Origin of the sequence: Citrobacter sp. ABFQG (genome assembly GCF_004322975.1) — a bacterium.
In the GTDB taxonomy this organism is placed as follows: domain Bacteria; phylum Pseudomonadota; class Gammaproteobacteria; order Enterobacterales; family Enterobacteriaceae; genus Citrobacter; species Citrobacter freundii.
In genome coordinates this window covers 3,854,553-3,969,895 of record NZ_CP036435.1, presented here as the reverse complement: position 1 = coordinate 3,969,895, position 115,343 = coordinate 3,854,553, and the positions used below count along the sequence as shown (strand labels likewise).

At 50.1% G+C, this 115,343-nt stretch carries 103 protein-coding genes, 1 tRNA gene and 4 pseudogenes (2 of these 108 cut by a window edge); 56 read left to right on the top strand and 52 right to left on the bottom strand.

What is annotated here, in order from left to right; genetic code table 11:
• The 3 genes in view from WN16_RS19605 to WN16_RS19595 are tightly spaced (each overlapping or abutting the next) and all read left to right on the top strand, a layout consistent with a single transcriptional unit that may run on beyond the window.
• Positions 1–1,146 carry the 3' portion of a heme lyase CcmF/NrfE family subunit gene (locus WN16_RS19605; protein ID WP_003839444.1) on the top strand. It extends 810 nt beyond the left edge of the window, so the window shows 1,146 of its 1,956 coding nt (coding positions 811–1,956); its start codon lies beyond the left edge, outside the window; the stop codon is at positions 1,144–1,146.
• Positions 1,143–1,700, top strand: coding sequence for a thiol:disulfide interchange protein DsbE (gene dsbE / locus WN16_RS19600; RefSeq protein ID WP_003834613.1), 558 nt, complete (start codon positions 1,143–1,145; stop codon positions 1,698–1,700). Before WN16_RS19605 ends, dsbE begins: the two co-directional genes overlap by 4 nt.
• Positions 1,697–2,746 (top strand): cytochrome c-type biogenesis protein CcmH, encoded by a 1,050-nt coding sequence (locus WN16_RS19595; protein WP_032936615.1) that lies wholly within the window; start codon positions 1,697–1,699, stop codon positions 2,744–2,746. Before dsbE ends, WN16_RS19595 begins: the two co-directional genes overlap by 4 nt.
• Before the next feature lie 101 nt (positions 2,747–2,847).
• Here WN16_RS19595 and narP read toward each other — a convergent pair whose 3' ends face one another.
• From narP to WN16_RS19565, 4 genes are all read right to left on the bottom strand, one after another.
• Entirely contained in the window at positions 2,848–3,495 is a 648-nt protein-coding gene (narP, locus tag WN16_RS19590) for a nitrate/nitrite response regulator protein NarP (RefSeq protein ID WP_003027518.1), read from the bottom strand.
• A 462-nt stretch (positions 3,496–3,957) separates the two neighbouring features.
• Positions 3,958–4,584 (bottom strand): hypothetical protein, encoded by a 627-nt coding sequence (locus tag WN16_RS19580; RefSeq protein ID WP_044701155.1) that lies wholly within the window; start codon positions 4,582–4,584, stop codon positions 3,958–3,960.
• A gap of 447 nt (positions 4,585–5,031) precedes the next feature.
• Complete coding sequence (gene yibB / locus WN16_RS19570) at positions 5,032–5,889, bottom strand: protein YibB (RefSeq protein WP_032936618.1); 858 nt, start codon at positions 5,887–5,889, stop codon at positions 5,032–5,034.
• A 484-nt stretch (positions 5,890–6,373) separates the two neighbouring features.
• Positions 6,374–6,616, bottom strand: coding sequence for a DinI family protein (locus WN16_RS19565; protein WP_003845150.1), 243 nt, complete (start codon positions 6,614–6,616; stop codon positions 6,374–6,376).
• A 132-nt stretch (positions 6,617–6,748) separates the two neighbouring features.
• Between WN16_RS19565 and WN16_RS24625 the strand changes: the two are divergent.
• Positions 6,749–7,230, top strand: a pseudogene (locus WN16_RS24625) (LexA family transcriptional regulator); the annotation flags it as partial.
• Positions 7,231–7,287: 57 nt separating this feature from the next.
• On the opposite strand, the gene WN16_RS19550 reads toward WN16_RS24625, so the two are convergent.
• From WN16_RS19550 to WN16_RS19540, 3 genes are all read right to left on the bottom strand, one after another.
• Positions 7,288–7,364 (bottom strand) — tRNA-Pro (locus WN16_RS19550).
• 74 nt (positions 7,365–7,438) lie between these two features.
• The gene (gene yejM, locus WN16_RS19545) at positions 7,439–9,199 is read right to left on the bottom strand and encodes an LPS biosynthesis-modulating metalloenzyme YejM (RefSeq protein WP_016150675.1); all 1,761 of its coding nucleotides are present in this window, start codon (positions 9,197–9,199) and stop codon (positions 7,439–7,441) included.
• 31 nt (positions 9,200–9,230) lie between these two features.
• The gene (locus tag WN16_RS19540) at positions 9,231–9,458 is read right to left on the bottom strand and encodes a YejL family protein (RefSeq protein WP_003027506.1); all 228 of its coding nucleotides are present in this window, start codon (positions 9,456–9,458) and stop codon (positions 9,231–9,233) included.
• A 134-nt stretch (positions 9,459–9,592) separates the two neighbouring features.
• Here WN16_RS19540 and yejK point away from each other — a divergent pair, with 134 nt between their 5' ends.
• Positions 9,593–10,600 (top strand): nucleoid-associated protein YejK, encoded by a 1,008-nt coding sequence (gene yejK / locus WN16_RS19535; RefSeq protein ID WP_003027504.1) that lies wholly within the window; start codon positions 9,593–9,595, stop codon positions 10,598–10,600.
• A 120-nt stretch (positions 10,601–10,720) separates the two neighbouring features.
• Here the strand turns inward: yejK and rplY are convergent, their stop codons facing one another.
• Both rplY and WN16_RS19525 read right to left on the bottom strand, forming a co-directional pair.
• Positions 10,721–11,005: a 50S ribosomal protein L25 gene (gene rplY / locus WN16_RS19530; protein WP_003027502.1), complete on the bottom strand. Its 285-nt coding sequence runs from the start codon at positions 11,003–11,005 to the stop codon at positions 10,721–10,723.
• Positions 11,006–11,129: 124 nt separating this feature from the next.
• The gene (locus WN16_RS19525; protein WP_044701147.1) at positions 11,130–12,890 is read right to left on the bottom strand and encodes a DEAD/DEAH box helicase; all 1,761 of its coding nucleotides are present in this window, start codon (positions 12,888–12,890) and stop codon (positions 11,130–11,132) included.
• 150 nt (positions 12,891–13,040) lie between these two features.
• Here WN16_RS19525 and rsuA point away from each other — a divergent pair, with 150 nt between their 5' ends.
• From rsuA to WN16_RS19505, 3 genes are all read left to right on the top strand, one after another.
• Entirely contained in the window at positions 13,041–13,748 is a 708-nt protein-coding gene (rsuA, locus tag WN16_RS19520; protein WP_003027496.1) for a 16S rRNA pseudouridine(516) synthase RsuA, read from the top strand.
• A gap of 15 nt (positions 13,749–13,763) precedes the next feature.
• Complete coding sequence (locus WN16_RS19515) at positions 13,764–14,954, top strand: Bcr/CflA family multidrug efflux MFS transporter (RefSeq protein WP_003027494.1); 1,191 nt, start codon at positions 13,764–13,766, stop codon at positions 14,952–14,954.
• Positions 14,955–15,287: 333 nt separating this feature from the next.
• On the top strand, positions 15,288–15,632 hold the full coding sequence (locus WN16_RS19505) for a YejG family protein (protein ID WP_085951589.1): 345 nt from the start codon (positions 15,288–15,290) through the stop codon (positions 15,630–15,632).
• 4 nt (positions 15,633–15,636) lie between these two features.
• Here the strand turns inward: WN16_RS19505 and yejF are convergent, their stop codons facing one another.
• From yejF to WN16_RS19460, 9 genes and pseudogenes are all read right to left on the bottom strand, one after another.
• The gene (gene yejF, locus WN16_RS19500; protein ID WP_044701144.1) at positions 15,637–17,226 is read right to left on the bottom strand and encodes a microcin C ABC transporter ATP-binding protein YejF; all 1,590 of its coding nucleotides are present in this window, start codon (positions 17,224–17,226) and stop codon (positions 15,637–15,639) included.
• A 1-nt stretch (position 17,227) separates the two neighbouring features.
• Entirely contained in the window at positions 17,228–18,253 is a 1,026-nt protein-coding gene (locus WN16_RS19495) for an ABC transporter permease (protein ID WP_032936628.1), read from the bottom strand.
• Complete coding sequence (locus WN16_RS19490) at positions 18,253–19,347, bottom strand: microcin C ABC transporter permease YejB (RefSeq protein ID WP_044701142.1); 1,095 nt, start codon at positions 19,345–19,347, stop codon at positions 18,253–18,255. Before WN16_RS19490 ends, WN16_RS19495 begins: the two co-directional genes overlap by 1 nt.
• A complete protein-coding gene (locus tag WN16_RS19485) occupies positions 19,348–21,162 on the bottom strand; it encodes an extracellular solute-binding protein (protein ID WP_044701141.1) in 1,815 nt (604 codons plus the stop codon). It abuts the gene before it with no gap.
• 90 nt (positions 21,163–21,252) lie between these two features.
• Positions 21,253–21,381: pseudogene (locus WN16_RS24620) on the bottom strand (hypothetical protein); the annotation flags it as partial.
• A gap of 171 nt (positions 21,382–21,552) precedes the next feature.
• Positions 21,553–22,122, bottom strand: a complete 570-nt coding sequence (gene mepS, locus WN16_RS19475) for a bifunctional murein DD-endopeptidase/murein LD-carboxypeptidase (protein ID WP_003027474.1) — start codon at positions 22,120–22,122, stop codon at positions 21,553–21,555.
• Positions 22,123–22,535: 413 nt separating this feature from the next.
• Positions 22,536–23,249, bottom strand: coding sequence for a phosphatase PAP2 family protein (locus WN16_RS19470; protein WP_003840063.1), 714 nt, complete (start codon positions 23,247–23,249; stop codon positions 22,536–22,538).
• A gap of 34 nt (positions 23,250–23,283) precedes the next feature.
• Positions 23,284–24,270, bottom strand: a complete 987-nt coding sequence (locus WN16_RS19465; protein ID WP_044701137.1) for a GTP-binding protein — start codon at positions 24,268–24,270, stop codon at positions 23,284–23,286.
• Between the two features lie 119 nt (positions 24,271–24,389).
• Entirely contained in the window at positions 24,390–25,856 is a 1,467-nt protein-coding gene (locus tag WN16_RS19460) for a fructuronate reductase (protein WP_044701134.1), read from the bottom strand.
• 202 nt (positions 25,857–26,058) lie between these two features.
• Here WN16_RS19460 and uxuA point away from each other — a divergent pair, with 202 nt between their 5' ends.
• Entirely contained in the window at positions 26,059–27,249 is a 1,191-nt protein-coding gene (gene uxuA / locus WN16_RS19455; protein ID WP_003845159.1) for a mannonate dehydratase, read from the top strand.
• Positions 27,250–27,294: 45 nt separating this feature from the next.
• Here the strand turns inward: uxuA and WN16_RS19450 are convergent, their stop codons facing one another.
• A complete protein-coding gene (locus WN16_RS19450) occupies positions 27,295–28,767 on the bottom strand; it encodes a PLP-dependent aminotransferase family protein (protein ID WP_003845160.1) in 1,473 nt (490 codons plus the stop codon).
• Between the two features lie 164 nt (positions 28,768–28,931).
• Here WN16_RS19450 and torC point away from each other — a divergent pair, with 164 nt between their 5' ends.
• Genes torC through torD form a run of 3 tightly spaced genes read left to right on the top strand, consistent with a single transcriptional unit; the run spans position 28,932 to position 33,195 of the window.
• Positions 28,932–30,065, top strand: a complete 1,134-nt coding sequence (gene torC / locus WN16_RS19445; protein WP_044701130.1) for a pentaheme c-type cytochrome TorC — start codon at positions 28,932–28,934, stop codon at positions 30,063–30,065.
• A 9-nt stretch (positions 30,066–30,074) separates the two neighbouring features.
• Positions 30,075–32,573: a trimethylamine-N-oxide reductase TorA gene (gene torA / locus WN16_RS19440; RefSeq protein WP_044701127.1), complete on the top strand. Its 2,499-nt coding sequence runs from the start codon at positions 30,075–30,077 to the stop codon at positions 32,571–32,573.
• Entirely contained in the window at positions 32,563–33,195 is a 633-nt protein-coding gene (torD, locus tag WN16_RS19435; RefSeq protein WP_044701126.1) for a molecular chaperone TorD, read from the top strand. The genes torA and torD overlap by 11 nt, the downstream gene beginning before the upstream one ends.
• Before the next feature lie 715 nt (positions 33,196–33,910).
• On the opposite strand, the gene yeiP is transcribed toward torD, so the two are convergent.
• Positions 33,911–34,483, bottom strand: coding sequence for an elongation factor P-like protein YeiP (gene yeiP / locus WN16_RS19425; RefSeq protein ID WP_003027452.1), 573 nt, complete (start codon positions 34,481–34,483; stop codon positions 33,911–33,913).
• A 157-nt stretch (positions 34,484–34,640) separates the two neighbouring features.
• On the opposite strand from yeiP, the pseudogene WN16_RS19420 reads away from it, so the two are divergent.
• Positions 34,641–34,724, top strand: a pseudogene (locus WN16_RS19420) (YkgJ family cysteine cluster protein); the annotation flags it as partial.
• 35 nt (positions 34,725–34,759) lie between these two features.
• Here WN16_RS19420 and WN16_RS19415 read toward each other — a convergent pair.
• Entirely contained in the window at positions 34,760–35,851 is a 1,092-nt protein-coding gene (locus WN16_RS19415; protein ID WP_044701122.1) for a DUF4236 domain-containing protein, read from the bottom strand.
• Between the two features lie 235 nt (positions 35,852–36,086).
• Between WN16_RS19415 and WN16_RS19410 the strand changes: the two genes are divergently transcribed.
• Entirely contained in the window at positions 36,087–36,365 is a 279-nt protein-coding gene (locus WN16_RS19410) for a YkgJ family cysteine cluster protein (protein ID WP_071681929.1), read from the top strand.
• A 2-nt stretch (positions 36,366–36,367) separates the two neighbouring features.
• Here WN16_RS19410 and WN16_RS19405 read toward each other — a convergent pair whose 3' ends face one another.
• Positions 36,368–36,961, bottom strand: a complete 594-nt coding sequence (locus WN16_RS19405; protein WP_032936639.1) for a hypothetical protein — start codon at positions 36,959–36,961, stop codon at positions 36,368–36,370.
• A 2,118-nt stretch (positions 36,962–39,079) separates the two neighbouring features.
• Here WN16_RS19405 and WN16_RS19395 point away from each other — a divergent pair.
• Positions 39,080–39,328, top strand: coding sequence for a hypothetical protein (locus tag WN16_RS19395; RefSeq protein WP_032936641.1), 249 nt, complete (start codon positions 39,080–39,082; stop codon positions 39,326–39,328).
• Positions 39,329–39,874: 546 nt separating this feature from the next.
• Here WN16_RS19395 and WN16_RS19385 read toward each other — a convergent pair.
• Positions 39,875–40,489 carry a recombinase family protein gene (locus WN16_RS19385; protein WP_032936643.1) on the bottom strand — a complete coding sequence of 205 codons (615 nt, stop codon included), beginning with the start codon at positions 40,487–40,489 and terminating at the stop codon, positions 39,875–39,877.
• Positions 40,490–41,045: 556 nt separating this feature from the next.
• Between WN16_RS19385 and WN16_RS19380 the strand changes: the two genes are divergently transcribed.
• The 6 genes from WN16_RS19380 (at position 41,046) to WN16_RS19345 (ending at position 47,053) form a co-directional block, all read left to right on the top strand.
• Positions 41,046–41,999 carry a cation diffusion facilitator family transporter gene (locus tag WN16_RS19380; protein ID WP_032936644.1) on the top strand — a complete coding sequence of 318 codons (954 nt, stop codon included), beginning with the start codon at positions 41,046–41,048 and terminating at the stop codon, positions 41,997–41,999.
• A gap of 112 nt (positions 42,000–42,111) precedes the next feature.
• Entirely contained in the window at positions 42,112–42,486 is a 375-nt protein-coding gene (locus tag WN16_RS19375) for a cytochrome b562 (RefSeq protein ID WP_032936646.1), read from the top strand.
• A 438-nt stretch (positions 42,487–42,924) separates the two neighbouring features.
• Positions 42,925–43,506: a cytochrome b/b6 domain-containing protein gene (locus WN16_RS19370; RefSeq protein WP_032936647.1), complete on the top strand. Its 582-nt coding sequence runs from the start codon at positions 42,925–42,927 to the stop codon at positions 43,504–43,506.
• Positions 43,507–43,641: 135 nt separating this feature from the next.
• The gene (locus tag WN16_RS19365; protein ID WP_032936649.1) at positions 43,642–44,331 is read left to right on the top strand and encodes a VIT family protein; all 690 of its coding nucleotides are present in this window, start codon (positions 43,642–43,644) and stop codon (positions 44,329–44,331) included.
• Between the two features lie 786 nt (positions 44,332–45,117).
• The gene (gene tnpB, locus WN16_RS19350) at positions 45,118–45,465 is read left to right on the top strand and encodes an IS66 family insertion sequence element accessory protein TnpB (RefSeq protein ID WP_042922210.1); all 348 of its coding nucleotides are present in this window, start codon (positions 45,118–45,120) and stop codon (positions 45,463–45,465) included.
• A 49-nt stretch (positions 45,466–45,514) separates the two neighbouring features.
• Complete coding sequence (locus WN16_RS19345) at positions 45,515–47,053, top strand: IS66 family transposase (protein WP_042922208.1); 1,539 nt, start codon at positions 45,515–45,517, stop codon at positions 47,051–47,053.
• Positions 47,054–47,063: 10 nt separating this feature from the next.
• On the opposite strand, the gene WN16_RS24450 is transcribed toward WN16_RS19345, so the two are convergent.
• From WN16_RS24450 to WN16_RS19320, 4 genes are all read right to left on the bottom strand, one after another.
• Positions 47,064–47,522: a hypothetical protein gene (locus WN16_RS24450; protein ID WP_181013187.1), complete on the bottom strand. Its 459-nt coding sequence runs from the start codon at positions 47,520–47,522 to the stop codon at positions 47,064–47,066.
• The gene (locus WN16_RS19335) at positions 47,506–47,874 is read right to left on the bottom strand and encodes a hypothetical protein (protein ID WP_032936652.1); all 369 of its coding nucleotides are present in this window, start codon (positions 47,872–47,874) and stop codon (positions 47,506–47,508) included. The genes WN16_RS24450 and WN16_RS19335 overlap by 17 nt, the downstream gene beginning before the upstream one ends.
• On the bottom strand, positions 47,864–48,628 hold the full coding sequence (locus WN16_RS19330) for a lysozyme inhibitor LprI family protein (protein WP_170864037.1): 765 nt from the start codon (positions 48,626–48,628) through the stop codon (positions 47,864–47,866). The genes WN16_RS19335 and WN16_RS19330 overlap by 11 nt, the downstream gene beginning before the upstream one ends.
• 258 nt (positions 48,629–48,886) lie before the next feature.
• Positions 48,887–50,803 (bottom strand): recombinase family protein, encoded by a 1,917-nt coding sequence (locus WN16_RS19320; RefSeq protein ID WP_032936654.1) that lies wholly within the window; start codon positions 50,801–50,803, stop codon positions 48,887–48,889.
• Positions 50,804–50,898: 95 nt separating this feature from the next.
• On the opposite strand from WN16_RS19320, the pseudogene WN16_RS19315 reads away from it, so the two are divergent.
• Positions 50,899–51,078 (top strand): annotated as a pseudogene (locus WN16_RS19315) (YkgJ family cysteine cluster protein); the annotation flags it as partial.
• On the opposite strand, the gene setB reads toward WN16_RS19315, so the two are convergent.
• The gene (gene setB, locus WN16_RS19310; protein WP_003027450.1) at positions 51,075–52,256 is read right to left on the bottom strand and encodes a sugar efflux transporter SetB; all 1,182 of its coding nucleotides are present in this window, start codon (positions 52,254–52,256) and stop codon (positions 51,075–51,077) included. The pseudogene WN16_RS19315 and the gene setB sit on opposite strands and share 4 nt — an antisense overlap.
• A 368-nt stretch (positions 52,257–52,624) precedes the next feature.
• Between setB and fruB the strand changes: the two genes are divergently transcribed.
• From fruB to fruA, 3 genes are read left to right on the top strand one after another with little or no spacing between them, the layout of a single operon-like run.
• Positions 52,625–53,755 carry a fused PTS fructose transporter subunit IIA/HPr protein gene (fruB, locus tag WN16_RS19305; protein ID WP_003845166.1) on the top strand — a complete coding sequence of 377 codons (1,131 nt, stop codon included), beginning with the start codon at positions 52,625–52,627 and terminating at the stop codon, positions 53,753–53,755.
• A complete protein-coding gene (gene fruK, locus WN16_RS19300; RefSeq protein ID WP_003027446.1) occupies positions 53,755–54,693 on the top strand; it encodes a 1-phosphofructokinase in 939 nt (312 codons plus the stop codon). The genes fruB and fruK overlap by 1 nt, the downstream gene beginning before the upstream one ends.
• A 16-nt stretch (positions 54,694–54,709) precedes the next feature.
• Positions 54,710–56,398, top strand: a complete 1,689-nt coding sequence (gene fruA / locus WN16_RS19295; protein ID WP_003840084.1) for a PTS fructose transporter subunit IIBC — start codon at positions 54,710–54,712, stop codon at positions 56,396–56,398.
• Between the two features lie 85 nt (positions 56,399–56,483).
• On the opposite strand, the gene WN16_RS19290 is transcribed toward fruA, so the two are convergent.
• A complete protein-coding gene (locus WN16_RS19290) occupies positions 56,484–57,782 on the bottom strand; it encodes an anaerobic C4-dicarboxylate transporter (protein ID WP_003845167.1) in 1,299 nt (432 codons plus the stop codon).
• A 75-nt stretch (positions 57,783–57,857) separates the two neighbouring features.
• A complete protein-coding gene (locus tag WN16_RS19285) occupies positions 57,858–58,577 on the bottom strand; it encodes an amino acid racemase (RefSeq protein WP_003840089.1) in 720 nt (239 codons plus the stop codon).
• A 349-nt stretch (positions 58,578–58,926) separates the two neighbouring features.
• Here WN16_RS19285 and hypT point away from each other — a divergent pair, with 349 nt between their 5' ends.
• The 4 genes from hypT to WN16_RS19265 all read left to right on the top strand — a co-directional run bounded on the left by hypT (position 58,927) and on the right by WN16_RS19265 (position 63,352).
• Positions 58,927–59,838: a hypochlorite stress DNA-binding transcriptional regulator HypT gene (gene hypT, locus WN16_RS19280; RefSeq protein WP_003840090.1), complete on the top strand. Its 912-nt coding sequence runs from the start codon at positions 58,927–58,929 to the stop codon at positions 59,836–59,838.
• Positions 59,839–60,140: 302 nt separating this feature from the next.
• The gene (locus WN16_RS19275) at positions 60,141–61,082 is read left to right on the top strand and encodes a pseudouridine kinase (protein ID WP_044702064.1); all 942 of its coding nucleotides are present in this window, start codon (positions 60,141–60,143) and stop codon (positions 61,080–61,082) included.
• Positions 61,070–62,005, top strand: a complete 936-nt coding sequence (locus tag WN16_RS19270) for a pseudouridine-5'-phosphate glycosidase (protein WP_016150661.1) — start codon at positions 61,070–61,072, stop codon at positions 62,003–62,005. The genes WN16_RS19275 and WN16_RS19270 overlap by 13 nt, the downstream gene beginning before the upstream one ends.
• Positions 62,006–62,101: 96 nt before the next feature.
• Positions 62,102–63,352, top strand: coding sequence for a NupC/NupG family nucleoside CNT transporter (locus tag WN16_RS19265; protein WP_044702065.1), 1,251 nt, complete (start codon positions 62,102–62,104; stop codon positions 63,350–63,352).
• Positions 63,353–63,398: 46 nt separating this feature from the next.
• Here the strand turns inward: WN16_RS19265 and WN16_RS19260 are convergent, their stop codons facing one another.
• The 3 genes from WN16_RS19260 to WN16_RS19250 form a co-directional block, all read right to left on the bottom strand.
• Positions 63,399–64,487, bottom strand: a complete 1,089-nt coding sequence (locus WN16_RS19260) for a sugar kinase (RefSeq protein ID WP_003027430.1) — start codon at positions 64,485–64,487, stop codon at positions 63,399–63,401.
• A 2-nt stretch (positions 64,488–64,489) separates the two neighbouring features.
• Positions 64,490–65,347: a deoxyribonuclease IV gene (nfo, locus tag WN16_RS19255; protein ID WP_003027428.1), complete on the bottom strand. Its 858-nt coding sequence runs from the start codon at positions 65,345–65,347 to the stop codon at positions 64,490–64,492.
• Positions 65,348–65,418: 71 nt separating this feature from the next.
• A complete protein-coding gene (locus WN16_RS19250; protein ID WP_088169144.1) occupies positions 65,419–66,468 on the bottom strand; it encodes a YeiH family protein in 1,050 nt (349 codons plus the stop codon).
• 178 nt (positions 66,469–66,646) lie between these two features.
• Between WN16_RS19250 and yieE the strand changes: the two genes are divergently transcribed.
• Together yieE and lysP are read left to right on the top strand one after the other, a co-directional pair.
• Positions 66,647–67,528, top strand: a complete 882-nt coding sequence (gene yieE, locus WN16_RS19245) for a DNA-binding transcriptional regulator YeiE (protein WP_044702068.1) — start codon at positions 66,647–66,649, stop codon at positions 67,526–67,528.
• A gap of 195 nt (positions 67,529–67,723) precedes the next feature.
• The gene (gene lysP, locus WN16_RS19240) at positions 67,724–69,193 is read left to right on the top strand and encodes a lysine-specific permease (protein ID WP_003027419.1); all 1,470 of its coding nucleotides are present in this window, start codon (positions 67,724–67,726) and stop codon (positions 69,191–69,193) included.
• A gap of 64 nt (positions 69,194–69,257) precedes the next feature.
• Here the strand turns inward: lysP and WN16_RS19235 are convergent, their stop codons facing one another.
• The 3 genes from WN16_RS19235 to serB form a co-directional block, all read right to left on the bottom strand.
• The gene (locus tag WN16_RS19235; protein WP_044702069.1) at positions 69,258–71,243 is read right to left on the bottom strand and encodes a ligand-gated channel protein; all 1,986 of its coding nucleotides are present in this window, start codon (positions 71,241–71,243) and stop codon (positions 69,258–69,260) included.
• Positions 71,244–71,576: 333 nt separating this feature from the next.
• Positions 71,577–72,899 (bottom strand): MFS transporter, encoded by a 1,323-nt coding sequence (locus WN16_RS19230; protein ID WP_003840104.1) that lies wholly within the window; start codon positions 72,897–72,899, stop codon positions 71,577–71,579.
• 31 nt (positions 72,900–72,930) lie between these two features.
• Positions 72,931–73,818 carry a phosphoserine phosphatase SerB gene (serB, locus tag WN16_RS19225; RefSeq protein WP_044702071.1) on the bottom strand — a complete coding sequence of 296 codons (888 nt, stop codon included), beginning with the start codon at positions 73,816–73,818 and terminating at the stop codon, positions 72,931–72,933.
• Positions 73,819–74,034: 216 nt separating this feature from the next.
• Between serB and WN16_RS19220 the strand changes: the two genes are divergently transcribed.
• Together WN16_RS19220 and WN16_RS19215 are read left to right on the top strand one after the other, a co-directional pair.
• On the top strand, positions 74,035–75,405 hold the full coding sequence (locus WN16_RS19220; protein WP_071681415.1) for an L-serine ammonia-lyase: 1,371 nt from the start codon (positions 74,035–74,037) through the stop codon (positions 75,403–75,405).
• Positions 75,395–75,784 carry a helix-turn-helix domain-containing protein gene (locus WN16_RS19215; RefSeq protein WP_003840109.1) on the top strand — a complete coding sequence of 130 codons (390 nt, stop codon included), beginning with the start codon at positions 75,395–75,397 and terminating at the stop codon, positions 75,782–75,784. Before WN16_RS19220 ends, WN16_RS19215 begins: the two co-directional genes overlap by 11 nt.
• On the opposite strand, the gene fghA is transcribed toward WN16_RS19215, so the two are convergent.
• The gene (fghA, locus tag WN16_RS19210) at positions 75,785–76,621 is read right to left on the bottom strand and encodes an S-formylglutathione hydrolase (protein ID WP_044702073.1); all 837 of its coding nucleotides are present in this window, start codon (positions 76,619–76,621) and stop codon (positions 75,785–75,787) included.
• 322 nt (positions 76,622–76,943) lie between these two features.
• On the opposite strand from fghA, the gene folE reads away from it, so the two are divergent.
• From folE to mglC, 6 genes are all read left to right on the top strand, one after another.
• The gene (gene folE / locus WN16_RS19205; protein ID WP_003027410.1) at positions 76,944–77,612 is read left to right on the top strand and encodes a GTP cyclohydrolase I FolE; all 669 of its coding nucleotides are present in this window, start codon (positions 76,944–76,946) and stop codon (positions 77,610–77,612) included.
• Between the two features lie 14 nt (positions 77,613–77,626).
• On the top strand, positions 77,627–78,784 hold the full coding sequence (gene yeiB / locus WN16_RS19200) for a DUF418 domain-containing protein YeiB (RefSeq protein WP_044702075.1): 1,158 nt from the start codon (positions 77,627–77,629) through the stop codon (positions 78,782–78,784).
• A gap of 144 nt (positions 78,785–78,928) precedes the next feature.
• A complete protein-coding gene (gene galS / locus WN16_RS19195) occupies positions 78,929–79,954 on the top strand; it encodes an HTH-type transcriptional regulator GalS (RefSeq protein WP_003027402.1) in 1,026 nt (341 codons plus the stop codon).
• Positions 79,955–80,246: 292 nt separating this feature from the next.
• Positions 80,247–81,245: a galactose/glucose ABC transporter substrate-binding protein MglB gene (gene mglB, locus WN16_RS19190; protein WP_003027399.1), complete on the top strand. Its 999-nt coding sequence runs from the start codon at positions 80,247–80,249 to the stop codon at positions 81,243–81,245.
• Positions 81,246–81,316: 71 nt separating this feature from the next.
• Positions 81,317–82,837, top strand: a complete 1,521-nt coding sequence (mglA, locus tag WN16_RS19185; protein WP_003027396.1) for a galactose/methyl galactoside ABC transporter ATP-binding protein MglA — start codon at positions 81,317–81,319, stop codon at positions 82,835–82,837.
• Between the two features lie 15 nt (positions 82,838–82,852).
• Complete coding sequence (gene mglC / locus WN16_RS19180; RefSeq protein ID WP_003027393.1) at positions 82,853–83,863, top strand: galactose/methyl galactoside ABC transporter permease MglC; 1,011 nt, start codon at positions 82,853–82,855, stop codon at positions 83,861–83,863.
• A gap of 57 nt (positions 83,864–83,920) precedes the next feature.
• Here the strand turns inward: mglC and preA are convergent, their stop codons facing one another.
• The 8 genes from preA to WN16_RS19140 all read right to left on the bottom strand — a co-directional run bounded on the left by preA (position 83,921) and on the right by WN16_RS19140 (position 90,884).
• Positions 83,921–85,156 carry an NAD-dependent dihydropyrimidine dehydrogenase subunit PreA gene (preA, locus tag WN16_RS19175; RefSeq protein ID WP_003845190.1) on the bottom strand — a complete coding sequence of 412 codons (1,236 nt, stop codon included), beginning with the start codon at positions 85,154–85,156 and terminating at the stop codon, positions 83,921–83,923.
• The gene (locus WN16_RS19170; protein ID WP_044702078.1) at positions 85,150–86,391 is read right to left on the bottom strand and encodes an NAD(P)-dependent oxidoreductase; all 1,242 of its coding nucleotides are present in this window, start codon (positions 86,389–86,391) and stop codon (positions 85,150–85,152) included. Before WN16_RS19170 ends, preA begins: the two co-directional genes overlap by 7 nt.
• 233 nt (positions 86,392–86,624) lie before the next feature.
• Positions 86,625–86,864, bottom strand: a complete 240-nt coding sequence (locus tag WN16_RS19165; protein ID WP_003027385.1) for a DUF2542 family protein — start codon at positions 86,862–86,864, stop codon at positions 86,625–86,627.
• A gap of 2 nt (positions 86,865–86,866) precedes the next feature.
• Positions 86,867–87,586, bottom strand: coding sequence for an outer membrane permeability protein SanA (gene sanA / locus WN16_RS19160; RefSeq protein WP_003027383.1), 720 nt, complete (start codon positions 87,584–87,586; stop codon positions 86,867–86,869).
• Between the two features lie 134 nt (positions 87,587–87,720).
• Positions 87,721–88,605: a cytidine deaminase gene (gene cdd / locus WN16_RS19155; protein ID WP_044702082.1), complete on the bottom strand. Its 885-nt coding sequence runs from the start codon at positions 88,603–88,605 to the stop codon at positions 87,721–87,723.
• Between the two features lie 148 nt (positions 88,606–88,753).
• On the bottom strand, positions 88,754–89,449 hold the full coding sequence (locus WN16_RS19150) for a CidB/LrgB family autolysis modulator (protein ID WP_003027380.1): 696 nt from the start codon (positions 89,447–89,449) through the stop codon (positions 88,754–88,756).
• Positions 89,446–89,844: a CidA/LrgA family protein gene (locus tag WN16_RS19145; protein WP_003027379.1), complete on the bottom strand. Its 399-nt coding sequence runs from the start codon at positions 89,842–89,844 to the stop codon at positions 89,446–89,448. Before WN16_RS19145 ends, WN16_RS19150 begins: the two co-directional genes overlap by 4 nt.
• A 131-nt stretch (positions 89,845–89,975) precedes the next feature.
• Positions 89,976–90,884: a LysR substrate-binding domain-containing protein gene (locus WN16_RS19140; protein WP_044702084.1), complete on the bottom strand. Its 909-nt coding sequence runs from the start codon at positions 90,882–90,884 to the stop codon at positions 89,976–89,978.
• 126 nt (positions 90,885–91,010) lie between these two features.
• On the opposite strand from WN16_RS19140, the gene WN16_RS19135 reads away from it, so the two are divergent.
• The 6 genes from WN16_RS19135 (at position 91,011) to dusC (ending at position 96,996) form a co-directional block, all read left to right on the top strand.
• A complete protein-coding gene (locus tag WN16_RS19135) occupies positions 91,011–92,369 on the top strand; it encodes an aromatic acid/H+ symport family MFS transporter (RefSeq protein ID WP_044702085.1) in 1,359 nt (452 codons plus the stop codon).
• An 11-nt stretch (positions 92,370–92,380) separates the two neighbouring features.
• Entirely contained in the window at positions 92,381–93,418 is a 1,038-nt protein-coding gene (gene gtdA, locus WN16_RS19130) for a gentisate 1,2-dioxygenase (protein WP_044702088.1), read from the top strand.
• A 15-nt stretch (positions 93,419–93,433) separates the two neighbouring features.
• A complete protein-coding gene (locus WN16_RS19125; RefSeq protein ID WP_003840128.1) occupies positions 93,434–94,135 on the top strand; it encodes a fumarylacetoacetate hydrolase family protein in 702 nt (233 codons plus the stop codon).
• A gap of 8 nt (positions 94,136–94,143) precedes the next feature.
• A complete protein-coding gene (gene maiA / locus WN16_RS19120) occupies positions 94,144–94,788 on the top strand; it encodes a maleylacetoacetate isomerase (RefSeq protein ID WP_044702090.1) in 645 nt (214 codons plus the stop codon).
• 14 nt (positions 94,789–94,802) lie between these two features.
• The gene (locus WN16_RS19115) at positions 94,803–95,996 is read left to right on the top strand and encodes a 3-hydroxybenzoate 6-monooxygenase (protein ID WP_103790825.1); all 1,194 of its coding nucleotides are present in this window, start codon (positions 94,803–94,805) and stop codon (positions 95,994–95,996) included.
• Between the two features lie 61 nt (positions 95,997–96,057).
• Positions 96,058–96,996, top strand: coding sequence for a tRNA dihydrouridine(16) synthase DusC (gene dusC / locus WN16_RS19110; RefSeq protein WP_016150649.1), 939 nt, complete (start codon positions 96,058–96,060; stop codon positions 96,994–96,996).
• A 222-nt stretch (positions 96,997–97,218) separates the two neighbouring features.
• Here dusC and WN16_RS19100 read toward each other — a convergent pair whose 3' ends face one another.
• The gene (locus WN16_RS19100; protein WP_016150648.1) at positions 97,219–97,953 is read right to left on the bottom strand and encodes a class I SAM-dependent methyltransferase; all 735 of its coding nucleotides are present in this window, start codon (positions 97,951–97,953) and stop codon (positions 97,219–97,221) included.
• Between the two features lie 169 nt (positions 97,954–98,122).
• Here WN16_RS19100 and mdtQ point away from each other — a divergent pair, with 169 nt between their 5' ends.
• Positions 98,123–99,562: a multidrug resistance outer membrane protein MdtQ gene (mdtQ, locus tag WN16_RS19095; RefSeq protein ID WP_044702094.1), complete on the top strand. Its 1,440-nt coding sequence runs from the start codon at positions 98,123–98,125 to the stop codon at positions 99,560–99,562.
• 37 nt (positions 99,563–99,599) lie between these two features.
• On the opposite strand, the gene WN16_RS19090 is transcribed toward mdtQ, so the two are convergent.
• Positions 99,600–100,169: a DedA family protein gene (locus tag WN16_RS19090; protein ID WP_003844394.1), complete on the bottom strand. Its 570-nt coding sequence runs from the start codon at positions 100,167–100,169 to the stop codon at positions 99,600–99,602.
• A 242-nt stretch (positions 100,170–100,411) separates the two neighbouring features.
• On the opposite strand from WN16_RS19090, the gene WN16_RS19085 reads away from it, so the two are divergent.
• Both WN16_RS19085 and pbpG read left to right on the top strand, forming a co-directional pair.
• Positions 100,412–100,999, top strand: a complete 588-nt coding sequence (locus WN16_RS19085; protein ID WP_003840142.1) for a Yip1 family protein — start codon at positions 100,412–100,414, stop codon at positions 100,997–100,999.
• A 180-nt stretch (positions 101,000–101,179) separates the two neighbouring features.
• Complete coding sequence (pbpG, locus tag WN16_RS19080) at positions 101,180–102,127, top strand: D-alanyl-D-alanine endopeptidase (protein WP_003027363.1); 948 nt, start codon at positions 101,180–101,182, stop codon at positions 102,125–102,127.
• Between the two features lie 64 nt (positions 102,128–102,191).
• Here pbpG and dld read toward each other — a convergent pair whose 3' ends face one another.
• On the bottom strand, positions 102,192–103,901 hold the full coding sequence (gene dld / locus WN16_RS19075; RefSeq protein ID WP_044702096.1) for a D-lactate dehydrogenase: 1,710 nt from the start codon (positions 103,899–103,901) through the stop codon (positions 102,192–102,194).
• 232 nt (positions 103,902–104,133) lie between these two features.
• On the opposite strand from dld, the gene bglX reads away from it, so the two are divergent.
• From bglX to WN16_RS19050, 5 genes are all read left to right on the top strand, one after another.
• On the top strand, positions 104,134–106,431 hold the full coding sequence (gene bglX, locus WN16_RS19070) for a beta-glucosidase BglX (protein WP_049015356.1): 2,298 nt from the start codon (positions 104,134–104,136) through the stop codon (positions 106,429–106,431).
• Positions 106,432–106,626: 195 nt separating this feature from the next.
• Positions 106,627–107,544: an ABC transporter substrate-binding protein gene (locus WN16_RS19065; RefSeq protein WP_044702098.1), complete on the top strand. Its 918-nt coding sequence runs from the start codon at positions 106,627–106,629 to the stop codon at positions 107,542–107,544.
• Positions 107,545–107,559: 15 nt separating this feature from the next.
• On the top strand, positions 107,560–108,726 hold the full coding sequence (locus WN16_RS19060) for an ABC transporter permease (protein WP_044702102.1): 1,167 nt from the start codon (positions 107,560–107,562) through the stop codon (positions 108,724–108,726).
• The gene (locus tag WN16_RS19055) at positions 108,719–109,666 is read left to right on the top strand and encodes an ABC transporter ATP-binding protein (RefSeq protein ID WP_044702103.1); all 948 of its coding nucleotides are present in this window, start codon (positions 108,719–108,721) and stop codon (positions 109,664–109,666) included. The genes WN16_RS19060 and WN16_RS19055 overlap by 8 nt, the downstream gene beginning before the upstream one ends.
• Positions 109,650–110,381 carry an ABC transporter permease gene (locus WN16_RS19050; protein ID WP_032936682.1) on the top strand — a complete coding sequence of 244 codons (732 nt, stop codon included), beginning with the start codon at positions 109,650–109,652 and terminating at the stop codon, positions 110,379–110,381. The genes WN16_RS19055 and WN16_RS19050 overlap by 17 nt, the downstream gene beginning before the upstream one ends.
• On the opposite strand, the gene WN16_RS19045 is transcribed toward WN16_RS19050, so the two are convergent.
• A complete protein-coding gene (locus WN16_RS19045) occupies positions 110,362–110,469 on the bottom strand; it encodes a protein YohO (protein WP_003027354.1) in 108 nt (35 codons plus the stop codon). The two genes, WN16_RS19050 and WN16_RS19045, sit on opposite strands and share 20 nt — an antisense overlap.
• A gap of 51 nt (positions 110,470–110,520) precedes the next feature.
• Positions 110,521–111,252 (bottom strand): HTH-type transcriptional regulator MlrA, encoded by a 732-nt coding sequence (gene mlrA / locus WN16_RS19040; RefSeq protein ID WP_003844381.1) that lies wholly within the window; start codon positions 111,250–111,252, stop codon positions 110,521–110,523.
• Positions 111,253–111,477: 225 nt separating this feature from the next.
• Here mlrA and WN16_RS19035 point away from each other — a divergent pair, with 225 nt between their 5' ends.
• Genes WN16_RS19035 through WN16_RS19025 form a run of 3 tightly spaced genes read left to right on the top strand, consistent with a single transcriptional unit; the run spans position 111,478 to position 114,396 of the window.
• Entirely contained in the window at positions 111,478–113,163 is a 1,686-nt protein-coding gene (locus WN16_RS19035; RefSeq protein ID WP_003027348.1) for a sensor histidine kinase, read from the top strand.
• A complete protein-coding gene (btsR, locus tag WN16_RS19030; protein ID WP_003840155.1) occupies positions 113,160–113,879 on the top strand; it encodes a two-component system response regulator BtsR in 720 nt (239 codons plus the stop codon). Before WN16_RS19035 ends, btsR begins: the two co-directional genes overlap by 4 nt.
• Before the next feature lie 46 nt (positions 113,880–113,925).
• Complete coding sequence (locus tag WN16_RS19025; RefSeq protein ID WP_003027346.1) at positions 113,926–114,396, top strand: DUF1456 family protein; 471 nt, start codon at positions 113,926–113,928, stop codon at positions 114,394–114,396.
• A gap of 42 nt (positions 114,397–114,438) precedes the next feature.
• Here the strand turns inward: WN16_RS19025 and WN16_RS19020 are convergent, their stop codons facing one another.
• Both WN16_RS19020 and metG read right to left on the bottom strand, forming a co-directional pair.
• Positions 114,439–114,897, bottom strand: a complete 459-nt coding sequence (locus WN16_RS19020; RefSeq protein ID WP_003840158.1) for a YehR family lipoprotein — start codon at positions 114,895–114,897, stop codon at positions 114,439–114,441.
• A gap of 206 nt (positions 114,898–115,103) precedes the next feature.
• Positions 115,104–115,343 carry the final stretch of a methionine--tRNA ligase gene (metG, locus tag WN16_RS19015; RefSeq protein WP_003844377.1) on the bottom strand. It continues 1,794 nt past the right edge of the window, so 240 of the gene's 2,034 nt are visible here — the last part of the coding sequence; its start codon lies off the right edge, out of view; its stop codon occupies positions 115,104–115,106.

The window sequence follows — 115,343 nt, the reverse complement described above, 5'->3', positions numbered from 1 at the left end:
AGCTTTAAAGCCTGGACGCTGCTGCTGTCAATCTGCGCATTCTCGCTTTGCCTGTTGGGGACTTTCCTGGTGCGCTCCGGCGTGCTGGTGTCGGTGCATGCTTTTGCCTCCGATCCGTCGCGCGGGATGTTTATTCTCGCCTTTATGGTATTAGTGATTGGCGGCTCCCTGCTGCTGTTTGCGGTTCGCGGTCACAAGGTCCGCTCGCGGGTAAATAACGCGCTGTGGTCGCGTGAATCTCTGCTGTTGGGCAACAACGTTCTGCTTATTGCCGCCATGCTGGTGGTGCTATTGGGTACGCTGCTGCCGTTGGTGCACAAACAGCTGGGGCTGGGCAGCATTTCGATTGGCGAGCCGTTCTTCAACACCATGTTTACCTGGCTGATGGCACCGTTCGCGCTGTTGCTGGGAATAGGGCCATTAGTGCGCTGGGGCCGTGACCGACCGCGTAAACTGAAAACGTTACTGATTATCGCGTTTGTCACCACGCTTGTTATGTCGCTGCTGCTGCCGTGGCTGTTTGAGGATCGCATTGCCGCTATGACGGTGGTGGGTCTGGCGATGGCATGCTGGATATTCGTGCTGGCGGTGTCCGAAGCGTTCCTGCGTGTTTCCCGCGGAACGAAGTTAACACCAAGCTATTGGGGCATGGTGTCGGGCCACGTTGGGCTGGCGATTACTATTGTCGGTATTGCCTTTAGCCAGAACTACAGTGTTGAACGCGATGTGCGCATGAAGGCAGGTGATAGCGTCAGTATCCATAACTATCAGTTCACGTTCCGCGAAGTGAAAGATATTACCGGACCTAACTACCGGGGCGGTGTCGCCATTATTGGCGTTACCCGAGATGGTAAACCAGAAGCCACGCTGCATGCGGAAAAACGCTTCTATAACAGCACCAGTTCGATGATGACTGAAGCGGCAATTGACGGCGGATTCACACGCGATCTGTACGCTGCGCTGGGTGAAGAACTGGATAACGGCGCATGGGCTGTGCGTCTGTACTACAAACCGTTTATTCGCTGGATTTGGGCCGGAGGATTGCTGATGGCGCTGGGCGGATTGTTCTGCCTGTTTGATCCACGCTATCGTCAGCGCACGCGTCCTCGCGCCGCGGTGCAAAAAAATGCGTCGGAGGCTGTATGAAGCGCAACGCACTGTTAATTCCGTTTATTATTTTTCTGATCATTGCGGCGGCGCTGCTGTGGCAACTGGCGCGTAACGCTCAGGGGGACGATCCCACTAATCTGGAGTCGGCGCTGATCGGCAAACCCGTTCCGACATTCCGCCTGGAGTCGCTGGAAAATCCGGGGCAGCATTATCAGGCCGATGTGCTGACCCAGGGCAAACCGGTACTGCTGAACGTCTGGGCGACCTGGTGTCCGACCTGTCGCGCCGAACATCAGTACCTGAATCAGCTGTCTGCGCAGGGCGTGCGGGTGGTGGGGCTGAACTATAAAGACGATCGTCAGAAAGCCATTGTCTGGCTGAAAGAGCTGGGCAATCCTTACTCATTAAGCCTGTTTGACGGCGACGGTATGCTTGGTCTGGATCTTGGCGTGTACGGTGCGCCGGAGACGTTCCTGATCGACGGGAAAGGTATTATTCGCTATCGCCATGCCGGCGATTTGAATGCCAGGGTGTGGGAGAGCGAGATCAAACCGTTGTGGGATAAGTACAGTAAGGAGGCTGCGCAATGAGATTTTTACTGGGCCTGCTGATGCTGGTTATCTCTGGATCCGCGCTTGCGACCATCGATGTGATGCAGTTTAAGGATGAAGCGCAGGAGCAGCAGTTCCGTCAGCTTACCGAACAGTTGCGCTGTCCTAAATGTCAGAACAACAGTATTGCCGATTCTAACTCGATGATTGCCACCGACCTGCGTCAGAAAGTGTACGAACTGATGCAGGAAGGAAAAAGTCAGAAAGAGATTGTCGACTACATGGTGGCCCGCTACGGCAACTTCGTCACTTACGATCCGCCGTTGACGCCGCTTACTATACTTTTGTGGGTGATGCCGGTGGTTGCGATTGGTCTGGGTGGCTGGATTATTTTCGCCCGTACTCGCCGACGTGTCCGGGTAAAACAGGAAGAGTTTCCTGATGACGTTATCCCGGATGGCAAACGCGGTGGGTTCGGGTTGTTTGTGCCCGGCATCGTGGTGGCGCTGGGGGTTGGCGCAGTGAGCTATTATGAAACCGGCAACTATAAGCAGGTTCAGGTCTGGCAACAGGCCACCGCTCAGGCGCCTATGCTGCTGGAGCGGGCGTTGGATCCAAAAGCTGATCCGCTCAATGAAGAAGATATGACGCGTCTGGCGTTGGGTCTGCGCACTCGCTTACAAGCCGATCCTACCAACGTTGAAGGTTGGATCATGCTTGGGCGAATTGGCATGGTACTTGGTAACGCCAGTACGGCCACTGAAGCCTATGCCAATGCTTATCGACTGGATCCGAAAAACAGTGATGCTGCGCTGGGCTATGCGGAAGCGCTGACCCGTTCTTCCGATCCTGATGATAACCGTCGGGGAGGGGAGCTGCTACGCCAGTTGGTACGCGGCGAACATGCCAACGTGCGGGTTCTCAGCATGTATGCGTTTAACGCTTTTGAACAGCAGCGCTTTGGCGAGGCGGTTGCGGCGTGGGAGATGATGCTGAAATTATTACCGGCCAATGATACCCGTCGGGCGGTGATAGAACGCAGCATTAAGCAGGCGATGGAGCAGCTAACGCCGCAGGAGAAGTAAGAGTGAAAGATGCCGGATGGCGACGCAAAGCGTCTTATCCGGCCTACTGATGCACGTGACTTGTTGGCCCGATAAGCGTAGCGCCATCGGGCAATATCTGATTACTGCATGCCGCGTGTTTGTAAAAATAGAATGGTGGCAGCTACACGAGAACGCACGTTGAGTTTGCGCAGCAGATTGCGAATATGCACCTTCACCGTCTGTTCAGAAATATTCAGCACTGATGCAATCTGTTTGTTCGATAGCCCCTGAGCAAGTTCATGTAACACATCCAGTTCGCGTTCGGTGAGAACGCTGAATGGGTCTTCCTGGGCGCCAAACAGGTCGCGCTCGCGCAAATATTCGCTGACGCGGGTACTAAAGGCTTTACCACCTTTGGCACCACTGCGAATAGCCTCCAGCAGGACTTCAGGATCGCTGTCTTTAAGTAAATAACCATCCGCGCCGGCATCAATTAGAGCGTACACATCGTTGGCGGCATCCGATACGGTAAGAATAATAATTTGCGCGGTGACGCCGTCCCGACGCAGCGCATTCAGTGTATCCAGTCCGCTCATCCCTTTCATATTGAGATCCAGTAGGATCACATCAAGGTCCAGGCGGTTTGCCAGGTCGATAGCGCTGGCACCATCACCCGCTTCCGCGACTACGTTAAAGGCGGGATCAAGTTGCAATAATTGACTAATTCCTCGCCGCATCAGTGGGTGGTCGTCAACAATCAGCACCCGAAAAGGCGTTGCTTCAGGCATACTATTCTCCTGAGTTTTTATTAGTATCATTATTGTTTTCAGCGCATCAATCGTCCAGATTCATCACGCTGATGAGAGGATAAATTTTACCCCAATTTGTGCATGGGTAAGTAGTAAAACCTGTACTGAAAGCCGTAGTAATACTCAGGAATGATGAATCTCAGACATAAAAAAACCAACCCTAAGGTTGGTTTTTTTGGGATTTTTGGTCGGCACGAGAGGATTTGAACCTCCGACCCCCGACACCCCATGACACCGCTTATGAAACACTGAGAGCCGCGCCATTGCTGGTTCTAATTGCTATTTGCATGTGTAAACAAACAGTGCTTTTATGACAAAATCTGCTCTATATACATCAATAGGTTAGGGGACGTTTCTCCCATGTTGTTTAGATGCTTTAGATCAGATTAGACCTTTATGTTTCTAAAAAGGAGCTTAATAACATTGAAACTATAACCTTCCTTATAACAAAGTCATGTCTGGAAATGGTGCATTTGGTGGGTTAGCAAGCACTTTACCAATGGCATTTAAGACGGGAATCAAGGTATAGATCATATTTGAGTCTTTTGGAACACCATAGATGAATTCTTGGAATTCATAACGCTTATCAACAAAGTAGTTCCTAATAGTGTCAAGGAATTGCAATAGATCCGTAGCGGTCTGGATCGTGTTACATGTTTGCAAAATCTCTTGTGTGACACATTTTTTTTGTGTGTCGCTAAGTGCATTGAAAAGCTTTTTTAAGTTGTGCGTTTTATGTTCTTCAAGAAGATCTAGGCGTGAATGCCAATTAGTCGCGCGGTTTTCATCATCGAATTCAGCTTTTGTAGCCTGGCCATTTTCGATGGTGAAATCGTAAGGTGCAGGAATTCTTTTGACCAAGAATGCTTTAAAATAAAGCTCAATTGCTAAAGTTGCGTTGGTATAAAGGACATTCCGTCTAACATCGTGTACGTCTAGATAGCCGTTATTAAGGCTATTTACCACTTCACGAAATGCATTGGCTGTATTGGCAATTTGCTGCGGTTCAACAAAGATTGTTGAGTCAAGACCGGGATTTTCGTAAATTTTAGACTTACGTTTAGACATTTAACTTTAGCTCCGTGTGAAAAAAATGAAAAAAAGTCAATATCATCATATATATGCACTTCCCTTAATATAGTGATGTCGGTCTTAAACGACGCAGATCATCGTTGAGAAGTAAATATTGATATGTACACTGTCTACTCCCTGCACCATAAATTAAATTTAGTTATGTGTGATAGCCTTACTCAGACTTGGTCTGAGTAACATAAATGAGTGGCTCACAACTTTTAACCGGCTCTAATTTCCCCATGTGGGTTGAGACGCTGGGGTCCCTGCCTGATAATGTTGTATCAGTGGCTCCCGAAGGGGGATACGTTAAATGGGACGGCACACAATAGGTTCATGATGCAGAGGCGGAAAAAGCATTTTTTCAGGGACAGGCTGCGCAGGAAAAAGCAAAACAATGCCGGGGCTGGTTAGAATCGGCATTGTTCATACCTCAATTAAAAATTATTTACCTATAAGAGAGACCTTTAATCTTCTTAATAAAGTAATTAAATCTTTTCTTCCGAATAGTTTAAATAGATTAAACCAGCGGTTCTTACCCAGGTAATTTAGTTTTATTAATTTAGGGTTGTAATAATAGCACATTATAAAAACACCCTGATCGTCATCAACTATATTATTTCTGAGTGTTTTTATTTGGCACTGACAAACCAGTTTGTAAAACTCTTTCCATTTCTTTTGTGTTGCTACAATTGCCCCACCAATAATATAGGAACGATTGTTAATCATGTGGTCAAAAACCTGATGGATAGTTTTGACGGTCAAACCTTTTTTAACTGTAAAGAAATTTACTTTGTTGCGGTCAAAAGGATAGTCCCATCGAGATAACCCTCTGGTTACGTCTGCACTACGACAGTAACCAAAGTCAACCCATGCAACCATATCATCATTCACAAGATTTAACTCTATAGCTCTGTTTACAAAATATGTTTTTAGATTGCAAACCAGTGCATAGTCTGGGGACCAGTATTCGGGATTTATCAACTGGCGAGTTTCAAGTTTGCTTATGAACTCATTATCTTTTTGAATTCGTGCAATTCTTTTTTTTATGCTTTGAAATTTCTTATTAATATCTAAAGCCACTACAACAGTGTTTTTCCCATTTCTAATTGCTTCAATTTTGGGTTTAAGTTCACTGGATGTAAAAATGACCATGTCATTATCCAATTTAGACAGATTTTCAAAGTACTGAATATAGGTATCAGCTGTTCTCTCTAAGTGAGGAGAGAAACCTTTATTACTCGTCCAGTCTCCTCGTCCTATATCGAAAAATGCTGTAACAATGGTAATAGAAGAGTTCATTTTTAAGCAATCCGTGTTTTATACCTATCCAATAACTACAAGAATGTTGAATACATATTTTTTGATATCAGTCACATGGAAACATTCTATCAGTATCAACATGAGGCGGGAAGGATCATGTGATATTAAAACTGATAAGCAACGGATATACAAAATAACTGGTTGTTGCAAAGGATTGTTCAATGGTGAATAATTTTCATTGATATTATTTTTTTTGAAATTGTCGTTTTGTTCCAATATATGATAACCATAGGTTACTGAATCATATCAAGCAGTGTTCCTTTGCCGATATTTGGCGTAATAACGGAAATCATTAAAGATGACCTGGCTGGCCAATTGATGGTGAACTGTAACAAGAGTTGCCGCAACCACACCGTATGCAAGAGCATTATTGCGGCCGACTGGCGAACGTTCGATAGTGCGAGTATTGAATGATTGCCAGTCACGGCGGATTGTACTTAAGCAATATGACGGTTCAAGGCGTTTAATCTGAAACTAGCCACATATCAGCCTCTTCAAACATTTCCTGAACAGTACGGCTTATCTGCTCCTTCTCATGTTTGCTGGCGTCAGTGTTGATCGCCGGTAGTGTCATCATCGGTTTAACCCGAACATCAGCATCGGGGAAGATCCGCTGAACCCTCTTCGTCAATTCTCCCAGAATGATATCTTTTGCTCCGGGCAAACCATCAAAATTCCTTTTGTCATAAACGAGTTCCACGAACATTGCTTGTAGCCTTTTGCTGGGTGTATATACAGTATTTATACTGTGTTTTTATCCGGTATTCATGAGGAGTTAATTGATGCCACCACACAGCGGTTTGTCCAGGAACTGAGCAAGGTTAACTGGAACTGGACGATGAAGCAGCCTAACGAATGGATCGAGTGGTATGTGACAACATTCCGCGATGTATCAACGCAGGAAGGGGAGAACCGTACCTTTCAGCTGTTCAATCCAAACGGAGGACTATAGCCATGGGCTTCCCTTCACCTGTCAATGATTACGTTGAAACAAGGATCTCCCTCGATCAGCAGCTAATCAGCCAGCCCGCAGCGACTTATTTCATACGGGCATCGCGTTCACATTTCAGGGAAGGGATAATCCAGGGGGCGCTACTTGTTGTGGATGCGTCGCTTTCAGCCTGTGATGGTTCGCTGCTGATATGCGCGATAGATGGGGAATTCAGGATCAAGTGATACCGAACTCACCCTCAGCCCCACCTGGTTAATCTGGAGAACGGGAGAAGGGAAGCGCTGTCAGAAGATGGTGATGGCTACAATTCCTCACACGCAATATTTGGAGTTATCACGTACATCATTAATGATGCCAGGAACGCGGAGCGCTCAGAAAACAGGCATAAAAAAACAGCCGTAACAGGCTGTTTTTTTGGGGATTTTTGGTCGGCACGAGAGGATTTGAACCTCCGACCCCCGACACCCCATGACGGTGCGCTACCAGGCTGCGCTACGTGCCGACGCTATGGCTGCTAATACTACTGCTTTCCGCTACGAATGCAAGAGCATGTCTCGCTAACTGATTTATAATTAATCAGTTAGCAATAAATCGCTTCTCATCCGTCAGAACCTGTAACAGCAGACTTAGCTGCGGTTTCTGATCTTTTATTTTCTCGCCGCGCAAATTATAGGTCTGATAATTACCGTTGTTGTTCAGCACCAGCGTCATCTCGGGTGTGGTAACGGCCATCGTGCTGCCGTCAGCGGCAGTAACCCAGTAATGGCGGCGGGTTGCATTGAACAGATCCTGCCCCTGTGAGTATTCGTTAGCAGGTGTACTGACGTGCAGTAGGCGCTGCATCAGCGTTGTCATCAGGTCCGTATGATCGGTCAGACTATTGATGCGCTGTGCTGGCGTTCCCGGCCAGTGAATAACCAGAGGAACCTGCAGATGGCCTCGCGACCAGGCAAAGCTGTTCTCTTCCTGCGTCAGCGGCACGCCCCGACCAGCGGTAATAATCACCACCGTATTGTTCAGTTTGCCGGAGTCGCGCAGGGCGCTCAGAATGCGGTTAATGTTGGCATCCACATCCTGAGCGGCGCTGGCATAGCGTTTGGCAAAATTCTTCTGGTTACTCTCATCAAGGTTGGTCCCGTTAAAGGAGACCCACGAGAACCAGCGGTTATCTTCCTGCGCGTAGCGTCCCAGCCAGTTAATCCACTGGCTTGCGGTTTGGTCGTCAGATTGCGTCTGCACGCTTGGCATGGAGAAATCTGACAGCAGCGCCTGGCGATAAAGCGGGCTGGTAAAGCCATCCGAGGAGAATAGCCCTAACTGATAGCCCTGCTGGTTCAGCGCGGAAATCAACGCCGCAGGCGTTCGGGTCGATAAAATCCCATCCATGTAGCTTGGTGAGACGCCGTAAAACAGGCCAAAAATCCCGTTATCCGTGGTGTTGCCAGTGCTCATGTGACGCGTAAAGGAGATATTCTGCCCGGCGAATTCAGCCAGCGCAGGCATCTGCTTTTCAAAGCGTGAATAGTTCAGGCCGTCGACTGTGATCAGCAGGACGTTCTGGCCGGTGCCCATATCGCGATAGCGCAGTTCGCTCAGCGGGTACTGCACGGAAACTGCTTCCGGATTCCCCTGCTCGATCAGGCGACGCTGATACTCTTGCGCATCCAGCAGACCATGTTTTTCCAGGAACTTACGCGCCGTCATCGGGTAGGAGAGCGGCAGATTCGCGCGCTGCATGGTAATCGGGCGATAGAAATTGGCATCCGCCCAGATATACACCACGTGCGAGGCGATAAAGCAAATGAAGAAGAATGCGGCTAACGGTTTGGCGAAGTGGCGACGACGCGTCAGGCTACGCAGCTTTTGCCAACTCCAGGTCGCAAACAGCATTTCAATTAACAGAATCACTGGCACGCTGATAAACATCAGTTGCCAGTCACGCGCCGCTTCATTCTGGTCAGGGTTGATGACCAGTTCCCAGACGATCGGGTTGAGGTGCAAATGAAAGCGGGTGAAAACTTCGCTGTCGATTAGCAACAGCGTCATGCCCACCGTCGCCAGAATAGCTGATAAGAATCGCATCAGCCTCTGGGACATGACGATAAACGTCAGGGGAAACAGGATTAGCAGATAGGTGGCAAACACCAGAAAACTAAAATGTCCGACCAGGCTTACATAGGAATAAATACGACCTGCAAGCGTTGTCGGCCAGTCGGCGACAAACAGGTAACGGCTACCGAGTACCACGGCCAACAGAATGTTGAACAAGGCAAACCAGTGCCCCCAGCTAACCATCTGGGAGACTTTCTCACGGTAGCGCTGACGATGAGTTACCATAAACTGTTGTTCGTTTCCCCGGAGCAGGCTCTTAATGCGCTTGGTCGTCGTTTACCGAAGACTGTAATGCGCGGGCAAAAGAGTTGGCAATCGCCTGGCGCTGGGCCGGTGCGATGCTTGTATTGATAAGGTTAGTCACCATATTTCCCAGTACCATCAGGGAAAGGTCGGTCGGCGCCTTATGTTTTTCCAGTACGTTGAGCATCTCATTCAGCAGTTGTTCAACGTGTTCGTCACTATAGCGGGAAATTTGTGGCATAAATCGAAATCAGTCTGTTCATGAAAGGGCAACATATTACCGTACAGACAGTTTTTTTTCTGCTTTTTTATCTTCTATTGCGTCACTGCCCGGCAGGTGGTTGAATACCGCCCGGTCTAAAAGGAGAGTTTATCATGAGTCTGGATATCAACCAGATTGCCCTGCACCAGCTTATCAAACGTGACGAGCAGAACCTTGAGCTGGTCTTGCGCGATTCATTACTGGAACCGACAGCGACGGTTGTCGATATGATGGCTGAGCTGCATCGGGTATATAGCGCCAAGAATAAAGCTTATGGCCTGTTTAGCGAAGAGAGTGAACTGGCACAAACGCTGCGTTTACAGCGTCAGGGCGAAGAGGATTTTCTGGCATTTAGTCGTGCCGCGACCGGACGCTTGCGGGACGAGCTGGCGAAATATCCTTTTGCCGACGGCGGCATTGTCCTGTTCTGCCATTACCGCTATCTGGCGGTAGAGTATCTGTTGGTCGCCGTGCTGAACAATTTAAGCAGCATGCGCGTCAATGAAAATCTGGATATCAATCCGACGCACTATCTGGACATCAATCATGCGGATATCGTGGCGCGTATTGATTTAACCGAGTGGGAAACCAATCCGGAGTCCACGCGCTATCTGACGTTCCTGAAAGGGCGGGTAGGGCGCAAAGTCGCCGATTTCTTTATGGATTTCCTCGGTGCCAGCGAAGGTCTGAACGCCAAAGCGCAAAACCGTGGCCTACTGCAGGCGGTCGATGACTTTACTGCTGAGGCGCAGCTCGATAAAGCTGAACGCCAGAACGTGCGTCAGCAGGTGTACAGCTACTGCAACGAACAGCTACAAGCCGGTGAAGAGATCGAGCTGGAGTCGCTGTCCAAAGAGCTTTCCGGCGTCAGTGAAGTTAGCTTCAGCGAATTTACCGCTGATAAAGGCTACGAGCTGGAAGAGAGCTTCCCGGCAGATCGCAGTACGCTGCGTCAGTTAACCAAATTTGCCGGAAGCGGCGGTGGGTTAACCATCAACTTCGACGCCATGCTACTGGGTGAACGTATTTTCTGGGATCCGGCTACAGATACTTTGACCATCAAAGGTACGCCGCCGAACCTGCGCGACCAGCTGCAGCGTCGCACGTCGGGCGGGAAATAAAACCGTTTGCCGGGTGAGAGCGTAAACGCCTTATCCGGTCGACGAGAACCATCAGTATCGATTACAAAATCCCATAAAAAAACCCCGCCTTGGCGGGGTTTTTCTTCAACTTGTTTGCGATTACGCGCGAACGAAGTCGATGTGAGACAGCTTCGGCTTGAACGGGTGACGCTGTACAGCCTGAGCTTTAACTTTAACTTCTTTACCGTCAACAACGATGGTCAGAACTTCGCTGTAGAATTCAGCTTTAGCTTGCATGTTCATAACTGCATCGTGATCCAGTTCGATAGCAATCGGGGCTTCTGCGCCACCGTAGATGATTGCCGGGAACTTGTTAGCGGCACGCAGGCGGCGGCTCGCACCCTTACCCTGCTCTTTACGTACTTCAGCGTTGATAGTAAACATTTAAATCTCTCTTTAATAATTCCTGCTACAGGCGACCCAGCAACAGGTAAGTGATCTGCTTTGCGTATGCAAAAGCGGGCGAGATTCTATACTCAAACGGCTGGTACATCAATCAAAAGTACGATTAACCGCGTAATTCATGTGCCCGACGAAAGCGTCCTTCATAATCGAAGACCTTTTCACGGACCTGCCAGTACTGACCTTTCATGCGCGCGACCACGAAATCAGGATGACGTAACAGCGCCTGCTGGGCGAGGATATCGGCGGCGGTTATCCAGCGTAAGGGAATGCCGGGCGTTCGGGTGTGCGGGCGAATAAACAGTTGCTCGAAGGCCGTTCGCTGCGCGGGAGTATGCAGGCGAAAGCGTTCGCTGACGTCGGCGCCATCTTCATCGTAATAGGTAATTTTCAGCCATTCGCCTTTTTCATCCTGCCCATTTTGTAGCGCCATCCCGCTGCAGCGCAGAACCAGCGCATCTTTAAGCCTGAGCGCGGCTTTCAGCATGTCATCCGGGTCAACCAGTACTGCGTCGCACTCCCGACAACGGCGGGCGGCGATGTCATTTTCCGCGTTGCACTGCGGGCAGTTTTTAAAACGGAAACGAAAATCGCACTGTTCGCGATGGCCGTCATCATCTTCAAACCATCCCTGACAGCGGCGGCCAAAGTGCTCAATCAGCGTGCCGTCGGCCGTTGTTTTTCCCCAGAAGGTGTTGGCAAAGCCGCAGGCAGGACAGAACACCTGTACCGGAACGTTGTCGCTTTTCCCTTTCGGCGCACCAACTTCCGGCGCGTACAGGTCGTGCGGGTTACCAGCGTAATCGAGGATCAGACAGTCGGTTTTACCCGGCGCCAGGCGCAGCCCACGACCGACAATTTGTTGGTAAAGGCTAACTGACTCGGTCGGGCGAAGAATGGCGATAAGGTCGACGTGCGGGGCATCGAAGCCAGTGGTCAGGACCGACACATTCACCAGATAGCGAAAACGTTGGGCTTTGAACTCTTCAATCAGCACGTCGCGTTCGGCGCCAGGCGTGTCTCCGGTGATAAGTGCGGCGTCGTCAGCAGGCAGCAGACCCAGAATTTCTTTGGCGTGTTCAACTGTGGCGGCGAAAATCATCACTCCTTTACGCGTCTGGGCAAACTCGACAATCTGGCTGATGATATGCGGCGTTATTCGCTGCTGCTTTTTCAGCTCCTGATTCAGGTCCGCTTCGCTAAACAGGCCGTTACTTTGCGCCTGCAGGCGGCTGAAGTCATATTGCACTACCGGCATGTCGAGGCGTTCTGGCGGCGTCAGGTAGCCGTGTTTAATCATGTAGCGCAGCGGTAATTCATAAATGCAGTCGCGAAACAGTGCTTTTTCATCGCCGCGCACCATTCCGTGATAATGAAAATGATAAATCCAGCCTTTGCCCAAACGAAAAGGTGTGGCGGTAAGTCCGAGCAGGCGTAAGTGAGGATTTACTTTGGTCAGGTGAGTGAGGATTTGCTGATACTGACTCTCTTCATCATCGCCAATGCGATGGCATTCATCGACGATAAGCAGGGAGAATTCTCCCTGAAAGGCGTCCAGATTACGCGCTACCGACTGTACGCTGCCAAATACTACTTTTCCGTGGCTCTCTTTACGCTTCAGGCCTGCGGCAAAAATATCGGCTTCCAGCCCCAGCGCACAATATTTCGCATGGTTTTGTGCGACCAGTTCTTTGACGTGCGCCAGTACCAGTACGCGACCACGCGCTACGCGGGCCAGCTCGGCAATCACCAGACTTTTGCCCGCGCCGGTTGGCAGGACGATAACCGCCGGGGTGCGGTGGTGGCGAAAATGGTTGAGCGTGGCGTCCACGGCTTCTTTTTGGTACGGGCGAAGAGTAAAAATCATGGGCTCACTATAATAAACAATAACAAGGAGTAGTATGCCATGAATCATTTCTCTTGAGGGATGGTGTAACGCCGCTATACTGGGCGGATAACAGTCCCACTTTTCGGGCGTAAACCCGATTCTCGTATTTTTACAGGCAAAATCACACACATGCGACTTGATAAATTTATCGCTCAGCAACTCGGCGTCAGCCGCGCTATTGCCGGGCGTGAGATCCGTGCTAACCGCGTTACCGTCGACGGTGAAATCGTCAGAAATAGCGCTTTTAAGCTGCTGCCAGAACACGACGTAGAATATGACGGTAATTCCCTGGTTCAACAAAATGGCCCGCGCTATTTTATGCTGAATAAGCCTCAAGGTTATGTTTGCTCAACGGATGATCCCGATCACCCGACGGTGCTCTATTTCCTTGATGAACCGGTTGCCTACAAACTGCATGCGGCAGGGCGTCTGGATATCGACACCACTGGACTGGTGCTGATGACCGATGACGGACAGTGGTCGCATCGCATCACCTCTCCTCGTCACCATTGTGAGAAAACCTATCTGGTGACGCTGGAGTCGCCAGTGGCAGATGATACCGCCGAACAGTTTGCCCATGGTGTACAGTTGCACAATGAGAAAGATCTGACCAAACCGGCCGTGCTGGAAGTGATTACGCCAACTCAGGTGCGCTTGACCATCAGCGAAGGGCGCTATCATCAGGTTAAACGTATGTTTGCCGCGGTGGGTAACCACGTTGTGGAACTGCACCGTGAACGGATTGGTGACATCAGGCTTGATGAGGATCTGGCGCCAGGTGAATACCGTCCTTTGACTGAAGAAGAAATCGCCAGCGTTAACTTAACCCCGCGTTAATTTCAGGAGCTAAATGTGACCACCCGGCAGAACTCGTCAATTGCCATTGTCTTTATCCTTGGCTTGTTAGCCATGTTGATGCCGTTGTCGATTGATATGTATCTTCCGGCGCTGCCTGTTATCTCTGAACAGTTTGGTGTGCCAGCAGGTAGCGCGCAGATGACCCTCAGTACCTATATTCTGGGGTTCGCAGTGGGGCAACTGTTCTATGGTCCAATGGCAGACAGCCTTGGACGCAAGCCAGTGATCCTGGGCGGGACGCTGGTGTTTGCGGCGGCGGCAGTGGCCTGCGCACTGGCGCAAACCATCGATCAACTGATCGTGATGCGTTTCTTCCACGGCCTGGCTGCGGCGGCGGCGAGCGTGGTTATCAACGCCCTGATGCGTGATATCTATCCGAAAGAAGAGTTTTCGCGCATGATGTCATTCGTTATGCTGGTCACGACAATTGCGCCATTAATGGCACCGATTATCGGTGGCTGGGTGCTGGTATGGCTGAGCTGGCACTATATCTTTTGGATCCTCGCCATGGCAGCTATTCTGGCGTCGGTGATGATCCTTACACTGATCAAAGAGACTCTGCCGGTAGAGCGTCGCCAGCCGTTTCGCCTGCGTACTACTATTGGCAACTTTGCCTCGCTGTTTCGTCATAAACGTGTGCTGAGCTATATGCTGGCCAGCGGATTCAGTTTTGCCGGGATGTTCTCGTTTCTGAGCGCCGGACCCTTTGTCTACATTGAGATCAACCACGTTTCACCGCAGCATTTCGGTTATTACTTCGCACTGAACATCGTATTCCTGTTCGTGATGACTATCATCAACAGCCGCTTTGTGCGTCGGGTTGGGGCATTGAATATGTTCCGTACCGGTCTGTGGATCCAGTTCGTGATGGCTGGCTGGATGGTCTTTAGCACACTGTTTGGGTTGGGGTTCTGGGCCCTGGTTGTGGGCGTTGCGGCGTTTGTTGGCTGTGTGTCGATGGTGTCATCTAACGCCATGGCGGTTATTCTGGATGAATTTCCACATATGGCAGGAACGGCGTCATCGCTGGCAGGGACATTCCGCTTCGGCATTGGCGCCATCGTTGGGGCGCTGTTGTCTCTGGCGACCTTTAACTCGGCCTGGCCAATGATATGGTCGATTGCATTTTGCGCTACCTGTTCAATTCTCTTCTGTCTTTACGCCAGTCGCGCCCAAAAACGGTGATCTATTACACATCCTGGGGGCCTTAAGGCCTCCAGAGTTGATATACATCAACCGCAAATCTATCATTTCCCCTGGTTATGTTTATTTTATGTAAAATCAATTTATGTAAAAAGTCACATCATTGTAGTTAAAAAGGTTGAGTTAGATCGCAGAAACGAGTACATATAGCCCGGAAATATGCCAGAACCATTGAATAATTTTAATTACCTGGTTCGGAAAGCGGCATAAAGACAGGGTGTAAACGTTTACCAACTGTCTGAAGACGTATTGTCAATGATGTGTTAATATTGATGTAAAATAATTGTGAAGTGATTGTGCTTCCAGGGAAAGAAAGTGATGACATTACAACTCTCAATCGTTCATCGTCTGCCGCAGAGCTATCGTTGGTCGGTGGGTTTCGCAGGTTCAAAGGTTGAACCGATTCCGCAAAACGGTCAGAGCAATGAGAACAGCCTGGTGGCGCTCAAATTGCTCAGCCCTGATGGTGACAGCGCATGGTCAGTCATGCATAAGCTCAGCCAGGCCCTCAGCGACATTGAGGTTCCTTGTTCCGTACTGGAATGCGAAGGGGAGCCGTGCCTGTTTGTGAATCGCCAGGATGAATTTGCCGCGACCTGCAGACTGAAAAACTTCGGCGTGGCCATCGCAGAGCCGTTTTCAAATAACAATCCGTTTTGAAGCGTCAGCTTAGCGCAAGCAGTTGACGCGTATAGGCTTGCTGTGGCGCGTTAAATACGTGCTCGCATTGCCCTTGCTCCACGACCTCTCCCTGACGTAGCACAATAACCTGATGGCATAACGCGCGTACTACGTGCAAATCATGGCTGATAAAAATATAAGCCAGCCGATGCTTTTCCTGTAAGGACTTTAACAACGTCAGGATTTGCGCCTGTACGGTTCTGTCAAGCGATGATGTTGGCTCATCCAGGATAATCAAGGAAGGTTTGAGAATCAATGCTCTGGCGATGGCAATACGTTGGCGCTGACCGCCGGAAAACTCAGCCGGGTAACGATGCCGCGTTTCGCTATCCAGTCCCACTTCCGTCATCACCGCTTTCACCTGCGCCTCGCGTTGTTCGGCTGACAGGGTTGGCTGATGAACGCGTAACCCCTCCTCGATAATCTGTAGCACGCTCAGGCGTGGGTTAAGCGAGGAGTTGGGATCCTGAAATACCACCTGAATACGGTGACGGACCGGCAACAGCTGGCGACGATTTAAGGTATGCAGCGCCTGACCATCGAACACAATACTTCCCTGTGAGGAGATTAACCTCAGGAGCGCCAGTCCGGTAGTGCTTTTCCCCGACCCAGACTCACCTACCAACCCCAGCGTTTCACCGGGCCGCAGAGAGAAACTGATATTGTTAACCACGACGTTGTGGTCCACCACACGCTTCAGGATACCTTTGCGGATGGGGAAGGCGACGTGCAGTTTTTCCACTTCCAGCAGCGGGGCTTGTCCGGCCGGTAAAGGTACCGGGTCGCCGGAAGGTTCACTGTTTAGCAATTTCTGCGTGTAGGGATGCGTGGGCGCAGTGAGCAACTGTGCTGCTTTATTTTGCTCAACGCACTGACCGTTTTGCATGACCGCCACGGTATCGGCCAGCTTTTTCACAATACTGAGGTTGTGGGTGATGAACAGTAATCCCATGTTCAGCTCGCGCTGTAATTCCCTCAGCAGTTGCAGGATCTGTGCCTGAACGGAAACGTCCAGCGCGGTAGTCGGTTCATCGGCAATCAGCAGCTCCGGTCGTGTTAGCAATGCCATGGCAATCATCACGCGTTGGCGTTCCCCGCCGGACAGTTGGTGCGGGTAGTCTGCGAGACGTTTGGCCGCCTGACGAATGCCGACGCGATCCAGACAGGTCAGGATTTCTGCTCGCGCGGCCTCCCGACGCATTCCCCTATGCAGCGACAGCACCTCATAAAGCTGTTTTTCCAGATTGTGGAGCGGGTTCAGTGACACCATTGGTTCCTGGAAAATCATGGCGATTTTATTCCCCCGCACGCCGCGAAGCGTTTGCTCATCGGCGTGAAGTAATGATTCACCATGAAAACGGATGTCGCCGGAAAGGTAGACGACCGGAGGGGAGGGCAATAACCGTAAAATAGATAGCGCGGTCACGCTTTTACCTGAGCCGGACTCACCCACCAGCGCCAGCGTTTGTCCGGCATCAACGCGCAGTGACAGACTGTTGACCACGGTGCGCACGGTCTCTTGTTGACGAAAACCTACCGATAAATTGTCAATAGCTAACAGAGGTTGTGTCATCTTAAATCGCCTTGTTGGGATCGAACGCGTCGCGTACCGCTTCACCAATAAAGATCAGAAGCGATAAGAGCAGGGCAACGGAGATGAACGCGGTAATGCCAAGCCACGGCGCCTGCAGGTTGTTTTTACCCTGTAACAGAAGTTCTCCGAGCGATGGCGAGCCAAGCGGTAAGCCAAACCCAAGAAAATCCAGCGAGGTTAGAGTGGTTATCGAGGCGCACAAAATAAACGGTAAAAAGGTCAGAGCGGCAACCATCGCATTGGGTAGCATATGGCGCAGAATAATACTGCTATCGCCCACGCCGAGCGCCTGAGCGGCACGAATATAATCAAAGTTTCGGGTACGTAAAAACTCCGCGCGCACCACGCCAACCAGGCTCATCCAGCCAAACAGCACGGTAATACCCAGCAGCCACCAGAAGTTAGGCTGGACAACGCTCGACAGTAGAATGATGAGAAACAGCGTTGGCATACCGGACCAAACTTCAATGAATCGTTGCCCCCACAGGTCCACCTTGCCGCCATAATAGCCCTGTATTGCGCCAGCCATAATGCCCATCACGCTCGAACATAGGGTGAGCATTAAGCCAAATAAGACAGAAATACGTGTGCCGTAGAGGATCCGTGCCAGTACATCACCGCCGTTGGCGTCTGTTCCCAGCCAGTTTTGTGCAGAAGGCGGGGAAGGGAAGGGCTTATCGGTGGCAAAGTTAATGCTGGTCGCCCCGAAGCGTATTGGTGCCCACAGGATCCAGCCCTGGTTTTCCAGGCGCTGCTGTAGCCACGGATCCTGATAATCAGCCCGGGTCGCCAGCGGTCCGCCGAAGTCGCTTTCACTGTAGTTTTTGAACAGGGGGAAATACCAGCTATTGTCGTAGCGCACCAGTAACGGCTTATCATTGGCAATCAGTTCTGAACACAGACTAAGACCGAACAGCACCAGAAAAATCCACAGCGACCAGTAGCCGCGACGGTTGTGGCGAAAGCGCGCCCAGCGGGCCTGATTGACGGGGCTTAATCGCGACATTAGCGTCCCTCAAAATCAATACGGGGATCGACCAGCGTATAGCTGATGTCGCTGAGGATATTCAGCAGCAGACCGATCAGGGTGAAGATATAGAGTGTGCCAAACATTACCGGATAGTCGCGCGATACGGTGGATTCATACCCCAGTAGTCCCAGACCGTTAAGCGAGAACATCACCTCAATCAGCAGCGAACCGGTAAAAAACATGCTGATAAACGTCGCCGGGAAGCTGGCGATCACCAGCAACATGGCATTGCGAAACACATGTTTCCACAGAATATTTTTCTCGCTGACCCCTTTAGCGCGTGCGGTGACGACATACTGTTTGCGCACCTCATCCAGAAATGAGTTCTTGGTCAGCATAGTCAGCGCGGCAAACCCACCAACTACCGTCGCCAGCACCGGCAGGGTAATATGCCAAAGGTAGTCGGTCACTTTCTGATACCAGGGCAGGGAGTCAAAATTGGCGGAAACCAGCCCGCGCAGCGGGAACAGGTCGTAGTAGCTGCCCCCGGCAAAAAAGACGATCAGCAAAATGGCAAACAGAAAGGCCGGAATGGCATAGCCAATAATAATAAATGCGCTACTCCAGACATCAAACCGGCTACCGTTGTGAACCGCTTTGCGGATCCCAAGGGGTATCGACACCAGATAGATGATGAGCGTACTCCATAGGCCCAGCGTAACGGAAACCGGCAGGCTGTCTTTGATAAGCGTCAGCACAGAGGCGCTACGAAACAGGCTGTCGCCGAAATCGAAACGAATATAGTCCCAAAGCATTTTGAAATAACGCTCATGAATGGGCTTATCGAACCCGTAGCGCCGAGTGATTTCCGCGATGACTTCCGGGTCCAGACCCCGGCCGCCGCGATAATTACTGTCGCTGATGTTACCAACGCCGGTTTGCGCATGGCTGGCGCGAACGCCTTCGCTACCCGCGCCAGGTAATGCCCCGCTTTGCCCGAACTCAATGGCGGCGACGGCCTGTTCAACCGGACCGCCGGGGGCAATTTGCACGATAAAAAAGTTGATGGTGATGATGGCCCAAAGTGTTGGGATCACCAGCAGCAGACGTCGAATCAGATAAGCGCCCATCTATTCTCCCTGCCGTCTGGCTGCGGGCAGTTTCGCCGCTTTGTTGACGTTATACCACCAGTTGTCGAGGCCAATGGTATAAATTGGGCGAATAGCCGGATGCGAAAATTTGTCCCACCAGGCGATACGATCCTCGGCCATAAACCACATCGGCAACATGTAGTAATTCCAGGTTAAAACTCTGTCCAGTGCCCGGCCGAGTGGGATCAGTTTGGCTTTATCACCTTGCGCGGCAATGATTTGACCGATCAGCTTATCGATAACCGGGCTTTGCACACCGGGGGCGTTATAGCTGGAGTCAATATATTGAGAAGCCCACAGAATTTGCAGGTCTGAACTCGGCCACGGCATTGCGCGATACAACCTTGGCATCATGTCATAGTCGCGACTGCGTAAGCGGTTGGTGATTTGTGAGTTATCAACCTGGCGGATGTTCATGGTAATGCCTAAGCGTTGCAGGTTGTGCTGGAACGGCAACACCCACTGACTGTTGCTGCCCGCCGGGAGCAATAGTTCAAAGCTCAGAGGTTTACCGCTGACGCTGTTTACGCGCTGCTGCCCCTTGAGTACCCATCCGGCTTGTTCCAGTAAGGTATCGGCTTTCAGCAAGTTCTCACGATCGTAGCCATCGCCTTTTGATTTTGGCGGCTGATAGATTTGGCTGAAGACCTCAGGAGGGAGATCTTTTTTCAAGGGCGCGAGTATCACCAGCTCATCTGCATCGGGGTAATTTGTCGCAGCATATTCGGTATTCTGAAAATAGCTGTTGGTCCGGCTCCAGGCGTTATAGAACAGGGCTTTATTCATCCATTCAAAATCAAAGGCCAGCGTGATGGCTTCCCGCACCCGTCGGTCACTGAACACCGGACGCTGAATATTAAAGGCCAGCCAGCGCGTATCCTGGGCGGATTCATTTTTTTGTTCATCTTTGATGATGTAATGATTCGCAAAATTTTTCCCGGTATAACGCGTCGCCCAGTTTTTGGCATCATTTTCAAGACGCAGATCAAACGCACCGGCCTTAAACGCTTCAAAGGCGACGTTATCATCCAGATAATAGTCGTAGCGGATGGTATCGAAGTTCCAGCGTCCACGATTGACGGGCAGATTAGCAGCCCAATAATCTTTGACGCGCGAATAGACAATATACTGGCCCATCTTCCATTTGGTAATGCGATAAGGGCCGCTGGCGAGCGGTGGCGATGATAAGGGATCGCTGAGCTTATGATCTTTCCAGTACTTCTCTGGCATCACGGGTAATGAAAACAGGCTGAGCATGTCCTCTTTACCCGGTTTGGCTAATTCAATGCGTACGGTTAATGGCGCGATGGCTTTTACCGTTGTTCCCTTGTAGACCAGACGAAACTGCGGCACGCCTTCAGTCATAAATTTGTGGAAGGTGAATGCGACGTCGCGGGCGGTAATGGGTGATCCATCGTGAAAACGCGCTCGTGGATTAATGGCAATTTCTACCCAGGAATAGTCGTCAGCATAGCGTGCGCTGTCGGCAATTAGCGGGTAATAGCTACCAGGCTCATCGTCAGAGGTTGTAAACAGCGTATCGTAAAGCGTTTCGGTACGTGCGCCGGGATTACCTCGCATTGCATAGCGGTTAAAGTTGTCAAATGTGCCAATGGCGGAGAGGGTGATTTGACCACCTTTAGGGGCTGCGGGATTAACATAATCGAAGTGATTAAAGTTAAATGCGTACTTCGGTTCACCCAGCACGGCAAAAGCATAGCTTTCTTTGATGGACTGCGCCTCGGCGCTAAACCCGATGAGGGTGATAAACAGAAGCAATACGCGAGGGATCATTAAAAGCGATTTCCTTTTCCTGCCACAACCCGACGGGCATCATGCCTGAAAGATAAGAGATGTAGCGGCGAGTGAGAATATATGAATCGCATACTTTGCGTTTCGTTGATGCCATGACATAAAAAACTGCAGTGAGCTGACGAGTAACGCGACGACTATCCCCGTTATAGCGCAGGTGAGCAGGAGTTTCCGATCGGAAGAAGAGGAGCGCCTTAACATAGTTCCTTATGTTTACCTGAAGTAACCACTTATCCTGTATGAATATAACCTGAAATGACTCATGTTGTGAGATTTTTCTTAGTCACAAGGGCAAAGCAAAAAAAACACCGCCGTAGCAGTGCTTTTTTATATGTCTCATCAGGATAGCCAAGGGATAGCTGCCAAACGAAATTAACTGCGGCTTAGAACCCGGCGAGCTTCGTTGTAACGTTTTTTCCAGTAAGGCTCGTTCATGCTGGAAATGATAACGCCACTGCTGGTCGAGGCATGTACGAACTGGTTGTTGCCGATATAAATACCGACGTGTCGGCCAGTAGAGCCAGCACGGAACAGAACCAGATCGCCTGTACGCAGATTAGTGCGCGAAACGGATTTACCCGTTTCCTGTTGTTCATAGGTTGAGCGAGGAAGCTCTAAACCAAATTGCTCACGAAACGTACGCTGTACGAAGCTTGAACAATCAATGCCTTTTTTGGTGCTGCCGCCAAGGCGGTAACGCACGCCTTTCCAGTCAGCATATTGGTCCATAATACGTGATTTAACATCGATATTACGTACCATATTTTCAAATTCATCCTGAGAGGCTTGCAGTGAAGAGTTATCTCCATTGCCCACAGCATGCGTCTCAGAATGCATATTCCTGGCGGTGTTCGTTGTGCTACATGCAGAAAGCAGAACCGCAACTGCTATCGCGGGTATGCCCCGCAAGATATATCTCAAAATCGGTTGAGATTTGACCATTTTGTTTGTTTTCCCTTGAAGTCCTTAACGATAAATATCGTTATAAAAAATGCCAAACGTGACGAGACTAATTACCATCGCACGATGAGACAATTCCTTAAGGTCAAATCTGTGGCAGAACGCACAAATTTATTCTGAAAGGGAATAATTATCCCGCGAGGCAAAACGTGTTCGAGATTACCCGATCGTTCCGGTCAATGCGAGTGATTTTACGTGATTTCTTATAAGAAAAATTGATACAGAAAGTGAATAAACGGCATTGTCTAAATTAAGAACAATCAGGGTAAAAAATACGCAACTTACTCATTTTAAACATGAATAAGATGACAGGAGAATGACAATCAGAATGATGAAATATTGCCAGGCATCATCAGGGAATCAGAAGTATCCCTGATGATGTTAATTACTCTGCGTTATTTGTTTAAAAATTGTTTGTTTTTGCCGGGTAGATAATTCACGAACAGAGTGACTAAGCGGTCGCTTAATGGCGTCATTAGCCACCAGGGAAGGCCAATCAGGACCACCGTCATGGAACCAACCACGATATCGGTGAGCCAGTGGGCGCCAATCATTACGCGTGGGAAGGCAAAAACCACAGCGATAATAAGGCCGATTATTCCTGCGACTTTTCCGAAATAACGCAGCATGAATGCGGAAAAAATAAGCAACATCATGCCGTGATCGCCAGGAAAACTGTCTTTCGACGCATCTTTTGTCGGAATATGCAGCAGTTCACTGACGCGATAAATATTATCCAGCATCAGAGTTGGGCTGGCACGTTTAACGGGAATAAGCGCCTGGCCCAGCTGATTTAATATCACTGCGGTAAGCAGCATAACCAAACCGATAGCCACAATGCGTCGGCGACCTTCCGATGTCTCTTTGAGCCAAAAGTGCAGCATCAATGCGCCCATTGCCAGCAATGAGCAGCCATCAAATGCCCGGTTATTGGTTATAGCAACAACCCATAAGAACAGCGGGCTTTCCACCAGTTTATGGTTAAAGAAGCGGAAAACGCCCGTATCCAGTGAAGACCAGAATCCATGCCCGGCTGGAATATACCAGGACAGAAACAGTGCCAGGCCCACAATATTAAGCAGGAGGATTAGAGGGTATCGGGTTTTCATCGTCGTTTACCATTGCTAAAAAACGAAGGCAACCTTACGCGCTAGCGCCTAAACGAAGTCTCAACAATGCGCTCTGCAGCGCATTCCAGTCGGTCTCGGTATCGGCGATGAGTTCAATACGACTATCTGGTGGCGCGACGTTTTGCGTCTCTATATGCCAGTCGTCTCCCTGGCGGTTAATGCGTACCAGTCCTTCTTTAATACGCATTACCCCCTTCACACGTCCAACAGGAGCAAGACGAGACCATTCCAGCAGACCGATAGTATCGAACACCGTATCGGCGTCAAAAATCCAACCGCAGGCCTGATGGCCCTGTCCGCTGTTCAGGCTACGACGCCAGCGCTGCTGTGCGGGTAGGCTCAACGCTGCCAGCCCCTTTTTGTCGGCATGACTATGGGTGTGCTCCGCGCTTACAGGAAGCTCTGCCAGGTTTAGCCGGGGCAAATCCAGTAGCTGTCCGTCAATTTGTCCATGGTCGGCATGAACTAACTGGCGATTACCTCCATAGTGTTGCCACCAGCTTTGCAGGGCGTTTTCGCTTTCCGTCGTGGCACGGTCGGTTTTGTTGGCAACAATGATATCTGCGGCGGCCAGCTGGTCGCGGAAATTGTCATTGGCGACGCTTTTTTCATCCAGTAACAGCCGCGGGTCAAGAATACAGAGGGTCGCACGCAGATCGATCCACGGTTCGTAAACCGGTGCGGTGAGTAAATCCAGAATCTGTTTAGGGTGGCCGAGGCCGGTGGGTTCAATGAGCAGACGGTCAGGTTTTCCCTGACGTAGCAGCGTATTGAGACCAACCTGCATCGGCAGACCGTTAACGCAGCACATACAGCCGCCGGGGATCTCTTTTAACAGCGCACCGCTGTTAGCCAGTAGCGCGCCATCAATGCCAACTTCGCCAAACTCATTAACCAGCACGGCCCACTTCTCAGCAGGATCTTTGTTTGCCAATAAATGAAGAATAGAGGTGGTTTTGCCACTGCCGAGAAAACCGGTGATGAGATTGGTTTTAGTCACATTTACTCCAGAATCATAAATTACCGTAATGGCATTTAACAATCCTGGCGAAAAACGGTGAAAAAGAGAAGGGGTGAGAGGACGAAGACGCGCTTCGTCCTGTTTAATGGCAGAAATCGTTAACTTTTTAACGTATCAATGACAGCCTGATGCGCACCGTATTGGGCAATGCGTTGCCAGGCCTGCTGAATGGCCGCGACAAACTGCGGATTCTGGACGAGATCGGTAGCGAAAATTTCGCGCAGCGAAAGCAGGGCGCTGACACGTTCTGATTCAGTACTCTGTTTAACCAGAGCGGCAATTTTCTCACTTAGTGGGTCACGAATATCAATTGCTGCGCCTGAGTCATCCACGCCGCTCACATAACGCATCCAGCCTGCGACACCGAGCGCCAGCAGCGGCCATTCGCTTTGGCGGGCTAAATGTACGCGGATCCCTTCCAACATGCGCTGGGGTAATTTCTGGCTACCGTCCATCGCAATTTGCCAGGTTTTATGTTTCAACGCTGGGTTGGCAAAACGCTCCAACAGGCTAAGGGCATACTGGTCTAAATCAACGTCGATAATTTGCAGCGTAGGCGCCTGTTCGTTGAGCATCAGACGGTAGGCGGCTTCACGAAATGCGCTGTCCTGCATGCAGTCGCTGATGTGCTGGAACCCGGCCAGATAACCGAGATAAGCCAGAAACGAATGACTGCCGTTCAGCATCCGCAGTTTCATTTGTTCCCACGGCAAGACGTTTTCGACCATCTGGACGCCCGCCGTTTCCCATTCTGGGCGGCCACACACAAAATTATCTTCAATCACCCACTGGATAAACGGTTCGCAGCTGATTGCGCAAGGATCGGCAACGCCCAGCTCGCGTGCGATTTCAGCCAGTGACTCTTCGGTAGCGGCAGGAACAATGCGATCCACCATGGTACCCGGAAAGCTGACATGCTCCTGAATCCAGGTTGCCAGTTCTGGTGAACGTTTTTCCGCCATTCCCAGTACGGCGTTTTTTACCACATGACCATTGTCCGGGATATTATCGCAAGAGAGGACGGTAAACGGCTGTAGCCCGCGTTCACGTCGGCGGTGTAGCGCTTCAACAATAATTCCTGGGACAGAGTGCGGTTCAGTCGGTGTTTGCAGATCGTGAGCAATACGTGGATTACTGAGGTCTAACGAGCCTGTAGCCGGATCGATGCAGTAGCCTTTTTCCGTAATGGTTAACGAGACAATAGCCACCTGAGGCTCGCAGAATTTTTCAATAATAGCCGCCAGTGAATCCAGCCTGGCGTTGAGACATTCGTTGACGGAGCCGATAACAATCGGTTGGTTGCCGTTGGCCCCTTTCTCCAGCACGGTAAATAAATGATCCTGTTCACGCAGTTGGCTCATCAGTCGATCGCCGCTGAACAGACTGATCTCACAAATACCCCAGTCTCCACCCTGCGCATTCAGCACCCTGTCGGTGAGTAACGCCTGATGGGCGCGGTGAAAAGCACCGAAACCAAAATGTACAATCCGCGTTTTTAATTGCTGGCGGTCGTACTGCGGCATCATGACATTTTCCGCCAGTGGCGCTGAGGCAATAGTTTTCATTAAATACACCTGATTAACCATTAATTAACAATGGCAGTATAAAGTTATATGACAGCAAATTGAATTGGTGTGCCTCATTTATCCGGGGAATGTGAGCTTGATCAACCAATCACCGGCAATGTATTGATCATCTAACGGATGCCTGTATGGTAGTCGTCATTAAGGTGATTTAATTTGGTATAACAACTTTTGGGGTAAAACAATGGAACAAACCTGGCGTTGGTACGGACCTAACGATCCGGTATCGCTTGATGATGTGCGTCAGGCTGGCGCAACGGGTGTTGTAACCGCCTTGCACCATATTCCTAACGGTGAAGTGTGGCCGGTAGAAGAAATTCAACAGCGTCAGGCCATTCTGGCTGAAAAAGGGCTGACCTGGTCGGTGGTGGAAAGTATCCCTGTCCACGAAGATATCAAAACGCGTTCAGGTCAATATCAAACGTGGATTGCCAACTATCAGCAGAGTATCCGTAATCTTGCGACCTGCGGCATCGATACCGTGTGCTATAACTTCATGCCGATCCTCGACTGGACGCGTACCGACCTCGAATATCAGCTGCCGGATGGTTCCAAAGCGCTGCGTTTTGACCAGATTGCCTTTGCGGCTTTCGAGCTGCACATTCTGCAACGCCCGGGAGCTGAAGCGGATTATACCGACGAAGAACAACGCCAGGCGCTGGACTACTTCAATGCTATGAGCGATGCAGAAATTGAAAAGCTGACACGCAATATCATTGCTGGCCTGCCTGGTGCAGAAGAGGGCTATACGCTGGATCAGTTTCGTGCGCGCCTTGCTGAATATGACGGCATCAGTAAAGACGATCTGCGCGAAAATATGGCGGTATTCCTGCGGGCGATTGTGCCAGTGGCAGAAGAAGTCGGCGTGCGTCTGGCCGTGCATCCTGACGATCCGCCGCGCCCGATCCTCGGTCTGCCGCGTATCGTTTCGACTATCGAAGATATGCAGTGGCTGAAAGAAACCGTCGACAGTATTAATAATGGTTTCACCATGTGTACCGGTTCTTACGGCGTGCGCGCTGATAACGATCTGGTGAAAATGATCGAAACCTTTGGCGATCGTATCCACTTCACGCACCTGCGCTCGACCTGTCGTGAAGATAACCCGAAAACGTTCCATGAAGGTGCGCACCTGCAGGGTGATGTGGATATGGTATCGGTGGTGGCTGCCATTTTGAGCGAAGAGCAGCGGCGTAAAAAGGCGGGCGACCTGCGTCCTATCCCGATGCGTCCGGATCATGGACACCAGATGCTTGACGATCTGCACAAGAAAACCAATCCGGGCTACTCGGCGATTGGTCGCCTGAAAGGACTGGCAGAAGTCCGCGGCGTTGAACTGGCGCTGAAACAAACGCAGTTCCGCGACCTGCTGTAAGTCTAACAACAGGGATTGCGCTACAGGTGCAATCCCTGTTGTTCATCAAGGCTGCGCGAGCGCCTGCTCCAGCACTGTCAGCACTTTATTGATCTGCTGTATCTGCAATCCACCAAATCCAAAAAACATAACAGCATCGCTGTTTTCTTTGCGCCATGCGGCTTCTGATCCATTTTCTATATCCGACAGAGTGTCGAAACGGATCCCAGCCAACAGGCAGCTTTGTTGCAACCTGGCGATGAATTCGGTATGTCTGGCAATGCGTAACGAGAGGTGCAGACCTGCCGTTGCGCCAGCGATTTTCCCTTCGGGAAACAGAGTGGACAGGCCATCGCGTAACAGAGTGAGGCGCGTCGCATAGCTGCAGGCCAGCTTGCTGATATGCGTATAAAAAACCTGATTTTGCATCAGTTCGGCTAAAAATTGCTGCAACAACCACTGACTGCCGTTGTTATTGAGCGCTTTCATATTCTGTACCGCCGGAAGCAGTTCATCAGGGCAAATAAGATAGCCAAGCCGTGCGCCTGGCCCCAGCGTTTTAGAAAATGTCCCCATATAGATAACCCGGTTGTGATAATCCATGGCTTTCAGCGCGGGAAGGGGATTGTCCCCATAGGTAAAAACGGCATCGTAATCGTCTTCTATGATGTAAGCGCCGACGCGTTGCGCCCACGTTAATAATGACTGACGGCGCTCCAGCGAAAGCACACTTCCCATCGGATACTGATGAGCTGGAGTAACATAACAAAGCTGGGTTTCATACTCGGGTAAATTATCTGTTTGCAGCCCGTGGTTATCTACGGCAATTGACGTAATGTCTGCACCGTAATAATTAAAAAGATGCCATGCGCCAGAATAACAAGGGGATTCGGTCACAATATGGCACTTTTTTTGCTGACTGACAGCATGATGAATAATAAATATTTGGCTGAGCAGTGATAATCCTTCCTGAATCCCGTTGGTAATGATGATGTTCTCTGCTCGGGTATTAATTCCGCGGGATAAATTAAGGTATCTGACCAGTTGCTCACGTAGTGAAAATAATCCATTTGGTGAATGGTACCGGGTAAATAATTGTTCTTTAAGTATGCTTGGAGCATTATTCCATTTCCGCCAGCTTGACCAGGGAAAAGCGTTGGGGTCGGGGACGCCCATCCGGCAGTAGCACTCTCGTCCAGGCTCGGCGTAAACATCGGTAGAGACCCCGGCAGCTTTAGGTTTTACCGGTGGGGAGCCTTGGGTTACGGGCACATGAGTTGGGGTTATACGTACAGGCGTGGTGAATATCACTTCATAGCCAATGCCGTGTCGGCTCTTGATTAACCCAGCCGCCATCAGCTTATCATAGGCCATCACTACCGTTATTTTAGCAACGTGCAATACCTGAGCCTGCTCACGAATAGAGGGGAGTTTGTCTCCACAAAGCAAATCACCCTGCTGAATTGCCTGGAAATAAAATTGAAATATCTGCAGTTGCAGCGGAGTACGGCTTTCTCTATTGAGCGTCAGTGTTAGCATAAGAAATTCCTTATTTACAGATGGTCACTATATTACGAATTTCTGATCTTTACTATTTGACTCACCTCATAGAGTGGATGCTGTTCCTATAATCTGCGTTCGCTGTCTCTATTTTTGATTTTTATTATCCCTTAGCGTGTCGCTATTAAAAAATGGAGGCAAGCATGTCGTGGATAAGAAAGAGCGCATTGTGGTGCGCATTCGTCGGGGCGTTAGTAATGGCCTTGGCTATTTGGGGAACGTGGCAAGGCGTTCATTACACCAGTACCACCGAATTTTGTTTATCGTGTCACTCGATGCGCACGGCTGGAGAGGAATATAAAACCAGCGTGCATTTTCGCAACGCGTCTGGCGTGCGGACTGAGTGTAAGGATTGTCATATTCCACCGGGCGTTGTTCCAACGCTTATTCGTAAAACTGAAGCCTTAAACGATCTCTATCACACCTTTATTTCTCCTTCTATCGACACTCCGGAAAAGTTTGCTGCCAAACGCTCGGAGCTGGCCCAACGGGAGTGGGCGCGCATGAGCGCGAATAATTCAGCGGCGTGTAAATCCTGCCATAGCTATGAGGCAATGGATCATGGCAAGCAATCGGCAAATGCGGCGGCGCAAATGAGCGCGGCGGCAGCAAAAGACAGTAACTGTATCGATTGCCACAAAGGAATAGCCCATCACAAACCCGATATGAGCAGCGGTTTTCGCGATCGCTTTAAGCAGCTACAGCGTCAGGGAGATACGCCAACGGATGCGTCCACACTGTTCTCATTAAGCGAAAAATCATTGGCGGCAACGGCAGAAAGTCCGGCAGGGAAGGCGCTGTTATTTCCCGCCACCGAGGCCAAGGTGCTGAAAAAAGAAGGCAGTAACGTCCAGCTCGAAATTACGGGCTGGCGTGAAAGCAAAGGGCGTGGACGGGTGATCACCCAGTATATGGGGAAACGCGTTTTCTCCGCCGTGCTCGATGAGCCCCTGATGGCGAACGTAAAAGTGCTACAAACCCAGGTCGATCCTGATTCACATCAGGAATGGCAGCAGGTGAGCGTCACCGCCTGGACCACCGATCAGGACTTTATCAGCACACTTGCGCCAATCTGGGAGTACTCAGATCAAATGCTGCAATCCACCTGTAGCGCCTGTCATAGCACTCCTCCTACGACCCGATATACCGCTAATGGCTGGATCGCTGGATTGAAAGCCATGTCGACCTATTACCGGCTTAATCCGGTGGAGGAACGTACGTTGTTGAAATACCTCCAGACCCACGCCAGCGATGTGTCTGACACCAACAAAAAGTAAGGATAATGTATGGATATTCATGACTTTAATCCGTCCCGCCGCCGTTTTCTCAGCGGTATGTTGGCGGTGGGTGCTGCCAGCGCACTGGCGCCTAATCCGCTGATATCAAAAGTGTGGGCGGCGGGGGAAAATCCCGAACAGTGGATTCAATCAGGTTCGCACTATGGCGCTTTTGAAGCCAAAGTGGTCAACGGTGAGTGGACCGAAACCCGTCCGTTCAAACATGACAAATATCCCTGCGATATGCTGAACGCGGTGCGTGAAGTGGTCTACAACCCGTCGCGGGTGCGCTACCCGATGGTGCGTCTGGACTGGCTGCTTAAACGTGAGAAGTCGGATCGCAGCCAGCGCGGAGATAACCGTTTTGTACGGGTCAGTTGGGATCAGGCGCTGGATTTGTTTTACGAAGAGCTGGAGCGGGTGCAAAAAACCTATGGTTCATCAGGCGTATTTACCGGGCTTGCTGACTGGCAAATGGTAGGCAAATACCATAAAGCGGGCGGGGCGATGGACCGGGGACTTGGCCTGCATGGTAGCTATGTGACAACTGTCGGCGACTATTCTGCGGCAGCGGCCCAGGTCATTTTACCGCATGTGATTGGTTCACTGGAAGTTTATGAGCAGCAGACGTCACTCCCGCTGGTGATTCAAAACAGCAATACCATCGTGTTGTGGGGTTGCGATCCGATCAAGAACTTGCAGATCGAGTTTTTGGTTCCCGATCACGATGCGTTTGGCTACTGGCAGCAGATTAAAGAGGCGGTAGCGCAGAATAAGATGCGCGTTATCAGCGTTGATCCAGTGCGTAGCAAATCTCAAAACTATCTTGGCTGCGAGCAATTGGCGTTGCGGCCACAAACCGATGTCGCGTTAATGCTGGCACTGGCGCATACCCTGTACGAAGAAAAACTGTACGACACGGCGTTTATTACCGATTACACCGTCGGCTTTGAACAGTTTTTACCGTACCTTCTGGGCGAGAGTGATAAACAGCCGAAAAATGCCGAATGGGCGGCAGAAATCTGCGGGCTGACAGCAGAGCAGATCCGAGACTTCGCCCGCCTGTTGGTGAAAGGCCGGACACAGTTTATGGCCGGTTGGTGCGTACAACGCATGCACCACGGTGAGCAGTATCCGTGGATGCTGGTGGTACTGGCCAGTATGGTCGGTCAAATTGGTTTGCCCGGCGGCGGGGTCGGATTTGGCTGGCACTATAACGGCGGTGGAACGGTAACATCGACCGGGCCAGTGCTCTCCGGGCTGGGGAGTATTACTAATCCCCCGCAGGCGAAGTACAAAGCGGATTTTCGCGGCGCATCGGAGCATATCCCCACTTCGCGTATCGTTGACTGCCTGCTTGCGCCAGGTAACAAGATTGCCTTCAACGGTGAGACGTTAACGTATCCTGACATCAAAATGGCGATCTACAGTGCGGCCAATCCATTCCACGCCCAGCAGGACAGGAACCGTATGATTGAGGCATGGAAGAAGCTGGAAACCGTGGTGGTGTTAGAGCACCAATGGACCGCGTCGTGCCGTTTTGCCGATATCGTTCTGCCTGTGACTACCCGTTTTGAACGTAACGATATTGAGCAGTTTGGCACGCATTCGAATAAAGGGCTGATGGCGCTGCATCAGATTGTTAAACCGCAATACGAAGCGCGGCATGATTTTGACATCTTTGCCGGGCTGTGTAAGCGATTTGATAAGGAAGCGGTCTACCGTGAAAACCGGAATGAAATTCAGTGGATACAGGCGCTTTATGACGAAGGTGTGAAGATGGGGGCGTCGCTCGGTGTTACCTTACCGGACTTTACAACGTTCTGGCAGGGTGACGGATATATTGAATATCCGCCGGGTCAGCCGTGGGTACGTCACGGTGAGTTTCGTGAGCAGCCAGACCTGAATCCGCTGGGAACGCCGTCAGGTCTTATTGAAATCTACAGCAAAACCATCGCGGGCTTTGCCTATGAGGATTGTCCGGGGCATCCGGTGTGGATGGAACCCTTTGAGCGTACCCATAGCGGCAAAAAAGATAAATACCCGCTACATCTGCAATCCTGCCATCCGGATAAACGTCTGCATTCCCAGTTGTGCTCAAGCGAGGCGTTTCGCAACACGTATGCCGTTGCCGGAAGAGAGCCGCTTTATATCAGCGCGCAGGATGCCACCACCCGTGGTCTGAAAGCAGGCGATATTGCTCGTGTCTTCAACGACCGTGGCCAGGTGCTGGCTGGCGTGGTAATCAGTCCGGATTTTACTCCTGGCGTAATCCGCATTCATGAAGGGGCCTGGTATTCCCCGCAGGAAGGGGGAAAAGCCGGGACGTTATGCACCTATGGCGACCCGAACGTGCTGAGTGCGGATATCGGTACTTCACAGCTGGCCCAGGGGCCTTCAGCACATACCGTGCTGGTGGAGGTCGAGCGTTATCAGCAGAAAGCCCCGCAGGTGACGGCTTTCGGTGGTCCGCAGATTGTGAAAGAGGAGGGGACCAGTGCAGCATAATCAAATTCATCAGCAGCGGGCGGCTGTGTACCGGTGGTTTTCGCAACTGTTATTTCGTGAGCTGGATGAAAAACAGCTCGCCAGTCTGGAAAATGGCAATAGCCAGGCATGGATTGCCTCACTGGAGGCGATCCCCGGATTATCTGCCAATGTTAAACGTTTTGAGCGTAGCCTGGGCCGGGTTCTGCGGCGTGACTCCCGACAGCTGGAGCTGGCCGCAGATTTTGCCTCGTTGTTTCTGCTGGCCCCGCCGGCTAGTGTTTCTCCCTATGCGGGGCACTATCCACACACGACAGCGGCAGAAGAACGTCGGCAAATGAATGTGCTGCTGGTTGAGCAAGGGCTGGCGGCGCGGGAGAATGAACCCTCCGATCATATTGCCGTACAGTTGGCATTAATGGCGAGGATGGTTGCTAAAGAGGAGAAATTCTCCGCGCAGTATTACTTTTTGCATCATCATATTCTGTGCTGGGCACCGTTATTTCGCGACGCATGTCTGGTGCGGGATAACGAGGGGTTTTATCCTCAGGCGGTTAATCTGATAGTGCGTTTTATGCAAGAGGATGAACAGTATCTGGAGTCGCTGCTGATGGATGATTTTTATTTCAGCAGTCAGGGCTGAAAATGACAAAGGGACAGCCTGCGCTGTAATGCCAGTCAGTAAAGCATTATGGAGAATATTTGATTGCGGCATAGGGTTCCGTTCACCTCAGTGGAGTCATTTCTCTGAAACGCCGTTACCCGTGAACGTGCAAGGGAGGCTCACCGCCGCCTCCCTTGCATCCCAGGCTCCCGGCGGGAAAATCGTCGCTGCGCGAGTTATTCGTCTTATGCCGTCTGCCTGTCGGGTCGGTGCCGAGCCTGCATCCTTGCAGGCCGTCCCCTCTGCCCGCATCCCTGCGGGCAGCCCCGGTCAGCCGTCAACGCCTCATCGATTTTCAGCCGGACCGGGGTCATCGCTTTAACGCTCTGGCTTCCAGTTAAATCTGTTTTGCTGTTTAAACAAAAAACGCAGGTGGTCAGGTGTGGGCTGGTCCGGCTGAAAATTGCCGACGTGTTTCCGTAAGGCCGGGAGAACCCGCATGGATGCGGGTTCAGGGCGCGTTTTGCAGGGACGCTACCTCGCGCCCGGCCCGGTAGCCTGGAGGAATAAGCGGAGGGAACCACGAAGTGGCAATTTTCCCGCCGGGAGCCGGGATTGTTAAGGGTACGGCGATAGTACCCTTAACACGTTCACAGGCAGTATGGTTTCAGAGAAGTGATACCACTAAAGTGAACGGAACATTTTGCCAGAGATAACATGCCATTATCTTTGGTTCACCTGTAACGACAGGAGATTAATCTGCACGGCCCATATAGCGACGTTCTTCGATATGAATACGGATTTTTTCACCCGCACTAAGATACTCAGGAACCTGGATCACCAGACCGGTGCTCAGGGTTGCTGGCTTGTTGCGCGCACTCGCTGAAGCACCTTTAATACCCGGTGAGGTTTCAACGATTTCCAGGTCTACGGTCTGCGGCAGTTCAAGCGCCAGCAGTTGGCCGTCCCAGGTCAGTACCTGCATATCCGGCATACCGCCTTCCGGCATGAACAGCAGCTCTTCTTCAATCTGGTCTTTGGTGAAGGTATACGGGGTATAGTCTTCTTTATCCATAAAGATGTATTCGTTGCCATCGACGTAGGAGAAATCAACCCCGCGGCGGCTCAGGGTGACGGTATCCACGATATCGTCGCCTTTGAAGCGTTCTTCAACTTTCAGACCGGTACGCACATCAGAAAAACGCATTTTGTACAGAGTAGCTGCACCACGTGCGGATGGTGATTGAATATCGATATCTTTTACAATCAGCAGCTTGCCGTTGTAGTTTAGTACCATACCTTTTTTAATTTCGTTCGCTCTTGGCATCGAAAAAATCCTGTAGTGAGGAGTGTCTAAAATATCGCGTAAAACTACTCGCGCCGGGGCATTCAGGCAAGCGGAATTCATGCTTTTGCTGGTGCCAAAAAGGTGGTACTGTGCGCTTCCCGCACAATCCGATGGTTTACGATAAAGAGAGTACTGTATGGAATGCCGTCCGGATTGTGGTGCATGCTGCACCGCGCCTTCAATCTCCAGTCCCATCCCTGGCATGCCTGATGGCAAGCCCAACAGTCAATTATTCACAGTATAAAAACGGCTTAACTAAGAAGATATGACTTTCTTGCTAAGTGTTTCAATTGCGTGTGAAAAACAATCACCATACCCAATTTTAGACAGCTGTAATAACTCATTTAGTCCAGAATGACTTGTGAACGAAAGATTTTCATATAGACATATAGGAATTTCTGTATTGTCTTTAAATCGTCTGTCAGGACCACCCGATTTGTTAACATATTTCCATGTCCTGCCAACGACTAAGGCATCTCCGGGCACACTTTCGCTTTCAATGAACTGACTATTACCAACGTTAATGAATAGTTGGTCATAACTAACAGCACCGACACCGTCACGGTCAAAAACGAGTACTCTATCTGGAAAGAAATGTAATGTTTGACGACCTACTTTGATGGCAATCGTCTCAATATTTGTTTTAACGAAGGGAGGCTTTGATTTGCTGATAGAGGTTGTTTTTCTACGTAGCAAGTTACTTGCTCCGGCATGATATTTAGGGTCATAAACAGCTCCAGAAGCTTCTACATGCCATACCTTTGAGCAGCTTGCAAGCATAGCCCCACTATCATGAAGTTGCTGGTAACATGCCATCATTTCGTCATCAAAGTCATAAAAAAGAACAGTGGTCTTTCTTAGCTGATCGTACATGTAAGCAAAAACGGAAACAGCTCCCCCTGCGATAAATCCTATTGCCAGGCACCACTCAGGCCATGCCTGTGAAAAACCGTAAAGTACAATTGCAATCGAAAGGAAAATAGCGAAGGGCCATATTTGTAACTTCTTACGTTTGTTATTCAACTCTTCAAGCAGTTCTCGGGAACTGGAATCAACGATTTCCGAGATATGAGATGACTCGATTTCCTCAAGAGGTGCATGCGTATTGTCATGTTCTACAGGGGATTCATCAGGTAAACGTTGAACCTTCTTACCGTCCTGTGGGATCATACTTGGTGAAAGCGAAGCACGATAATAGACCCCGCCAGCACCGATGTGGATGTAATTTCCTCTTGGGCCAGTACCAAACCTCAGTCCTTTTATACCAATAGATGCACCGACTCCTGATTTGGATAGGTTGAATCTCATCGGTCCAACGCGAATGCTCTTCTTAACATAAAAGCCCATAGTAACTCCATGTAATAAGTTGCATGAAAATGCATCTGAGCAAGATTTTACACTGAAAAAATGAAGAGGTTAAGAAAAGCATATGGGGGTATTTATGCTTCTATTCCCATATTTTCAATACATTGAAAATGAATAGTCACATTACTTTAAAATTTGGATATATACGGCAGACTATCAGCCAGTAAGACATTCTGTTACTGTCAATGACCAATGGACGATGAGCAAGGAATCAGTAATGAAATGTCGTACCGATTGTGGGGCTTGTTGTACTGCCCCATCGATTTCAAGCCCAATCCCAGGAATGTCGCAGGGTAAGCCTGCTAATGTAAGATGTGTTCAGTTATCTGAAGATAACCTGTGTAGCATCTTTGGGTCGCCCCTACGCCCAAAAATATGCAGTAGTCTTAAACCATCAATAGAAATGTGTGCTACGAACCGCGATGAGGCTATGATTTACCTTATACAGTTGGAAGAGGCAACAGCACCTTCGGATGAGAACGGCGTCCACCTATAATTTTATGTGACATTGTTTTGTTTTTTTAACCTCTCATTTTCTTTGCGCAAAGTTTGAACTTCCTCTAATAAGGAGGCGTCGGAAGCTGCAGTTAGCGACGATTTTTTAATCTTCGATGGCCCGCGTCTTTTCGTGACAAGTTTATATTCAGAATCAAAACGCAGGTTAACGTAACTATGCTTCGAATCGGGTTTGGTGACCTTGTAGGTCGTTTCATAAACCGAGCATCTTTTTGTTGAGCTTATGAACATAGACTCGCCACAGAAAACCATTTCAGGTGCTGACAGGTATGCTACGTTGCCTTCACAGACGAAAAGGTAGCACAACGCTAATTGGCGATTTTTTAATATAGTTATGCTCAGGCGAGCAACGCCTATGTGTTTGTGCTGAGGAAGACGTTGTTTAATCTTTCTTACTCGATCTACTTCGCTTTTATCGAGTCCCCGTCTTTGGGCTATGGTTGAGAAAGAACGCTCAAAATCGAGATGTAAATCAACTTCTTTATTGTCAACTCGGTTCAGTTTTACGTTGGAATCGCGAAGAAAATAAGATTCGCTTTCTGTTCTTTTGGGAAAGATTGTAAAGTACAATTTCATGGTTACATCCACTTGGATTTGTTGTTGATGCCATTATTTATCGTCTTTCACGGACAATCAAAATTTGTATGTCCCATAAGTCGTGACATATAAAGACATGTATTTATAACGTGTTGATATATATGGTTTTTTATTTGCGTTAAAACCCTTGAATGAGACATGCAAAGGACATCTATTGTTGTATGTTATTGTTTTTTAGTATTTTAATTTTGCGTTATTATATATAGCAACTTCGGCTGCGCCTCGTTGAAATCATACCCAAGCAATAATTCTGAAAGAACTCGAGCGAAGCGAGTTCAGACGTGAGCGTAGCGAACGGATGACAGGGATCACCTGATCAGATCTTTTAATAACATAATATAACTACTACGAGTCGCGTAGCGACGAAGTATCACGCAGTGAGCGAAGCGAACAAGTGATGGTCTTACTGTTAACATTCAAAAATGCTGTGTGTCACTTCGGCTTCGCCTCGTGATACTTCGTCGCTACGCGACTCGTGGGTAATAATTAGGTCGGTAGATTTGGTATGGTAAAAGATAGTGATCTGAATATACGTTAATTGTGTTTGTTTAAAGATGTAATGTTCTTCGTTCGTGATTCATAACCCTTCCTGGTCTTACACACCGGTTTTCCTGTATCGTTTCATTGCTGTGCTCCCCAGTTTCAAAGAGGATACAGTCTTCGACTGGATAAACCTTTTCGCTTTAACGAATACATACGCAACCTGTTCAAACGATTACGTGCCCGCCTGGAGCCTGGAAACAACGGTTTATCAGAACCTATCATCGACTTTGCTTACGGTTGGGTATGTGAACAGGAAAAGGCTTCACAGCCTCATTACCACTGTTGGATTGCGCTTCCACATCGACTGGTAAGATGGTTTGGAACGCCAGAAAGAGGGATTGCAGGTGTTATTACTGAGATCTGGATCAAACTGACTGGTGGTGAAGCAACGCTGGTAACTTGTCTAAAGCCACTAAAGCTTATCCCGATCACTACGTCATTCATCGAGATACTCCTGAATCACTTGATGACCCGGTATTCTGGCTTTCTTACCTGGCAAAAGAATGCGGGAAGTCGCAAACAGGGAAGGGAACGCGTTTGTATTCAACATCAAAATTGAGTAGTGAAGCACTGAATTCGTAAATATCGCACAGGAAGCCCGTAGAGCGGTTTTCTTTGCAAGATATTATTCGCATTGCCAATTTTATGAAAATCGCTTACAGCCTATCTCAGAGCGTTTTAGGGCATGATTAATACCTGATTAACTTTATGCTTCGGTTATGTGCTTGATGACTGAACGATAATTGCTTTGCCTATAGAATCATACATTACACTTCAAAATTCCGAGCGAAGCGAGGGACACGAACGTAGTGAGTGTTAGCAACTAAACTATAGAACTACATAATTATATTATTATATTTTATATATAGAGAAAAATGTAGTTTTGGGATTGGTTTTTAACCAGTTGTAAACTATCTATCTTCGCTTCGCTTGACGGAACTCGCTTTGCTCGTGATTCGCGATATCACTTCAACATTTGAAGCGAAGGATACGAACGTAGTGAGTGTGTTATGTATTCACAACCCGCAGAATGTTTTGTTCAATGATCACTGTACGGTCAGAACCGAATAATAAAATGTATTAGCTCAGATTCGCACCGTTGGTAACAAATCACTTGCAGGCCCGATATTTTGGTTATCCTATCTGGCAAAAGAAAAAAGTGAGTTTCAGACAGGAAAAGGTTCACGGACCTATTCAACATCAAAGCTGAGTAACAGAATCCTGCTTAGGAAGCCCGTAGAGCGTTTTTCTCCTACAGATAGTAGAACCCTTACCCGTGCAATAAAAAACGCTGAGAATCGTGTTTAGAGCTTCTGGTAACGCATGCTGAGTATGATTATTGATTAATTTTTAATTGTAGCGTACTCATCTAAATTTGGAAACCAATAAAAATTATGCTGATCGATAACGTGCATGGAGTATGTGCTAATAAAGCCCCGCAGGTCTGCTATTGGTCAGAAGCGAATAAAAGATCTGAACTCCTATTGAAAACCAATACATTTACACACACATTGTATATGGATAACTACCCCATCTAACTCAAGGAGAAACAGAATGGCATGGTACATTGATAGTGAGCACGTCATGAAAAATGAAAGAAAAGAAGGAAATCCAAAATATGAGAAGATCTGGAAACCAGGAGAAAACCCTGACTGGGCAGGTATCTATCGCTGCCAAGCATGCGGTTACGAGGATTTAATTAATCGGCAATGTACCAAACTTCCACCATGCAGCAATTGTGAGAAAAAAAGTCACAAAAACAATACCTGGAAGCTGCTGGTAAGAGCAGTTGATGCAAAATAGGAATGAAAATTAGAAGGTGTGTAGAAGTATACACCTTCTTGGCATCAGTCGATCTTAGCTATGTCGGTCGGAATTGCTATATAACTCTGACCACCAGTGCGGAGAGACGTGAAAATATTAACAGAATGGTCGCAATGTGGCGACCATATATTCTATATCTATATATTATCCGGTAGTTCACGAATGGCTTTACGTATATTCGTCTCAGCGTCATCTAACTCATTTAAAGCTCGTGATATATCTGAGCGACCTTCTTCTACTTTAGAACGAGCACGTCGTAATGTTGACATAGCATCATCGATAGCGCTTAATGCTCGCTTTAATCTTCTTTTAGTATCCAACCTTTAAATCCTCTTATAAGTTTTACACTCGTTAGAAAAATACAACATTAGGCGATTCAATATTGAGCACGTAAAATGATTTCACCACAAGCACAGAAGGGCTGCTGCACAGGAGATCCGCTTTTCGCTCAAAGTGGACGGCAAGATTCGATTGCATTCTGTCTGCGGAAACTGTTAGCTCGAGTCCGAGCTAATGCAAATATAATTAGCTTGCTAACTCTTTCTTGATTCGGTAGTACGTTGCGCGACTTATATCAGCCGCTTTCATAATGTGGGTTGGTTTAACGTTCTGCGCCAGCATTTCTCGAACCGTCTCACGGGCTTCCATATCTTTTTCTTTCCCCGTATACAAACCTGCCTGTTTTGCTTTTGCGATCCCTTGTGCCTGGCGTTTACGCCGGGTTTCATAATCTTGTCGTGCCATTGTCGCGAGGATATCGATCAGCATGGTATTGACTGCTCGCAGAATGCCGCTGGTCAGGTCATTACCGGACATTTCAACCATCTGCCAGCTTGTTGGCAAATCCATTGATACAATAACCAGTCCTTTACTGTTCAGCGTGGCTTTGAGTTCAGCCCATTCTTCATGTTGAAGACGACTGAGACGATCAATCGCTTCAATAAGAAGCAGATCGCCGGGTTGTGCTTCTGCAAGGAGATTCATTAGTTCCACACGCTCCAGCTTCGCACCGCTGGCATTCTCAATGTATTCTCCGGCAACCTGCCAGTTTTTGCTTCGTGCAAATTCACGCAGACTAACCAAAGCACGATCGGCATGTTGGCCTTCAGTAGATGCACGGCAGTAGATACGGACATTCATTATGGATTCTCTTTTAAATATTAAATCGATACCCATATGATACGGCGCGTGCTTTTGTTGTCAATAGAGTCAAATTTAACCCTATTGATACTATGTATCATGGTCTTTATCAGGTATACATAAAAGAGATATTGTACTGAATGTTCTCAGATCTTGCTCGGGGTATACGATGTAGTCAGTTCCTGTAACTGAACCACTCAGTTTGCATTTCAGTAGGTCTTTATCAATTACAGCGAGCCACTACTGGGGACCTGAATAGTCTAGCATCTACATAACCAGTTTTTATCATCTGCCATAATAACCTGTAAAATAATTTTAGTTTGCCGAATACGTATACACTGAACGTCAGCGTATAGTTGTGGTAACTGTCAATTTTTTCATATTCTGTTAAGAATAAATTAATGTTTAAAAATTATGATAAATGAATGTCATCGCAAACATGGCACGTCCTTTACAGGAATAAATCTCACCAATTATTATATTTTCACCACAGAACCTGTTCGGGAAGGATAGTCTGTTTAGTATTAACTGTTGATGCTGTTATAAGGAGTTTCAGGTGCAGGTAAACAAACTTACGGATGATATTGATATTAGTTCTCATGAGCGTTTCCTCGCTGCCCGTAAAAGCACATGGGTTAGTGTGCTTGTTAATTGTTTTCTGACATCCGGGCAAGTGATTACTGGTGTATTTTCCGGATCTCAGGGGCTTATCGCGGATGGTATCCATTCTCTGTCTGATTTAGTTTCAGACTTTGTGGTGCTTATTGCTAATCATAAAAGTAAAAAAAATCCCGATGATGACCATCACTACGGACATCATCGTTATGAAAATGGTGCATCATTAATTCTGGGGACAATTTTATTCATTGTTGGCATCGGGATGTTATGGTCAGCAGCAAATAAAATGCAACAGCCAGATGATATTCCTCAGGTACATATTGTTGCTCTGTGGGTAGCCTTAGCTGCACTGGTTATCAAAGAGCTTCTTTTTCGCTATATGCTGGCAGTAGCAACCCGAGTAAAATCCACTATGCTGGTTGCAAATGCCTGGCATGCCCGCTCTGATGCTGCCTCATCTTTGGTGGTGGCTATTGGTATTATTGGTAGTTTATCAGGTTTTAAATTGCTTGATCCGGTAGCTGCACTGGTTGTGGGACTTATTGTGACCAGAATGGGATATTCATTTATGTCAGATTCGCTTCATGACTTGATGGACAGGGCCGTAGATATTGAAACTGAAAATAGTATAAAAACAACATTACTATCCACTCCTGGGGTCGAAGGCATCCATGACCTCAAGACCAGAAAAATGGGGGACCTTGTTGTTGTTGATGTTCATCTGGAAATTGATGGTGATTTATCAGTGAAAGTAGGGCATGACATTGCTGTTTTGGCCAGAAAATCAGTTTTAGATAATCATCATGTATTAAATGTTATGACACATGTTGACCCTTATTTTAAGGAGGGAAGTGACCTTGATTACGGAAGTGTAAATAATCATAAACAATAATTTTAATGCTTATTTTCTTCGGGGAAATTGGCAAGTGATTATTTTCATTGTTCAATGTTACATCTTCGGGTTGTGATGTTTTTTAAATGATAGTAAACAATATGGAGTTATTATGAGAAAAATTATGCATACTGTTATAATAGGAACAGCCCTTCTTTTATCTACCAGTGTAATGGCTGGTTCTGACGGTGTTGAACATGCCATGAAGATGATGAATAAAAGCTACCGCGCAGCACTTAAGGAGGAGGATGTTACATCTTTCAGGAAAGATATGCAGGATCTGAAATCAACAGCAGAGTCCATCTTGAATGGCCCGGTAGAGGGGTATGACAGGGAAACGTATGTTGCAGGTATGTCACTTCTGATTGATGAGGTAACTGCTGTTGAAAGTACCGCTGAAAAGGAAGGTCTTGACGCTGGGAAAATTGCAGCACAGAAACTGGGCAGTATGATGAGAAAATACCATAATAAACTTGGCGTTGACTGAACCGGGAACTATCAGGAGAAAGTAGATATGCTGGAAAGATATCCCGGAACTGCCATGATATACCTGCTTGTATTAAAATGGATAGTTATGCCCTGGTGAAGAAATTCTAATACGTTATCTTATCTGCTCAGTACATATAAAAATGTTGGGGTCGCAAACATGCTTACCGATGCTACATATTGCCTCAACATAAGCTAAGTCCTATTGATGTTGCACGGGGCAGATATACCCGCTTCGTGCTTCACGGAAGCATACTGATGATCTCTTGGCTGGAAAAACACTTCTTCATGGTAATGTCTTCATATTACAGATGTGATGTACTATAGGTTTAGATACCATTTTCTGATTAAAGAGTATTGTTTAGTTCCGATAAGTTAAGGTTTCGTTAATAAAAAGCATGTTGATTTGGTCAACCACCCCTAACAAAGTGGCTAAATTATGAATGAAAATTTACGTAATGCTCTCCCTCACAAAGACACACCATTTCTACGTGTGCTTCATATCATCGTAGCTGTATTGATTTTATTGCAGATTGTTAGTTCAAATCTTACCGAAAGCGATGCTCTCAGTGACTATACTCTCACAGGGTTCGTTACATGGTTCCATGTTATCATTGGATTATCACTGATTGTTCTTGGGTTAATCATGCTTGCATGGATGCTGACACAACGAGGATTTCATTACTATTTTGCTTGGCTGACCCTTGATTTTCGAGGTGTGGTTGAAGATATCAAAATGCTGATGTCATTCCGTCTCCCTGAAGCTCATGCTGGTGGGATTGCTGCCTTGATCCAGGGGCTTGGTGTACTTGCGCTATTGGGCGTTGCATCATGTGGTGGTTTCTGGTTTGCACTCAATACAATTCCTGGAATGTCGCCAGTGCTGACAGAAAGTGTCCTGAATTTGCATAAGTTTCTGACTGTATTTATTGAAACCTATTTCTGGGCGCATGGTTCGATGGGGTTGCTGCATATATTTCTCACCATCCGTAGCCAAAGGAAAAATTCCGTTACGGAATAGTGTGATAGATTGATGATTAATAAAGTGTGCTGTAATGGCTGGATAAAATTGACTACAATAGTTTAATTATCTGTCAAGGCATTCTTATATGTCCGTGATTCCGATTAGTGTGCGTAGTTGAAGGAAAGCAAAGATATGCATCTTGAACGACACAGCATCGAAAAAGTGGGATGGCTTAGGGCGGCTGTACTGGGGGCAAATGACGGAATTGTTTCGACAGCAAGCCTTGTCCTTGGTGTTGCGTCAGCAAACACCAGTTCTTCGGGAGTTTTACTTGCTGGTGTTGCCGGACTGGTTTCTGGTGCTATGTCGATGGCAACGGGAGAATATGTTTCAGTCTCATCTCAGGCTGATACCGAAAACGCTGCACTTGCTCAGGAAAAAAGGGAGTTGGAAACCGATTATGAAGGTGAAATGCAGGAACTGACTTCACTTTATATACAACGTGGACTGGATCCTGTGCTTGCCTATAAGGTTGCAGAGCAGCTCATGGCAAGAGATGCTCTGGATGCTCATGCCCGTGAAGAACTTGGGCTGACGGATACAAACTCTGCACAGCCCCTTCAGGCTGCTGTTTTTTCTGCTCTGAGTTTTTCTGCTGGTGCTGTGTTACCTTTAATAGTTGCATGGTTATCTCCTCCAAAGCAGGTTTTTTTGTTTATTATCCTTTCCACCCTTTTTTCACTAGTGGTCCTTGGTTATATATCCTCTGTTGTAGGTAAAGCACCTCCTGTCAGGGCGATCATAAGAATTATGTTCTGGAGTACACTGGCTATGTTTTTGTCGATGGGGATTGGCCATTTCGCAGGGCAGGTCCTGCTTTAATGTTCTGTCGCGATATTTCGAGTCGTATGTCATCAAAAAAAATCGCCAATGTAGCTCCTTACAGGTTTTATTCCGCTTGGTACAGTGTCCATTGATGAAAGATGCAGGGGGCTTGGCCCCTGCATTTGAAGAGTATACATAATGTTACTTATGACAAATCTCCCGATCATAGACTCCACCATTCACAGCCAACATTTGCCTTTTCTTTTTTGAAATCATACCAGTCATGATTTGCGAATTATCTAAAAAAATACCTTCAAATGTACCCGGTCGTGCATTCAATCCGGCAATAATTATTGTATCTCCCACGTTTAACGGTAAGCGTCCAGCGAGAGCCGTCTGGTCATAATCTGCAGCATACGACAAAGTGGTGTCCACCAAATAAGTAGTGGGAACCAAAGTGTCAGATATGCAGAAAAATATGACTCCCGGCAGGCGTAAGGGCTGCCCTAATTATTCTCCTGAGTTTAAAAAGCAGCTCGTAGCTGCCTCCTGTGAACCCGGGATATCCATCTCAAAACTGGCGCTTGAAAATGGCATTAACGCCAATCTGTTGTTCAAATGGCGCCAACAATGGCGTGAGGGAAAGCTGCTGTTACCTTCCTCAGAGAGTCCTCAGCTACTCCCTGTGACTCTCGATGCCACCTCCGTACAGCCAGAACTAACCGCTGAGGGCCCGGAGGCTCTCAGTATCAGCTGTGAAGTAACGTTCCGGCACGGGACGCTCCGCCTTAATGGTACGGTCAGCGAAAAGCTCCTGACTCTGCTGATACAGGAACTGAAGTGATGATCCCGTTACCTTCCGGGACCAAGATCTGGCTGGTTGCCGGTATCACCGACATGCGCAACGGCTTCAACGGGCTGGCTGCAAAAGTGCAGACGGCGCTGAAAGATGATCCGATGTCCGGCCACGTCTTCATCTTCCGGGGCCGCAGTGGCAGTCAGGTCAAACTGCTGTGGTCTACCGGAGACGGGCTGTGCCTGCTGACCAAACGGCTGGAGCGCGGGCGCTTCGCCTGGCCGTCAGCCCGCGATGGCAAAGTGTTCCTGACACCGGCGCAGCTGGCAATGTTGTTGGAAGGCATCGACTGGCGACAGCCGAAGCGGTTGCTGACCTCCCTGACCATGCTGTAGGCCTCTTTATCCTGGTTGTTGCAGAATAAGCCTGGTAAAATGCGGGCTTATGAACGACACCTCTTCTGACGACATCCTTCTGCTGAAACAGCGCCTGGCTGAACAGGAAGCGTTGATCCACGCCCTGCAGGAAAAGCTGAGCAACCGGGAGCGCGAAATAGACAAGCTGCAGGCGCAGCTGGATAAACTTCGCCGGATGAACTTCGGCAGTCGTTCCGAAAAGGTCTCCCGCCGCATCGCACAGATGGAAGCCGACCTGAACCGGCTGCAGAAAGAAAGCGATGCTCTGACCGGTCGGGTGGATGACCCGACAGTGCAGCGTCCGTTGCGTCAGACCCGCACCCGCAAACCGTTCCCCGCATCACTCTCCCGTGACGAAAAACGGCTGCTGCCGGCAGAGGCATGCTGCCCGGACTGCGGCGGTGCGTTGAGTTACCTGGGCGAAGATGCCGCCGAACAGCTGGAGCTGATGCGCAGCGCCTTCAGGGTTATCCGGACCGTGCGGGAAAAACACGCCTGCACAAAATGCGACGCCATCGTGCAGGCCCCCGCGCCTTCACGCCCCATCGAGCGGGGTATCGCCGGGCCGGGGCTGCTGGCGCGCGTGCTGAGTTCAAAGTATGCAGAGCATACCCCGCTGTATCGTCAGTCAGAAATATACGGTCGCCAGGGTGTGGACCTGAGCCGTTCACTGCTGTCGGGCTGGGTGGATGCATGCTGCCGGCTGCTGTCACCGCTGGAAGAGGCGCTTCAGGACTATGTCCTGACCGATGGCAAACTCCATGCCGATGATACCCCGGTGCAGGTGCTGTTGCCGGGTAATAAGAAGACGAAGACCGGGCGGTTGTGGACATACGTTCGCGACGACCGCAACGCCGGGTCAGCGCTGGCACCGGCCGTGTGGTTCGCCTATAGCCCGGACAGAAAAGGCATCCACCCGCAGACCCATCTTGCCGGCTTCAGCGGTGTGCTGCAGGCGGATGCATACGCCGGGTTCAACGAGCTTTACCGCAATGGCCGGATAATGGAAGCCGCCTGCTGGGCTCACGCCCGCCGAAAAATCCACGATGTGCATGTCCGAACGCCATCGGCGCTGACGGATGAAGCCCTGAAGCGTATCGGCGAGTTGTATATCATCGAGGCGGAAATAAGGGGAATACCGGCAGAACAGCGCCTTGCCGAACGTCAGCAGAAAACGAAGCCACTGCTGAAATCACTGGAAAGCTGGCTGCGTGAAAAGATGAAAACCCTGTCGCGACACTCAGAACTGGCGAAAGCGTTCGCATACGCCCTGAACCAGTGGCCGGCCCTGACGTACTATGCAGACGATGGCTGGGCGGAAGCAGATAACAACATCGCTGAAAATGCTCTGCGGACGGTCAGCCTGGGTCGAAAAAACTGGCTGTTCTTCGGTTCGGATCACGGAGGTGAGCGCGGCGCGTTGCTGTACAGCCTGATCGGGACGTGCAAACTGAACGGTGTGGAGCCAGAAAGCTACCTCCGCTATGTCCTTGACGTCATTGCTGACTGGCCGATAAACCGGGTCAGCGAACTGCTCCCCTGCCGCGTAGCATTGCCAACTGAATAACACCTCCCCGTCAATACGGTTCTCGCTGCACGCTTACGTTTAACGCTGCTACCTTATCGTTATCATAATCTGTATTTTCAAAAATAAACTTTAGTCCTTCATTCGAACCAGAAATATCCAATGTAACTAATGGTTTTTTACTGAATGTAACAGTACTGATGCTTTCTATTTTACCAGTAACCATCAATCGGCATTTTTTGAAATCGTTCGTTGCCCGGAACTCATGTTCTTTAAATCGCGCATAAACCTCTTCAGTCGTATACAGTCTCGGAAGGATATCAATCACAGAAGGTCTGGGGGATTTTGTTGCTTGTTGTAAAGACACTGCATCCGCATTTGATGTGGGGATTATTTCAGGGGTTTTAGCCTGGCATGGTGTGATTGCTGTCCCATTCAACATAAAAAATCCGAAGGAGATAGCAGCCGTTATGACTGATTTTTTAATATAACGTTCATAAGATGATTTCATTTCGTTCTTCCATGACTTCTATTTTAGTAACATGTTCGCCATTACAGTATATTTTTACGTTGTCTGGTGGGGACTTCACGGCGCTACGGATTTCATTCATGATGTCTTTCGATAAAATATCGCAGCCTTCCATATACATAACCCTACGGGTATCGGCAGCTGATATGTCAGTGAAATTGCTATTGATCCATGAATCAGGTATTTCGATTCCATATATCAGTTTCATATATTCAACGATGAACGCATCTGTCAGGTTAAATCGTCCAACCATGTATTTCCCGCTGTAGATATGACCTGAAGGCGAAGTTATCCAGTTGTTTTTTAAAACCAAAGTTAGTGCATTATTTTTCATTTTCAGACTCCAGTTCACGAATGCGATTGTTTGTCATGTCGATAAGACATGTCTGTTCGTTATTGCAGTCGGATTTTTTCTTTATCCATTCTCTTTGAGAAGGGAGTAAGCGTTTTCGTGTTTCAGGGCTAAGTTTTTTCCAGACGGAATTAAGTTTCTCATCGCTTGCTTCATAACTGTGTGCATTGACATTTGAGGTTACTGCATTGTTTTTTGTGGAGCCGTTACTGTTATTATAGAAAATGGGTGCGCGTACTCCCTGAGCGTAGTCTTTAGCTGCTTTCTCCCACACTTCTTGACCATTGACGGTCAGTATTTTTCCGAACTCTGTAGTGTTGAAACTGTAACTGCGGATCTCACCATCGAAATCCATCTTCACGTTGACGGTGGTTGACTTCGCAATGCCAGTCAAGAAATCCCCAGCTTCTGAACCAAGTGAACAGACCAATTCTTTCGTATCGTCGTTATTCTTTGGGCGTAGTCCGTGCATCGTGAAACTGCCGTTATCAGTTGTAGCAGTGATATCTACCAGCGGCACGATCGATGATGATTGCTTTGTTATCGCGAAGCATATTCCCTTCAGATTTACATCCCTGTCCATCCCGAGAAACATCAGGGCTTTTTGGTCGCTGCTGGCGACACCCGCTGATTTTGCCTCTGGTAAGAAATATACGGTACTGGATGCGGCGGTTATACTCGAAATGAAAATAACGCTTAATGCCATGATATTTAACGTTTTTGAAAGAGTTGTCATTCTGGATACCTTCTTCCTATTGCACTCCATCTGGGGCAGATCACCATCCCGTGAGTCTTGCTTGTGAGAAACACTACTCGAAGAATCATGATCTTACATTGATCTATAAAATCTATCAATAATGCAAAATTGATCTATAAAAACGATCGATTGGGGTGTAAAGAGTTCAGAGATTGCTTTGATGTAACAGAAAAGGAGATAGGGCTATTGGGGGCGTTGGTTTACTTCCCCTTGACAGGTATGCAAGGGGAGGGGGATTTACTTTGAAAGTGTTTCTAAGTCTTCCAGCGAGTTAATCTCGTATTTAATACCGTTGACAGTTGCATACGATTTACTTGTAGTACTATCTACTTTGATAGCCAATTCATTGCCTTCGTCTCGGTTTACACCATCCTCTAGCCTGGTTATAAACGTCGGGTTTAGAATGCTGACTTCATGTTTGTCCTTAATATGCTGTGCAAATTTTTCAGGTGAAATCAGTTCATCAATGAAGGAGTGCAACACAAGTCCTTGCATTTTTAGTAAGTCATGATCATTTACTGTCTGTGCTTCTACATACGAAACACCAGGAGATCGGTTTCGATTGAACTTAATCACTATTCTCTGTTTTGTCTCGTCGGCGAAGGTTACTTCAAAATGACCATGCCGCCCATCAATGTCATAGCAATCAATACGTTTGATAGCTTGCTTTACCTTCAGCCTAATTCGCTTACGGTCAGGGTTCTTAGTATCATGAACATCGAAATTTCGGAATTGATCCCAGCCTGTAGTTTGAATTTCTGAGCGGCTGATTTTGTACTGTTGAAATTCTCGCTCAAGCGTTATTTTTTTCTGTTTATTGGCATTAATCTGATCTGCCAATTCTTCGAGGTCATCTGTCAAAGTTGCCAGCTTTAGCAGCTTTTTAACAGCTTCTGATGCCTTTTCAATCTCAGATTCGTACCAGGCTGTTTTATCTTCTTGGTGGTTGTTCCAGACGTGATCAGCGATTAGTTGCAAAACAGTGTGCTCAAGCTGGTATGACGTAAACCCTTTTTTACCGCAAGGTTTACCCTGAACGATTTTTGAACCACATATATATCGGTACTTGTTTTCACTTGAACCAGATTTGAACATGAAAGATCCACATTTACCGCAAAAAAGAATACCGATACCTGAGAGTAGCGGAATTTCAGGTTCAGGATTACCTTCTGGATATGTTGATGAACTACGAGTGACAGCGCGATGTCGATCTAACTTCGAAAGTGTCAAGTAGTCTACTTCCGACATAAGTGCTGGATAGTAATCAGGAATAATGAATGTTTCTTTCAACGGTTCATCTGATTCGGAATCGTATATGATGGCACCTGATTCATCGCGTTTATCCAACGTGAAGATTTTTTGTCCGTGAACAGTGGGATTTAAAAAGGTTCTGATCAAATGTTTGCCCCATTGCTCCGTTTTGGGTGTCAGCGCTTGACCTGTCTTGTCTTTATAAACCCTCTTTTTAGGGGCAGGGTAGTGTTCGTTAAGATATCGTTGGATACCAAGAAGAGTTTCACCGTTTTGTTTTAGTTCGATAATCTTCTGCGCTGCGGCAAAATAAATGGAGTGTGGGGTAACGTATCCTGATTTTGTGTCTACCCACCAGACATTCTGACCTACTGATTCTATGGCTTTTGCTGGTGTTCCTGGTTCTCTTGTCAGGTTGTGTCGTATCAGCGAACGAGCCTGGGCTTCAACCCGATTCTTTTTTGTCAACGATTCGTCGTGGGCGCGTGTGAACATCAACAATGAAATGATTAAATCGGTTGGGTTATTCTTCACGTCCGCGTACTTATAGACCTTTTCATCCATGCCAGTAACAACGACTATCCCCTTGCTAAGTATGCTCTTGAATATATCCAAAGCGCTCCAGGCATCATCACGACTAATGCGGTCAAGATTTTCGACTACCAGCCACGAACCAACGGGAACTTTAACCCCAATCTGCTTGATGAACTCCGATAGCTTCCCTTCATGAGCATTTTTTCCTTTGAACGCGGACATGCCGAGATCATGGAAAGCCGTTGTATCAAGTTCGAGATTATAACGGGCCGCAATTTTTAGAGCGGTATCTTGCTGACGCTCTAGAGAGTTACCTTCCCGTTGTTTCACAGATGAAAAACGCACATACGAATACAGCTTGGGTTTCATTGAGTGTGATTACCTTTGGATGGTATTGATTGATCAGATGGACCTGATGCTAACAGCAGGAATGTGAATTTTAAACAGTGAATAATTATACATTAGGCAAACCTGCTAATACGCCATGCGTTCAGCTGGATGAATCCCTGCGTTGCAAAATTTTTGCTTCGCCGCTACGACCAAAAGTGTGCGGCGGTTTACAGCCCAGTGCGGAAATGTGCGGACAGACGACGCACCAGGCCATGGTTTATCTCATCGAGCTTGAAGCGCTGACCGCGCCTTAAGCGTCCTTGATGCGCGCCAGGCACACAACGGTGGCGACGATCATCACCAGCGCAAACCAGAACACCGCGTGATAGTTCCAGATTTCAGCGGCAATCCCCGCCAGCGATCCGGCAATAATCCAGCCCACGCGAATGGTATTCGTATACAGGGTCGTTGCTGAGCCTGCCTGTCCTGGCATCAGATCCTGGAAATAGAGCATGCCAATTCCGCCGAGGATGCCGATGTAAATCGCGTTCAGCAGCTGTAAGCCAAGTAATATCGCCGGAGAGTGAGCCAGCAGCATACCGGCATAAAAGAAGAACCCGGCGACGACAGCAATTCTCATCAACAGACGTTTGCCCAGACGCTTTGCAAAATAGCCAGCAATCAACATGGTCGGGATTTCCAGTCCGGCTGCGGTACCCATCATGATGCCAGCCAGTTTTTCCGGCAGATGCAGTTCGTTGATGATAAACAGCGGCATATTAATGATATAGAGACTATTAGTGCCCCACATTAATGTGCAGATAACAAACAGCAGCAGCGTGTCGCGTCGATTGCGGCGTGGGGCCTCAACTGCGCCTGTTGCGAGCGGCACGTTTTTACTCATCGAGGGTAAAAATAACCAGACCATTACGCCGCAGACAACAAACGCCACCGCTGCGCTGAGATACATCACCGTAAAGCTGAACCCCATGGCGAGCGCGTAGGCCAGCGGTGGGCCAATTACCCAGGCCAGCGAAACCTGCGCACGTAATATTGAGCTGAACATGACAGCTTCCCGACCTGTGCGATCGGCGTGTTCACGGGCGAGAGCGAACATTTGCGGGTTGGCAGTCGATCCAAAGCTGCTGAGGAATACCCCGATAAACAGCAGAATAAAATAGTTACGGTTCCAGGCGAACAGCACGCAGGCCAGCATCCCCAGCACGCAGCAAAACACAATCAGGTTTTTGCGATCGCCTTTTTTATCCGAGCGCCCGGCCAGAAACTGACTCACCAAAATGCCGATCACGGCGCTGCCGGTAAAAAAGAACCCGACCATGCCGGGACGGGCATGGACTTCATCTGTCAGAAAAAGGCTAAGCGTTGGCGTCTGCAACGCACCGGCGATACCCGTCAGAAATGCGACAAGCAGGAACGCCGAAGACGTTAAATCAAACGCCTTGGGTGTGGCGGCTACGGGGGTGTTATGCATGTTTTGATATCAATGATGTGAAGAGACGCGGAGTTTACGCCGCTTGTCAGAAAATAAACAGGGAGCCAAATCAAAATCGGCATCAAAAATCAAAATAGCATTTCAGTCAAAGAACGCTGTTTGCTGACGTTGCTGAATCTGACAAGCTGACGCCGTTTTTCCGTCAGCAGTTTTTTCTCCCTCGCAGAGAAAATGTGCGTTATCTCTAAATTCAGCAAGTAATTTGTCAACTTTACTTGTGTGCTGAAGAAAAAAGAGCAAGACTTCTTGAAACGTTTCAGCGTCATCTCGCCATAACTGATGGAGTCAGGTGACGCCTTTTTTCTCATGTTAGCTGAATCGTTTCAAATCAGCGGGAGAGGAGAACCATGTTCCAGTTATCTGTTCAGGATATTCACCCGGGCGAACAGGCCGGGAATAAAGAAGAGGCTATTCGCCAGGTTGCCGCTGCCTTAGTGCAGGCGGGTAACGTCGCGGAAGGCTACGTCGATGGCATGCTGGCGCGCGAACAACAGACGTCCACGTTCCTCGGCAACGGTATCGCGATTCCTCACGGTACGACGGACACGCGCGATCAGGTGCTGAAAACCGGTGTGCAGGTTTTTCAGTTTCCGCAGGGCGTGACCTGGGGCGAAGGGCAGGTTGCTTATGTGGCAATCGGCATCGCCGCAAGCTCTGATGAACACCTCGGTTTACTGCGTCAGCTGACACACGTGCTGAGCGATGACTCTGTCGCTGAACAGCTGAAATCTGCGACCACGGCGGAAGAACTGCGTGCGCTGCTGATGGGCGAAAAGCAAAGCGAACAGCTGAAGCTTGATAACGAAACGCTGTCGCTGGATGTCGTGGCCAACTCGCTGGTGACGCTGCAGGCACTCAACGCGGCACGACTGAAAGAAGTCGGTGCAGTTGACGCCACCTTTGTGACCAGAGCAATCAATGAGCAGCCGATGAATCTCGGTCAGGGGATCTGGCTGAATGACTGTGCTGAAGGCAACGTTCGTAGCGCTGTTGCGGTCAGCCGTGCAGCAACAACGTTCGATGTACAAGGTGAAGCGGCAGCCCTGCTGGTGACCGTCGCCATGAATGACGATCAACCGGTTGCCGTGCTGAAGCGCCTTGGCGATCTGCTGCTGAATAATAAAGCTGACCGTTTGTTGAAAGCCGATGCGGCAACGGTGCTGGCGCTGCTGACCAGCGATGACGCCTTAACTGATGATGTACTGAGCGCCGAATTTATTGTGCGCAATGAGCATGGGTTACATGCCCGCCCGGGCACCATGCTGGTGAATACGATTAAACAATTTAACAGTGAAATTACCGTGACAAATCTTGATGGAACCGGCAAACCGGCGAATGGACGCAGTCTGATGAAAGTTGTGGCATTAGGTGTGAAAAAAGGACATCACCTGCGCTTTACCGCACAGGGCGAAGATGCTGAACAGGCGCTGAAGGCGATTGGAGAAGCCATCGCGGCAGGTCTGGGGGAGGGCGCGTAATGAGCAGACGTGTTGCGACTATCACCCTTAACCCGGCTTACGACCTGGTGGGCTTTTGCCCGGAAATTGAACGCGGTGAAGTGAACCTGGTTAAAACCACCGGTCTGCACGCGGCAGGGAAAGGAATTAACGTCGCTAAGGTTTTGAAGGATTTAGGTATCGATGTCACTGTAGGCGGCTTCCTGGGTAAAGACAACCAGGATGGTTTTCAGCAGTTGTTCAGCGAACTGGGTATTGCCAACCGTTTTCAGGTTGTCCAAGGGCGTACCCGTATCAACGTCAAACTGACCGAAAAAGACGGTGAAGTTTCTGACTTTAATTTCTCCGGCTTTGAAGTCACCCCGGCTGACTGGGAACGCTTTGTGAATGACTCGCTGAGCTGGCTGGGCCAGTTCGACATGGTGTGCGTCAGCGGCAGTTTGCCGACCGGCGTGAGCCCGGAAGCCTTCACCGATTGGATGACGCGCCTGCGCAGTCAGTGTCCTTGCATTATCTTTGATAGTAGTCGTGAAGCGTTGGTGGCGGGTTTGAAAGCGGCACCGTGGCTGGTGAAACCAAACCGTCGTGAGCTGGAAATCTGGGCAGGCCGCAAACTGCCGGAAATGAAAGATGTGATTGATGCGGCGCATGCGCTGCGCGAGCAGGGTATTGCTCACGTGGTGATTTCACTCGGCGCGGAAGGTGCGCTGTGGGTTAACGCTTCAGGTGAGTGGATTGCTAAACCGCCGTCAGTTGAGGTGGTCAGCACCGTCGGCGCGGGTGATTCAATGGTTGGCGGTCTGATTTACGGCCTGCTGATGCGTGAGTCCAGTGAACATACCCTGCGTCTGGCGACGGCTGTTGCCGCCCTGGCAGTAAGCCAAAGCAATGTAGGCATTACCGATCGTCCTCAGTTGGCCGCAATGATGGCGCGTGTCGACTTAAAACCGTTTAACTGACAGCAGGAGAGGCATAATGAAAACGCTGCTGATTATTGACGCTAATCTCGGCCAGGCTCGCGCTTACATGGCGAAAACCCTGCTTGGAGCGGCGGCACAGAAAGCACATCTGGAAATTATTGATAATCCGAATGATGCCGAACTGGCAATTGTTCTGGGCGATACGCTTCCTGCCGACAGTTCGCTGAACGGCAAAAAAGTCTGGCTGGGCGACATTGGTCGTGCGGTTGCGCACCCTGAACTGTTCCTCAGCGAAGCGAAGGGCCATGCAAAACCTTACAGTGCCCCGGTTGCAACAGCACCTGTGGCCAGCAGTGGTCCAAAACGCGTGGTGGCAGTGACGGCGTGTCCGACCGGTGTTGCTCATACGTTTATGGCTGCTGAAGCGATTGAAACAGAAGCGAAAAAACGTGGCTGGTGGGTGAAGGTTGAAACTCGAGGTTCTGTTGGCGCAGGCAATGCCATTACGCCGGAAGAAGTGGCTCAGGCGGATCTGGTGATTGTGGCAGCTGACATTGAAGTTGATCTGGCGAAGTTTGCCGGCAAACCGATGTACCGCACCTCTACGGGTCTTGCGTTGAAGAAAACCAAGCAGGAGCTGGACAAAGCGTTGGAAGAAGCAACACCGTACCAGCCAACCGGTAAAGCGCAGACTTCAGCAACCGAAAGTAAGAAAGAGAGCGCGGGGGCATATCGTCACCTGCTGACGGGCGTCTCTTACATGCTGCCGATGGTGGTTGCTGGCGGTCTGTGTATTGCACTCTCGTTCGCTTTTGGTATCGAAGCGTTTAAAGAGCAGGGTACGCTGGCGGCGGCGCTGATGCAGATTGGCGGTGGTTCAGCTTTTGCGCTGATGGTGCCGGTTCTGGCAGGTTATATCGCGTTTTCCATCGCTGACCGTCCTGGTCTGACGCCGGGTCTTATCGGCGGTATGTTGGCGGTGAGCACCGGTTCCGGCTTTATTGGCGGGATTATTGCTGGTTTCCTTGCCGGTTATGTGGCGAAGCTTATCAGCACGAAGTTGAAACTCCCGCAGAGTATGGAAGCGCTGAAACCGATCCTGATCATTCCGCTGTTCTCAAGCCTGGTGGTTGGTCTGGCCATGATTTACCTGATCGGCAAACCGGTGGCTGGCATTCTGGAAGGTCTGACCCACTGGCTGCAAACCATGGGTACGGCGAATGCGGTGCTGCTTGGAGCGATTCTTGGCGGCATGATGTGTACCGATATGGGTGGTCCGGTTAACAAGGCGGCGTATGCTTTCGGTGTGGGTCTGCTGAGTACGCAAACTTATGCGCCGATGGCGGCCATCATGGCGGCAGGTATGGTTCCTCCGCTGGCTCTGGGTTTAGCAACGCTGGTTGCGCGCCGTAAGTTCGACAAAGCGCAGCAGGAAGGCGGCAAAGCTGCGCTGGTACTGGGCCTGTGCTTTATCACCGAAGGGGCTATTCCATTCGCAGCCCGTGACCCGATGCGCGTTCTGCCTTGCTGTATCGTTGGTGGTGCGATTACCGGTGCTATCTCGATGGCAGTAGGTGCGAAGCTGATGGCGCCACACGGCGGGCTTTTCGTCCTGTTAATTCCAGGCGCAATTACGCCGGTACTGGGCTACCTGCTGGCCATTATTGCCGGTACGCTGGTAGCCGGTCTCTCCTACGCGGTGCTGAAGCGCCCGGAAGATGAGGTTGTGGCAAAAGCGGCATGATTTAATGCTGACATCAGGGGCAGAGATTTCTCTGCCCCTTTTTTTATCGATTAACTGCTGCCTGAAGATGGATATGTAAAACGGTTCAGGCAATCATTGGCGCGATGATAAAACCAAAGGCAACGCCAGCAATGATCCCACCCAGTCCTGGCAGCATAAACGGATGGTTTAAGACATACTTGCCCACGCGTGTTGTCCCGGTGGTGTCGAACTCCATTGCCGCCAGCGAAGTCGGGTATGTTGGTAGAACAAACACCCCGGTTACCGCCACATAGGAGGCCAGAATCGCCCATGTAGGTACGCCGAGCGCAACGGCCAGAGGGATAATCAGCGGCGTTGTGGCGCCTTGCGAGTAGAGAAGTGCGCAGGTACCAAACAGCACCAGCGCCAACAGCATCGGATAAGCCCGTAGAATATCGCCTGCGATATCCTTAATCTCCGCTAAGTGGGCATCAATGAAGGTCGTTCCCAATGTAACAATCCCGAGAATGACGGCCAGTGAACTCATCCCTGCTCGAAATGTGGAGGTCAGGACAATAGCATCGGTTGATGTTTTGCATAACACCACCATCAGGCAAGCGGCAGATAGCATACAAATAATGATGATATCCCGGGTATTCATTGGGTTGCCGGCATCAAATCCGGGGCGTAGCTGCGGGCAGGCGGCAAGAATAACGATGACGACCGTTGCCAACATGAACAGGGCGACTGAGAGTTTGGCACCCGGTACAGTGCTGTTTTGCCCTTCATATTTACGAACCAACCCTTTTTGCAGGCGTTCAAGATAGACTTCATCATCTTGTAGCTCGCATCCCTGACGTGAGGCGATAAAAGCGGCGGCCATCGCGGCAACAAACGAAGCTGGCAGACATACCGCCATAACCTGGATAAAGGTGACACCGTTGCCTTCCATAATGGTCAGCATCGCCGCCATTGCGGCACTGATCGGTGAACCGGATATCGCCACCTGAGAGGCGACCACGGAGCCGGCGAGCGTACGAGAAGGGCGGATACCGGACTCTTTGGCGACTTCGGCAATCACCGGTAGGGTAGAAAATACAATGAACCCTGTTCCGGCCATAATGGTCATCGACCAGGTGATAATCGGTGCAATAATATTGATATATTTAGGATTACGCCGCATGAAATTACCGGCTACGCGAACCAGATAATCCATACCTCCGGCGGCCTGTAGCGCCGATGCTGCCACGACAACTGTCATAATAATGAGAATAACGTCAACGGGGGGCGAACCAATTTGTAGATCAAATCCCAACGTTAAAATAGCCAGCCCCAGCCCGCCGCATAAACCGATACCTATTCCGCCGAGGCGGATACCAAAAAATATTGCACCCAACACGACGATAATTTCTAACCAAACCATAATGGCCTCCGCCAGAGAATAATTTGTTATTAAAATAAGTGTTTGTTTAATGCTTTATTAAACTGGTGACGGCTGTTATTGCGCCAGAAGATGATGTTTGCCAACCCGCTTTTCGTACCATTTAATACCGGCGCGTACTAATGAACCGGTTGAGTCAATATATTTATCTGGTGAGTTTTTGACTGCGTTGGCAAGAATGACGGGGACTTCAGTACATCCCAGTACAATGACTTCTGCACCGCGTGAAAAGAGCATTTCAGCCTGTTCATTCATCAGCGTTTGTGCCCGCTTAAGATCGCCGGCTTTTAAGCAATAAATACTATCCATGACTTTTTCCTGACCGGATGAATCAGGGCTGACACAGGTTAAGCCAAGAGATTCTATGCCTTTTTGGTAGAGTCCCATGTAAAGGGTGGCGTTGGTAGCAAGTAAACCGATACGTGATTTTCCGCAGTTTTTGACTTCATCCATGGTGGTTTCAACGATACTGAGTAACTCTGTATGACAGCACTCTTTTAATTCATTAAACCAAAAGTGGGCAGTATTACAGGGGATCACAATACACTCCGCACCAGCATCTTCCAGTTTATGCATATAATCACGCATTGCCGGAAGTGGGGAATGACCATGATGCATTAACGCATCAGTTCGATCTGGAATATCAGGGATGGATGAAATAATTAATGGGATATGTTCCTGATCGCGTTGCGCTGCGGTAAAGGTGACGAATTTATTAAAAAGATCGACGGTTGCAGCAGGTCCCATACCACCAAGTACGCCAATTAAACCTTTCACAATATATACCTCTATTACCGATATTTAATATCAGGGCTGGTGTGTGTCTGGTGTCTATGTTTAACAGCAGTGTGTCGTGAGGAGAAATGCAATAATGTATGGTTCAATGCAAAAACTGCATGGGTGCAGTATCTTTTGCCACCTCAGCAGGCCAGTAATCAGGCAGATGCCTGAAATTCCGCGGCGATAAGCTGTCGTGGTCGATGGGTAAAGAAACAGGTTAATGTCAAAAACGAAGGTGTTATGCAAAAAACGAATCAACAGATGCTGATGTTGAATATCATCTCCGGGCATATTCAGGCATGATGCTTAAGACTAATTGACATATTTAAACATCCGCGTGACAGGCATGAAAAATATCGAGACAAAATGGTTATATGACTTTTTGACGCTGGAAGCGTGTCGTCATTTTTCCCAGGCAGCGGAGGAGCGCAACCTATCCCAACCGGCATTTAGCCGGCGGATCAAGGCGCTCGAATCCGCCGTTGGGGTGTTGCTGTTTGACCGTACGACGAGTCCACTGCAGCTGACGGAGGAGGGTAAGTTATTCCATTCGCAGACCCGTAGCCTGCTGCAACAGCTGGAATGTAACTTAGATGAGCTTAGTGGTCACAACCTGCTTGGCGTTCCCAATATCAAAATAGCGGCAGCGCATTCTCTGTCGCTGACGATGTTGCCCAGATTAGTACATTCAATGTCAGCATGGGGTGAGGAGTTTGTATACCACGTCGAAGCGATTGACGTAGTCCAGGCAGTGAATACGCTGCGCGAGGGGAAAAGTGATTTCATTATCTCCTTTCGCGATGAAGACTTAATGCAGTCACCTTTCTGCGGCTTGAAGGTGTTTGAGTCTGAGCTGTATCCCGTCTGTGCTGCGGATTCACAGGGTAAGGCGTTGTTTGATATCTATCAGCCGCAGGTGCCGATACTGAACTATACCAGCACATCCTACATGGGAAGATTGGTTAACCGTCACCTGGCGGAGGTGGGTAGTATTTCGGCGCGTACGCTGTTTATGTCTTCGATGAGTGAGCTATTGAAGAATATGGCATTGGATGGGCATGGTATTGCCTGGCTGCCAGCGTGGACGATCGTGAACGAACTACGGGATAAACGCCTGGTTTGTCTGGACACGCCGGAGTTGATGGTGCCTATTCAGGCCTATATTTATAGAATGGATACCCGCCTGAATAAAACGGCTGAGCACTTCTGGCGGATTTTGTACAACCATATGCCAGAGGATCTGGTTTCGCTTAGTTGATACGCGCCAGTTCGCCTGGCGCGTCTGAAAAACCTTCGGTTATGACCAAAGATGCTTTTTAACCTGATCAATTTGTGTACTACCTCTCATTTTCTCTCTCCCTGACAAACTGTATCTATAAAAAATTGTGATTCTGTTCATATCTATCGACTTTATAGCTTGTGGATGGATTTACTTTGTCAAAAACACGCCTACTATGAACACGTGTTTGATAGTGAACATGTGCTCTAATAACCTGATGTGTGGCGTTGGTTATTTTTAACGAACTCATTTGTGGCAAATTAATTGCCAGGGGACGTGCTATGCGTGAAAAGGAATACATCGTAACGATTGGCTCGGCCAATATGGATGTTGCTGGGTATTCGCATGCTTCTCTAAATTATGCGGATTCGAATCCAGGTAAGATAAAATTCACTCCCGGTGGCGTTGGACGCAATATCGCACATAATCTCGCGCTGCTGGGTAAAAATTCTTGGTTGCTAACAGCGGTTGGTAACGATTTTTATGGTCAATCATTATTGGCACAAACTAATCAATCAGGAGTACATGTCGACAAGTGTCTTATCGTTTCCGGAGAGAATACATCCAGTTATTTATCGCTGCTTGATAATACCGGTGAAATGCTGGTGGCTATTAATGATATGAGTATCACCGAGCATATTTCAGAAGAGTTTTTATCACAGCATTTTGATTTTATTCGGCAGGCAAAAGTCATTATCGCCGATTGCAATATCAGCGAAGACGCTCTGGCATGGGTACTGGAAAATGCCGGAGATGTTCCGGTGTTTGTTGACCCGGTGTCGGCCTGGAAGTGCGTAAAAATTCGCGGCCGCCTTGCAAAAATTCACACCCTCAAACCAAACCGCCTTGAAGCCGAAACGCTCAGCGGTATTGCGCTTTCTGGGCGTGATGACGTTAGCAAAGTCGCCGCGTGGTTTCATGATCGCGGCTTAAACCGGCTGGTGCTCAGCATGGGTGGCGACGGCGTTTATTACAGTGATATTGCGGGGAGTTGTGGTTGGTCGCTCCCCATTGAAACTCGCGTCATTAATGTCACAGGGGCTGGTGATGCGATGATGGCTGGACTGGCCGCCTGCTGGGTAGACGGCATGCCCTTTATTGATTCGGTTCGATTTGCGCAGGGGTGTTCATCAATGGCATTAGCCTGTGAATATACCAATAACCCTGATTTGTCTGTTGCGAATGTTAGCTCAATAGTGGAGAACACAGAATGTCTGAATTAACTCTTTCCTCTGAATTATTACAAATATCACCAGAAGTCCAGGAAGCATTAAACAGTAAAAAACCGATTGTTGCGCTTGAGTCAACCATTATTTCTCATGGAATGCCATTTCCGCAGAATGCTCAGACAGCGATTGAAGTAGAAGAAACTATTCGTAAGCACGGCGCTGTTCCTGCGACCATTGCCATTATCGGCGGAATAATGAAAGTAGGTTTAAGTAAAGATGAAATTGAATTGCTTGGACGAGAAGGACATAGCGTTACGAAAGTAAGTCGTCGTGATTTGCCATTTGTGGTCGCGGCAGGGAAAAATGGTGCCACCACCGTTGCCTCTACGATGATTATTGCCGCGCTGGCTGGAATTAAAGTATTTGCGACCGGGGGAATTGGTGGCGTTCATCGTGGTGCTGAACATACGTTTGATATTTCCGCGGATCTGCAGGAACTGGCACATACCAATGTCACGGTAATTTGTGCTGGTGCTAAATCTATTCTGGATCTTGGCTTAACGACTGAATATTTAGAAACCTTTGGCGTGCCGTTAATTGGATATCGAACCCAAGCGTTACCGGCATTTTTCTGTCGTACCAGTCCGTTTGAAGTCAGTATCCGTCTGGACAGCGCTAAAGAGATTGCCCGCGCGATGGCGGTGAAATGGCAAACGGGTCTTAATGGAGGCCTGGTTGTCGCTAATCCAATCCCGGAGCAGTTTGCCATGGCAGAAGAGAAAATTAATGCGGCAATAGATCAGGCGGTAAACGAAGCGGAAGAGCAGGGCGTCGTGGGTAAAGAAAGTACGCCGTTCCTGCTGGCGCGAGTTGCGGAGCTGACCGGTGGCGACAGCCTGAAATCAAATATTCAACTGGTGTTCAACAACGCGGTGCTGGCCTGTGAAATTGCGAAGGAGTATCAACGCCTCGCCTGACAGAATTTCCCGGGCAGAATGCGGTCGCCCGCGAATATCAAACCTACCAAAACCTGGCGATAACGCCGGGTTTCCTGGCATGAAGGGAATTTCATTATGGATATAATGAGAAGTGTTGTGGGTATGGTGATATTACTGGCCATCGCGTTTCTGCTGTCAGTAAATAAAAAACGTATTAGTCTGCGCACCGTTGGGGCTGCGCTGGTACTGCAAATTGCCATCGGCGGTATTATGCTCTATTTCCCGCCGGGAAAATGGCTGGTTGAACAGGCCGCGCTCGGCGTCCACAAGGTGATGTCATATAGTGACGCGGGTAGCGCATTTATCTTCGGCTCCCTGGTTGGGCCAAAAATGGATGTGCTGTTTGACGGGGCTGGGTTTATCTTCGCCTTCCGGGTGCTCCCGGCCATCATTTTTGTGACCGCACTCATCAGTCTGCTCTATTACATTGGCGTGATGGGGCTATTGATCCGCATCCTCGGCGGTATTTTCCAGAAGGCGTTGAACATCAGTAAGATCGAGTCATTTGTCGCAGTAACCACGATTTTCCTCGGGCAAAACGAGATCCCGGCAATCGTGAAACCGTTTATTGACCGCCTTAATCGTAATGAACTGTTTACCGCTATTTGTAGCGGGATGGCCTCGATTGCTGGCTCAATGATGATTGGTTACGCCGGAATGGGCGTCCCGATTGACTATTTGCTGGCGGCATCATTGATGGCAATCCCTGGCGGCATTTTGTTCGCCCGTATGCTGAGTCCGGCAACGGAAGAATCTCGCGTCACCTTTGAAAACCTGTCATTTACTGAAACACCACCGAAAAGCATCATCGAAGCGGCGGCCAGTGGGGCTATGACCGGGCTGAAGATTGCCGCAGGCGTTGCGACGGTGGTAATGGCATTTGTCGCCATTATCGCGCTGATTAACGGCATTATCGGCGGAATTGGCGGTTGGTTTGGTTTTGAACACGCCACTCTGGAAGGGATCTTTGGCTATGTGTTAGCCCCGCTGGCGTGGATTATGGGCGTGGACTGGAGCGATGCGACGCTGGCAGGTAGTCTGATTGGACAGAAGCTGGCGATCAACGAATTTGTCGCTTATCTCAACTTCTCGCCGTATCTGCAAACGGGCGGAACGCTGGACGTGAAGACCATCGCGATTATCTCGTTTGCGTTGTGTGGTTTCGCGAACTTCGGTTCGATTGGCGTCGTGGTCGGGGCATTTTCGGCGATTGCGCCACAGCGTGCGCCGGAAATCGCGCAACTTGGAATGCGTGCGCTGGCAGCAGCAACGCTGTCAAACCTGATGAGCGCCACAATAGCCGGTTTCTTTATCGGACTGGCATAAAATAAAGTTTGTAGGCCGGATAAGCGTAGCGCTATCCGGCAGACATTCAAGCTGTTTGCAGCAAATACAGAGCGTTATCCGCAGAGAGCGTTGGGTTGTTGATACTGACGCTGGCCCGCGATAATGCTGCGCAGGCCATGGCAAAGCGCGCGCTTTCACGAAACTCACTGCCTTCCAGAAAGCTGTACAGTAATCCCGCCATAAAAGCGTCATCGGCACCAAAACTGTCTACCACCGTATGCTCAGGCGGCGTCAATAAAAACTGTTCGCCGTCCTTTTCGCTGCAAAAAACGGATTCATCTTCCAGGCAGACAAAAATGCGTTTTACACCTTGCTGATGCAGGCTATTGACGGCCAGTACGCGATCCGCATCAGTATGAATAGGTTGGCCCCATAAAATCGCAAGCTCTTTCTGCGTGGGTTTTAGCGTATGAATACGCGTAAACCAGGTTTTCATTTTTTCCGCTTTGAACTCTGAAACGGTGTCAATGAATACCGGAATATCATCGGCAATAGTAAAGACCCACTCAATGGCTTCGGCGGTCAGATTGCAATCGGCCAGTACGACACCGGAATGGCGAATCAAATCTCGCGAACCGTTAAGCAACTGCGGCGTCAATTGTTGCAGGATATGGGTATCGTTAATGGCCAGTACGGTCTCTTCCTGTTGATTAGCGATCGACAGGTAGGTTGAGGTGTTGTGTCCATGCAGACGAATGCAGCTGGAAACGTTAACCCCAGCCTGACGCGTTTGTTCCAGCAATGTTTCGCCATAGAAGTCACTGCCAACAGCGGAAATTAAATGTACGTCGCGGCCCAACAGCGCCAGGTTGTGGGCGATGTTACGTCCTACACCGCCTGCTGAGCAATGAATGCTGCCAGGGTTAGAGGCTGCCTGCGGATAATGGATGTCTGCAACACCCCGGATATCCATGTTGATAGCACCGACAACCACGCAATAATCCTGTTCGGTAAGGATATAACCTTTACCTTTGATCATGCCTTTACGCATTAAATCCATAATATGCGCAGCGACGCGTGAACGGCTGATCTGCAAAATATCGGCGATTTCATTCTGCTGAATCAACGGATTGCGGCGCAGGATCTTAAGGATCTGCTTTTCCCTGTCGTTCATGATTAGGCCACCGCTTTTTCAGTTTGCTGGGCTTTCAGCCAGGCAATCTCTTCTGCCCAGATATCTGGATTAATGGTTTCCAACACCAGCGGAATGCCGTCAAAACGATTGTCCTGCATGATCCAACGGAAGGCATCGTGGCCAATATTGCCTTCACCTAAGCTGTGGTGACGGTCAACGCGGCTGCCAAACGTGCTCTTGGCGTCGTTCAGGTGCATACCGCGCAGATACTTGAAGCCGACAATTCGTTCAAATTCCGCAAACGTCTTTTCACATTCCTCAACGGAACGCAAATCGTAACCGGCCGCGAAGGCGTGGCAGGTATCAATACAGACGCCGACACGGGATTTATCTTCTACGCCGTCGATAATAGCGGCCAGGTGCTCAAACTTAAAGCCAAGGTTACTGCCCTGTCCGGCGGTATTTTCAATGACCGCCGTAACGCCCTGGGTCTGGGCGAGGGCAATGTTGATCGATTCCGCAATGCGCGCCAGACATTCATCTTCCGGAATCTGCATCAAATGGCTGCCCGGGTGAAAGTTAAGCAGGGATAAGCCAAGCTGTTCGCAGCGTTGCATTTCGTCAAGAAACGCGTCTCGCGATTTTTCCAGCGCATCGCTGACCGGGTGACCGAGGTTAATCAGGTAGCTGTCGTGAGGCAGGATTTGCGCGGAAGTATAGTGATACTTCTCGCAGGCAGATTTGAAATCATCAATGATTTCGGTGGTCAGCGGCGCGGCACGCCACTGACGCTGATTCTTGGTGAACAGGGCGAATGCGGTCGCTTCGATTTCTGCGGCTCGAATAGCGGCGTTAGCCAGACCGCCAGCGGCGCTTACGTGCGCTCCGATGTATTTCATAAATTAAACCCGCCATACTCAAATGCAAAAGGAGGAAGTATAGCGGGTTAATGGAGGTGAGTCGTGCTCGTTTATGCCATCAGCGCGTGGATAGCGAGGTTAATCGCGCCACCGCCTACAATCAGCCAGACAAACAGCAGCAGGGCCATCAGTAACGGTTTAGCACCGGCTTTTTTCAGGGCGCTAACGTGAGTGGTCAGCCCCAGTGCGGCCATCGCCATTGCCAGCAAAATGGTATCCAGTGTTACCAGCATGTTCACTACCGACTGCGGCAGAAAGTGGAACGAGTTAAAAATCGCGACCACAATGAACAGGATGGCAAACCACGGAATGGTGATTTTGCTCTTCTCACCACCGGAGGCTGGAGACAGCTGTTTAACGCGAGCGGCCAACAGGATAAGGAACGGTGCCAGCATCATGACGCGCAGCATTTTGGCAATAACTGCGGCATTTTCCGCATCCGGGTTAATGGCGTGCCCGGCAGCCACTACCTGTGCCACTTCATGCATGGTGGAACCAATGTAAATGCCGTAGGTTTCCGGGCTAAACCACTGTGCCAGCAGCGGATACATTGCCGGATACAGGAAGATAGCGATAGTACCGAAGATCACTACGGTGGCGACAGCGACCGTCACCTTACTGGCTTCCGCTTTCACTACCGGCTCGGTTGCCAACACGGCGGCGGCACCACAAATGCTGCTCCCCGCGCCAATCAGCCAACTGGTGTGGCGGTCCAGACCAAACACTTTTTGCCCCAGGAAACAGGCAATCATAAAGGTACTGCTTAGCGTTAACACATCAATCACGATACCGCTGACGCCGACGTCAGCAATTTGCGCGAAGGTGAGGCGGAAGCCGTAGAGGATGATCCCCAGACGTAATAAATGTTGTTTAGCAAACAGCACACCGCCGTCACAGCTTTTCCAGATGTGCGGATAGACGGTGTTGCCGAGAACCATCCCCAGTAAGATTGCTAAGGTGAGGGCGCTGAACCCGGCACCTGCAACGGCGGGAATGGATCCACCCCATAAGGCGACCCCAGTGATAACTGCACTCAGGGCGAGCCCCGGAATAAAATGCCACGCTGTACGACGATGAGTCTGCAAGGTGAGTTCTGTCATATCCTTCTCCTTTATCTGGGTAAAAGAGTACGGCGAAGTGGTTTAAAAATAAAATTGATTATATATTTATAATTAATCTATATAAGTGGTATACCCGTCATACTTCAGGTTGCATGTACGCTGGCTGCAACTCGAATTATTTAGGGTATAAGTAACGGTTATCCGGTGGAAAACGACTATGCATATCACCCTGCGACAACTTGAAGTGTTTGCTGAGGTATTAAAAAGCGGCTCAACGACCCAGGCGTCTGTCATGCTGGCATTGTCGCAGTCGGCGGTGAGTGCGGCACTTACCGATCTGGAAGGGCAACTCGGCGTGCAACTGTTTGACCGTGTTGGTAAACGACTGGTGGTCAACGAACACGGGCGCTTGCTCTACCCACGGGCGCTGGCGCTACTTGAGCAAACGACCGAAATCGAACAGCTTTTCCGCGAAGATAATGGCGCTATCCGGGTTTATGCCAGTAGCACCATTGGCAACTATATTCTCCCTGCCATGATCGCCCGCTATCGGCATGATTTCCCCGATTTGCCGCTGGAGCTTAGCGTGGGCAACAGCCAGGACGTGATCAATGCGGTGCTGGATTTCCGGGTAGACATCGGGCTGATTGAAGGGCCGTGTCACAGTACGGAAATTATCTCTGAACCGTGGCTGGAAGACGAGCTGGTGGTGTTCGCCGCACCGTCGTCACCGCTTACAAAGGGACCCGTTACGCTGGAACAACTGGCTGCTTCGCCGTGGATCCTGCGTGAACGAGGATCGGGTACGCGTGAACTGGTGGATTACCTGCTGTTGTCTCATTTGCCGAGATTTCAGATGGCAATGGAGTTGGGTAACTCCGAGGCCATTAAGCATGCAGTGCGCCATGGCCTTGGGATCAGCTGTTTGTCACGGCGGGTCATTGCCGAGCAGTTACAGGCGGGAACGCTGAGCGAAGTTCCTGTGCCGCTTCCACGTTTGGTCCGCACGCTGTGGCGTGTTCATCATCGACAAAAACATATCTCCAATTCCATTACGCGCTTTTTGCACTACAGCGACCAGGTAGAGCAGGGGAAATAGGACGTTCACTGTCGTAGCGACTCCTTTTTGCATAATGGCGGTTACGTTTTAACCGCCTTGCCCCCTCTATTTTCTGCTTTACTTATAATCCGCGGCCAGTCATGAAGGTCTCTTATAACAGCGCATTTGTGCCGGAAGAATGCCGTTTCGTCTGCTACAATCGCGCCTCATTTTTTGGATGGATAGCATTTTCACATGGTTTCCGAAACTAAAACCACAGAAGCGCCCACGCTACGTCGTGAACTGAAGGCGCGTCACCTGACGATGATTGCCATTGGAGGCTCCATCGGTACAGGTCTTTTCGTTGCATCTGGTGCAACTATTTCTGCAGCGGGTCCTGGCGGCGCGTTGTTCTCTTATATTCTGATCGGTCTGATGGTGTATTTCCTGATGACCAGCCTCGGTGAACTGGCGGCCTATATGCCGGTTTCTGGCTCGTTTTCCACCTACGGTCAGAACTACGTAGAAGAAGGCTTTGGCTTCGCGCTGGGCTGGAACTACTGGTACAACTGGGCGGTAACGATTGCCGTTGACCTGGTGGCCGCACAGCTGGTGATGAGCTGGTGGTTCCCGGACACGCCGGGTTGGATCTGGAGTGCGTTGTTCCTCGGCGTGATCTTCCTGCTGAACTACATATCCGTTCGCGGATTTGGTGAAGCGGAATATTGGTTCTCACTGATCAAAGTTACCACCGTCATTATCTTCATCGTAGTTGGCGTAATGATGATTTTCGGTATCTTCAAAGGCGCTCAGCCGGTGGGCTGGAGCAACTGGACGACCGGTGATGCACCGTTTGCCGGTGGTTTTGCTGCGATGATTGGCGTGGCGATGATCGTCGGCTTCTCCTTCCAGGGGACGGAGCTTATCGGTATCGCGGCAGGTGAATCTGAAGATCCTGAAAAGAACATTCCACGTGCGGTACGTCAGGTATTCTGGCGAATCCTGCTGTTCTATGTGTTCGCGATTTTGATTATCAGCCTGATTATTCCGTACACCGATCCAAGCCTGCTGCGTAACGATGTGAAAGACATCAGCGTTAGCCCGTTCACGCTGGTATTCCAGCATGCGGGTCTGCTGTCTGCTGCGGCGGTGATGAACGCGGTTATTCTGACGGCGGTACTGTCTGCAGGTAACTCCGGGATGTATGCCTCGACGCGTATGCTTTACACCCTGGCATGTGACGGTAAAGCGCCACGTATTTTCGGCAAACTGTCTCGCGGCGGCGTACCGCGTAACGCGCTGTATGCGACCACCGTGGTGGCGGGGCTGTGCTTCCTGACCTCGATGTTTGGCAATCAGACCGTATACCTGTGGCTGCTGAATACTTCCGGGATGACGGGCTTTATCGCCTGGCTGGGGATCGCCATTAGCCACTATCGCTTCCGTCGCGGTTATGTGCTGCAGGGCCACGATGTGAAGGATCTGCCGTACCGTTCTGGCTTCTTCCCGCTGGGTCCGATCTTCGCCTTTGTGCTGTGCCTGATTATCACTCTCGGCCAGAACTACGAAGCGTTCCTGAAAGACAGCATTGACTGGGGCGGCGTGATGGCTACCTATATTGGTATCCCGCTGTTCCTGATTATCTGGTTTGGCTATAAGCTGACCAAAGGAACCCATTTTGTCCGCTACAGCGAAATGAAATTCCCGGGTCGCGTGAAGAAATAACAGTATAAAAAGCATAACAAAAACCCCGGCATGATGAGTGCCGGGGTTTTTTATTGCGTCAAACTTAGAAGCTGTAAGTCATGCCAACAGTGTAACGACGACCATCGAGAACGGTGTCGTAGGTATCGTAATCGATTTGCTTATCCAGCACGTTATACACGCCAGCGGTCATCAACAGATCCTTGGTGGCATAGTAACGTAAACCCACATCGACCTGCGTATAGGACGGCGTACCCTGCGCCATGGAAGTACGGCTCAGGTATTCAGACGTTTTTCCACGCAGATTCAGGCGGCTCCAGAAACCGAGATCCTGCGTGGCCTGCCAGTCCAGCGTCGTGTTAAACATATGCTTCGGCATTTTGTTCAACGGCTGGCCGGAGAACTGACCGCTTTTCTGCTCAGATTCCGTGTAGGTGTAGTTCGCAGTCCAGTTGACGTCAGAGGTTATTTTCCAGCCGAAGGTGGATTCTACGCCACGCATATTGGCTTTATCGACGTTAACGCGATCGCTGACGAAGTCATAATGGGTATTGCCGATGGTGCAGGCCGGATCGGAACTGCTGTTACAACGGCGCACTTCAGTGATTTTGTTCTTGAAGTCGGTATTGAACAGGGTGACGCCTGCGTTGAGGTTATCGCCGTTATCCCACAGTAAGCCGATTTCTTCGCTGAGGCTTTTCTCCGGCTTCAGGTCCGGGTTGCCGACAATGATTCCGTTCAGACGACCGCCGCCGGTGACCTGTCCCCAGTTTGCTGATGACTGGCGCAGATCCGGGGCGCGATAGCCCGCCGAAACGCCGCCTTTTAAGGTCCATTGATCGCTCAGATGCCATACGCCATAGCCGCGTGGCGTCCAGTTGTCACCGTAGTTTTCATCCTTATCCATACGCAGACCGCCGGTCAGCGTAAAGGTATCGGTAACGGCCCATTCATCTTCAGCAAACAACGCCCAGCTCCAGCGGGTCAGTTTGTTCAGCCCATCAGCCGCTTGCAGCTGGTTGCCGTTATCGCGCAGTTTTTCATAACGGTATTGCCCGCCTAGCGTCAGGGTATGCGCCCCAAGGAAGACCTGGTTCTGGCTATTGAAAATCGTATTGTAAGACTTCATTTTGCGACCCGGGTTTTCGCTCTCTTCCTGCTGGACATAGCTGGTGGAGTTGAAGTCATCGTAATAACCGCTATGGGTTAAAGAATACGTCGTGTGCACATACTTGCTTTCGCTTTTGCTGTTTGGCTTACAGCTTCCGTTGCGGCAGTTTTCCTCAGCCATAGATTTGCCTGGGGTACTGTCGCGATCCTGCAATTCACGTGCGTAATCGAAATCGATGTCGTTTTTATCGTCTGGCGTAAAGTTCAGGGTTAAGCCCCCGTTACGCATACGCTGTTCATTGTAGCCATTGAGGATTTTATCTTCCGCCCGATGGGAGAATAACCCGGTCACCTTCGCGCCAAGTAATCCGTCAATCAGTGGCCCAGACGCATAGGCGTTGGTCTGGTAAATATCGCCGGAGTCTCTGTCTTCCTGGAAAGTGGCATCGCCGTGCAGAGAACCGGTCCAGGCTTTGGTATTCGACACTTTCTTGGTGATGACGTTAATGACACCGCCCATCGCGTCGGAGCCGTACAGGGATGACATCGGGCCACGGATGACTTCGATACGCTCGATGGATTCAAGCGGCGGCAGCCAACCTTGTTCAATACCTGAGTTGTCGCTATTAGGACGTGTGCCGCGGGTGCTGATGCGTTTACCGTTGACCAGGAAGAGCGTGTATTGCGAAGCCATACCGCGAATACTGATATCGCTGCTGCTCCCCCCGCCGGTGACGACGACGCCAGGGACATCTTTTAGCGCATCGGTGACATCGCGATAGGCTTTGTCCTCAATCTGCTGCTTGGTAATAACAGATATCGAAGCCGGGGCATCCTGAATTTTCTGCTCAAAGCCGGTAGCGGTAACTACCACGGTATCTTGTTCAGCGGCATGGCCGAGTGATGGGAGACTGGCGACGCATACTGCGGCAGCTACAGCCTTAACGTGAGGTATAGTCATTTGTATCATTCCATTTAAATGAATCAAACTGCGCGTCATGTGAAAGGCCATGACAATTGTATGTATTTGTCTTTTAAGGACTCTTTTCAGTAAAGAAGCGGGAGGATTGTACAAAAGTATGAATATTTGTAAACACAAATGATAATAGAAATCATTTGTGTTTGATGTGATTTGGGGTGAAATACTTTTTTAATCAATAAGATAGTGAAGGAAGAAAAAAGGAGAAAAAGTGAAGGAATGATGGAGGGATGAAGAAGATGGACACCTTTTTGACGCTGAAAGAACCCAACCGAAAGACAGCGGCGATGGCGCCACTGTCCTGTTATGGTTGGCTTATAGTCGATGGAATTTGGCGAGTAAGGCCAGTGACAAGGTGGTTAACAGGATTGCGATCACGGCATAGAGATAGACTCCAGACCACTCCCAGTTGTTCTTCACTAATATCACCGGTACGCCTGCTAACGCCGCGCCGACATAGCTAAACAATCCGCGGAAGCCAGTTATCGATCCCGCCGCATCTTTGTGAGTGACGTCCAGACAACCTACGGCAAAAAGCATATGCGGCCCGTACAGGGCGAAACCCATTATGGTGAAGAGAATGGCCGTAATGGTATATGAGGTATCCTGAACCAGTGGGATTAAGGTAATACATACGCACAGCATTAATGCGAATATTAAGCCTGTCATCCAGCGGTTACTTTTAAACATAAAGTCAGATAAGTAACCCGCCAGTAGCCCTCCGGCAAGTCCACCGGCTTCAAACCACGAGATAATGGAGTTGGCTTTAATCAGACTCCAGCCATGCACCTGAGAATAGTAAATTTGCGGCCAGTCATTGAGGATGGTGCGGGCAATATAAACGGACATATCGCCAATGATAATAATCCACACTAATGGGTTAATCAGGATATATTTGACGAAAATCTGCCAAAAGGAGAGATTTACCGGACTGGCTTTCACTTGGGCAAGCTCTGTTGGATCCTTACGCCATTCGCCAACGTTAGGCAAACCTAAGGTCCCGGGACGGTCTTTAATCGTAAAGAGCGCTACGATCCCCATCAGCAAGGAGATTGCGCCCGGTACATAAAAACCCATTTTCCAGCTACCGCTCCAGACAATCGCGAAACTTGTCAGCAGTGGGGCGAGACTACCGCCAATATTATGCGCCGCTTCAACGACCGCCCACCAACGTCCGCGTTCATTCTTGGAAAACCAGGATGCCATGATCTTTGCCATTGGTGGAAAACTGGTGCCCTGGAGGATAGCATTGAGGCTGTACAACACATAAAACGCGGCAACGCTGTCGGAAAAACCAAACAGAATATTAACGATCCCCACGCCAATGAGCACCGGGCCGGTCATGGCTTTCGGATTGATTTTATCAACCAGCATGCCGCCAACAAACTTCATTGAGCCATACAGGATGTAAAACAGTGAAGACATGATGGCAAAATCTTCTGCGGTCAGAGTGGTATCTGACAGCATGGCCGGCATGGCGGCTGAGAAGTTTTTACGTGTTAAATAAAAGACCGCGTAAGAGATAAAAACCGAGGTAATAATCTCTATCCTGAATTTTTTGTAAGTATGGTCAATCTCTTTTTTTTCTTTTACAACCGGCTTATCAGCCTGGCTGAATATAAATGATTTCAAGCTCATATGATCTTCCCTTCAGACAGTGCTTGTGGGGTTATAATCCATTTTCGATAAAGAACAAAAGCGACTCGAATCCGTGAAAATTAATCTGATTGTTAATTAAATTTCTGACCGCGGGTTTTGCTCGCCAGGCAATACCAGTGCCAGCATACGTGAGCATGGGAATATCGTTGGCGCCATCACCGCAGGCGATAATATTATGCTGAGGCATCTGCAGAGAGTCGGCAAGCATGGCCAATGTTTTTTGCTTATTTTCTGCATTCATGATTGGCGCGGAAATATTATCTGTCAGCATACCATTCCTGACTTCAACGGTATTTGAAAATATATAGTCCAGCTGATATTTCTGTTGTAAGCGGTGGGTGAAAATATCCAGTCCGCCGGAAATGATCGCTGTTTTAAATCCTTTCTGCTTGAGGAATGGCAAAATGGTGGTAATGCCGGGAGAGGCCGTCATCCGATCGCATACGGCATTAATGACATGGATGTGTGTCCCTTTTAACATTCCGATGCGCTGGGTGAAACTGTTATTGAAATCCAGTTTTCCTTCCATCGCTTGCTGCGTCAGTTTCGTTATCCGATCGGTGATGCCTAGCGCGCGGGCAATCTCATCCACACCTTCTTCCTCGATAAACGTCGAGTCCATGTCAAAGGCGATGATCCCGTTCATCGGGATGATTTGCGGTTTTAGGAAAAAATCAAATTGCTGAGTGAACGATGTAGCCCTTAGTTTCTTGTATATGTCATCGGTGAATATTTCATCGGGTATTGATAATTTTAAATACGGTTTATTGAATGCGGCTATAGATAATTGTTCCAGTGCGCACGGATATTGTTTGGTCTCGGTATTTAGAAATGTATTGTGCAGCCATGCCTGAAGTTTTTCAGGATCTTTTGCACTAATAAAATAAATAATTGCCATTATGTCACTCCTGTAAATTAAGGTTATTGTAATAGTCGAGGGTGACGATTGAATCCTGCTTTATCACAGATGTGAATGTTAAAAAAAAGATAAAATAGTATTGTTTTTTATACCAATAAATAAACAAAGTCTGAAAGGTATCATTTTTGATATACACGTCACGGTCTGTTGCTACTGGCGGTATATTCTATTTTAACTAACAGGGATGGGTCTAAAATGGAAAGTTGTATTGATATTTTTAAAGTCGTCATTGGGCCTTCCAGTTCAAGAACAGTAGGGCCAATGCGTGCCGCGTTTAACTTCATTTCACAATTAAAGCTACAGGAGATCTTACCGCTAACGCGAGAAATCGAGGTTGAGCTATACGGCGCGCTCTCATTAAGCCGCAAGTGTCATAACGTTGATATCGCTCTTTATCTGGGGCTGTTGGGCAATCAGCCGGATGATGTTGATTTACGCCAGCAGATGGATCTCATTAAACGTGCTGAACAGGACGGCACCCTGACGCTTTCTCCTTCAGTTACCGTGACGGTCGCGATTAAGCCGAATCAACAACCGCATTCTGGCCATCCCTATGCGATGACGTTTCGCGCCAGGGATGATTATTTTACGTTGTATGAAGAAACATGGTTTTCAACCGGCGCCGGACAGGTTCGCAAACCCGGCGAGCCGGCGCCCGAGAGAGCCGCGCAAAAAAACGCATTTCCTTTTGCGTTTCAAAATGCCGCGCAGCTGCAGGAACTGTGTCAGCGTAATGGACTATCCGTTGCGGCATTAATGATGAAAAATGAATTACAGGTGCATTCCCAGGCGGCGTTGCATGACTATTTCGCGTACGTTTGGGCGATAATGCAGCAGGCTGTCCATCGTGGTCTGCATACTGAAGGCCTACTGCCAGGCTCGTATCAGGTGCCGCGCAGGGCCTGCTCGCTCTATAAATTACTGGCAATGAAACCCTCTGCTAACGACTTTCTCACCAACCTCAACTGGGTGAATGCGTTTGCAATTGCCGTCAGCGAGGAAAACGCCGCTGGAGGGCGAGTGGTGACCGCGCCGACCAATGGTGCGAGCGGTATCATCCCTGCGGTCCTCAGTTGGTACGATAAGTTTGTCTGTAAGTTGGATAGCGCATCGGTTATCCGCTTTTTCCTCACCGCTGGCGCCATCGCGCTACTGTTCAAACAAAACGCGTCTATTTTAGGTTCTGAGGTTGGGTGTCAGGGAGAGATCGGCGTGGCCAGTTCGATGGCCGCAGCCGGATTAGCGGAACTGATGGGGGCGTCAGTTGCTCAGGTGCTGAATGCCGCAGAAATCACCATGGAGCACCATCTCGGACTGACCTGCGATCCGGTTGGCGGGCAGGTACAAATTCCCTGCGTCGAACGAAACGCGATTTCGTCCGTAAAAGCGATTAACGCCGCAACGATGGCGATGAGCCGTGTCAGCGAGCCATGCGTTTCGCTCGATGAGGTGATTGCCGCCATGTATGAAACGGGTAAAGACATGAGCGCGAAGTACCGTGAGACGTATCACGGCTGCCTTGGGAAAATTCAGCCCAAAAATCGGGGAGGGCGGCATGAAATATAACACCATGAATAATGATGAAATCATCTTGTCATTATGCGCTCGCATCAGAGAAACGCGGATTTCTCTGGCGCTAACGCAGCAGCAACTTGCTGACCGCGCACAGGTCGGCATTGCGACCATTAAACGCATTGAGAAAGGCGGCGGCCTCAATCTGGACACGCTTATCTCCCTGTTGCGTGCACTGAATAAGTTGCATCACCTGGATGCAATCTTATTCGAGTCTGAAGTGCGTAATTTTAACGAAGGTTATGAAGGCGGTGAGAGCGTGGGGAGATTACAGGTACGCCAACAGGCGGCCGATCTAAATCGTAAAGCGTCCGCGCCGCAGTCAGAAGAGATGAGCTACAGCGCGGCAATAGAAAATACGCTTTACTGGTGATCACTTCAGCAAATACTGGGCATGAAAGCGCAGGTGATCCTCAATAAACGACGCAATAAAGTAATAGCTGTGGTCGTAACCTGGCTGGATGCGTAGTGTCATTGGCCATGCGGTTTGACGGGCTATTTCGGCCAGCACTGCGGGCTGCAACTGATCGGCAAGAAACTGATCGCTGTCTCCTTGATCAATTAGCGTCGGAATCGCGTCTGTGGGCTTACTGGCCAGCATTAACGCGCAGCTATCCCACTCAGCCCATTGTGTTTTATCTTCACCCAGATAAGCGCTAAAAGCCTTCTCGCCCCACGGAACGCGACAAGGGTTTACGATCGGCGCAAAGGCTGAAACGCTGGTGTATCTCCCGGGATTTTTCAGCGCCATAATCAATGCGCCGTGACCGCCCATGGAGTGTCCGCTGATGGCGCAGCGATCGCTGACGTTAAACTGCGAATGAATCAGTGCCGGAAGCTCATCACGCAGATAGTCATACATGCGAAAATGCGTTGCCCATGGCTGCTGAGTGGCATTGAGGTAAAATCCCGCGCCCTGGCCTAAATCGTAGCCATCATCGTTGGCAACCTGCTCGCCGCGCGGGCTGGTGTCTGGCATCACCAGAACAATACCGAGCTCAGCCGCGATGCGCTGTGCGCCGGCTTTGGTGGTGAAGTTTTCATCATTGCAGGTCAGGCCCGACAGCCAGTACAGCACCGGAGGCGGGGCGTTATCGCGGGGTGGTGGAAGAAAAATACTGAAGGTCATGGCGCAATTTAACGTGGCGGAGTCGTGACGCCAGCGTTGCTGCCAGCCTTCAAAACAGCGGTGCTCTTCAAGCATTTCCATGCGTGGCTCCTTGTTGTGTTGAACCTGTATGTGTTTGCGAACTCACCATAATACAGATTATTCATTGCACTGTGAGTAACTTTCACTTCCGCATTGAGCAAACATACTTCATCATCTATATAACTTTACATTAACACTCGACGTCACCGGGCTGAACAGAAAGTGAAGTTGCTACAGCTGAAAGGCTGTGCCAATTTCAATAATTATCGCGGTGAATACTGGATTATGTGCGCCGCCTCACGCACAATGTTCTGGCTGTGATACAGCCTAAAAACTTTGCCCCATGCAGGGCAGAGGCGCCCCACCTGCAGGAGAAGAATAAATGTCATCACTCAGTAAAGAAGCGGCACTGGTTCATGAAGCGCTGGTTGCGCGTGGTCTCGAAACCCCGCTGCGCCCGCCCGTGCAAGAGATGGATAACGAAACACGCAAACGTCTTATCTCTGGCCATATGACCGAGATTATGCAATTGCTCAATCTCGATTTGAGCGATGACAGTCTGATGGAAACTCCGCATCGCATTGCGAAAATGTATGTCGATGAGATTTTCTCCGGCCTCGATTACGCCAACTTCCCGAAAATCACCGTCATTGAAAATAAAATGAAGGTGGACGAGATGGTCACGGTCCGCGATATTACGTTGACCAGCACCTGCGAACACCACTTTGTCACTATCGATGGCAAAGCGACGGTGGCGTATATTCCGAAAGATTCGGTTATTGGTCTGTCGAAGATTAACCGCATTGTGCAGTTCTTCGCCCAGCGCCCACAGGTACAGGAACGCCTGACCCAGCAAATTCTCACCGCGCTGCAAACGCTGCTCGGGACGAATAATGTGGCGGTGTCGATTGATGCGGTGCATTACTGTGTGAAAGCGCGCGGCATTCGTGATGCGACCAGTGCGACCACCACCACTTCTCTTGGTGGATTGTTTAAGTCCAGCCAGAACACGCGTCAGGAATTCCTGCGCGCAGTACGTCATCACAACTGATTAGGGCAGGAACCATGGAGCGTAATGTCACGCTGGATTTTATTCGTGGCGTCGCCATTCTTGGTATCCTACTTCTCAATATTAGCGCCTTTGGCTTGCCAAAGGCGGCATATCTCAATCCTGCGTGGTATGGCGACATCACCTTATCCGATGCCTGGACCTGGGCGCTGCTCGATCTCTTTGCGCAGGTAAAATTCCTCACGCTGTTTGCGCTGCTGTTCGGTGCCGGTCTGCAAATGCTGCTCCCACGCGGTAAACGCTGGATCCAGTCACGGCTTACGCTGCTGGTGCTATTGGGTTTTATTCACGGTTTACTCTTCTGGGATGGCGATATCCTGCTGGCATATGGCTTGATCGGCCTGATTTGCTGGCGGCTGATCCGGGATGCGCCGTCGGTAAAAAGCTTATTTAACACTGGTGTGCTGCTGTATCTGGTGGGCGTTGGCGTACTGCTGCTGTTGGGTGTGATCTCCGGGAGCGAAACCAGCCGCGCCTGGACGCCGGATGCTTCAGCGTTGCTGTATGAAAAATACTGGAAAGTGAACGGCGGAATGGAAGCAATCAGCAATCGCGTGGATATGATGTCCAATAGCTTGCTGGCGTTGGGTGCTCAGTACGGCTGGCAACTGGCGGGGATGATGCTGCTCGGCGCGGCATTAATGCGCAGCGGTTGGCTAAAAGGGCAGTACAGTTTGCAGCACTATCGACGTACCGGCGTGCTGCTGGTCATCGTTGGGATGGCGATAAACCTGCCTGCTATCATCGCTCAGTGGAATCTGGACTGGGGCTACCGCTGGTGTGCTTTCCTGTTACAAGCCCCGCGAGAGCTGGGAGCGCCGATGCAGACCATTGGTTACGCCGCGCTGATGTACGGTTTCTGGCCGCAGCTTAGCCGTTTAAAATGGGTCATTGCCGTCGCCTGTGTGGGACGCATGGCGTTAACCAACTATCTGTTACAAACCTTAATCTGTACCACGCTGTTCTATCAATTCGGCTTATTTATGAAATTCGACCGGCTGGAGCTGCTGTATTTCGTCATCCCGGTCTGGGTCATTAACTTACTTTTCTCCGTGATATGGCTACGTTATTACCGCCAGGGCCCGGTGGAATGGCTGTGGCGTCAATTAACCATGCGTGCTGCAGGGACATCATTACCGCGAACATCCAGATAACGATCTGGATCACATTCATTAACAAAATGGATGTAAGCGCTTTCATTCCTGTGACATCACTCACGCAGTCCGTTTCATTGTGCTGACAAAATACCCAGCCTGGGGTGTCTGCGGGCAGCCGCAATCTAAAACAGGGCAGTGAATATGGTAACCATTCGTGATGTGGCACGGCAGTCTGGCGTTTCTGTAGCGACCGTTTCCCGCGTACTGAACAACAGTGCGCTGGTGAGTCCCGATACGCGTGAAGCGGTAATGAAAGCAGTCACTCAGCTTGGCTATCGACCTAATGCCAACGCACAAGCGCTGGCGACGCAGGTAAGCGATACGATTGGTGTTGTCGTCATGGATGTATCAGATGCGTTTTTTGGCGCGCTGGTAAAAGCCGTGGATATGGTTGCCCAGCAGCATCAGAAGTATGTCCTGATTGGCAACAGCTACCATGAGGCGGAAAAAGAACGTCATGCCATTGAGGTGTTGATTCGCCAACGCTGTAACGCATTGATTGTACACTCTAAAGCACTGAGCGATCGGGAACTGGCCGAGTTTATGGATCAAATCCCCGGCATGGTGCTGATCAATCGCCTGGTACCGGGTTACGCCCACCGTTGCGTCTGCCTGGATAACATCAGCGGCGCTAAAATGGCGACCCGTATGTTGCTGAATAATGGTCATCAACGCATCGGTTATCTGGCATCAAGCCATCGCATTGAAGATGACACCATGCGCAAAGAAGGGTGGTTAACTGCTCTGAAAGAGCAGGGGATTGTTGCGGCAGAAAGCTGGGTCGGCACCGGTTCGCCCGATATGCAGGGCGGAGAGTCTGCGATGGTGGAATTGCTGGGGCGCAATTTACAACTGACAGCGGTCTTCGCTTATAACGACAATATGGCAGCTGGCGCACTGACCGCGCTAAAAGATAACGGTATCGCTATTCCATTACACCTTTCAATCATTGGCTTCGATGATATTCCCATCGCGCGTTACACCGATCCGCAGCTAACCACCGTGCGCTATCCCATTGCCTCTATGGCAAAAATGGCGACGGAACTTGCACTACAGGGCGCGGCTGGCACGTTGGATCCGCAGGCGACGCATTGCTTTATGCCGACGCTGGTACGTCGCCATTCAGTGGCGCTGCGGCAGAATGCGGCACCGATCACTAACTTATAACGCAGCGCGATGTAACCGCTTTCAATATGTGAGTAAATTCACAGTATATTAACAATGCGATAGCTATGATGACACTGTTTGTTGCGCTGTAACTACTATGTAACGGTGAATAATCACTTTCATCGAGGTATAGCTGCCTTAAACGATAATTAAAGCCTGTTTTGGGAGCGTTGCCAGACACGGAAGAAATATTTTTAAAAGTGAGCTTCGGCGTTCAGTAACACTTCAGTAACGTTCTGCCTGCCGAGTATTTATCTCAAGTACTACCCTGCATAATAAAACCGGAGATACCATGAATAAGAAGGTGTTGACCCTGTCTGCTGTAATGGCAAGCATGTTATTCGGCGCGGCTGCGCACGCTGCTGATACCCGTATTGGTGTGACTATCTATAAGTATGACGATAACTTTATGTCAGTGGTACGTAAGGCTATTGAAAAAGATGCCAAAGCGGCGCCAGATGTACAACTGCTGATGAACGACTCGCAGAACGACCAGTCCAAACAAAACGATCAGATCGACGTGCTGCTGGCAAAAGGCGTTAAAGCACTGGCGATTAACCTGGTTGACCCGGCAGCTGCAGGCACGGTCATTGAAAAAGCACGCGGACAGAACGTACCGATCGTGTTCTTCAACAAAGAACCTTCTCGCAAGGCGCTGGACAGCTATGACAAAGCGTATTACGTCGGTACTGACTCTAAAGAGTCCGGTATTATTCAGGGTGATTTGATTGCCAAACACTGGGCAGCTAACCCGAACTGGGACCTGAACAAAGACGGCAAAATTCAGTTTGTTCTGCTGAAAGGCGAACCGGGACACCCGGATGCTGAAGCACGTACTACTTACGTGATTAAAGAGCTGAACGACAAAGGCATTAAAACTGAGCAACTGCAGTTAGATACTGCAATGTGGGATACCGCTCAGGCGAAAGATAAGATGGATGCGTGGATGTCCGGTCCGAACGCGAACAAAATCGAAGTCGTTATCGCCAACAACGATGCGATGGCAATGGGCGCAGTTGAAGCGCTGAAGGCACACAATAAAACCAGCGTACCGGTATTTGGCGTGGATGCCCTGCCTGAAGCACTGGCGCTGGTGAAATCTGGCGCTATGGCCGGTACCGTGCTGAACGATGCTAATAACCAGGCGAAAGCCACCTTTGATCTGGCGAAAAACCTGGCTGATGGCAAAGGTGCGGCAGATGGCACTAACTGGAAAATTGAGAACAAGATTGTTCGCGTTCCGTACGTAGGTGTCGATAAAGATAATCTGGCCGAGTTCACCAATAAGTAAATACTCCGTCTGTGGGCGCAATTTCATTGCGCCCTTAATAACGCACTCTGCAAGGCCAACAAGGTATAATTATGGTCAGCACACATACTCAGTCGTCAGGCGAATACTTGTTGGAAATGACCGGCATCAACAAGTCCTTCCCCGGCGTTAAGGCGCTTGATAATGTCAATTTAAAAGTCCGCCCGCATTCTATTCACGCCTTAATGGGGGAGAATGGCGCGGGGAAATCAACATTATTGAAATGTCTTTTCGGCATCTATCAAAAAGATTCCGGCAGTATTTTATTTCAGGGTAAAGAAATCGATTTTCATTCTGCTAAGGAAGCGCTTGAGAATGGTATTTCGATGGTACACCAGGAATTAAACCTGGTATTACAACGCTCTGTGATGGACAACATGTGGCTGGGACGCTATCCCACCAAAGGCATGTTTGTCGATCAGGAAAAAATGTACCGCGATACCAAAGCGATATTTGATGAACTGGATATTGATATCGATCCGCGTGCGCGCGTCGGCACATTATCCGTTTCACAAATGCAGATGATTGAAATTGCGAAGGCGTTCTCCTATGACGCCAAAATCGTCATCATGGATGAACCAACGTCATCGTTAACCGAGAAAGAAGTTAATCATCTGTTCACTATCATCCGTAAGCTGAAAGAGCGTGGATGCGGTATTGTTTATATTTCTCACAAAATGGAAGAAATCTTCCAGCTGTGTGATGAAATTACCGTACTACGCGACGGCCAGTGGATTGCGACCCAGCCGCTGGAAGGGCTGGATATGGATAAGATCATCGCCATGATGGTTGGGCGTTCACTGAACCAACGTTTTCCGGATAAAGAAAACAAACCTGGTGAAGTCATTCTGCAAGTGCGTAACCTGACCTCGCTGCGTCAGCCGTCGATTCGTGATATCTCGTTTGATTTACACAAAGGGGAAATTCTCGGGATTGCCGGTCTGGTGGGGGCAAAACGCACGGATATTGTTGAAACGCTTTTTGGTATTCGTGAGAAATCATCGGGTACGATTACGCTACACGGCAAAAAGATTAATAACCACAGTGCAAATGAAGCCATCAACCATGGTTTTGCGCTGGTCACGGAAGAGCGCCGCTCAACCGGTATTTATGCGTATCTGGACATTGGTTTTAACTCGTTAATTTCTAATATCCAAAATTACAAAAACAAAGTCGGTCTGTTGGATAATTCCCGCATGAAGAGTGACACCCAGTGGGTAATTGACTCCATGAGGGTGAAAACACCGGGCCATCGTACGCAAATCGGTTCACTTTCTGGCGGTAATCAGCAAAAGGTGGTTATTGGCCGTTGGTTATTAACGCAGCCAGAAATTCTGATGCTGGATGAACCGACGCGTGGAATCGATGTTGGTGCGAAATTTGAAATTTACCAGTTAATTGCCGAACTCGCGAAAAAGGATAAGGGGATTATTATTATTTCCTCTGAAATGCCGGAGCTGCTGGGTATTACCGATCGTATTCTGGTGATGAGCAATGGTCTCGTTGCCGGAATTGTTGACACTAAAACAACAACGCAAAACGAAATCCTCCGTCTTGCGTCTTTGCACCTTTAAGATTAGGGGCTCCTCATGAGTGCGTTAAATAAGAAAAGTTTTCTTACTTACCTGAAAGAAGGCGGAATTTACGTTGTTCTTTTGGTTTTGCTGGCGATTATTATTTTCCAGGATCCCACTTTCTTAAGCTTACTGAACCTGAGTAATATTCTCACGCAATCCTCGGTGCGTATTATTATCGCATTGGGTGTGGCTGGACTGATTGTTACCCAAGGGACCGACCTGTCGGCGGGGCGTCAGGTTGGCCTGGCGGCAGTGGTGGCAGCGACTTTGTTGCAGTCGATGGAGAATGCCAACAAGGTGTTCCCGGAAATGGCGACGATGCCGATCATTGTAGTGGTGCTGATTGTCTGCGTGATTGGTGCCATTATCGGTCTGGTGAACGGTATTATCATTGCTTACCTGAACGTGACGCCGTTTATTACCACCCTGGGTACGATGATTATCGTTTACGGGATCAACTCCCTGTACTACGACTTCGTCGGCGCATCGCCAATCTCTGGCTTTGACAGCGGATTTTCAACCTTTGCACAGGGCTTTATTGCACTGGGCAGTTTCCGACTCTCCTACATCACCTTCTACGCGCTGATTGCCGTGGCCTTTGTGTGGGTGCTGTGGAACAAGACCCGCTTCGGTAAAAACATTTTCGCCATCGGCGGAAACCCGGAAGCTGCGAAAGTGTCTGGGGTAAACGTTGCGCTGAACCTGTTGATTATCTATGCGTTGTCTGGCGTGTTCTATGCCTTCGGTGGTTTGTTGGAAGCCGGGCGTATCGGCTCGGCGACCAACAACCTCGGCTTTATGTATGAGCTGGATGCGATTGCGGCGTGCGTGGTTGGTGGCGTGTCATTCAGCGGCGGGGTAGGTACCGTGTTTGGCGTGGTGACCGGTGTGATTATCTTCACCGTCATCAACTACGGTCTGACCTATATCGGCGTAAACCCTTACTGGCAGTATATTATCAAGGGCGGCATTATCATCTTCGCGGTCGCGCTGGACTCACTGAAGTACGCGCGTAAGAAGTAATCGTACAACGTAAAAAGCCCGGTGCAGCGCAACCTGCACCGGGCTTTTTTATCTGCGTTACAACGTTAACGCATGTTCTTTCTCTCCGGGTTTAAATTTCACCTCGCCCAGATCAATACAGGCTACCGGGCAAACGTGACCGCACAATAAACATCCCACACATTTTTCCGTATTGCAGTGCGGTGTACGTGTTTCCTCATTCCATTCCATCGCCTGATGCCCGCCGTCATAGCAGGAGATGTAGCAACGACCACAGCCGACGCATTTATCAAGATGGATGTTCGGATAGACAATGTAGCTACGGTCAAGCTCCTCGGCGGGGATGATATTGGCATTGGCCAGACCCACCATCTCCTCCAGTGAGTCAAGCCCTTGATCGGCGAGGTAATGTGACAGCCCGCTGATCATGTCCTCCACAATCCGATATCCATACTGCATGATCCCGGTGGTCACCTGCAGCGTGGCAGCGCCTAACAGTAAAAACTCGGCGGCATCTTCCCAGGTCTCAATTCCTCCAATGCCGCTAATCGGAAAATCCCGCAGTTCAGGGTGCATGCGTAGTTGTTGGATAAATCTCAAAGCAATAGGTTTAACGGCCTTGCCGGAGTAGCCGGAAATACTGGATTTACCGTTGACGACCGGCATCCCGATTTTCCTGTTCAGGTCGATATTAGTGATGGATTTAACCGTATTGATGGTCGCGATGCCGTCGGCTCCTCCGCGTTTTGCCGCCAGCGCCACCTCACACATATCACCAATATTTGGTGTCATTTTAGCCAGCATTGGCAGGGGCGAACCGCGTTTAACCGCCCGACAGTATTTTTCAACCAACTCAGGGCTTTGTCCTACATCGCTGCCCATAGCATGCGAGGTCATTTGCGGGCAGGAGAAGTTACACTCGATCATATCTGCACCCGCTTCTTCAACCAGGCGGGCCAGTTCCTGCCATTGCTGCTCATTTTCCCCCATGATCGACGCAATCAGGACCTTATCCGGGTAGTCTTGTTTCAGTCGCCGAATAGCAGCCAGATTCTCCTCCAGCGGATGCTCGGCAATTTGCTCCATGTTTTTGAAGCCAATAAAGCCGGTATCTTCTTTGCTGAGATGGTCAAAGCGCGGGGAGACTTCATTCGCAATAAAGAACCCGATCGTTTTAAAAACAATGCCGCCCCAACCGCTATCATAGGCTTTGGCGCACATTTCATAGCAGTTGCCCACCGGAGAGGAAGAGAGGCAGAACGGGTTGGGAAATTTGACGCCGCAAAAGGTAATAGAAAGATCTTTCGTTAACATGAGCAAGCTCCCTCTAAATAGTGATGAATGGCCTGAGCGGCTTCTTTTCCGGTTTTCACGGCGTAAACGACCGTTTTATCGCCTTCAACAATATCGCCCGCAGCAAACAGAACCGGATCGGCGGTTTGGTAGTTTTGCGTATTGATAAGATTGCGTTGTGGCTTTAACGTGGCGAAATTATCAAGCTGAGCGTGTTGACCGACGGCAAGAATAATGTGCTCGGCTTCTAGTGTGAGTTCGCCTGGCAGGCGTACGTGCTTAAAGGTAACTTGATTTCCGCTTACCGCCACGGGCGTGAAACCGTCAATAATCGACACGCCTAATGCCTGGGTGCTGCTGAATTCTTTATCGCTGGCCGGAAAATCAGCCAGTTCTTCACGCGCGACACAAGTGACTGACGGGCAGCCCAGCAGTTTCAACGTACTGGCGACATCCATCGCCACGTCGCCACCGCCGATGATCAATACACTTTTGGCGACGGTAATATCGCCGCTGGCTTGTCGGGCGCGTTGCAGAAAATCGACGGCAATTTCAACGTGATTCGCTTGCTCAAAAAGAGGCAATGTTGAGCCGTAAGACATACCTGGGGTAACCAGTACGGCGCGATATTCTGCTTTGAGTTGCTCAACGGAAAGGGCATTGCCGACTTCACAATTGCACTTGATGGTCACGCCCATTTCAACGATACTGGCAATTTCATGATCCAAAACCGAATGCGGCAAACGAAACTCTGGGATGCCATAGCGCAACCAGCCGCCTGGCTGAGCCTGTTTTTCGAAGATGGTTACGTCATAACCAAGATTGCTCAGCGTTACGCTGGCCTGTAATCCTGCCGGACCTGCACCGATAATGGCGACCTTGCCCAGCGTTTTTGTTGCTGGCTGATATATTTTCATCGCGGTCTGCTGTTCAAAATCGGTTATAAAGCGCTGCAGACGCGCAATATCAATAGGTTTATCAATTCCTGAACGCGTACACCCGCGCTGGCATAATTTTTCGGTTGGGCAAACTCGAGCGCACACCGCACCGAGCGCATTATTTTCGCGGATAGTTTCGGCTGCGCCTTTAAAATTACGGAAATAAATGGAGCGAATAAATTTCCCCGGGTCGGTTTGCGCCGGGCAATCCTGACTACAGGGGGCATCGTGACATAATAAACAGCGGGAAGCCTCTTTTATTGCTAATAATGGGGTAAAAGCAGGCGTGAGCTCATCCAGATAATTTTGTTGTGGCATATTTTCTTCCTTAATGCTTGAGTAAATTAAGGCAAACCGTTAATAACAAAATATAAAAAGTGAAAGGCTATTCTTAAGGCTAAGCACTGCAGGAAGAGTATTCTGTGAAAGGATTCACAAATAGAAGATAGTTTGAGGGAAATGCTGACGGGCAGCATTAATCCCTTATCTTGAAATGGTAACTATTATCAAAATATTAGCTATTCTCAAACGCTAATATAAAGGCAAATGCGTTATCGATAAAAAACTAAGTAAATAACCATACCGAAGGATAAGCACCCGCATCCAGCATAAACCAGTACGTAAGACCAAAATTGCAGTGGCTCTTGATTGCGATAAGCGAAAACCGGTTCACGCGCATTCTTTTTAATTTTATCTACGGCTCCCGAGCGCCAGCCTTTCCAGGCTTCACGAAAACAAAACACGGGAATGAGCAGAAAGGCCAACACGACGAAAAGGGTTTGTACATCCATGCTTATTTTCCTTGTTTCTTTTGTAATTCGAGCAGTTGTTCAGGCGTGACTGCCGGATATCCCTGTGCATCGTCCGGTACCTGATGCATGGTAGGGATAGGGACCAGTGGGCCTAAAAAGCGGGGTTCACGTTTAAAAATGTAGAGATCGGCAAGTGCGCCAAAACGGGCGCCAAATTCACGTACCCGCACGGTGAGCATATCTTTTGGCGAAGGTACGGCGTAGCACTGGGCCTGGATACCCATATGGAGCGCAATAAACAAGGCACGCTCACAGTGGAATCGCTGGGTAATAATGATGAAATCGTTGGTATCGAACACCTTACGGGTACGCACGATGGAGTCGAGCGTTCGGAACCCGGCGTAATCAAGCACGATGTCAGCGGGATCGACGCCTGCGGCAATCAGATCTTTACGCATCGTCATGGGTTCGTTGTAGCTTTGCTGCGCGTTGTCGCCGCTTAACAGCAGATAGTTTACCTTCCCGCTGTTATAGGCGTTCAATGCGCCCTGAATGCGGTAGCGGTAATACTGATTGATGACGCCGGTGCGGTAATACTTCGCCGTGCCCAGAACCACACCTACCTGGCGGTAGGGTAAATCCTGCAGTTCGTCGTAAATGTAGGGAGCAGTCTTCCAGCTCATCCACCGATCGAGTCCAAGCACAGTCAAAAGCAGCAAGCCTAGCAGGACTAACAGGCTGTAAAACACGCGCTTTAACATGCAGAAAACTCGTTATTTGGATGGAATTTCAATCAGGCTACTTTACCCGAAGACGTAGCGCAAGAAACAGCAATCTGATTGAGGGGATTTTAGTCACTGTTGCCCGATGGCGTTACGCCATCGGGCAACACGACTTAGTCGAGTAGCACGCGCTCTATATTGTCGCAGCCCAGTGCTTTCAGCGTGGCAGATGTCGCATCCCACTGAATTAACGGCGCATCGGCTTTTTCAGCCAGCACGGCGCGTTGGATATCTGGATAATCATAACCGTTCAGATTCAACAGGTTCAACGCGCCTTGCAGTGGTGGCAGGGTTGGGTTAAAAGCAGCATTTTCAGCATAGCTGCCGCTAAAAATACGACCATCTTTACACTCCAGCGCCACGCCGCTTGGGGATTTGCTGTACGGCATATGACATCTGTTGGCAGCGGTGATTGCTGCCTGGGTCAACGCATCGCCCTGCAGTGCGAAGCCGTGATCCTGATCGTCCATCAGCAGCGTTTTAATCTCCAGATCTTTCGGGCCGAAGGCATCTGGCAGGTAATCGCGCAGCACATGTGGCGCACGTCCCGGCAGATGAATACGTAAATCCAGTCCGCTGTTTAGTTCGTTCATAAACTGGCGACAGTGGCCGCACGGCGTGTAGTTGACGGTGATGGCGGCGAGCCCTTTTTCACCGCGCAGCCAGGCGTGGCTGATAGCGCTTTGCTCGGCATGAACAGTTTGCTGCATGGTCGCGCCCAGGAACTCCATGTTCCCACCGAAGTACCAGTTGCCGCTGATGCCGCGAGAAATAGCCCCAACGTTGAAATTGGACAGTGGAGTACGCGCGCAGGCCGCAGCCAGCGGCAGCAGAGCGAATGCCAGCGCGTCTTCGTCCAGTCCCGATTCGCGTTTCAGCAAAGAGACCTGCTCAGCAGTCAGCATGGCGGGGAAATGCGAATCCGCCAGAACAGGGGCCAGGGCTGATTGCAAGTTATCCGCGAGTTGGGCAAAAGCAGTTTGAAAACGTGGATGCATGGCGATGCCTCATAACAATGTAATGGAATCGTAGTTTACGGGCCCGTTATGGCTTTATATGTGATCCAAATCCCATTGTGTATGCAACTTATGAAACTTAAATGAAAAATGTGCAACGCATCGCAAATAAATAGCTAAAAAATGAAGGTTAACCCACCACCGCCAGAATAATCGGGAACAGGAATGGGGCAACCAACGAGGTGATAATGCCGCAAATAACCAGTGCCAGAGAGCTAAACGCGCCTTCCTGGTAGTCCAGTTCTGCACAGCGTGCGGTACCCAGGGCGTGCGACGCGGTGCCCATTGCCAGCCCCCGAGCGGCCTTGGTGCGAATACGCATCGCATTAAGCAACGTATGACCAAATACTGCCCCGAGGATACCGACAAAAATAACGCATACGGCGCTGATAGCCGGAATGCCGCCAATACTGCCTCCCACGGCCATAGCGATAGGCGTGGTGACCGATTTTGGCATGATAGACGCGGCAATTTGCGGTGATGCGCCCATCAACAAAGCGATTGTTGTACCTGTTACCATCGCCACAACGCTCCCGGCAAAACAGATAGCAATGATTGATTTCCAGCGGGCGCGAATTTGGTGCAACTGTTCGTATAACGGATAGGCCAGCGCGACCACCGCAGGTTGCAGTAAATCGTTCAGTACTTCGCTGCCTTTGAAATAGTGATCGTAGGGAATGCCGGTCAGCAGCAGAATGGGAATAATCACCACCATGGCAACCAGCAGCGGGTTCAATAGCGGCATTTTAAATCGTGCAGCCAGCTTACGTGCGCCAAAAAATACCGCCAGCGTAAGAGGTAACGACCACCAGATATACGACATCATTCTTTTGACCCTTTTTGCCCAACGATTTTGCGTTCACCGTGCACAATGTGCGAGCTCCAACTCACCACCAGGAAAACGACCAGCGTACTGATGGTACAGGACACCACTACCGGACCAAATTGTGCGCGGAGCAGGTCAAAGTACTGCATGATCCCCACGCCAATCGGGACAAACAGCAGGGCCATATAACGAATCAGCACGTAGCAGCCAGGGTTAACCCATTTTGCCGGTAACACCTGCAAAGCCAGTAAGACAAACAGAATCAGCATGCCGATAATGCTGCCCGGAATGGTGATAGGAAGTAGCGACGCAAGAAAAATACCTGCGTAGAGGCAGGCATAAATCAGGACGAATGCGCGCAAATATTGCCAGATAACGTTCAGTGCTTTGCTCATAGTTGAAACCCTTGACGAGACTGATTCATCATACAATTAAACTTAAAAACGTGCTACCGATCACATCATGAATTCTAAGCATAGAGGAAATAGATATCTGGAACATCGGGCGATGGCCCTAACTCTCCGCGCTAAGCCTGTGCCAGATAATACAAAAAACGATTCAGGGCGGTAGTAGGTGTTTCGTTGTTGCGCCAGAATACGCCGACGCTGCCTTTTTGTTCAATCTTCGGCAGATTCAGAATAGCCAACTGCCCCTGGGCGGCATACCGTTGTGCCAGACGCAAAGAAAGAATAGAGATCATATCGCTACTTTGCAGCAGGTTGGTACTGACGTTGATCGACGCCGATTCAATGATGTTTTCCGGCAACATGACGCCGTTATCAACCAGCGCGTTATCAATGCTTATCCGGATAGGGGTTCCTGTTGGCCAGACAATCCAGCGCCAGTTCGCCAGATCGTGCCAGGTGAGCAAGGGATATTTTGCCAAGGGATGATCGGGACGGGCGACGAAACAGACCGGCTCGGTATAGAGCACCTGGTAATTGAGCGGCAACTGAAGCGCCCGGCCACCGACGCGACCGACGACGACATCCACCGAACCCGCGAGCAGATCGTGCAGCAGCGGGGTCATCACTTTCTCTTCGATATTAAGGTTCAGGGTTGGCAACTCTTTGAGCAAACCCAGTATTGCCAGTGAAACGCAGTCGGTCGCTACGGGTGAGCAGCCAATCTTCAGACTTCCCACCAGGCCGCCTTGCTTAAAACGGGCGATTTCATATTGCGAACGTTCCATATCATTGAGCAGGCGTTGGGCATGCTGCAGTAACAGCTTGCCGCCTTCGGAAGGACGCAAGCCTTTGCTGTGACGTTCAAAGAGGGTGATGCCAATCTCTTCTTCGAGCTGTGATAACCATTTTGACAACGCTGGCTGGGTGATATTCATCATCCGTGCGACGTGAGTCAGATTTCCCTGTTCGCCCAGCGCGATAAGCGTTTGCAGGTGTTGCAACTTAAGTTTCTGCGCCCAATTTGCCATTTGCTATAACCTCCAGGTTATGCCTCTGCATGAAAAGCCATTGTACATTTCATCTCCAAACATACAAAGTCGCAACATACCTAAAACAAAACAGACATCTACTCTACCTGCACTGAGGCATTCACTATGACTCATCAACGTGATCTACAAGCACTGATCGATTCCGCTCCCGTCGGTAAGACCCAGTGGCGCGTTATCATTTGCTGTTTTCTGGTCGTCATGCTCGACGGATTTGATACCGCAGCTATTGGCTTTATCGCTCCCGACATTCGTACTCACTGGCAGCTGACTGCCGGCGATCTGGCGCCGTTGTTTGGCGCAGGCCTGTTGGGGCTAACCGCTGGCGCATTGCTCTGCGGCCCATTGTCTGACCGTTTTGGCCGTAAACGGGTGATTGAACTCTGCGTGGCGCTGTTCGGCGCCCTGAGCCTGATTTCGGCTTTTTCTCCCGATCTACAAACGCTGGTTATTTTGCGATTTCTTACCGGGTTAGGTTTGGGCGGCGCGATGCCAAATACCATCACCATGACGTCAGAGTACCTGCCAGCGCGGCGGCGTGGCGCGCTGGTGACCATGATGTTTTGTGGATTTACCCTGGGGTCGGCGATGGGTGGAATTGTGAGCGCGCAACTGGTGCCGGTTATTGGCTGGCACGGCATTCTGGTGCTGGGAGGCGTTCTACCACTCATGCTGTTTGTGGCTCTGCTGTTTGCGCTACCGGAATCCCCGCGCTGGCAGGTTCGTCGCCAACTGCCGCAAAACGTGATTGCCAGAACCGTTAGCGCCATCACCCGGGAACGTTATGACACTACCCATTTTTATCTCAACGAGGGCACCGCGATTGCTAAAGGAAGCATTCGCCAGCTGTTCGTCGGGCGACAGCTGCCCATTACCCTGATGCTATGGGTAGTGTTCTTTATGAGCTTGCTGATTATTTATCTGCTCTCCAGTTGGATGCCAACGCTGTTAAACCATCGTGGAATTGATCTGCAGCATGCCTCATGGGTAACTGCCGCCTTCCAGATTGGAGGAACGCTGGGGGCGCTGGCGCTGGGCATGCTGATGGATAAATACAATCCTTTCCGCGTGCTGGCCGTGAGTTATGCACTGGGCGCAGTGTGCATCGTCATGATTGGCCTGAGCGAGAACGGTCTGTGGTTGATGGCTCTGGCTATTTTTGGCACCGGCATTGGTATCAGCGGTTCTCAGGTTGGTCTAAATGCGTTAACCGCCACGCTATATCCGACACAAAGCCGGGCGACGGGCGTCAGCTGGTCTAATGCGGTGGGGCGCTGCGGCGCGATTGTCGGCTCGCTTTCTGGCGGCGTGATGATGGCGATGAATTTCTCATTCGATAACCTGTTTTTCATTATTTCCGTCCCGGCGGCCATCAGCGCGGTGATGCTTACGCTGCTGACGGTTGTTATCCGCCAGTCGGCCTCTGCCTCAAATACTCTGCCTCGCGCAGGTGTTGTGAATGAATAAGGAGAATCCCTATGTCTGAACTGAATCAGGATGTTAAGAACAGCCGTCAGCAGTTTTACCAGCATATTTCCGGGCAGAATCTGACCCCTCTGTGGGAGTCGCTGCACCGCCTGGTGCCGCCAACACCGAACGCACATTGCGCGCCTGCGTACTGGAAATATCAGGAGATCCGCCCTCTGCTGTTAGAAAGTGGCGATCTGATTGGCGCGAAAGAGGCGATTCGCCGCGTGCTGGTGCTGGAAAACCCAATGTTGCGCGGACAGTCTTCAATCACTCCAACGCTGTACGCAGGATTGCAGTTAATTATGCCGGGCGAGGTTGCGCCGAGTCACCGCCACAACCAGTCTGCACTGCGCTTTATTGTCGAAGGGAAAGGGGCATTTACCGCCGTGGATGGCGAGCGCACCCAGATGCATGAAGGCGATTTTATTCTGACGCCGCAGTGGCGCTGGCACGATCACGGCAACCCGGGCAGTGAACCGGTGGTGTGGCTGGACGGTCTGGATTTGCCGCTGGTGAACCTGCTGGGCTGCGGCTTTGCGGAAGACTACCCGGAAGATCAGCAGCCGGTCACGCGCCAGGAAGGGGATTACTTACCGCGCTACGCGGCCAATATGTTGCCGCTGCGTCATCAGAAGGGTAACTCATCGCCGATTTTTAACTATCGCTACGATCGCAGCCGTGAAGCGCTACATGACCTGACCCGTATGGGCGACGCCGATGAGTGGGACGGTTACAAGATGCGTTACGTCAACCCGGTAACCGGCGGTTATCCCATGCCTTCGATGGGAACCTTCCTGCAACTGTTGCCGCAGGGCTTTTCCTCACGAATGGCGCGTACCACTGACAGCACTATCTATCACGTGGTGGAAGGAAGTGGGCAGGTCACCATCGGTAACGAGACCTTCAACTTTTCGCCAAAAGATATTTTTGTGGTGCCGACCTGGCACGGCGTGTCGTTCCAGACCCACGAAGATACCGTCTTATTCAGTTTTTCGGACAGACCGGTTCAGGAAGCGCTGGGGCTGTTCCGCGAAGCACGCTATTAATTTGGGAGAAAGAAAATGACGCAATATGTATTCGAACCACAAGCGCCTGTTACCGTTCCGGTGGTTGGCAGCGATGAACAATTTCCCGTGCGCCGCGTTTACTGTGTGGGCCGTAACTATGCCGCTCATGCGCGTGAAATGGGCTTTGATCCGGATCGCGAACCCCCGTTCTTCTTCTGTAAACCTGCTGATGCAGTAGTCCCGGTGGCAGCTGGTCAGATCCTTGAACTGCCGTACCCATCGCAGACCGATAACTATCACTATGAGATAGAGCTGGTGGTGGCGATTGGTAAAAAGGGCAGCGATATTCCGCTGGAAAAAGCGCATGAATATATCTGGGGCTATGCCACCGGTCTGGATATGACCCGCCGTGACCGGCAGATGGAGATGCGTCAGATGGGGCGTCCGTGGGAAATCGGCAAAGCGTTTGATCTCTCCGCGCCCATCGCGCCGTTGCATAAAGCCAGCGAAAGTGTGGATGTTAACCATGCGCCAATCTGGTTGCAGGTCAACGGCGACGATCACCAGCGTAGCGATATTCGCCACCTCATCTGGTCTGTGAATGAAACCATCAGCTATCTGTCAGGCTTTTTCGAACTGCAGCCAGGCGATCTGATCTACACCGGTACACCCGAAGGCGTAGGGGCGGTAGTGAAAGGGGATGTGATTACCGGAAACGTAGACGGTTTAACCCCCATCGCCGTGAAGATTGTCTGAGGTGGATAATGAAGCTGTACAGTTTCTTTAATAGCTCCGCGTCATATCGTGTACGCATTGCGCTGGCGCTGAAGGGGCTCGATTACCAGACGGTGGGCGTCAATATTCGCATTGGTCAGCAGAACGAACTGGCCTACCGGCGGATGAACCCGTTGGGGCTGGTGCCTACGCTGGTCATCGATGATGGCGAATCACTCGGGCAGTCTCTGGCGATAACCGACTGGCTGGATGGCCACTTTCCACAGTCGCCGCTGCTGCCTGCTGACTTCCCGACGCGCAGTAAGGTGCTGGAAATTGTTTATGCCATCGCCTGTGATATCCATCCCGTAAATAACATGCGGGTACTGCGCTACCTGAGCGAAGAGTTAAAAGTCAGTGAAGAAGATAAAAAACGCTGGTATGCGCACTGGATCCAGCAAGGGTTAAGCGCGGTGGAACAAATGCTGCGCCAGAGTCACTCGGGGACGTTTTGCGTGGGGGACGCACCGACGCTGGCAGATTGTTGTCTGATCCCGCAGTGGGCAAATGCGTTGCGGATGGGTTGCGATCTGAGCGGATATCCGCGCTGTCAGGAGGTATATGATGCCTGTACCCAGCTTCCGGCGTTTATCGCCGCCGCGCCCGAGAATCAACAAGACAAAATTCCAGCCTGATAAGGAGAACGACAATGGCTAAAGTGACACGCGCAATTATCGTGGGTGGCGGGATTGGCGGCGCGGCGACCGCGCTATCGCTGGCCCGTCAGGGCATTAAAGTGATGTTGCTGGAGAAAGCGCACGAAATTGGTGAAATTGGCGCGGGTATTCAGCTCGGGCCGAATGCATTCTCTGCTCTGGACAGCCTTGGCGTGGGGGAAGTTGCCCGTCAACGCGCCGTTTTTACCGACCACATCACGATGATGGATGCGGTAAATGCGAAAGAGGTAGTACGGATTGAAACCGGGCAGGCGTTCCGCGATCACTTTGGCGGTCCTTATGCGGTTATCCATCGGGTTGATATTCACGCCAGCGTCTGGGAAGCGGCGCTGGTTCATCCCAACGTTGAGTATCGCACGTCAACTAACGTGGTGGATATACGCCAGTCAGAAGATGACGTGACGGTCTTTGACGAGCACGGCAACAGCTGGACGGCGGATATTCTGGTGGGCTGTGACGGTGTAAAATCGGTTGTTCGTCAGTCTCTGATTGGCGATGCTCCACGGGTTACCGGGCACGTGGTCTATCGCGCCGTGATTGATTGCGATGATATGCCGGAAGATTTGCGCATTAACGCGCCGGTATTGTGGGCCGGACCGCATTGTCATCTGGTGCACTATCCACTGCGCGGCGGCAAACAGTACAACCTGGTGGTGACCTTCCACAGTCGTCAGCAGGAGGAGTGGGGGGTGAAGGATGGTAGCAAAGAGGAAGTGCTCTCCTATTTTGCGGGTATTCATCCACGCCCCCGTCAGATGCTGGATAAACCGACGTCATGGCGGCGCTGGTCAACCGCCGATCGTGAGCCGGTAGAGAAATGGGGAACCGACCGCATCACGCTGGTGGGAGAGGCCGCGCACCCGGTGGCGCAATATATGGCGCAAGGAGCCTGTATGGCGCTGGAAGATGCTGTCACGCTAGGTAAAGCGTTACAGCAGTGTGACGGCGATGCGGCTGATGCCTTTGCGCTGTATGAGTCGGTGCGTATTCCGCGTACCGCACGCATCGTCTGGTCAACGCGAGAAATGGGACGCGTCTACCATGCCGCAGGTGTCGAGCGTCAGGTGCGTAATCTGTTGTGGAAAGACAAATCGCAGGCGGAATTTTATCGCGGTATGGAATGGTTATACGGCTGGAAAGAAGATAACTGCCTGCTGCCACGCTGAGCCTCTTTAATCTCCCGAACGGAGGCGCTACCATAGCGCCTCTTTTTTTGCGGGTGACGATATGCGTGTTTTACTGGCGCCGATGGAAGGCGTGCTCGATTCACTGGTGCGCGAGCTGCTGACTGAAGTGAATGATTACGATCTGTGCATCACCGAGTTTGTGCGCGTGGTGGATCAGCTCCTGCCGGCAAAAGTATTTCATCGACTCTGCCCGGAACTGCATAACAACAGCCGGACGCCATCCGGCACGTTGGTTCGCATTCAGCTGTTAGGACAGTATCCACAGTGGCTGGCGGAGAATGCCGCGCGCGCGGTAGAACTGGGATCGTACGGTGTCGATCTGAACTGTGGTTGTCCGTCGAAGCTGGTGAACGGCAGCGGCGGTGGCGCAACGTTACTGAAAGATCCTGAGCTTATCTACCGGGGCGCAAAAGCTATGCGCGAGGCGGTCCCGGCTCATCTCCCGGTGACGGTGAAAGTGCGTCTGGGCTGGGATAACAGCGATCGGCAGTTTGAAATTGCCGATGCCGTGCAGCAGGCTGGCGCCAGCGAACTGGCGGTGCATGGTCGAACCAAGGAACAGGGCTATAAGGCAGAACATATTAACTGGCAGGCGATTGGCGAGATTCGCCAGCGACTGACTATTCCGGTTATCGCGAATGGCGAAATCTGGGACTGGCAGAGCGCCCAGGATTGTATGGCCATCAGCGGATGCGATGCGGTGATGATCGGACGTGGCGCATTAAATATTCCAAACCTGAGCCGCGTGGTGAAATACAACGAGCCGCGTATGCCGTGGCCTGATGTCGTGACGCTGTTGCAAAAATATACCCGTCTTGAAAAGCAGGGGGACACCGGGCTGTATCATGTAGCGCGGATTAAGCAGTGGTTAGGATATCTGCGAAAAGAATATTCAGAGGCAACCGCGCTGTTTCAGGAAATTCGTGCGTTAAACAATTCGCCGGATATCGCGCGTGCGATTCAGGCTATTACCCTTTGAACACAGCTGATGCGCCAGACCGGATTAAATGCTAATGCCTTATCCGGACTGGCTGATAGGCAGCAATATCAAAAAATCATCTTAAACACGCCTGTTACCACCAACAGTCCAATCAGAAAAATAATCAGAATAACCCACAGCAGAATTTTCATTAACTTTCCTTTTTTTGGTAAGTTCAGATTGAGTATAGGAAAGTATTAATCATTCTGCCTGGAGGCGCTGTTATGCTGGTTTACGTGCGCTGAGCAGAAACACCATCGGCCGCTCTTTTTCTTCATCTAACGCTGGGTTTTCAGCAATCTGTTGCGCGGAAGGTCCCCACTCATCGACACAAACGATGTCGAATCCGGCCCCAATCAGCGCATTAATCCAGGTCGCCAGCTTACGATGCTGTTTTTTGACGCCCTCAGCAAACCAGTTACTGATGCGCTCACCTTCCTGCTGATAATGATTAATCGGCCAGGAGAGTTGCCCGGTTTTATCTTTGATCCAGCCCTGGTTAAGCGGTGCGGTATAAATTGGATGCTCAGCAGAGAAAACCAACATGCCTCCCGGTGTTAATGACTGGTAAATGGTTACGAATAATCGTTCTATATCGTGCAAATAGTGCAGGGCAAGCGAGCTATAAACCAGATCAAAGGAATTTGGGGGCAAGGTAAGCGTTTCGAGATCTTCACGCTGATAAACGATGCCATTACCCTGCGTCATACTGTGCGCCTGAGTTAACATTTTTTGTGAAATATCCAGTCCCACTACACTGGCAGCCTGATTATCGCGTGCGTAGCGGCAAAACCAGCCATATCCACAGCCCAAATCAAGAATGTTTTTGCCTTGAAGAGAGGGGAGCATCGCTTGTATTGTCGGCCATTCTGGCGCGCCGTCGAGCCCCTTTACTGAACGATCCAGCGTGGCATATCCGGCAAAGAACTCAGGATCGTCATAGATATTCTGTGACATAAAATCTCCATCCATTAATTATTAAAACTATTTAACCTATATTATTCGCGAGGTGTATATTTTTCTGATTTTATATTTTTATTGCCAAAGATGTATTGCCACGCGTAACTAAAAAAGCAAAAGCGACAAGTCGTAATCTCTGCACATCTTTTCTTACCTGTATATCTCCATGAATCGTAATTCTGTGTTTATCACCACGGCATTGTTGCCGCTTTTTGTTCTGATGGCAGGCTGTGCGCCTATGCATGATGACCGCCAGTCTCTGTCACAGCAGACCCCTGCTGCGAATGTCGATACCACATTGCCTGCCGCGTTAAAAAATGGCTGGCCGGACAGCCAGTGGTGGAGGGCATATCACGACCCACAACTTAATGCGTTGATTGACAGCACGTTGCGAAATTCTCCTGATATGCAGGTAGCGGAACAGCGCATTCAACTGGCGGAGGCGCAGGCTAAGGCTGTGGAAGCACAGGATGGCCCGGAGATCGACTTCTCCGCAGACGTTGAGCGTCAGAGAATGTCAGCTGAGGGGCTGATGGGACCGTTTGCCATTACCGATCCGGCCGCCGGAACAACAGGACCGTGGTACACCAATGGAACCCTTGGTTTAACCGCTGGCTGGAATCTGGATCTGTGGGGTAAAAATCGGGCTGAAGTGACGGCGCGTATTGGGGCCGTTAAGGCACGTGAGGCTGAGCGCGAGCAAACCCGGCAGCTGCTGGCGAGCGGTGTCTCCCGCCTTTACTGGGAATGGCAGACGCAGGCGGCGCTGAAAACCGTACTGACGCAAATCGAAAACGAGCAGCAAAATGTGATAACCGTCGATCGTCAGCTGTATCAAAACGGTCTAACTTCTTCAGTGGAAGGCGTTGAAACTGATATTGATTCCAGCAAAACAGAGCAGCAGTTGAATGATGTCAGCGGTAAAATGAAGGTGATTGAAGCACGGCTGAGCGCGCTGACCAATGCCCAGTCCACTGCCCTGAAGCTCCATTCGACCCCACTGCCCGCGGTCGAAAGCCAGCTCCCGTCACAATTGGGTTACTCGCTACTGGCCCGCCGCCCGGATTTACAGGCGGCGCACTGGTACATTGAATCATCGCTGAGCAGCATTGATGCGGCGAAAGCGGCTTTTTATCCCGATGTGAATCTGATGGCATTTTTACAACAGGATGCGTTACATCTGAGTGACCTGTTCCGCCATTCCGCGCAGCAAATGGGCGTAACCGCCGGGCTGACTCTGCCTATCTTTGACAGCGGCAGGCTGAACGCAAATCTCGATATTACGAAAGCGCAAAGCAACCTGACGGTGGCGAATTACAACAAAGCGGTGGTGGATGCGGTGAATGACGTGGCACGTGCCGCATCGCAGGTAGAAACATTAGCGCAGAAAAATCAGCATCAGCAGCAGATTGCACATGACGCTCAGCGCGTAGTGGGGCTGGCTCAGGCACGCTTTAATGCGGGTATTATTGCGGGCTCCAGGGTCAGCGAGGCAAAGATCCCGGCATTACGTGAGCAGTGCAACGGTCTGCTTTTGCAAGGGCAATGGTTGGATGCCTCAATTCAGTTGACCAGTGCGCTGGGCGGCGGTTATCACGCGTCCTGATTAATCGGCCCGACGGTGTTCTGCTGTCGGGCCATCTTCATTGCGCTTTACGCGTGCTTCGCCGTTTCATCCACCAGCGGACGCCCGCGACAATCCCGATAACCAGCACCAGCCAGATGCCATGCTTGATATGCTGGTCAAGGCTGTGCAGCCACGGCGCTATCACTTCACCACCGATGTAGCCCAGAGTCGTAAATAACGATGCCCAGACAAGCGCACCAAGAATATTTAGCGGTAAAAAGATCTTCGGCGGCAGGTGACTGGCGCCAATCAGTAAGGGACCAATAACGCGAAAGCCGTACATAAAGCGCGTACCGACCACAAACAGGTAAGGACGTCGCTGGATCATCTTCTGTGCGTAATCAATTTTCGCCTGGTGGCGCGAGAAACGCTGCAAAATTTTGCCGCCAAAACGACGTCCGAGTAAATAAAGCAACTGATCGCCAATCATCCCGCCCAGCGCGACCGAGAGTACCACCAGGGGAAATTTCAGGACGCCCTGATGCGCCGCAACGCCGCCTAACAGGGTAATGGTTTCGCCTTCCGCCAGACTGCCGATGATTAACGCAGCATAGCCGTATTGCGCAACATAATGATTTATATCCATACGATTGTATGACCTCCACTGCTAATAGCATACACCCTATGATTATTTGATGCCGGAAAAGCCGCGTAGTAGCGCTTAAGGTCGCTCAGCTCTCCAATGCCTGATGGCGCTTCGCTTATCATGCCTACGCCTGAACAAACTTTTTACCCGGCGCTTCGGTATTTTTTCTGTGTACATAAAATAATCAAAAGCTGAATTATACTTGAAGTGTTGAGGTCCGGAGCTGACAACAAGGGGGCGGTATGAACCATGTCTGGGGGCTGTTTTCCCATCCCGATCGTGAAATGCACGTGATCAACAGCGAAAACGAAAGCGTTTCGCATCACTATACCCACCATGTACTGCTGATGGCGGCAATCCCGGTGGTTTGCGCGTTTATCGGTACTACACAAATCGGCTGGAATTTTGGCGATGGCAATATCCTGAAGCTATCTCTGTTGACCGGATTTGCGATGGCAATTCTGTTTTACGGGGTGATGCTGGCGGGCGTCGCCGTTATGGGGCGGGTTATCTGGTGGATGGCGCGTAATTACCCGCAGCGCCCGTCGCTGGCGCATTGTATGGTTTTTGCAGGATATGTCGCGACGCCGCTGTTTTTAAGCGGACTGGTCGCACTTTATCCGCTGGTCTGGCTGTGCGCATTGGTGGGGACCATCGCGTTGTTTTACACCGGCTATTTACTTTATCTCGGCATACCGACATTCCTGAATATCACACGCGAGGAAGGGTTAAGTTTTTCCAGTTCGACGCTGGCGATCGGTGTGTTGGTGCTGGAAGTTCTACTGGCTATTACGGTAATCCTGTGGGGTTACGGCTACCGATTATTCTGACGGATAAACCTGTCTGCGCTGCGTTGTTGACGTAAAAGTCAGCAACGCAGCATTTCGAGACGATTCTCCTGTGGCGGCAAACCTGCCGGATCGCTATGATGCCTGAGCTAGCTTGAGATAATACTTAGTCTCTGGCGGTGTGCGTTGTGACGTGCGTGAACCATTATCAGAAATCTCATCATGCTGAAATTCCGAGTTTCATTATTAAGCCTTGCCCTGGTGCTGGCCGTTCCTTTTGCACCCCAAGCCGTGGCGAAAACGGCAACTACCGCAGCGGCTTCTCAACCTGAGATAGCGTCCGGTAGCGCGATGATTGTTGATCTGAATACCAACAAAGTTATCTATTCGAACCACCCGGACCTTGTGCGTCCGATTGCGTCGATTACCAAATTAATGACCGCGATGGTGGTGCTTGATGCACGACTGCCGTTGGATGAGAAACTGAAAGTTGATATCAGTCAGACACCGGAAATGAAAGGCATCTACTCTCGTGTGCGACTGAACAGTGAAATTAGCCGTAAAGACATGCTACTGCTGGCGCTGATGTCGTCAGAAAACCGTGCGGCAGCCAGTCTGGCGCACCATTACCCTGGCGGTTATAACGCGTTTATTAAAGCCATGAATGCCAAAGCGAAAGCGCTCGGCATGACTCAGACACGCTTTGTGGAACCAACCGGCTTATCGATTCATAACGTCTCGACAGCTCGTGATTTAACCAAGCTGCTGATCGCCAGCAAGCAGTATCCGCTGATTGGCCAGTTAAGCACTACGCGTGAAGATATGGCGACCTTTGCCAACCCGGCTTATACGCTGCCATTCCGTAACACCAACCATCTGGTATACCGCGATAACTGGAATATTCAGTTAACCAAAACCGGATTTACCAATGCGGCAGGCCACTGTCTGGTGATGCGCACCGTGATCAATAACAAACCGGTGGCGCTGGTGGTGATGGATGCGTTCGGTAAATATACCCACTTTGCCGATGCCAGCCGTTTACGCACCTGGATTGAAACCGGCAAGGTGATGCCGGTTCCGGCGGCAGCGCTGAGCTACAAAAAGCAAAAAGCGGCGCAGATGGCGGCGGCAGGTTCAGCTACGGGTGAGCAAACCGCGCAAAACGATTAAACCGTAGGCTGGCCAAGCGAAGCGCCCCCGGCAACGTGCCCGATGGCGCTTACGCTTATCGGGCCTACGATTCTTTCCAGAACTTTTGCTTACTCGTTTTACCAATACCCGGATTCATACTGTTGGTGGGGTCATTCTCGCGGTAAAAACGGGTTAATGTTTCCGGTGCTTTATACAGATGTCCGACGTTATGCTCTGCCGGATACTGTGCTCCGCGCTCGTGCAGAAGCTCCAGCATCTGCTCTTTTAGCGCATGTGCATCCACGCCTTTTTTCACGATGTAATCCTGATGGAATACATAGCACATAAAGTGACCGTAATAGAGCTTATGCACCAGTTGACTGTCGATTTCTGGCGGCATATGCTCATACCATTCGGTGTCGTTACGACGCAGCGCGATATCCAGCGCCAGAATATCTTCTACTTCATCGGCATGTACGGCCTGATAACGAATCGCCGCGCCAGCCGCCGCAAAGCGATGCAAAAACGCCTTGCTGCCTTCTTCTGGGGTACAGGCAAAGAAGTCGCCTTCAGCGGTTTTGAAATATTCGCTGAGCCAGTTTTGCGCTTCAGCCACGCCGCCACCGGCCATTTTTAACAGCAGGTGATGCTCGTACTTATCGCGCCAGCTTTTCATGCGTGCCGGTAAGTGGCTGGGGAACAAATGACCAAATTTCTGCATTGCCCGGTCGGTGAAATGCGGACGGAAAATTTTCACTTTTTCCAGCATCGCATCGGTGCGACCTTTCAGGGTGAAAAAGAACGGCATTTTATCGGTGCCGAGCTTGTCGATCATCAGAAACGTATCTTTGCCATATTGCTCGGCGATGTCGTAAATATCGCGGTGCATATATTCACCAGCGACCGGCAGGTGCTCAAATTTTGCCAGAATATGACGGCGGATTTCCGTCAGCACTTCAGGCTGATTGGTACCGATGTAAAAGACCTGCTGATTTTTTTCGGCTTCGAAGGTGTCCAGACGCACGGCGAAAACCGCGAGCTTTCCTGCACAACCGGATGATTCAAACAAGCGATCCGGGTCGGCGTTATAGCGGGCAGGCGTGTCCGCCTCAATATCTCTGACGCGGGTGACATAGTCGTGATCGTGCGCGTGTCGCCCGTCGTGGCGGACATCGTCATCTTTAATCCGCTCGTCATCAAGTTTGCTCAGGATCTGTTCCGGGGTCTGGCCCAGCTCGATACCCAGATGGTTGACCAGCTGCAATTTACCTTGTTCGTCAATACGCGCAAACAGCGACATCTCGGTATATGCCGGGCCGCGCTGTACCAGCGATCCGCCGGAGTTGTTGCAAATGCCGCCAATTACTGAAGCGCCAATACAGGATGACCCGATCACAGAATGTGGCTCACGGCCAAACGGTTTGAGCGCCTTTTCCAGCGAATACAACGTTGTACCGGGATAAGCCAGCACTTGTTCGCCTTTGCCGATGACGTGCAGTTTATCCAGGCGCAGGGTGCTGATAATGACAATTTCGCGGTCGTAATCATTTCCGCTCGGCGTAGAGCCTTCGGTCAGGCCGGTATTGGCGGCCTGCATCAGGATAATTTTATCTGCGGCGACGCAAGCATTGAGAACGCGCCACAGCTCTAAAAGCGAGCCGGGGAACACAACGGCGAGCGCTTCGCCTTGGCCGGAGCGGAATCCCTTGCGATAGCGGGCCGTTTTAGCAGGTTCAGTGAGCAGGTGAGAATGACCAACCAGACGGGTCAGTTCATTCAGGAAAGCTTTATTATCTGTTGTAATGGAAGACATTCTCCACTCCTTGTGGTGGGACTCAATATCAGGAACAAGCATAGCGCTTTGTATGACAATACGCTTTCTCATTCATATTGTCTCTGGTTCGTCTTCTAATGATTTGCGCTGGTTTTGAAAATTAGGAGAATAACCTTAGCTTTCTTTATCGCTCCCGTTTAGTCTTACGGCAAACTGCGGTTTTTGTTATATTTTCGCTGCCTCGTCGGGAAAAAATAAAGAGAGAATCAACATGAAATGGCTATGTTCTGTAGGTGTCGCGGTGAGTCTGGCGTTGCAACCAGCGCAGGCGGACACGCTGTTTGGTAACCATCCTCTGACGCCAGAAGCGCGGGATGCATTCGTTACCGATTTACTTAAACAGATGACCGTGGATGAGAAAATTGGGCAACTACGCTTGATAAGCGTCGGGCCTGATAACCCGAAAGAAGCCATCCGCGAGATGATCAAAGACGGGCAGGTTGGGGCAATTTTTAACACCGTCACGCGCCAGGATATCCGCAAAATGCAGGATCAGGTGATGGAACTCAGCCGCCTGAAAATTCCTCTCTTTTTTGCCTACGACGTATTGCACGGCCAACGTACCGTGTTCCCGATAAGTCTCGGCCTGGCGTCCTCTTTTAATCTCGATGCGGTCAGAACCGTTGGCCGTATTTCCGCGTATGAAGCCGCCGATGATGGTCTGAATATGACCTGGGCGCCAATGGTCGATGTCTCTCGCGATCCGCGTTGGGGCCGTGCTTCAGAAGGTTTTGGTGAAGACACGTATTTAACGGCTACGATGGGTAAAACCATGGTTGAAGCGATGCAGGGTAAAAGCCCGGCGGATCGCTATTCGGTGATGACCAGCGTCAAGCACTTCGCCGCTTATGGCGCGGTTGAAGGTGGCAAGGAATATAACACCGTCGATATGAGCCCACAGCGTCTGTTCAACGACTATATGCCGCCGTATAAAGCCGGGCTGGACGCTGGTAGCGGTGCGGTAATGGTAGGACTTAATTCGCTAAACGGTACGCCTGCAACCTCAGATGCATGGCTGCTCAAAGACGTGCTGCGTGATGAATGGGGCTTTAAGGGTATTACCGTTTCCGATCACGGCGCGATTAAGGAACTGATTAAGCACGGTACTGCCTCCGATCCTGAAGATGCGGTGCGTGTGGCGATCAAGTCCGGCATCAATATGAGTATGAGCGATGAGTATTACAGCAAATATCTTCCGGGCTTGATTAAATCCGGCAAAGTGACAATGGCGGAGCTGGATGACGCCGCGCGCCACGTGCTGAACGTGAAATATGATATGGGGCTGTTTAACGACCCGTACAGTCATCTGGGGGCCAAAGAATCTGACCCACAGGACACCAACGCGGAAAGCCGTTTGCACCGTAAAGAGGCGCGTGAAGTAGCGCGAGAAAGCCTGGTGCTGCTGAAAAACCGTCTGGAAACGTTGCCGCTGAAAAAATCCGCCACCGTGGCAGTCGTCGGTCCGCTGGCCGACAGCAAGCGTGATGTGATGGGCAGTTGGTCCGCTGCCGGTGTTGCCGATCAGTCGGTAACGGTACTGACGGGGATTAAAAATGCCGTCGGCGATCAGGGCAAAGTGCTGTACGCCAAAGGGGCGAATATCACCAACGACAAAGGCATTGTCGATTTCCTCAATCTGTATGAAGAGGCGGTGAAGGTTGACCCGCGCTCGCCGCAGGCGATGATCGATGAAGCCGTGAACGCAGCGAAGCAGTCTGACGTGGTGGTTGCGGTAGTCGGCGAAGCGCAAGGTATGGCGCATGAAGCTTCCAGCCGCACCGATATCACTATTCCACAGAGTCAGCGTGACCTGATTGCCGCGCTGAAAGCCACCGGTAAACCTCTGGTTCTGGTACTGATGAACGGACGTCCGCTGGCGTTGGTTAAAGAAGATCAACAGGCCGATGCGATCCTCGAAACCTGGTTTGCCGGGACGGAAGGCGGTAACGCCATCGCCGATGTGCTGTTTGGCGATTACAACCCGTCAGGCAAGCTGCCGATGTCTTTCCCGCGCTCTGTCGGACAGATCCCGGTCTATTACAGCCATCTCAATACCGGTCGCCCGTATAACGCAGATAAGCCGAACAAGTACACGTCGCGCTACTTTGATGAAGCGAATGGTCCGTTGTATCCCTTTGGTTATGGCCTGAGCTACACCACGTTCACGGTTTCTGATGTGAAGCTCTCTTCTCCAACGATGAAGCGTGACGGGACCGTGACGGCCAGCGTGCAGGTGACCAACACCGGCAAGCGCGAAGGTGCGACGGTGATTCAGATGTATTTGCAGGACGTGACCGCTTCCATGAGTCGTCCGGTAAAACAGCTGAAAGGTTTTGAGAAAGTGAATCTTAAGCCGGGTGAAACCCAGACCGTCAGCTTCCCGATTGACATTGACGCGCTGAAGTTCTGGAATCAGCGTATGCAATACGATGCAGAACCTGGCAAATTTAACGTTTTCATCGGCGTGGATTCCGCCAGAGTGAAGCAGGGCGAATTTGAACTGCTGTAATTGATTAGCGAGTAAAGGCCGGGTTTCCGGCCTTTATCTTTAGACGTACGCGCCGCGTCTGCTTCTTATTTCTCATCACGTTATTGCTAACGAATCCCTCTCTTACTCCCCAATTGCCAGGTTAAGCCCTGATTTTTCGACTATGCTTTTTCCTCAAGTCTCTGAAAAGGGCCGCAAAAGGATGAGGAGTACAGCATGATAATCTCAAAAGTATCGGTGGGTTCGCTGGCGCTGTTAGCTGCGATAAGCCTACCCTTACAGGCCGCGTCACCCGTCACGGTCGGTTCAAAAATAGATACCGAAGGGGCGCTGCTCGGCAACATTATTTTGCAGGTGCTCGAAAGCCATGGCGTGAAAACCGTCAATAAAATACAGCTTGGTACCACCCCAGTGGTGCGTGGGGCAATCACCTCCGGTGAGCTGGATATTTATCCGGAATATACCGGTAATGGCGCATTCTTTTTTAAAGATGAAAATGATCCCGCGTGGAAAAATGCGCAGGCTGGATTCGACAAAGTGAAAAAGCTGGATGCAGAGCAAAATAAGCTGGTCTGGCTAACCCCTGCACCAGCCAACAACACCTGGACTATTGCAGTACGCCAGGATGTTGCGCAAAAGAACAAACTTGAGTCCCTTGCTGATTTAGGCCGTTACCTGAAGGACGGAGGAACGTTCAAACTTGCCGCCTCTGCGGAATTCATCGAACGGGCTGACGCGCTGCCAGCGTTTGAAAAAGCCTATGATTTCAAACTGAATCAAAATCAGCTGTTGTCGCTGGCTGGGGGGGATACCGCGGTGACGATTAAAGCGGCGGCGCAGCAGACTTCTGGAGTCAATGCGGCGATGGCTTATGGCACCGATGGCCCGGTTGCGGCGCTCGGTCTGCAAACTTTAAGCGACCCAAAAGGTGTCCAGCCCATTTATGCGCCAGCACCCGTCGTGCGTGAATCGGTGCTGAAAGACTATCCGCAAATGGGAGAGTGGCTACAGCCGGTTTTTGCCAGTCTGGATGAACAAACGTTGCAGCAGCTGAATGCCAGTATTGCCGTGGAGGGGCAGGATGCGAAAAAAGTCGCAGCAGATTACCTGAAGCAAAAAGGATGGGTGAAGTAACGGCGTTTGCAGCGGGTGGGTGTTTTGTCGAATATTTCAGTCAATCGGGTGCTGTTGTTGCTGGTGCTTCTTACTTTCGCGGCGGCAGCGCTGCCTTTCATTAGCTATGCCCCTAATCGTCTGGTGTCCGGCGAAGGTCGTCAACTCTGGGATATCAGCTCCGACACGGCATGGGGATTGGCGGTGGCCTGTTTGCTGCTGTGTCTTCTGAGCGTTGTACCGGGAAGGTCCGGCAATATATTGGCGCTTATCGTTTGCCAACTGTTGGTGATCGCCGCGCTGGTAACCGCAGGTACAACGGCAACGTATCTGGCGAAGACAGGGAGTCCGCTGGCCAGAACTAGTCTGGGCAGTGGATTCTGGTTGGGCGTGGGGCTGATGCTGCTGGCCGCCAGTGACGCTATTCGTCGCATCACCGCTCAGGCACTGTGGCGTTGGGCGCTGCATGCTCAAATATTCATTGTGCCGCTGGTGCTTTTGTTCTCCGGCACGTTTAACGATCTTTCTCTGCTTAAAGAATATGCCAACCGCCAGGATGTCTTCAACGACGCGCTGGCGCAACATTTGACGATTCTGTTTGCAACCGTGGTGCCCGCGCTGCTTATTGGTGTGCCACTGGGCATCTGGTGTGCTTTCTCTGTCACCCGTCAGGGGCCGGTATTTGCGGCACTGAATATCATCCAAACCATTCCTTCAGTCGCGCTGTTTGGCCTGTTAATTGCGCCACTTGCCGGGTTGGTGAAGCACTTTCCTTTATTGGGCAAGTTCGGCGTCGCGGGAACTGGTATGACGCCTGCGCTTATTGCGTTGGTGCTGTATGCGTTGTTACCGCTTGTACGTGGCGTTGTGGCTGGGTTGAATCAGGTACCGCAGGATGTACTGGAAAGCGCTCGAGCGATGGGTATGAACACTTTCCAGCGATTTGTCTCGGTGCAGTTCCCGCTGGCATTGCCGGTCTTCTTACGCAGTTTACGGGTAGTGATGGTGCAAACCGTGGGAATGGCGGTGATTGCTGCGCTGATTGGAGCAGGGGGATTTGGCGCGCTGGTCTTTCAGGGATTGCTCAGTAGCGCCGTCGATTTAGTGCTGTTGGGCGTGATCCCAGTCGTTGTGCTGGCAGTGTTGATTGATGCGCTGTTTGATTTAGGTCTCGCGCTGCTAAAGGTATCGAATAATGATTGAATTTCGCCACGTCAGTAAAACCTATGGTCAGCAAAAAGCCGTTGATGACCTTAACCTGCAGTTAGGGGAGGGCAGCTTTTCGGTGCTAATCGGCACGTCAGGTTCGGGGAAGTCCACCACGCTAAAGATGATCAATCGGCTGGTTGAACACGACAGCGGGCAGATCCGCTTTGCCGGAGAAGAAATTCGTAGCCTGCCGGTGCTGGAGCTACGACGGCGCATGGGGTACGCGATTCAGTCTATTGGCTTGTTTCCCCACTGGACCGTCGCGCAGAACATCGCCACCGTACCGCAACTGCAAAAGTGGTCGCGCTCACGTATTGATGACCGAACAGATGAACTGATGGCTCTGCTGGGCCTTGAGGCGAGTTTGCGCCACCGTTATCCGCATCAGCTTTCCGGCGGACAGCAGCAGCGGGTCGGGGTTGCGCGTGCGTTGGCGGCGGATCCGCAGGTGCTATTGATGGATGAGCCTTTTGGCGCGCTGGACCCGGTCACTCGTGGTGCGCTGCAGCAGGAGATGACGCGTATTCACCGTCTGCTCGGGCGTACCATTGTGCTGGTGACGCATGATATCGACGAGGCGCTAAGGCTGGCGGAGCATCTGGTGCTGATGGATGCAGGAAAGGTCGTGCAGCAAGGCACGCCGCTGTCGATGCTCACCGCGCCAGCGAATGATTTCGTACAAACCTTTTTTGGCCGCAGTGAACTGGGCGTACGGCTGTTGTCGCTGCGTACGGTAGGCGATTTTATTCGTCGCGGAGAACACTCAGACGGCGAGCCGCTGGTGGATGAGATGACGCTTCGTGATGCGTTATCGGTGTTCGTGGCGCGCGGTTGCGACGTTTTACCTGTCGTGACGCTGCAGGGGGTACCCTGCGGAACGCTCCATTTTCGCGATTTGCTTTCGGAGATGCCGACCCGTGAAACGTCTTGCTGATCCACTGCTGTGGCTTGTTACGTTGTTTCTGATCCTGTTGGTTGGATTGCCTCACAGTCAGACCCTGTTTAGTTCGCTGTTTCCTGAGCTGCCACGTCCCGTGTATCAGCAGGAAAGTTTTACGGCGCTGGCTTTGAGCCATTTTACACTGGTGGGGATCTCAAGCCTTATCGCCGTATTGATTGGCGTTGGGGCGGGAATTGCGGTAACCCGGCCCTGGGGCGCGGAATTCAGGCCGATAGTGGAAACGATTGCCGCCGTGGGGCAGACCTTTCCGCCAGTTGCAGTGTTGGCGATCGCCGTACCAGTGATGGGGTTTGGTCCTGAACCGGCAATTATTGCGCTGATCCTGTATGGGGTATTACCGATCTTGCAGGCAACCCTGGCGGGACTTGGCGGCATTTCTTCCAGCGTGATGGATATCGCCAGTGGAATGGGCATGAGTCAGGGGCAGCGGCTGCGTAAAGTAGAGTTACCGCTGGCGGCCCCGGTTATTCTGGCCGGGATTCGCACGTCGGTGATTATTAATATAGGCACTGCAACCATCGCCTCAACCGTTGGAGCGAACACGCTGGGTACGCCGATTATTATCGGGCTGAGTGGGTTCAATACCGCCTATGTGATTCAGGGGGCGCTGTTGGTCGCGCTGGCAGCGGTAATTGTTGACCGCGGTTTTGAGAAATTAGCGAGACATCTTACCCGGCACGTAAAATAAAGGTATAACCTGCCAGCATGACACCGCCGATACCGCCGATGGCCATCAGCAGGAAGAGGGTAATGACACCGATTTTAGCTGCGCTCATTATGCACTCCTTATGTGAATCCAAGGATTGTACACGTTTGTTAATAGAATATTAAATACCGAGTGGATAAATATCGTGACCTAACGCGCGCCATTCATTCAGCTGTTGTTGCTGAGCGGGCGTTTGGTTCTCGCCGCACCAGACAAGCAAGGTGCGACCTTCAAACAGCTCCGGTCGCAGTTGGTTCAGCGAATGAGCAAGGACGTCAATGCGCCACCCCTGCTGGCTGGCGACCCAACCTTCCAGCCATAAGCGGGTCGTATCCTGAATGTTCCAGCCAACCACCAGAGCATCTTTGCCCTGTTTCTTGCGTGCTGAGGCAAGACAAATCGCGATGTAGTTGATCAGTACGCCGTCGAGGATCCCCAGTAACGCCTGGAGGATCGGCTGCTGACATTGCAGACGTCGGCGTAACGGAATGAATAAATGGGTGTTGAGCGTTTGTGCGGGATAATCCTGACCACGCTCTTTGATCCACAGTCTGAGGCTATGCAGATTATTACTTTGCAAATAGTTCAACAGCGTCTCTTGTTGTTCACGCCAACCGTTATGCACATCAATGCTCTCATTGCTGAGCAACATTTTAACCTTGCTGACCTGGACACCGTTGTTGATCCAGCGTTTTATCTCACGGATCCGATCGATATCCGCGTCGTTAAACAGGCGATGTCCGCCGTCTGTCCGTTGCGGTTTCAGTAATCCGTAACGCCTCTGCCACGCGCGTAAAGTGACAGGGTTGATATCACAAAGCAAAGCCACTTCACCTATTGTGTAAAGCGCCATCGTCGTCTCACTTATGCTTGCGAGGTCCCAGTTTTACTTTAGACGCTCTTTTGCGAACCAGGTAGTTTTGCCTGTTTTTTGATCAATAAATGGGTGGGTTTGTAGTCATGATCGCGCTTTCGAGTGATCGTTCTCACAAATTCCTTTTTTTTTGCAACACTTCAAAGAAAGTTACGCGCAGCCCATGTATGTTACGCGCTTTTAAGAGATGTGTGGTTGGCGGGTATGTACGAGTTTAATCTGGTGTTGCTGCTGCTTCAGCAGATGTGCGTGTTTCTCGTTATCGCGTGGCTCATGAGCAAAACGCGTTTGTTTATTCCGCTGATGCAGGTGACTATCCGGCTGCCGCACAAACTGCTTTGCTACGTTACCTTTTCCATTTTCTGCATTTTGGGCACCTATTTCGGGCTGCACATTGATGACTCCATTGCGAATACTCGCGCTATTGGTGCGGTAATGGGCGGGCTGCTTGGCGGCCCTGTGGTTGGCGGCTTAGTCGGTCTGACCGGTGGTTTACATCGTTATTCAATGGGCGGAATGACGGCGCTTAGCTGCATGATCTCGACCATTGTGGAAGGGTTGCTCGGCGGACTGGTGCACAGCGTGCTCACCCGTCGTGGTCGTACCGATAAAGTATTCAGCCCGCTGACGGCGGGCGCCATTACCTTTGTTGCTGAACTGGTGCAGATGTTGATCATCTTATTGATCGCCCGGCCGTTTGATGATGCCTACCGACTGGTCAGCAATATTGCCGCGCCTATGATGGTGACCAATACCGTCGGTGCCGCCTTATTTATGCGTATTTTGCTCGATAAACGGGCGATGTTTGAAAAATATACCTCCGCTTTTTCCGCCACCGCGCTCAAAGTTGCCGCTTCAACGGAAGGGATTTTGCGCCAGGGGTTCAACGAGGTTAACAGCATGAAGGTTGCTCAGGTGCTGTATGAAGAGCTGGATATCGGTGCGGTGGCGATTACCGATCGTGAGAAACTGCTGGCATTTACCGGTATTGGTGACGACCATCATCTGCCGGGCAAACCTATCTCTTCCTCGTACACCCAGCGGGCGATTGAAACCGGAGAGGTGGTTTATGCCGACGGCAATGAAGTCCCTTATCGCTGCTCTTTGCATCCGCAATGCAAATTAGGTTCGACGCTGGTGATCCCCTTGCGGGGTGAAAACCAGCGGGTGATGGGGACCATCAAACTGTATGAAGCCAAAAACCGTCTCTTTAGCTCAATCAACCGCACGCTGGGGGAAGGGATCGCCCAACTGCTTTCGGCGCAGATTCTGGCCGGACAGTATGAGCGGCAAAAAGCGATGCTCACGCAGTCGGAAATAAAACTCCTGCACGCCCAGGTCAATCCCCATTTTCTGTTTAATGCGCTCAACACCATCAAAGCTGTGATCCGACGTGATAGCGAGCAGGCCAGCCAACTGGTGCAGTATCTGTCGACGTTCTTTCGTAAAAATTTAAAACGCCCGTCGGAAATTGTGACGCTGGCCGATGAAATTGAACACGTTAATGCTTATCTGCAAATTGAAAAGGCACGGTTCCAATCGCGTCTTCAGGTGACCTTGACGGTGCCAGAAGAACTTTCGCATCAGCAATTACCCGCTTTTACTCTGCAACCCATCGTGGAGAATGCTATCAAACACGGTACTTCTCAGTTATTAGATACCGGTGAAGTATCGATTACCGCCCGTCGAGAAGGGCAATATCTGATGCTGGATATCGAAGACAATGCCGGGCTGTATCAGCCAACATCAGAAGCCAGTGGACTGGGTATGAATCTGGTCGATAAACGACTGCGCGAGCGGTTTGGCGATGATTTTGGCATTAGCGTAGCGTGTGAACCTGACCGCTTTACCCGAATCACTTTACGACTTCCTCTGGAGGAACTGGCATGATCAAAGTGCTAATTGTCGATGACGAACCGTTAGCCCGGGAGAATCTGCGGATCCTGTTGCAGGAGCAAAGCGACATCGAGATTGTCGGCGAATGTTCGAATGCGGTGGAAGCCATTGGCGCGGTACATAAATTGCGTCCGGATGTTCTGTTCCTTGATATTCAGATGCCGCGAATCAGCGGCCTGGAAATGGTTGGCATGCTTGATCCCGAGCATCGTCCGTACATTGTTTTTCTGACCGCCTTTGATGAGTATGCGGTGAAAGCCTTTGAAGAACATGCGTTTGATTATCTGCTCAAGCCGATCGAAGAAGCTCGGCTGGAAAAAACGCTGATCCGTTTGCGTCAGGAGCGCACGAAGCAGGATGTATCACTCCTGCCAGAAAATCAGCAGGCGCTGAAGTTTATTCCGTGCAGCGGTCACAGCCGAATTTATTTGTTGCAAATGGATGACGTGGCGTTTATCAGCAGCCGTATGAGTGGCGTATATGTGACCAGCAGTGATGGTAAAGAAGGCTTCACTGAGTTGACGCTCAGGACGCTGGAGAGCCGTACTCCTCTGCTGCGTTGTCATAGACAATATCTGGTAAATATGGCGCAATTGCAGGAGATCCGTCTGGAAGACAACGGCCAGGCGGAACTGATTTTGCGTAACGGGCTGACTGTTCCGGTGAGTCGTCGTTATCTTAAAAGTCTAAAAGAGGCGATTGGACTGTAAAACTGATACACTGCGCGCCATTGCATCACCGACAGTTGAAGGCTCTATGCTAAGTAACGATATTCTTCGTAGCCTGCGCTACACCCTGAAAGCGAACAATAACGACATGGTGCGTATTCTTGCGCTTGCTGACATGGAATCCATCTCCGCAAATTTCGATACCTGGACGACAAAAGAAGATGAAGACGGGTTTGTTCGCTGCCCGGATATCATTCTCTCCGGTTTTTTAAACGGTCTGATTTATCATCTGCGTGGTAAAGATGATTCTGCACCGGAACTGGCGCTTGAGCGTCGTGTTAACAATAATACGGTGCTGAAAAAACTGCGTATCGCTTTTTCACTGAAAACCGATGATATTCTGGCAATTATGACCGAGCAGAAATTCCGTGTGTCGATGCCGGAAATTACCGCCATGATGCGCGCGCCGGACCATAAGAATTATCGCGAATGCGGCGATCAGTTCCTGCGTTATTTCCTGCGTGGTTTAACGTCGCGAGAGCATAAAAAGAAAGCGTAAAGCAGCGCTGGCGATCACGATCAAAATCGGGTCGCCGAAGCTTTACTTCACTTCTTTAAAACCCGCCGATTCCATTACCGTTTGCATTTGCTTCATGCTGATGTTTTTATCGGCGTTTTCAGATAGTTTCATCCCTGAAATGGCCTGCAACGCTTTTATATCGACTTTTTCCATATCGATAGTGACATTTTCTTGCGCGTAGGTATCTGAATAGGTGAGTTTTTCTTCTATACCAGTAATATTTTGATATTTGGCGCTTAATGCGTCGAATACTTTTGCTGCTTCTTCTTTATTGCTGGCACCGACTGACGCATAGCTGATTTTACTTTCAGAGATTTGCTTCAGGACCTTATCACCTTTATAGGTGTAAGAGACAGTGATATCCGAACCGTTGAGGTTGGCATTAAATGTTTTTGTCTCTACTTTATCACCGCATCCTGCCAGGGAAAAAAACACAACCGATACCACGGCGAGAGTGAAAAATTTATGTAACGCTTTCATGTAAAACTCCATTTCATGAATATCGGATGTTAAACAATAACCTCCACGAATCTGGTAAGCCCGGACTATCTTGATCCCAGTGCAGTATAGAATAAATCTAATATTAACAACTGAGCAGTCCGAAAATGGATTAAGGGTTAAGATTAGAGGAAGCACTCACGTAGCAAAAAAAAAGCGCTGCGGTTGCAGCGCTTGAGATACTTGACTTACTTCACCTGTTGGCCTGGTTTTGCACCTTCATCCGGGCTTAACAGGAAGATATCTTTCCCGCCAGGACCTGCGGCCATTACCATCCCTTCAGAAATGCCGAAGCGCATCTTACGAGGAGCCAGGTTAGCAACCATAATGGTCTGGCGGCCAATCAGGGTTTGTGGATCCGGATACGCAGAACGAATACCAGAGAAGACGTTTCGTTTCTCACCACCGAGATCCAGCGTCAGACGCAG

Bases quoted from the DNA above. Each gene is read 5' to 3' on its own strand.
- dsbE (WP_003834613.1), top strand. From the start codon at position 1,143: ATGAAGCGCAACGCACTGTTAATTCCGTTTATTATTTTTCTGATCATT.
- WN16_RS19595 (WP_032936615.1), top strand. From the start codon at position 1,697: ATGAGATTTTTACTGGGCCTGCTGATGCTGGTTATCTCTGGATCCGCG.
- narP (WP_003027518.1), bottom strand. From the start codon at position 3,495: ATGCCTGAAGCAACGCCTTTTCGGGTGCTGATTGTTGACGACCACCCA.
- WN16_RS19580 (WP_044701155.1), bottom strand. From the start codon at position 4,584: ATGTCTAAACGTAAGTCTAAAATTTACGAAAATCCCGGTCTTGACTCA.
- yibB (WP_032936618.1), bottom strand. From the start codon at position 5,889: ATGAACTCTTCTATTACCATTGTTACAGCATTTTTCGATATAGGACGA.
- WN16_RS19565 (WP_003845150.1), bottom strand. From the start codon at position 6,616: ATGTTCGTGGAACTCGTTTATGACAAAAGGAATTTTGATGGTTTGCCC.
- yejM (WP_016150675.1), bottom strand. From the start codon at position 9,199: ATGGTAACTCATCGTCAGCGCTACCGTGAGAAAGTCTCCCAGATGGTT.
- WN16_RS19540 (WP_003027506.1), bottom strand. From the start codon at position 9,458: ATGCCACAAATTTCCCGCTATAGTGACGAACACGTTGAACAACTGCTG.
- yejK (WP_003027504.1), top strand. From the start codon at position 9,593: ATGAGTCTGGATATCAACCAGATTGCCCTGCACCAGCTTATCAAACGT.
- rplY (WP_003027502.1), bottom strand. From the start codon at position 11,005: ATGTTTACTATCAACGCTGAAGTACGTAAAGAGCAGGGTAAGGGTGCG.
- WN16_RS19525 (WP_044701147.1), bottom strand. From the start codon at position 12,890: ATGATTTTTACTCTTCGCCCGTACCAAAAAGAAGCCGTGGACGCCACG.
- rsuA (WP_003027496.1), top strand. From the start codon at position 13,041: ATGCGACTTGATAAATTTATCGCTCAGCAACTCGGCGTCAGCCGCGCT.
- yejF (WP_044701144.1), bottom strand. From the start codon at position 17,226: ATGACACAACCTCTGTTAGCTATTGACAATTTATCGGTAGGTTTTCGT.
- WN16_RS19495 (WP_032936628.1), bottom strand. From the start codon at position 18,253: ATGTCGCGATTAAGCCCCGTCAATCAGGCCCGCTGGGCGCGCTTTCGC.
- WN16_RS19490 (WP_044701142.1), bottom strand. From the start codon at position 19,347: ATGGGCGCTTATCTGATTCGACGTCTGCTGCTGGTGATCCCAACACTT.
- WN16_RS19485 (WP_044701141.1), bottom strand. From the start codon at position 21,162: ATGATCCCTCGCGTATTGCTTCTGTTTATCACCCTCATCGGGTTTAGC.
- mepS (WP_003027474.1), bottom strand. From the start codon at position 22,122: ATGGTCAAATCTCAACCGATTTTGAGATATATCTTGCGGGGCATACCC.
- WN16_RS19470 (WP_003840063.1), bottom strand. From the start codon at position 23,249: ATGAAAACCCGATACCCTCTAATCCTCCTGCTTAATATTGTGGGCCTG.
- WN16_RS19460 (WP_044701134.1), bottom strand. From the start codon at position 25,856: ATGAAAACTATTGCCTCAGCGCCACTGGCGGAAAATGTCATGATGCCG.
- uxuA (WP_003845159.1), top strand. From the start codon at position 26,059: ATGGAACAAACCTGGCGTTGGTACGGACCTAACGATCCGGTATCGCTT.
- WN16_RS19450 (WP_003845160.1), bottom strand. From the start codon at position 28,767: ATGCTAACACTGACGCTCAATAGAGAAAGCCGTACTCCGCTGCAACTG.
- torC (WP_044701130.1), top strand. From the start codon at position 28,932: ATGTCGTGGATAAGAAAGAGCGCATTGTGGTGCGCATTCGTCGGGGCG.
- torA (WP_044701127.1), top strand. From the start codon at position 30,075: ATGGATATTCATGACTTTAATCCGTCCCGCCGCCGTTTTCTCAGCGGT.
- yeiP (WP_003027452.1), bottom strand. From the start codon at position 34,483: ATGCCAAGAGCGAACGAAATTAAAAAAGGTATGGTACTAAACTACAAC.
- WN16_RS19415 (WP_044701122.1), bottom strand. From the start codon at position 35,851: ATGGGCTTTTATGTTAAGAAGAGCATTCGCGTTGGACCGATGAGATTC.
- WN16_RS19410 (WP_071681929.1), top strand. From the start codon at position 36,087: ATGAAATGTCGTACCGATTGTGGGGCTTGTTGTACTGCCCCATCGATT.
- WN16_RS19405 (WP_032936639.1), bottom strand. From the start codon at position 36,961: ATGAAATTGTACTTTACAATCTTTCCCAAAAGAACAGAAAGCGAATCT.
- WN16_RS19395 (WP_032936641.1), top strand. From the start codon at position 39,080: ATGGCATGGTACATTGATAGTGAGCACGTCATGAAAAATGAAAGAAAA.
- WN16_RS19385 (WP_032936643.1), bottom strand. From the start codon at position 40,489: ATGAATGTCCGTATCTACTGCCGTGCATCTACTGAAGGCCAACATGCC.
- WN16_RS19375 (WP_032936646.1), top strand. From the start codon at position 42,112: ATGAGAAAAATTATGCATACTGTTATAATAGGAACAGCCCTTCTTTTA.
- WN16_RS19370 (WP_032936647.1), top strand. From the start codon at position 42,925: ATGAATGAAAATTTACGTAATGCTCTCCCTCACAAAGACACACCATTT.
- WN16_RS19365 (WP_032936649.1), top strand. From the start codon at position 43,642: ATGCATCTTGAACGACACAGCATCGAAAAAGTGGGATGGCTTAGGGCG.
- tnpB (WP_042922210.1), top strand. From the start codon at position 45,118: ATGATCCCGTTACCTTCCGGGACCAAGATCTGGCTGGTTGCCGGTATC.
- WN16_RS19345 (WP_042922208.1), top strand. From the start codon at position 45,515: ATGAACGACACCTCTTCTGACGACATCCTTCTGCTGAAACAGCGCCTG.
- WN16_RS24450 (WP_181013187.1), bottom strand. From the start codon at position 47,522: ATGAAATCATCTTATGAACGTTATATTAAAAAATCAGTCATAACGGCT.
- WN16_RS19335 (WP_032936652.1), bottom strand. From the start codon at position 47,874: ATGAAAAATAATGCACTAACTTTGGTTTTAAAAAACAACTGGATAACT.
- WN16_RS19330 (WP_170864037.1), bottom strand. From the start codon at position 48,628: ATGACAACTCTTTCAAAAACGTTAAATATCATGGCATTAAGCGTTATT.
- WN16_RS19320 (WP_032936654.1), bottom strand. From the start codon at position 50,803: ATGAAACCCAAGCTGTATTCGTATGTGCGTTTTTCATCTGTGAAACAA.
- setB (WP_003027450.1), bottom strand. From the start codon at position 52,256: ATGCATAACACCCCCGTAGCCGCCACACCCAAGGCGTTTGATTTAACG.
- fruB (WP_003845166.1), top strand. From the start codon at position 52,625: ATGTTCCAGTTATCTGTTCAGGATATTCACCCGGGCGAACAGGCCGGG.
- fruK (WP_003027446.1), top strand. From the start codon at position 53,755: ATGAGCAGACGTGTTGCGACTATCACCCTTAACCCGGCTTACGACCTG.
- fruA (WP_003840084.1), top strand. From the start codon at position 54,710: ATGAAAACGCTGCTGATTATTGACGCTAATCTCGGCCAGGCTCGCGCT.
- WN16_RS19290 (WP_003845167.1), bottom strand. From the start codon at position 57,782: ATGGTTTGGTTAGAAATTATCGTCGTGTTGGGTGCAATATTTTTTGGT.
- hypT (WP_003840090.1), top strand. From the start codon at position 58,927: ATGAAAAATATCGAGACAAAATGGTTATATGACTTTTTGACGCTGGAA.
- WN16_RS19275 (WP_044702064.1), top strand. From the start codon at position 60,141: ATGCGTGAAAAGGAATACATCGTAACGATTGGCTCGGCCAATATGGAT.
- WN16_RS19270 (WP_016150661.1), top strand. From the start codon at position 61,070: ATGTCTGAATTAACTCTTTCCTCTGAATTATTACAAATATCACCAGAA.
- WN16_RS19265 (WP_044702065.1), top strand. From the start codon at position 62,102: ATGGATATAATGAGAAGTGTTGTGGGTATGGTGATATTACTGGCCATC.
- WN16_RS19260 (WP_003027430.1), bottom strand. From the start codon at position 64,487: ATGAACGACAGGGAAAAGCAGATCCTTAAGATCCTGCGCCGCAATCCG.
- nfo (WP_003027428.1), bottom strand. From the start codon at position 65,347: ATGAAATACATCGGAGCGCACGTAAGCGCCGCTGGCGGTCTGGCTAAC.
- WN16_RS19250 (WP_088169144.1), bottom strand. From the start codon at position 66,468: ATGACAGAACTCACCTTGCAGACTCATCGTCGTACAGCGTGGCATTTT.
- yieE (WP_044702068.1), top strand. From the start codon at position 66,647: ATGCATATCACCCTGCGACAACTTGAAGTGTTTGCTGAGGTATTAAAA.
- lysP (WP_003027419.1), top strand. From the start codon at position 67,724: ATGGTTTCCGAAACTAAAACCACAGAAGCGCCCACGCTACGTCGTGAA.
- WN16_RS19235 (WP_044702069.1), bottom strand. From the start codon at position 71,243: ATGACTATACCTCACGTTAAGGCTGTAGCTGCCGCAGTATGCGTCGCC.
- WN16_RS19230 (WP_003840104.1), bottom strand. From the start codon at position 72,899: ATGAGCTTGAAATCATTTATATTCAGCCAGGCTGATAAGCCGGTTGTA.
- serB (WP_044702071.1), bottom strand. From the start codon at position 73,818: ATGGCAATTATTTATTTTATTAGTGCAAAAGATCCTGAAAAACTTCAG.
- WN16_RS19220 (WP_071681415.1), top strand. From the start codon at position 74,035: ATGGAAAGTTGTATTGATATTTTTAAAGTCGTCATTGGGCCTTCCAGT.
- WN16_RS19215 (WP_003840109.1), top strand. From the start codon at position 75,395: ATGAAATATAACACCATGAATAATGATGAAATCATCTTGTCATTATGC.
- fghA (WP_044702073.1), bottom strand. From the start codon at position 76,621: ATGGAAATGCTTGAAGAGCACCGCTGTTTTGAAGGCTGGCAGCAACGC.
- folE (WP_003027410.1), top strand. From the start codon at position 76,944: ATGTCATCACTCAGTAAAGAAGCGGCACTGGTTCATGAAGCGCTGGTT.
- yeiB (WP_044702075.1), top strand. From the start codon at position 77,627: ATGGAGCGTAATGTCACGCTGGATTTTATTCGTGGCGTCGCCATTCTT.
- galS (WP_003027402.1), top strand. From the start codon at position 78,929: ATGGTAACCATTCGTGATGTGGCACGGCAGTCTGGCGTTTCTGTAGCG.
- mglB (WP_003027399.1), top strand. From the start codon at position 80,247: ATGAATAAGAAGGTGTTGACCCTGTCTGCTGTAATGGCAAGCATGTTA.
- mglA (WP_003027396.1), top strand. From the start codon at position 81,317: ATGGTCAGCACACATACTCAGTCGTCAGGCGAATACTTGTTGGAAATG.
- mglC (WP_003027393.1), top strand. From the start codon at position 82,853: ATGAGTGCGTTAAATAAGAAAAGTTTTCTTACTTACCTGAAAGAAGGC.
- preA (WP_003845190.1), bottom strand. From the start codon at position 85,156: ATGTTAACGAAAGATCTTTCTATTACCTTTTGCGGCGTCAAATTTCCC.
- WN16_RS19170 (WP_044702078.1), bottom strand. From the start codon at position 86,391: ATGCCACAACAAAATTATCTGGATGAGCTCACGCCTGCTTTTACCCCA.
- WN16_RS19165 (WP_003027385.1), bottom strand. From the start codon at position 86,864: ATGGATGTACAAACCCTTTTCGTCGTGTTGGCCTTTCTGCTCATTCCC.
- sanA (WP_003027383.1), bottom strand. From the start codon at position 87,586: ATGTTAAAGCGCGTGTTTTACAGCCTGTTAGTCCTGCTAGGCTTGCTG.
- cdd (WP_044702082.1), bottom strand. From the start codon at position 88,605: ATGCATCCACGTTTTCAAACTGCTTTTGCCCAACTCGCGGATAACTTG.
- WN16_RS19150 (WP_003027380.1), bottom strand. From the start codon at position 89,449: ATGATGTCGTATATCTGGTGGTCGTTACCTCTTACGCTGGCGGTATTT.
- WN16_RS19145 (WP_003027379.1), bottom strand. From the start codon at position 89,844: ATGAGCAAAGCACTGAACGTTATCTGGCAATATTTGCGCGCATTCGTC.
- WN16_RS19140 (WP_044702084.1), bottom strand. From the start codon at position 90,884: ATGGCAAATTGGGCGCAGAAACTTAAGTTGCAACACCTGCAAACGCTT.
- WN16_RS19135 (WP_044702085.1), top strand. From the start codon at position 91,011: ATGACTCATCAACGTGATCTACAAGCACTGATCGATTCCGCTCCCGTC.
- gtdA (WP_044702088.1), top strand. From the start codon at position 92,381: ATGTCTGAACTGAATCAGGATGTTAAGAACAGCCGTCAGCAGTTTTAC.
- WN16_RS19125 (WP_003840128.1), top strand. From the start codon at position 93,434: ATGACGCAATATGTATTCGAACCACAAGCGCCTGTTACCGTTCCGGTG.
- maiA (WP_044702090.1), top strand. From the start codon at position 94,144: ATGAAGCTGTACAGTTTCTTTAATAGCTCCGCGTCATATCGTGTACGC.
- WN16_RS19115 (WP_103790825.1), top strand. From the start codon at position 94,803: ATGGCTAAAGTGACACGCGCAATTATCGTGGGTGGCGGGATTGGCGGC.
- dusC (WP_016150649.1), top strand. From the start codon at position 96,058: ATGCGTGTTTTACTGGCGCCGATGGAAGGCGTGCTCGATTCACTGGTG.
- WN16_RS19100 (WP_016150648.1), bottom strand. From the start codon at position 97,953: ATGTCACAGAATATCTATGACGATCCTGAGTTCTTTGCCGGATATGCC.
- mdtQ (WP_044702094.1), top strand. From the start codon at position 98,123: ATGAATCGTAATTCTGTGTTTATCACCACGGCATTGTTGCCGCTTTTT.
- WN16_RS19090 (WP_003844394.1), bottom strand. From the start codon at position 100,169: ATGGATATAAATCATTATGTTGCGCAATACGGCTATGCTGCGTTAATC.
- WN16_RS19085 (WP_003840142.1), top strand. From the start codon at position 100,412: ATGAACCATGTCTGGGGGCTGTTTTCCCATCCCGATCGTGAAATGCAC.
- pbpG (WP_003027363.1), top strand. From the start codon at position 101,180: ATGCTGAAATTCCGAGTTTCATTATTAAGCCTTGCCCTGGTGCTGGCC.
- dld (WP_044702096.1), bottom strand. From the start codon at position 103,901: ATGTCTTCCATTACAACAGATAATAAAGCTTTCCTGAATGAACTGACC.
- bglX (WP_049015356.1), top strand. From the start codon at position 104,134: ATGAAATGGCTATGTTCTGTAGGTGTCGCGGTGAGTCTGGCGTTGCAA.
- WN16_RS19065 (WP_044702098.1), top strand. From the start codon at position 106,627: ATGATAATCTCAAAAGTATCGGTGGGTTCGCTGGCGCTGTTAGCTGCG.
- WN16_RS19055 (WP_044702103.1), top strand. From the start codon at position 108,719: ATGATTGAATTTCGCCACGTCAGTAAAACCTATGGTCAGCAAAAAGCC.
- WN16_RS19045 (WP_003027354.1), bottom strand. From the start codon at position 110,469: ATGAGCGCAGCTAAAATCGGTGTCATTACCCTCTTCCTGCTGATGGCC.
- mlrA (WP_003844381.1), bottom strand. From the start codon at position 111,252: ATGGCGCTTTACACAATAGGTGAAGTGGCTTTGCTTTGTGATATCAAC.
- WN16_RS19035 (WP_003027348.1), top strand. From the start codon at position 111,478: ATGTACGAGTTTAATCTGGTGTTGCTGCTGCTTCAGCAGATGTGCGTG.
- btsR (WP_003840155.1), top strand. From the start codon at position 113,160: ATGATCAAAGTGCTAATTGTCGATGACGAACCGTTAGCCCGGGAGAAT.
- WN16_RS19025 (WP_003027346.1), top strand. From the start codon at position 113,926: ATGCTAAGTAACGATATTCTTCGTAGCCTGCGCTACACCCTGAAAGCG.
- WN16_RS19020 (WP_003840158.1), bottom strand. From the start codon at position 114,897: ATGAAAGCGTTACATAAATTTTTCACTCTCGCCGTGGTATCGGTTGTG.